The 115,343-nt window shown below is 66.3% G+C and carries 87 protein-coding genes (1 of these 87 running past the window's edge); 37 read left to right on the forward strand and 50 right to left on the reverse strand.

The genetic code is table 11. From position 1 onward, the window contains the following. Window positions 1-99 precede the first annotated feature (99 nt). Window positions 100-1,311, reverse strand: a complete 1,212-nt coding sequence (gene tyrS / locus RUU78_RS16995) for a tyrosine--tRNA ligase (RefSeq protein ID WP_313918650.1) — start codon at window positions 1,309-1,311, stop codon at window positions 100-102. Between the two features lie 336 nt (window positions 1,312-1,647). Here tyrS and RUU78_RS17000 point away from each other — a divergent pair, with 336 nt between their 5' ends. Then, complete coding sequence (locus tag RUU78_RS17000) at window positions 1,648-2,991, forward strand: peptidoglycan DD-metalloendopeptidase family protein (RefSeq protein ID WP_313918651.1); 1,344 nt, start codon at window positions 1,648-1,650, stop codon at window positions 2,989-2,991. A gap of 79 nt (window positions 2,992-3,070) precedes the next feature. Next, window positions 3,071-4,117 carry an anhydro-N-acetylmuramic acid kinase gene (locus tag RUU78_RS17005; RefSeq protein WP_313918652.1) on the forward strand — a complete coding sequence of 349 codons (1,047 nt, stop codon included), beginning with the start codon at window positions 3,071-3,073 and terminating at the stop codon, window positions 4,115-4,117. Here the strand turns inward: RUU78_RS17005 and RUU78_RS17010 are convergent. The 7 genes from RUU78_RS17010 to RUU78_RS17040 all read right to left on the reverse strand — a co-directional run bounded on the left by RUU78_RS17010 (window position 4,102) and on the right by RUU78_RS17040 (window position 13,654). Beyond that, window positions 4,102-4,392 carry a hypothetical protein gene (locus RUU78_RS17010; RefSeq protein ID WP_313918653.1) on the reverse strand — a complete coding sequence of 97 codons (291 nt, stop codon included), beginning with the start codon at window positions 4,390-4,392 and terminating at the stop codon, window positions 4,102-4,104. The two genes, RUU78_RS17005 and RUU78_RS17010, sit on opposite strands and share 16 nt — an antisense overlap. 70 nt (window positions 4,393-4,462) lie before the next feature. Then, complete coding sequence (locus RUU78_RS17015; protein WP_313918654.1) at window positions 4,463-5,809, reverse strand: MFS transporter; 1,347 nt, start codon at window positions 5,807-5,809, stop codon at window positions 4,463-4,465. Continuing rightward, window positions 5,806-6,585: an exodeoxyribonuclease III gene (locus RUU78_RS17020; protein WP_313918655.1), complete on the reverse strand. Its 780-nt coding sequence runs from the start codon at window positions 6,583-6,585 to the stop codon at window positions 5,806-5,808. Before RUU78_RS17020 ends, RUU78_RS17015 begins: the two co-directional genes overlap by 4 nt. A 74-nt stretch (window positions 6,586-6,659) precedes the next feature. Then, window positions 6,660-7,718: an efflux RND transporter periplasmic adaptor subunit gene (locus tag RUU78_RS17025; protein ID WP_313918656.1), complete on the reverse strand. Its 1,059-nt coding sequence runs from the start codon at window positions 7,716-7,718 to the stop codon at window positions 6,660-6,662. Between the two features lie 25 nt (window positions 7,719-7,743). Continuing rightward, window positions 7,744-10,848: an efflux RND transporter permease subunit gene (locus tag RUU78_RS17030; protein ID WP_313918657.1), complete on the reverse strand. Its 3,105-nt coding sequence runs from the start codon at window positions 10,846-10,848 to the stop codon at window positions 7,744-7,746. A gap of 935 nt (window positions 10,849-11,783) precedes the next feature. Next, window positions 11,784-12,581 carry a LytTR family DNA-binding domain-containing protein gene (locus RUU78_RS17035; protein WP_313918658.1) on the reverse strand — a complete coding sequence of 266 codons (798 nt, stop codon included), beginning with the start codon at window positions 12,579-12,581 and terminating at the stop codon, window positions 11,784-11,786. Next, entirely contained in the window at window positions 12,578-13,654 is a 1,077-nt protein-coding gene (locus RUU78_RS17040) for a histidine kinase (RefSeq protein ID WP_313918659.1), read from the reverse strand. The genes RUU78_RS17035 and RUU78_RS17040 overlap by 4 nt, the downstream gene beginning before the upstream one ends. A 128-nt stretch (window positions 13,655-13,782) precedes the next feature. On the opposite strand from RUU78_RS17040, the gene pyrE reads away from it, so the two are divergent. The 3 genes from pyrE to RUU78_RS17055 all read left to right on the forward strand — a co-directional run bounded on the left by pyrE (window position 13,783) and on the right by RUU78_RS17055 (window position 17,899). Then, on the forward strand, window positions 13,783-14,427 hold the full coding sequence (gene pyrE / locus RUU78_RS17045; protein ID WP_313918660.1) for an orotate phosphoribosyltransferase: 645 nt from the start codon (window positions 13,783-13,785) through the stop codon (window positions 14,425-14,427). 67 nt (window positions 14,428-14,494) lie between these two features. Next, on the forward strand, window positions 14,495-15,148 hold the full coding sequence (locus tag RUU78_RS17050) for a DUF4124 domain-containing protein (protein WP_313918661.1): 654 nt from the start codon (window positions 14,495-14,497) through the stop codon (window positions 15,146-15,148). Window positions 15,149-15,394: 246 nt separating this feature from the next. Continuing rightward, entirely contained in the window at window positions 15,395-17,899 is a 2,505-nt protein-coding gene (locus RUU78_RS17055; RefSeq protein ID WP_313918662.1) for a hypothetical protein, read from the forward strand. 657 nt (window positions 17,900-18,556) lie between these two features. On the opposite strand, the gene RUU78_RS17060 is transcribed toward RUU78_RS17055, so the two are convergent. From RUU78_RS17060 to coaBC, 3 genes are read right to left on the reverse strand one after another with little or no spacing between them, the layout of a single operon-like run. Continuing rightward, a complete protein-coding gene (locus RUU78_RS17060; protein ID WP_313918663.1) occupies window positions 18,557-20,983 on the reverse strand; it encodes a phosphomannomutase/phosphoglucomutase in 2,427 nt (808 codons plus the stop codon). A 21-nt stretch (window positions 20,984-21,004) separates the two neighbouring features. After that, window positions 21,005-21,460 (reverse strand): dUTP diphosphatase, encoded by a 456-nt coding sequence (gene dut, locus RUU78_RS17065; protein ID WP_313918664.1) that lies wholly within the window; start codon window positions 21,458-21,460, stop codon window positions 21,005-21,007. Further along, window positions 21,457-22,689, reverse strand: a complete 1,233-nt coding sequence (gene coaBC / locus RUU78_RS17070; RefSeq protein ID WP_313918665.1) for a bifunctional phosphopantothenoylcysteine decarboxylase/phosphopantothenate--cysteine ligase CoaBC — start codon at window positions 22,687-22,689, stop codon at window positions 21,457-21,459. Before coaBC ends, dut begins: the two co-directional genes overlap by 4 nt. 118 nt (window positions 22,690-22,807) lie before the next feature. Between coaBC and radC the strand changes: the two genes are divergently transcribed. The 3 genes from radC to folE all read left to right on the forward strand — a co-directional run bounded on the left by radC (window position 22,808) and on the right by folE (window position 25,325). Continuing rightward, entirely contained in the window at window positions 22,808-23,479 is a 672-nt protein-coding gene (gene radC / locus RUU78_RS17075; protein ID WP_313918666.1) for a DNA repair protein RadC, read from the forward strand. A 69-nt stretch (window positions 23,480-23,548) separates the two neighbouring features. Continuing rightward, window positions 23,549-24,670: a hypothetical protein gene (locus tag RUU78_RS17080; RefSeq protein ID WP_313918667.1), complete on the forward strand. Its 1,122-nt coding sequence runs from the start codon at window positions 23,549-23,551 to the stop codon at window positions 24,668-24,670. 58 nt (window positions 24,671-24,728) lie between these two features. Next, window positions 24,729-25,325, forward strand: a complete 597-nt coding sequence (gene folE / locus RUU78_RS17085; RefSeq protein ID WP_313918668.1) for a GTP cyclohydrolase I FolE — start codon at window positions 24,729-24,731, stop codon at window positions 25,323-25,325. An 84-nt stretch (window positions 25,326-25,409) separates the two neighbouring features. Here the strand turns inward: folE and RUU78_RS17090 are convergent, their stop codons facing one another. The 5 genes from RUU78_RS17090 to RUU78_RS17110 all read right to left on the reverse strand — a co-directional run bounded on the left by RUU78_RS17090 (window position 25,410) and on the right by RUU78_RS17110 (window position 30,263). Beyond that, window positions 25,410-25,910 carry a GNAT family N-acetyltransferase gene (locus RUU78_RS17090; RefSeq protein ID WP_313918669.1) on the reverse strand — a complete coding sequence of 167 codons (501 nt, stop codon included), beginning with the start codon at window positions 25,908-25,910 and terminating at the stop codon, window positions 25,410-25,412. A gap of 134 nt (window positions 25,911-26,044) precedes the next feature. Further along, a complete protein-coding gene (locus RUU78_RS17095; protein ID WP_313918670.1) occupies window positions 26,045-26,812 on the reverse strand; it encodes a hypothetical protein in 768 nt (255 codons plus the stop codon). A gap of 236 nt (window positions 26,813-27,048) precedes the next feature. After that, window positions 27,049-28,455: a nitrogen regulation protein NR(I) gene (gene ntrC / locus RUU78_RS17100; protein ID WP_313918671.1), complete on the reverse strand. Its 1,407-nt coding sequence runs from the start codon at window positions 28,453-28,455 to the stop codon at window positions 27,049-27,051. Beyond that, window positions 28,448-29,452: an ATP-binding protein gene (locus RUU78_RS17105; RefSeq protein WP_313918672.1), complete on the reverse strand. Its 1,005-nt coding sequence runs from the start codon at window positions 29,450-29,452 to the stop codon at window positions 28,448-28,450. The genes ntrC and RUU78_RS17105 overlap by 8 nt, the downstream gene beginning before the upstream one ends. Before the next feature lie 448 nt (window positions 29,453-29,900). Further along, entirely contained in the window at window positions 29,901-30,263 is a 363-nt protein-coding gene (locus RUU78_RS17110) for a hypothetical protein (protein ID WP_313918673.1), read from the reverse strand. 208 nt (window positions 30,264-30,471) lie between these two features. Here RUU78_RS17110 and RUU78_RS17115 point away from each other — a divergent pair, with 208 nt between their 5' ends. The 3 genes from RUU78_RS17115 to RUU78_RS17125 all read left to right on the forward strand — a co-directional run bounded on the left by RUU78_RS17115 (window position 30,472) and on the right by RUU78_RS17125 (window position 34,326). After that, window positions 30,472-31,308 carry a helix-turn-helix transcriptional regulator gene (locus tag RUU78_RS17115; protein WP_313918674.1) on the forward strand — a complete coding sequence of 279 codons (837 nt, stop codon included), beginning with the start codon at window positions 30,472-30,474 and terminating at the stop codon, window positions 31,306-31,308. A 362-nt stretch (window positions 31,309-31,670) separates the two neighbouring features. Then, window positions 31,671-32,849, forward strand: a complete 1,179-nt coding sequence (locus RUU78_RS17120) for an SPFH domain-containing protein (protein ID WP_313918675.1) — start codon at window positions 31,671-31,673, stop codon at window positions 32,847-32,849. 19 nt (window positions 32,850-32,868) lie between these two features. Then, window positions 32,869-34,326, forward strand: coding sequence for a hypothetical protein (locus RUU78_RS17125; protein WP_313918676.1), 1,458 nt, complete (start codon window positions 32,869-32,871; stop codon window positions 34,324-34,326). A 66-nt stretch (window positions 34,327-34,392) separates the two neighbouring features. Here the strand turns inward: RUU78_RS17125 and rtcR are convergent, their stop codons facing one another. Further along, window positions 34,393-36,018, reverse strand: a complete 1,626-nt coding sequence (gene rtcR, locus RUU78_RS17130; protein WP_313918677.1) for an RNA repair transcriptional activator RtcR — start codon at window positions 36,016-36,018, stop codon at window positions 34,393-34,395. A 577-nt stretch (window positions 36,019-36,595) separates the two neighbouring features. On the opposite strand from rtcR, the gene RUU78_RS17135 reads away from it, so the two are divergent. The 11 genes from RUU78_RS17135 (at window position 36,596) to RUU78_RS17185 (ending at window position 49,648) form a co-directional block, all read left to right on the forward strand. Next, entirely contained in the window at window positions 36,596-37,819 is a 1,224-nt protein-coding gene (locus RUU78_RS17135) for an RtcB family protein (protein WP_313918678.1), read from the forward strand. 15 nt (window positions 37,820-37,834) lie between these two features. Further along, complete coding sequence (locus RUU78_RS17140) at window positions 37,835-38,515, forward strand: hypothetical protein (protein WP_313918679.1); 681 nt, start codon at window positions 37,835-37,837, stop codon at window positions 38,513-38,515. Window positions 38,516-38,546: 31 nt separating this feature from the next. Next, window positions 38,547-39,587, forward strand: coding sequence for an RNA 3'-terminal phosphate cyclase (rtcA, locus tag RUU78_RS17145; RefSeq protein WP_313918680.1), 1,041 nt, complete (start codon window positions 38,547-38,549; stop codon window positions 39,585-39,587). A gap of 132 nt (window positions 39,588-39,719) precedes the next feature. Then, window positions 39,720-41,120 (forward strand): 3' terminal RNA ribose 2'-O-methyltransferase Hen1, encoded by a 1,401-nt coding sequence (locus RUU78_RS17150; protein ID WP_313918681.1) that lies wholly within the window; start codon window positions 39,720-39,722, stop codon window positions 41,118-41,120. A 29-nt stretch (window positions 41,121-41,149) separates the two neighbouring features. Continuing rightward, window positions 41,150-43,696, forward strand: coding sequence for a polynucleotide kinase-phosphatase (locus RUU78_RS17155; RefSeq protein ID WP_313918682.1), 2,547 nt, complete (start codon window positions 41,150-41,152; stop codon window positions 43,694-43,696). 98 nt (window positions 43,697-43,794) lie between these two features. Further along, entirely contained in the window at window positions 43,795-44,721 is a 927-nt protein-coding gene (locus tag RUU78_RS17160) for an ABC transporter ATP-binding protein (RefSeq protein ID WP_313918683.1), read from the forward strand. Then, window positions 44,718-45,479: an ABC transporter permease gene (locus tag RUU78_RS17165; RefSeq protein WP_313918684.1), complete on the forward strand. Its 762-nt coding sequence runs from the start codon at window positions 44,718-44,720 to the stop codon at window positions 45,477-45,479. Before RUU78_RS17160 ends, RUU78_RS17165 begins: the two co-directional genes overlap by 4 nt. Window positions 45,480-45,587: 108 nt before the next feature. Beyond that, on the forward strand, window positions 45,588-47,624 hold the full coding sequence (locus tag RUU78_RS17170; RefSeq protein WP_313918685.1) for a SpoIIE family protein phosphatase: 2,037 nt from the start codon (window positions 45,588-45,590) through the stop codon (window positions 47,622-47,624). After that, entirely contained in the window at window positions 47,621-48,151 is a 531-nt protein-coding gene (locus RUU78_RS17175) for a SiaB family protein kinase (RefSeq protein ID WP_313918686.1), read from the forward strand. Before RUU78_RS17170 ends, RUU78_RS17175 begins: the two co-directional genes overlap by 4 nt. Before the next feature lies 1 nt (window position 48,152). Next, complete coding sequence (locus RUU78_RS17180) at window positions 48,153-48,539, forward strand: SiaC family regulatory phosphoprotein (protein ID WP_313918687.1); 387 nt, start codon at window positions 48,153-48,155, stop codon at window positions 48,537-48,539. Between the two features lie 5 nt (window positions 48,540-48,544). After that, entirely contained in the window at window positions 48,545-49,648 is a 1,104-nt protein-coding gene (locus RUU78_RS17185; RefSeq protein ID WP_313918688.1) for a diguanylate cyclase, read from the forward strand. Between the two features lie 34 nt (window positions 49,649-49,682). On the opposite strand, the gene RUU78_RS17190 is transcribed toward RUU78_RS17185, so the two are convergent. From RUU78_RS17190 to RUU78_RS17200, 3 genes are all read right to left on the reverse strand, one after another. Continuing rightward, a complete protein-coding gene (locus tag RUU78_RS17190; RefSeq protein ID WP_313918689.1) occupies window positions 49,683-50,372 on the reverse strand; it encodes a hypothetical protein in 690 nt (229 codons plus the stop codon). Next, window positions 50,369-50,764, reverse strand: coding sequence for a GFA family protein (locus tag RUU78_RS17195; protein WP_313918690.1), 396 nt, complete (start codon window positions 50,762-50,764; stop codon window positions 50,369-50,371). The genes RUU78_RS17190 and RUU78_RS17195 overlap by 4 nt, the downstream gene beginning before the upstream one ends. Window positions 50,765-50,882: 118 nt before the next feature. Beyond that, window positions 50,883-52,727 (reverse strand): 3-hydroxybutyrate oligomer hydrolase family protein, encoded by a 1,845-nt coding sequence (locus RUU78_RS17200; RefSeq protein WP_313918691.1) that lies wholly within the window; start codon window positions 52,725-52,727, stop codon window positions 50,883-50,885. A gap of 110 nt (window positions 52,728-52,837) precedes the next feature. On the opposite strand from RUU78_RS17200, the gene RUU78_RS17205 reads away from it, so the two are divergent. The 3 genes from RUU78_RS17205 (at window position 52,838) to RUU78_RS17215 (ending at window position 55,174) form a co-directional block, all read left to right on the forward strand. Continuing rightward, a complete protein-coding gene (locus RUU78_RS17205) occupies window positions 52,838-53,602 on the forward strand; it encodes a 3-hydroxybutyrate dehydrogenase (RefSeq protein ID WP_313918692.1) in 765 nt (254 codons plus the stop codon). A gap of 45 nt (window positions 53,603-53,647) precedes the next feature. Then, on the forward strand, window positions 53,648-54,307 hold the full coding sequence (locus RUU78_RS17210; RefSeq protein WP_313918693.1) for a response regulator transcription factor: 660 nt from the start codon (window positions 53,648-53,650) through the stop codon (window positions 54,305-54,307). Window positions 54,308-54,472: 165 nt separating this feature from the next. Then, window positions 54,473-55,174: a hypothetical protein gene (locus RUU78_RS17215; protein ID WP_313918694.1), complete on the forward strand. Its 702-nt coding sequence runs from the start codon at window positions 54,473-54,475 to the stop codon at window positions 55,172-55,174. 37 nt (window positions 55,175-55,211) lie between these two features. Here RUU78_RS17215 and RUU78_RS17220 read toward each other — a convergent pair whose 3' ends face one another. The 3 genes from RUU78_RS17220 to RUU78_RS17230 all read right to left on the reverse strand — a co-directional run bounded on the left by RUU78_RS17220 (window position 55,212) and on the right by RUU78_RS17230 (window position 62,096). After that, entirely contained in the window at window positions 55,212-55,961 is a 750-nt protein-coding gene (locus RUU78_RS17220; RefSeq protein WP_313918695.1) for a DUF2225 domain-containing protein, read from the reverse strand. Window positions 55,962-56,060: 99 nt separating this feature from the next. After that, the gene (locus tag RUU78_RS17225) at window positions 56,061-59,390 is read right to left on the reverse strand and encodes a PAS-domain containing protein (protein WP_313918696.1); all 3,330 of its coding nucleotides are present in this window, start codon (window positions 59,388-59,390) and stop codon (window positions 56,061-56,063) included. A 462-nt stretch (window positions 59,391-59,852) separates the two neighbouring features. After that, complete coding sequence (locus RUU78_RS17230) at window positions 59,853-62,096, reverse strand: TonB-dependent receptor (protein ID WP_313918697.1); 2,244 nt, start codon at window positions 62,094-62,096, stop codon at window positions 59,853-59,855. A 336-nt stretch (window positions 62,097-62,432) separates the two neighbouring features. On the opposite strand from RUU78_RS17230, the gene RUU78_RS17235 reads away from it, so the two are divergent. Continuing rightward, window positions 62,433-63,836 (forward strand): GntP family permease, encoded by a 1,404-nt coding sequence (locus RUU78_RS17235; protein ID WP_313918698.1) that lies wholly within the window; start codon window positions 62,433-62,435, stop codon window positions 63,834-63,836. Here RUU78_RS17235 and RUU78_RS17240 read toward each other — a convergent pair. Further along, the gene (locus RUU78_RS17240) at window positions 63,815-64,813 is read right to left on the reverse strand and encodes a DMT family transporter (protein ID WP_313918699.1); all 999 of its coding nucleotides are present in this window, start codon (window positions 64,811-64,813) and stop codon (window positions 63,815-63,817) included. The genes RUU78_RS17235 and RUU78_RS17240 overlap by 22 nt on opposite strands. Before the next feature lie 372 nt (window positions 64,814-65,185). On the opposite strand from RUU78_RS17240, the gene RUU78_RS17245 reads away from it, so the two are divergent. Continuing rightward, entirely contained in the window at window positions 65,186-65,782 is a 597-nt protein-coding gene (locus RUU78_RS17245; protein WP_313918700.1) for a hypothetical protein, read from the forward strand. Between the two features lie 138 nt (window positions 65,783-65,920). Here RUU78_RS17245 and RUU78_RS17250 read toward each other — a convergent pair whose 3' ends face one another. From RUU78_RS17250 to RUU78_RS17280, 7 genes are all read right to left on the reverse strand, one after another. Next, on the reverse strand, window positions 65,921-66,757 hold the full coding sequence (locus tag RUU78_RS17250; protein ID WP_313918701.1) for an AraC family transcriptional regulator: 837 nt from the start codon (window positions 66,755-66,757) through the stop codon (window positions 65,921-65,923). Window positions 66,758-66,866: 109 nt separating this feature from the next. Beyond that, window positions 66,867-78,290, reverse strand: coding sequence for a non-ribosomal peptide synthetase (locus RUU78_RS17255; RefSeq protein ID WP_313918702.1), 11,424 nt, complete (start codon window positions 78,288-78,290; stop codon window positions 66,867-66,869). A 127-nt stretch (window positions 78,291-78,417) separates the two neighbouring features. After that, window positions 78,418-80,148 carry a GGDEF domain-containing protein gene (locus RUU78_RS17260; RefSeq protein ID WP_313918703.1) on the reverse strand — a complete coding sequence of 577 codons (1,731 nt, stop codon included), beginning with the start codon at window positions 80,146-80,148 and terminating at the stop codon, window positions 78,418-78,420. Between the two features lie 94 nt (window positions 80,149-80,242). Beyond that, complete coding sequence (locus RUU78_RS17265; RefSeq protein WP_313918704.1) at window positions 80,243-80,521, reverse strand: hypothetical protein; 279 nt, start codon at window positions 80,519-80,521, stop codon at window positions 80,243-80,245. 10 nt (window positions 80,522-80,531) lie between these two features. After that, a complete protein-coding gene (locus RUU78_RS17270; protein ID WP_313918705.1) occupies window positions 80,532-81,035 on the reverse strand; it encodes a GNAT family N-acetyltransferase in 504 nt (167 codons plus the stop codon). 44 nt (window positions 81,036-81,079) lie between these two features. After that, entirely contained in the window at window positions 81,080-81,877 is a 798-nt protein-coding gene (locus tag RUU78_RS17275) for an SAM-dependent methyltransferase (protein WP_313918706.1), read from the reverse strand. Window positions 81,878-82,093: 216 nt separating this feature from the next. Then, window positions 82,094-83,203 carry a nitronate monooxygenase gene (locus RUU78_RS17280; protein ID WP_313918707.1) on the reverse strand — a complete coding sequence of 370 codons (1,110 nt, stop codon included), beginning with the start codon at window positions 83,201-83,203 and terminating at the stop codon, window positions 82,094-82,096. A gap of 98 nt (window positions 83,204-83,301) precedes the next feature. Between RUU78_RS17280 and RUU78_RS17285 the strand changes: the two genes are divergently transcribed. Beyond that, a complete protein-coding gene (locus tag RUU78_RS17285) occupies window positions 83,302-84,276 on the forward strand; it encodes a LysR substrate-binding domain-containing protein (RefSeq protein WP_313918708.1) in 975 nt (324 codons plus the stop codon). On the opposite strand, the gene RUU78_RS17290 is transcribed toward RUU78_RS17285, so the two are convergent. The 6 genes from RUU78_RS17290 to RUU78_RS17315 form a co-directional block, all read right to left on the reverse strand. Further along, window positions 84,222-85,580 (reverse strand): hypothetical protein, encoded by a 1,359-nt coding sequence (locus tag RUU78_RS17290; RefSeq protein WP_313918709.1) that lies wholly within the window; start codon window positions 85,578-85,580, stop codon window positions 84,222-84,224. The two genes, RUU78_RS17285 and RUU78_RS17290, sit on opposite strands and share 55 nt — an antisense overlap. An 80-nt stretch (window positions 85,581-85,660) precedes the next feature. Continuing rightward, entirely contained in the window at window positions 85,661-87,064 is a 1,404-nt protein-coding gene (locus RUU78_RS17295; RefSeq protein WP_313918710.1) for a hypothetical protein, read from the reverse strand. A 71-nt stretch (window positions 87,065-87,135) separates the two neighbouring features. Then, window positions 87,136-88,530, reverse strand: coding sequence for a hypothetical protein (locus RUU78_RS17300; protein ID WP_313918711.1), 1,395 nt, complete (start codon window positions 88,528-88,530; stop codon window positions 87,136-87,138). 76 nt (window positions 88,531-88,606) lie between these two features. Continuing rightward, on the reverse strand, window positions 88,607-90,010 hold the full coding sequence (locus RUU78_RS17305; protein ID WP_313918712.1) for a hypothetical protein: 1,404 nt from the start codon (window positions 90,008-90,010) through the stop codon (window positions 88,607-88,609). Window positions 90,011-90,092: 82 nt separating this feature from the next. Continuing rightward, complete coding sequence (locus RUU78_RS17310) at window positions 90,093-90,641, reverse strand: hypothetical protein (protein ID WP_313918713.1); 549 nt, start codon at window positions 90,639-90,641, stop codon at window positions 90,093-90,095. 267 nt (window positions 90,642-90,908) lie between these two features. After that, window positions 90,909-91,484: an ECF-type sigma factor gene (locus RUU78_RS17315; RefSeq protein WP_313918714.1), complete on the reverse strand. Its 576-nt coding sequence runs from the start codon at window positions 91,482-91,484 to the stop codon at window positions 90,909-90,911. A gap of 172 nt (window positions 91,485-91,656) precedes the next feature. Here RUU78_RS17315 and RUU78_RS17320 point away from each other — a divergent pair, with 172 nt between their 5' ends. Both RUU78_RS17320 and RUU78_RS17325 read left to right on the forward strand, forming a co-directional pair. Then, window positions 91,657-92,283: a hypothetical protein gene (locus tag RUU78_RS17320; protein ID WP_313918715.1), complete on the forward strand. Its 627-nt coding sequence runs from the start codon at window positions 91,657-91,659 to the stop codon at window positions 92,281-92,283. Between the two features lie 226 nt (window positions 92,284-92,509). Next, a complete protein-coding gene (locus RUU78_RS17325; protein WP_313918716.1) occupies window positions 92,510-93,718 on the forward strand; it encodes a hypothetical protein in 1,209 nt (402 codons plus the stop codon). 98 nt (window positions 93,719-93,816) lie between these two features. Here the strand turns inward: RUU78_RS17325 and amt are convergent, their stop codons facing one another. From amt to RUU78_RS17355, 6 genes are all read right to left on the reverse strand, one after another. Next, a complete protein-coding gene (amt, locus tag RUU78_RS17330; RefSeq protein WP_313918717.1) occupies window positions 93,817-95,226 on the reverse strand; it encodes an ammonium transporter in 1,410 nt (469 codons plus the stop codon). 16 nt (window positions 95,227-95,242) lie between these two features. Further along, the gene (locus tag RUU78_RS17335; protein ID WP_313918718.1) at window positions 95,243-95,581 is read right to left on the reverse strand and encodes a P-II family nitrogen regulator; all 339 of its coding nucleotides are present in this window, start codon (window positions 95,579-95,581) and stop codon (window positions 95,243-95,245) included. A 13-nt stretch (window positions 95,582-95,594) separates the two neighbouring features. After that, window positions 95,595-96,344 (reverse strand): TorF family putative porin, encoded by a 750-nt coding sequence (locus RUU78_RS17340; protein ID WP_313918719.1) that lies wholly within the window; start codon window positions 96,342-96,344, stop codon window positions 95,595-95,597. 469 nt (window positions 96,345-96,813) lie between these two features. Next, window positions 96,814-98,223: a type I glutamate--ammonia ligase gene (gene glnA / locus RUU78_RS17345; RefSeq protein WP_313918720.1), complete on the reverse strand. Its 1,410-nt coding sequence runs from the start codon at window positions 98,221-98,223 to the stop codon at window positions 96,814-96,816. A 182-nt stretch (window positions 98,224-98,405) separates the two neighbouring features. Next, window positions 98,406-98,870 carry a DUF2269 domain-containing protein gene (locus RUU78_RS17350; RefSeq protein WP_313918721.1) on the reverse strand — a complete coding sequence of 155 codons (465 nt, stop codon included), beginning with the start codon at window positions 98,868-98,870 and terminating at the stop codon, window positions 98,406-98,408. Window position 98,871: 1 nt separating this feature from the next. Continuing rightward, complete coding sequence (locus tag RUU78_RS17355; protein ID WP_313918722.1) at window positions 98,872-100,179, reverse strand: SDR family oxidoreductase; 1,308 nt, start codon at window positions 100,177-100,179, stop codon at window positions 98,872-98,874. A 144-nt stretch (window positions 100,180-100,323) separates the two neighbouring features. Between RUU78_RS17355 and RUU78_RS17360 the strand changes: the two genes are divergently transcribed. From RUU78_RS17360 to RUU78_RS17370, 3 genes are all read left to right on the forward strand, one after another. Continuing rightward, window positions 100,324-101,115, forward strand: coding sequence for an undecaprenyl-diphosphate phosphatase (locus RUU78_RS17360; RefSeq protein WP_313918723.1), 792 nt, complete (start codon window positions 100,324-100,326; stop codon window positions 101,113-101,115). 209 nt (window positions 101,116-101,324) lie between these two features. Continuing rightward, window positions 101,325-102,146 (forward strand): BON domain-containing protein, encoded by an 822-nt coding sequence (locus tag RUU78_RS17365; protein WP_313918724.1) that lies wholly within the window; start codon window positions 101,325-101,327, stop codon window positions 102,144-102,146. A gap of 198 nt (window positions 102,147-102,344) precedes the next feature. After that, window positions 102,345-102,845: a low affinity iron permease family protein gene (locus RUU78_RS17370; protein ID WP_313918725.1), complete on the forward strand. Its 501-nt coding sequence runs from the start codon at window positions 102,345-102,347 to the stop codon at window positions 102,843-102,845. A 40-nt stretch (window positions 102,846-102,885) separates the two neighbouring features. On the opposite strand, the gene RUU78_RS17375 is transcribed toward RUU78_RS17370, so the two are convergent. From RUU78_RS17375 to RUU78_RS17385, 3 genes are all read right to left on the reverse strand, one after another. After that, on the reverse strand, window positions 102,886-104,013 hold the full coding sequence (locus tag RUU78_RS17375) for a hypothetical protein (RefSeq protein WP_313918726.1): 1,128 nt from the start codon (window positions 104,011-104,013) through the stop codon (window positions 102,886-102,888). Window positions 104,014-104,289: 276 nt separating this feature from the next. Beyond that, complete coding sequence (locus RUU78_RS17380; RefSeq protein WP_313918727.1) at window positions 104,290-104,433, reverse strand: entericidin A/B family lipoprotein; 144 nt, start codon at window positions 104,431-104,433, stop codon at window positions 104,290-104,292. A gap of 74 nt (window positions 104,434-104,507) precedes the next feature. Beyond that, the gene (locus RUU78_RS17385; RefSeq protein WP_313918728.1) at window positions 104,508-105,056 is read right to left on the reverse strand and encodes a hypothetical protein; all 549 of its coding nucleotides are present in this window, start codon (window positions 105,054-105,056) and stop codon (window positions 104,508-104,510) included. Between the two features lie 201 nt (window positions 105,057-105,257). Between RUU78_RS17385 and RUU78_RS17390 the strand changes: the two genes are divergently transcribed. Further along, window positions 105,258-107,411, forward strand: coding sequence for an ATP-binding protein (locus tag RUU78_RS17390; protein ID WP_313918729.1), 2,154 nt, complete (start codon window positions 105,258-105,260; stop codon window positions 107,409-107,411). After that, the gene (locus RUU78_RS17395; RefSeq protein ID WP_313918730.1) at window positions 107,411-108,526 is read left to right on the forward strand and encodes a hybrid sensor histidine kinase/response regulator; all 1,116 of its coding nucleotides are present in this window, start codon (window positions 107,411-107,413) and stop codon (window positions 108,524-108,526) included. Before RUU78_RS17390 ends, RUU78_RS17395 begins: the two co-directional genes overlap by 1 nt. Window positions 108,527-108,566: 40 nt before the next feature. On the opposite strand, the gene RUU78_RS17400 is transcribed toward RUU78_RS17395, so the two are convergent. Further along, window positions 108,567-110,369: an SLC13 family permease gene (locus RUU78_RS17400; RefSeq protein WP_313918731.1), complete on the reverse strand. Its 1,803-nt coding sequence runs from the start codon at window positions 110,367-110,369 to the stop codon at window positions 108,567-108,569. Between the two features lie 281 nt (window positions 110,370-110,650). Here RUU78_RS17400 and RUU78_RS17405 point away from each other — a divergent pair, with 281 nt between their 5' ends. Then, the gene (locus RUU78_RS17405; RefSeq protein ID WP_313918732.1) at window positions 110,651-113,515 is read left to right on the forward strand and encodes a TonB-dependent receptor; all 2,865 of its coding nucleotides are present in this window, start codon (window positions 110,651-110,653) and stop codon (window positions 113,513-113,515) included. 336 nt (window positions 113,516-113,851) lie between these two features. Here the strand turns inward: RUU78_RS17405 and RUU78_RS17410 are convergent, their stop codons facing one another. The 3 genes from RUU78_RS17410 to RUU78_RS17420 form a co-directional block, all read right to left on the reverse strand. Then, window positions 113,852-114,049, reverse strand: coding sequence for a CsbD family protein (locus RUU78_RS17410; protein WP_313918733.1), 198 nt, complete (start codon window positions 114,047-114,049; stop codon window positions 113,852-113,854). Between the two features lie 41 nt (window positions 114,050-114,090). Beyond that, window positions 114,091-114,528 (reverse strand): PA2169 family four-helix-bundle protein, encoded by a 438-nt coding sequence (locus RUU78_RS17415; protein ID WP_313918734.1) that lies wholly within the window; start codon window positions 114,526-114,528, stop codon window positions 114,091-114,093. Between the two features lie 240 nt (window positions 114,529-114,768). Then, window positions 114,769-114,930: a DUF1328 family protein gene (locus RUU78_RS17420; RefSeq protein WP_313918735.1), complete on the reverse strand. Its 162-nt coding sequence runs from the start codon at window positions 114,928-114,930 to the stop codon at window positions 114,769-114,771. A 211-nt stretch (window positions 114,931-115,141) separates the two neighbouring features. Between RUU78_RS17420 and RUU78_RS17425 the strand changes: the two genes are divergently transcribed. Then, window positions 115,142-115,343, forward strand: the 5' portion of a protein-coding gene (locus tag RUU78_RS17425; protein ID WP_313918736.1) for a sigma-54 dependent transcriptional regulator. 1,169 nt of this gene lie beyond the right edge of the window; 202 of the gene's 1,371 nt are visible here — the first part of the coding sequence; it begins with the start codon at window positions 115,142-115,144; its stop codon lies beyond the right edge, outside the window.

A 115,343-nucleotide genomic window follows, 5' to 3' on the forward strand; every position in this document is an offset into this window, starting at 1 on the left:
CCCGCACAACTCGCCCCCTCTCCTCAACGTCCGTCTCAGCGAAGGGGCGCGAATCCTAACATCGGTTTTCGATTCCGCAAGCCCCCCGCTCACAAGAAATCAGCCCGGGATCAGTCGAACCCGCGCGAAGCCACGCTTGCCGAGCTGAAGCAAATGTTCCGCGCCCACCTCAAATACACGCGAGACGTCTTCCACGACGCTTCCGTCGACGCGCACTGCACGTTCGTTGACCTTGCGCGAGGCCTCCGAATTGCTCGCCGCCAATCCCGCCGCCTTGAGAAGCGCGGATATGCGCATGCCTTCGCCCGGCACAGCTATCTCTTGCAAGGCGAGATCGGCGGGCACTCCGCCGCCCTGAACCACCTCGTTCCAGTGCCTTACCGCTGCGTCGCTGGCTGCCACACCGTGGAACCGTGCCACGAGCTCAACGGCAAGCTGCATCTTGTAGTCGCGAGGGTTCACGCTTCCCGTAGCGACCGCTTCCCGCATGTCTTTGATGTCGGCCAGCGACTTCGCGAACGAAAGCAGTTCGAGGTAGCGCCACATGAGTTCGTCGGACAGCCGCATGATCTTGCCGAAGATCTCGTTCGGTGACTCGTTGATGCCGATGTAGTTACCGAGCGACTTGGACATTTTGTTGACGCCGTCCGTCCCTTCCAGCAAGGGCAGCGTCACTACGATCTGCGCAGCCTGCCCCGCCTCCTCCTGAAGTTGGCGGCCGACCAGGAGGTTGAATTTCTGGTCGGTGCCACCGAGCTCGACGTCGGCCTTCAGCGCCACCGAGTCGTAACCTTGCACCAGCGGATAGAGGAATTCGTGAATCGCTATCGCCTGCTCACCGCGGTAGCGCTTCTGGAAATCGTCGCGTTCGAGCATTCGCGCGACAGTGTGCTTGGCGGCGAGCTTGATCATGTCAGCCGCCGACATCTGGCCGAACCATTCAGAATTGAAGCGAATTTCAGTCTTCTCGCGATCGAGCACTTTGTATACCTGATCGGCATAGGTCTTGGCATTGGCCTCGATGTCGGACCGACTCAGCGGTTTGCGCGTGGCGTTCTTGCCGGTCGGATCGCCGATCATGCCGGTGAAGTCGCCGATCAGAAAAATGACCTGGTGTCCCAGCTCCTGAAATTGGCGCATCTTGTTCAGCAATACGGTGTGGCCAAGGTGCAGATCCGGCGCGGTGGGATCGAAACCAGCCTTGATGCGCAGCGGCCGACCCAGTTTCAGACGCGCTTCCAGATCTTCGCGCTTGATGATTTCTTCCGTCCCGCGACCAATGAGGTCAAGGGCTTCCTGCAACTGGCTCATGCCGACGTTCTCCGCTTGACTGCTGTGTGCGCCCGCGCGCGCTCACGGACGTAAGGCGGTCCAGGCGTCTGCAGGTTGTTTCGAAGGGGGGGTGTGCAGTTAATTATTCGTTAACCAGGCAACCCTGCGCAAACCCGCGCCAATACTGGCGTTGACGGGGTTTGAATCGGTTGGCTATGGTACGGGTCGTTTGATCGGAATGCGACCGTGACCGAAACCCCACCCGCACATCGTTCCAGCCACCGCACGAGCCGCCGCCTGGCTCTGCGCCGCCGCGCACTTCGCAAACATTTCCAATTTTATTCGAAGTGCAAGAATTGGGCGCTGGCGCAGAACGTGTCGGTGTCGCCCATTTCCTGGCGACGCGAACACTGGGTACTCGCCAGCGTCGCAGTTGCACTGACCGTCATCGTCGGCATGGTCATGCCGACCTGGGCCAATGCCATGCGCCGCGACGAAGCGCCCAGCGTAACTACGCTATTGCTCGCGCTGCCCGCATTGAGCGCAGACCAGACCGCGGCCGGAGATCGCGCCCTCGCCGATCTGGCTGCCGCCGGTATGGTTCCGGGCATGGAAAGTGCCGAGTGGAAGGTTGTCATCGTGCGCGCGGGCCAGTCCTTGGCCGACATCTTCCACGAGCAGGGCCTTTCGCCTACCGAGCTGCAGCGTCTGGTCGACGCGAATGTCGACAACGGCGCGTTTCGCCGAATCCATCCCGGCGACGAATTCGCGATCCGCAAATCGACCGAAGGCCGCCTGACGGCGCTTCGCTTCGATCGTGACGACCATACTCGCGTCGTGCTGCGCGTCGATGCGGGCGGCGTCACGAGCGAAATTGCCGAGCGCGCACTGGAGCGTCGCGTCCATGTCGCCCACGGCGTCATCAAGAGCTCGCTGTTCGAAGCCGGCGATGCGGCGGGCATGACGGACTCGATGACGCTGAAGCTGGCCCAGGCTTTCGGTTACGACATCGACTTCGCGCAGGATCTGCGTGTAGGCGACAGCTTCACGGCGATTTACAACGACGTCTATCGCGAAGGCGAGCGCCTGCGCGATGGCGACATCATCGGAGCAACCTTCATCAACGGCGGCCGGCGATTCACCGCATTCCGGTTTGAAGACGCCGACGGTACGGTTTCGTTCTATAGCGAGGACGGCCGGCCGCTGAAGACTTCATTCCTGCGCACGCCGGTCGAATTCACGCGCATCTCCTCGCGTTTCAGCGCCGGCCGTATGCATCCGGTTCTTGGCAGGATGCGCGCGCACAAGGGCGTGGACTACGCCGCCCCGACCGGTACGCCGATCTACGCGGCCGGCGATGCAAAGGTCGAATTCCGCGGGGTCAAGAATGGCTTCGGCAACGTGGTGATTCTGCAGCACGGTGGCCAGTACAGTACGGTGTATGGCCACATGTCGCGGTTTGCTGCGGGACTTTCCGCCGGCCAGCGCGTGCGCCAGGGACAGTTGATCGGCTACGTCGGCTCTACCGGCCTCGCCACTGGCCCACATCTACACTATGAATTCCGGCTCAATGGCCAGCATCGCGATCCACTGAGCGTGACCTTGCCCAAGCCCGAGCCACTGCCCGCTACGGAGCTGGCCAAGTTCAAGCAACTGACCCAGCCGATGCTCGCGCAGCTCAAGCGCTACGAGGATCCGCGTCTGGCGCTGGCGCGCTGAACCGGTGGCCCGGCAAGGGTCCGAGCTTTTTCTCGGTCTGATTTCTGGCACCAGCGCCGACGCCATCGATGTCGCACTGGTGTCATTTGACCCGCAACCGCGCCTGGTCGCGGGACTCGCGGCACCGTATCCGCCAGCGCTGCGCCCGCGCGTCTTGGCGCTGGCGCGGGAGAGAGCCGAGATCAACCTCGACGAACTCGGCTCGCTTGACACCGAACTCGGTCATGCGTTCGCCGATGCCGCACAGGCGCTGCTGGAACGCGAGCAGATTCCGCCTGACGCCATTCACGCGCTTGGCTCGCATGGCCAGACGGTGCGGCACAAACCCATGCTTGCTGCGCCATATACGCTGCAGCTCGGCGATCCGAATGTCATTGCCGAACGGACCGGGATCACGACGGTCGGCGACTTCCGCCGCCGCGATATCGCCGCGGGTGGACAGGCGGCGCCCTTGGTGCCGGGCCTGCATGCGGCCCTGCTCAGCGATCCCGAACAGAATCGCGTCGTGCTCAATCTTGGCGGCATTGCCAACATCACCGTGCTGCCACGCGATCCGACAGCGCCTCTGACTGGCTTTGATACCGGTCCGGCCAACTGCCTCATGGACGGCTGGTCACTGCAGCAGCGCGGTGTGGGATGCGACGTCGGCGGCGAATGGGCGGCCCAGGGCTGCATCGACGAAAGTCTGCTCGAGCAGATGCTCGACGAGCCCTATTTCCACCAGTCCGGCCCCAAGAGCAGCGGCCGCGAGGTGTTCAATCTGGACTGGCTCAAGCGGCAACTCGGCGAACGCAAGGTCGTTGCGGTCGATGTGCAGGCGACGTTACTCGCCCTGTCGGCACGCAGCGTCGCCGCTGCGATCCGTCGCGATGCGCCTGAGGCCCAGCAGGTCCTCGTCTGCGGCGGCGGCGTACACAACGGCAGCCTGATGCGAGCGCTGGCCGAGGCACTGACGCCGCTACGCGTCAGCAGCACGGCCAGCTGCGGTATCGATCCGGACTATGTGGAAGCCATGGCATTCGCTTGGCTCGCGCGGCAGCGCCTGCTGGGTTTGCCGGGCAATCGCGCGGACGTCACGGGCGCGCGCGGGCCGCGTGTGCTCGGAGCAATCTACTTCGGCGCTTGATTCGTCAGCGGATCGTCACTGAACAGCGGTTTGCCGGCGACTCGCTCGAAGGCCTCGACCGCAGCGCGAAAGGCCGCGGCTTCGGTAGATTCCCAAGTACCCGACAGCATCGCGATGTCATGCAGCTCGCGTCGCGTGTCATCCGTCACCAAGCCTGCGCCACGACGCAGCGCAAACAGAATTGCCTCGTTGATCGACCACTGGTGCTCGCGCGCGATGTCCTTGATGCGATCGGCCAGGACGTCGTCAATATGGCGTACAAGAATGTCTGGCACTGCTTCCCCGCCGTTTCGTTGTCGGATTCGGCCCCTGTCCGGCGGATTGTCGCAGCAAGCGCCGTCAATTTCAGCCTGCCCGCGGCGGCGGCTCCATGTGAGGTCGCAGCCGCCAGTACAACCACAGCGTCGGAATGATGGACGCGGCGCTCAGCGCGAAGAACGTTTCGTAGCCGAATGCCTCGACGAAGAACCCAGAAACTCCCCCGAGCAGCTTACCCGGCATGTTGGACAACGACGCGAGCAACGCGTATTGGGTCGCGCTGAAGCGTACGTCCGCGAGACCGGACATGAACGCCACGAGCACACTGCCGGCGAAGCCCTGGCAGAAATTGTCCGCAGAGATCGCCGCGATGAAGCTCCAGTTCTGGCCGGGATAGGCAGCCATCAGCAGGAAGGCCAGGTTCGACAGCGCCACGCCGAGTGCGGCGATCAGCAGCGAACGGCGAACGCCGAGAATCGTGACGCCGATACCTCCGAGCAGCGCGCCGGCAAAGCCAAGCCAGACGCCGTAGACCTTCGATACCGTCGCGATCTGGCTCTTGGTGAATCCCAGGTCCAGGTAGAACGGGCCGGCCATGACGCCGATGATCTGGTCAGGAAGCTTGTACAGCCCCACGAACAGCAGCAGCGTCAATGCCAGTTCGATACCGTTGCGGCGGAAGAACTCGATGATGGGGCGGAAGTATTCAGTCAGTGCGACACGCATCGCCGTAACCGCACCGCGCCCGCGCATGTTCGTCGGCGGCACGGCAGCTGCATCGAACCGCACTTCGGCCATCGCCGACGGTTCCGGCGAATACAGGGTCATGAGCGCCGGCAACAACATCAGCCCGGCCAGGATCAGATAGGTCGCCGGCCAGTCGATCAGGTCGGCCGAATACAATGCACCAGCACCGGCCAGCACCAGCCCGATCCGATAGCCCAGCGAGTACGTCGAGATCAACGCGCCCTGGTCTTCTTTCGGCGCGATCTCGATACGGTAGGCGTCGACGACGCAATCCTGGGTGGCTCCCGAGAATGTAGTTAGTGTCAACGCGACCAGAAACAGCACCAGATTGCCGTCGGGTCCTATCAATGCCATCGCCACAAGGCCGGCGGCGACGCCCAACTGGGCCAGGAGCAACCATCCGCGGCGTCGGCCGAGACGCGCCAGCATCGGCGGCGACCATCGGTCGAGCAATGGCGCCCAGACGAACTTCAGCACGTAGAGCAAAGAGATCCAGCTCACGAGCCCGATGTTGCCCAGGCTCATGCCCTGTTCGCGAAACCAATAGCCCAGAGTGACGCCGAGCAGCAGAAACGGCAGCCCCGAGCCGAAGCCGAACAGGCACATCGTCCATGCCGATGGCTGCGCGAAGGCCCGGCGGAAACGTCGCAGCGCCGACTCGGGCACGGCGGCTGCGGCGACGTTCACGAAGCGTCCGCAGCGTAGTCCACGGTATACGGCGCGTGGTCGGAGAAGCGCGGATCGCGCAGGATCTCGCAGCTCTTGAGCCGTGCCTTCAGCGACGGCGTGATGACCTGGTAGTCGATGCGCCATCCCACGTTGTTGGCCCGCGCCTGACCGCGGTTGGACCACCAGGTGTAGTCCTCGGCATCAGGCTTGAGGCAGCGGTAGCTGTCGACCCAGCCGCGTTCCAGGAAAAGCCTGTCGAGCCACGCGCGTTCCTCGGGCAAGCAGCCCGAGGTCTTCTGATTGGACGACCAGTTGCGGATGTCCTTGCGCGTGTGGACGATGTTCCAATCGCCACAAATGACATAATCGCGGCCGCTCGCGAGCCATGCGTCGAACACAGGCGTGATCCAGTCGATGCACTTGAACTTGAACGCTTGGCGTTCGTCGCCCGAAGAGCCGGAGGGAAAATACATCGACACCACGCTCAAGTTGCCGTAGCGCGCCTCGATATAGCGGCCTTCCTCGTCGAAATCGCTCCAGCCCAGCGTGGTACGCACTTCGTCGGGCTCCTGGCGCGAATAGATCGCCACGCCGCTATAGCCTTTCTTGCTGGTCGCGTCGCGGTAGTAGCTGTGGAACCCTTTCGGCCGGAACAGCGCGTCGGTCAGCTGGTGCTCCTGGGCCTTGGTTTCCTGCAGGCAGACAATGTCGGCCTTGTGCTGGCCCAGCCAGTCGTAGAACCCTTTGGTCGCCGCCGACCGGATGCCGTTGGCGTTGAAACTGACGATGCGCATTGCTCACTCCGCACGGGCGAAGTGGGCAATGTAGCGGCGCACGCGGGTCGCGCCAAGCGGCGCGGCGCCAACGCTTAACCTTCGACGACGCGCACCGCCTGGCCAGGACTCAGGCGCTCCGCTCCGCGCACCACGACCTTGTCGCCAGCGCTCAGCTCGCCCGTCACCTCGACCAGCGTGTCGCGCGCAGCACCCGCGCGCACCTCGACCTGCTCGGCCGTGTTGTCGGCTTTGACCCGCACCACGTAGGTATGTGCCTCGCGCAGCACCAGCGCGTCGCGTGGCACGGTCAGCGCGGTGGCGCCGGCACCCTCGGGCAGCGCGACTTCGACTGCGGTGCCCACGAGCGCAAAGTCCTCCGGCAGCGACACGCGCAGTTCGAACTGACGCGAACGCTCGTCGCCGACCGGCACGACCGCGCGCACCGTCACCGGCTGGATCGCACCATGCAGGCGCACCTGGATTTCCTGTCCGGCCTTGACTTGCGGCGCGAGCGCGAGCGGTGCCTGCACGCGAGCCTCGAGCCGGCCGGTGTCGACGAGGTGCGCGACCGCAGCGCCCGTCTGCAGGTATTCGCCGCGCTGCACGAAGCGTTCGCTGACCACGCCACTGAACGGCGCGCGGATGTCGGTTTCCGCGATGTCATGCTCGATGCCGCGACGTTCCGCGTCAGTGCGTGCAAGCTCCTGGATCGCGCCTTCAAGAGTCGCGCGGGCTTCGTCGAGCTGGGTCTGTGCGACGGCGTTGCCCGGCGCGAGTTTGTCCAGCCGCGACATCTGCGTCTGCGCGAGATCGCGTTGCGCCTTGGCGCGGCCGGCGGTGGCGCGGGCCTGTTCCAGGCGCAGACGCAGCGACACGTCGTCGAGCTTGGCCAGACGCTCGCCTTTCTTCACCACGCTGCCGACTTCCGCGATCTCGATCACACGGCCAGCGGCCACGCCAGCGATGCGCGCGTCGTCGCGACTGACCACACTGCCCGGTACCCAGCGCGTGGGTGCGAGCTTCATGGAAGTTGCTTCGGCCACGGACACGGCGGCAGCCCGTGCGGCGGGCGGCGTCTCCGCCGCCGTGGTCAGCGTCGTCGGCGCGGCGACCATCACGGTCAGCAGCAGGCACAGCGGAAATACTTTCATCGATCTTCTCCCGTACAACATTGCTTCAGGCCGCGCGCGGATAACCGGAGTCGCGCGCCACCGCATGACTTTCCGTTGCGTCCTTGGGCTGGCGGCGCCACTGGCTCAAGCGCATGAGGCTGGGCATCAGCAGCAGCGAGAACACGAGGGCGACGACGACGCCACCGACATTGACCGCCGCAAGCCCGCGGTAGATGACGCTGCCCGGTCCGGGGTTCACCGCCATCGGTAGCGCACCGAGCGCGCCGGTCATGGTCGAGGCGACAATCGCGCGCAGGCGCTGGTTGAGCCCCATGCGGATCGCGTCATCGAGGGTGTGGCCGTTGTTCTGCGCCTCGCGCGTCAGGTCCACGAGCAGGATGGCGTGGTTAACGATCACGCCGATCATCATGACGAACCCGATCATCGACAGCAGGTCGAGCGGCTGAAACGCGAACAGCCCGAGCACGTGCAGCCCGACCATGCCGCCTATCAGCGCCAGCGGCACGGTCAGCATCACGATGACCGCGTCGCGCAGGGACTTGAACAACGCCGCCATGATGAGAAGCAGCACCAGCAAGGCGAGCGCAAAGTTCTTCGTCATCGTGCCGACGATCTGATCAAGGCGATCGGCGCTGCCGGCCATCAGAATGGTGCCGTCGGGCGGCAGCGCCTCACGCAGCTTCGGCACGACTTCACGATTCAACGTCGCGAGCGCGTCTTCCAGCGACACGTTGGCCGGCGGATCGACGCTGAGGCTGATCGTGCGCCGATGATCGAGGCGCCGTATCACGGTCGGTCCCATCGTGGTGTCGAGGCTGACCAGGTCGCCCAAAGGGACGACCTGACCGGACGGCGTGACCAGCGGCGCTTCGGCCAGTTGCTCCGGCGTCTGTCCGGCGCTCGCGCGCAGGATGATCGGCACACGCGTTTCGCCGTTGAAGTATTCGCCGAGCCACGCGCCATCGCCGAGCGCACGCACCACGGTGCCGACCGAGCTGCGGTCCCAGCCTGCTTCGGCGATACGCCGGTCGTTGGGGATCGCGTGCAGTTCGGTCTGGACGGAATCGGTGTTGGGGAACGCTTGCACATTGGCGCCGGGAAAGGTCTTCTCGAGCAGTTGGCGCCCCTGTTCCGCGGCGCGCTCCAGCGCCTTCGCGTCGTCGCTCTGCAGGTGCATCGCGATCGAGCGCGCCGAGCCGCCGAAGCCGCCGAACAGATCACCCTCTCCAGCGAAGGCGCGGGTATCGGGCAAGCCGACGATGACTTCTTCGCGCACGATCTTTTCGAGCTCGCCGATGCGCGACTCGTCGATCACGCGCGCACCGACCGTGCCGCCGCCAGGCCACATCAGCAGGTAATAGTTCTTGAGCTGCGGCTGCTTCTCGCCGGTCATGTACGGCTGCAGGCGCTCGAGGATCTTGCCGGCGATTTCGCGGTTGACCACCTCGGGGCTCATGCCGGGCGGAAAGCTGAATCCCGCGTCGATCGCTGCGCGCTTGACCGGCGGCAAGTAGTCCAGCCGCGGCAGGAATACCCAGCACAGGATCAGCGGCGCGATCAGCAGGGAGGCTACCCAGCCCAGCTGCTTGGCAGGCGTGTCGGTCCAACGCAGGATGCGTTCGGTCAGCGCCGGCCAGCCATCACCGAAACCGGATGTGAGCTTCTTCGCCTTGAGCCAGCCGCCAGCGGCCGCCGGCAGCACGGTCAGCGCGACAACGATGGAGATCGCGACCGAGATCGAAATGGTCAGCGCGAGGTCGGCAAAGATCTGCCCTTCGACGTCGCGCAGGAACAGGACCGGCAGGAACACCGCGATCGTCGTGACCGTGGACGCAAACAACGCCGGCACGACCTGCTTGGCGCCGGCCAGCGCAGCCTCGATCGGCGTCATGCCGGACTCCTTGAGCCGGATGATGTTGCCCGACACGACAATGGCGCCTTCCACCACCATGCCGACCGCGAACGCGAGTCCAGCCAGCGAGATCACGTTGAGGGTGCGCCCGGTCAGGTGCAACACCACGAAGGTGGCGAGCAGGCAGATCGGAATCGAGGTTGCGATCAACAGCGTTGCGCGGCCGTCGCGCATGAACCACCAGACGCAGATGAGTGCGAGCAGTGCACCGACGATGAGGTTTTCAGTCAGCAGGCCCACGGCGCGATTGATGAACAGACCGGAATCGAAGGACTGTTCGATCGCGAGGCCCTGCGCCTTGAGCGGTCCGTCGCGTAATTCCGCGACGACTTTCTTGACCTCGTTCAGCGTGCCGAGCACGTTCGCACCGCTCTGCCGCAGGATCTGCATGCCGATCGCGGGATTGCCGTTCTGGTAGGCGAAAAAGCGCGGCTCCGGCGGACGCACCTCGATCGTGGCCACGTCGCCGAGCTTGATGGGGCGTCCCTCGCGCCACGCGAGCACGAGTTCGCCAAGCTGGTCGGGCGTGTAGCGGCCGATGAAGCGCAATGTGTATTGGCGCCGGCCGACTTCGACCTGGCCACCCGAGACGTCGGTCGCACTCGCGGCGCGCGCGGCGATGTCAGTGATCGGAATGCCCATGGCCGCGGCCTTCGCCAGATCCACCGTGATGCGCACTTCGTCGGGCGGCCCCGCGTTGACGTTGACACCGGCCACACCGGGCACCGCCTCGATGCGCGGCTTCACCGTCGTATCGATGAACTCGCGGTAGTCGGCGATGGGACCCTTCGTGCCAGGCAGCAACTGCACGAAGAACCAGGTCAGTGACTGATTGGAATCATCCGCGCCGAGCTGCACGACCGGGCGGTCCGCGTCGCGCGGCAGCGGCGGCAGCCGGTTAAGGCGACCGAGCACTTCGACGAGGGCATTCTTCATGTCCGTGCCGATCGCGAAGGTCAGGTTGATGTTGCTGCCGCCCGTGCCGGCGTTGCCGTCGAGTTCTTCCAGTCCCGGCAAACCCTGCAGCACCTGCTCCTGCGGCTCCAGCAATTCTGATTCGACCTCTACCGGCGATGCGGCGCGCCAGCCCGTGTTGATGGAGATCTGCGGCCGCTCGATATCGGGGAACAGCTGCAACGGTAGCTCGCGCAAGCTCAGCAGGCCGAACACACAAACCATCAGCACGGTCACGCCGACCGCTATCGGATTGCGCAGCGATGTTTCGATCAGTTTCATGGATTCCTCCCGCCGCAGACGTCGACGACATCTGCCTTCTGCGCATCAGGTTCACGCTAACGACTCCCGTTGGGATGCGGCGAAGGTCATAGAGGTTGCGTGCGTTGCGACGAAAAGCCATGCGCGCACGCCGGGACGAACTTCCGTGTTGCCGTGCTGCGCGCGAGGCGACCGTTCTCGCGGCAGACAGAAGTCCTGGTCGGCTCGCGCGCAACGGCCACTGCAGGGCAAAGCGGCCTTTCGCGCGCATAGCGGTTGAGGCGGCGAATTCGGCGTGCTGGCCGTCAAGGCCGCTGTATTTCCGCAAAGCCATGCCACGATCGAAGCACGCTTCGCTGCAGACGAGCGCTTCGCGCCTCCGCTTTCGTGCGACCTGTTGCTTAGCCACTACGAGCTGGGCTATGTCCGATTGCCGTCGCGCAGCACGTATGGCCCTGTCGTCGCCGCCCGATCTAGCGGCGCGCGGACGCGGATAGCCTGTCGCTGCACGGGATTGGCACGGTGGCGATCTCGCCCCTCGTCATCGGGTATCGCAACGGCGCGGTGGCTCACACATGTTCCCTGGATCGACCATCCGCCCATCTACGGCGCGGCCGTGTTGTGGATGTTCGCAGTCGCCTATCCGGCCCTGGTCCAGGTGTCCTGCCGGCAGAGCCGATGGCGACCGGCACGCCCGACGAAGTCCGCGATGCCAAAACCAGCATCTGCAGCGCGCCGAACGACACACACTTTCCCACAGCAGAAGCGCGCGTCTCGCATCTGACGGAGCACGACCCGCCATACCGCGAACCGGCCCCGGGCAGTGGCCAGCCTGCGCGCCACAGCGGCTATCACGAGTATCGGGGCTCGGCTTTGATCCACGCGCCGGCCACATCAATCGGCACCGAAAATTGTCGCGCGGGCAGATGCAGTCGGATTCGTACCTGCGCCCGTGCTCAGTGCAGCAGACGTACCTTGTCCTTGTAGCTGCGCGACAGTTTGAGGGTCTGGCCCGACTCCAGCGTGACGAAATACTCGCCGTTGAGGTGGGAACGCAGTTCGCGCACACAGGCCAGGTTGACGATCGTGGAGCGGTGGATGCGCTGAAAGCGGCGCGGATCGAGTCGCTGCTCCATCTCGCGCATGGTCGCGCGGATGACGAAGTTCTCGGCCGCGGTGTGGATGCACAGATAGTCGCCGGCCGCGTCGATCCAACGTATCGCTTCGGGGTCCAGGCGTACGGTGCGGTTGCCGTCGCGGATCGCCAGACGCTGCGGCGTCGCCGGTTCGTCCGGCTCCTGGGCCAGCGCATCGGCCAGGGTCAGATCGTTCTTGCCCGACACACGGGCGAGCAGGCGCAGCAGCTTGTCGCGGTTGTCGCCGGCTTCGCGCTCGCGCATACGCTCCCGCACTGTCTGCACGGCCTGGTCGAGGCGTTGCTCGTCGACCGGCTTGAGCAGGTAGTCGACCGCGCAGGCCGCAAACGCGTCCAGCGCGTACTGGTCATAGGCGGTGACAAAAACCGTCAGTGGCAGCAACTCGGCCGGCAGCGAACGCAGCAGCGCGAAGCCATCCATTTCCGGCATCTGGATGTCCAGAAACATGAGATCAGGCTTGAGCGCGGCGACGGCGAAGCCGGCTTCACGGCCGTTGCCTGCCTGGCCGACGATCTCGACATCCGCGTGAGCGGCCAGACGCAGTTCCAGTCCACGCCGCGCCAGCGGTTCATCATCGACGATCAGGGTGCGGATCACGCTTCGCTCCGGGTTTCGAAAGGCAGTTTGAGGGCAACCTCGACGCCGCCGCCCTCAGCATCACCGCGTGCGCGTACGTCGACGCTCTGTCGTGTGCCATACAGAACCTTGAGGCGTTCGCGCGTATTGGCCAATCCGACACCATTGCCGTTGCCACCACAACCGTCGGGCAGGCCCGGACCGTCGTCCTCGACGCGGATCAGCAGGGATCCGTCGACGACCTGAGCGCGCACCGCGATGGTGCCGCCTTCGATGCGCCGGCTTATCGCGTACTTGATGCAGTTCTCGATCAGCGGCTGCAGCACGAGGCTGGGCACGAGCGCGCGGCGTGCCTCCGCGCTCACGTCGACGACGATGCGCAACCGCTCGCCGAAACGCAGCTGCTCGATGCCGAGATAGCGGGTCAGCGCTTCGAGTTCCTCATCGAGGCTGACGCGCTGCATCGGATCGGAATCGAGCGAATGGCGCAGGAATGCCGACAGGCCCGTGACCATGCGGTTGGCAGTCGCGTTCTGGTTGTCCAGCACCAGGGTCGAGATCGCGTTCAAGGTGTTGAACAGGAAATGCGGGTTGAGCTGGTAGCGCAACATCTTGAGCTGCGCCTCATGTGCGGTCGCGTTGGCGCGCAGCACGCTTTCGCGCTCGTGGGCGATTTCGCGGCTGAACTTGATGCCGAAATACAGACCGCTCCAGGACAGCATCACGTAGAGCGCCGAGCCGAAATAGCCGATGTAGCCGAGCAGGCTTTCAGGCCGGCATTCAAAGCACCAGCGGAAGACCGCTTCGGCATAGGTCGTCGAATACACCGCCGTGGCCAGCACCAGCAGCAGGCAGGCCGCGCTGATCATGCGCGCGGTCGACAACCGCCAGATCGCGCGGAAGCCCAATCTCAGCAGGCTGGTGACGCCGAAGCCGATCGCCGTCGCCGCGGCCGAAACCCAGAAGTAGTTCCAGGGCTTGCCGTGGCCGATGGCGGCCAGATAGTTCAGGCTGAAATAGCCGAGCCAGCCCGCGCACTGCAGCACCCAGAACTGCCGCGACGGCGAGGCGAAGAAACGTTTCAGGCTGGCCATATGCGGATGCGGCACCATAGAGCCCCATGCTAGGGCGCAGACGCGCTAGCAGAGCGCATTTCGGCGCACGCTGGCAACCGCTGGGCGCGCCGGCTTGCCTACAATCGGGATTTCCCCCGGAGACCCGCATGCGCGCGCATCAACGCGACTTTCTCGACCTGGCGCTGCACAAGCAGGTGCTGCGCTTCGGCGAGTTCACCCTCAAGTCCGGCCGCACCAGCCCTTACTTCTTCAACGCCGGCCTGATCGACAGCGGCGCGGCACTCGCCCGGCTCGGCCGCGCCTATGCCGCCACCACCGTCGAATCGGGTCTCGGCTTCGACATGCTGTTCGGGCCGGCCTACAAGGGCATCGCATTGGCCGCATCGACAGCCATCGCGCTGGCTGCCGGCCACGGTCGCGATCTGCCGTTCGCGTTCAACCGCAAGGAGGCCAAGACCCATGGCGAAGGCGGCAACCTGATCGGCGCTCCGCTCAAAGGTCGCGTACTCATCGTGGATGACGTGATCACGGCCGGCACGGCGATCCGGGAGTCCCTGCAGATAATCCGAGACCAGGGTGCGCAGGCCGCTGGCGTGTTGATTGCATTGGATCGTCAGGAACGCGGACAGGGTTCGCTGTCGGCAGCACAGGAAGTGACCGCCGAGTTCGGCGTGCCCGTCCTCGCGATTGCCCGGCTCGACGATCTTCTGACCCTGACGTCCGAACGCCCCGAGCTCGCCGAGCAGCAGCCCCGCCTGCAGGACTATCGCCAGCGCTACGGCGTGACCTGAGCCGTGGCGGGACGCACACCGGGCGTTGCGGACGCGACCTATACTGGCCACCGAGGAGAGGAACCCCATGATGCAGTCCGTACTACGCACGACAGCGATCGCGCTGCTGCTCGCCACCGTCTGCGCTTCCGCTGCGGGACCGGGCAACGATGTCCGCCTGCGCTACAAATGGCGCGACGAGGCCGGCAATCTCCACTACGCCGATTCGGTCCCCCCGGAGGCGACGCGTCTGGGCTATGAAGTCGTGAACCAGCAAGGCGTCGTCGTTCGCCGTGTCGAGCGCGCCAAGACCGCCGCCGAGCTCGCCGCCACCAAGGCGGCCGCCGAAAAGCTCGCCGAGGAAAAGCGCAAGGCCGACGATGCCGCGCGCAACGACGCCCAGATGCTCGCGGCCTATCCGAGCGAGGAAGACCTGCGCAAGTCGCTGCAGGCGCAGATCGACCTGATCACGCAGAACATCCAGGCGACCGAAGTCGGTATAGCGAGCCAGGAAAAGAGCCTGGCCGAACGTCTGGTGCACGCGGCCGAACAGGAGCGCAACGGTAAGCCCGTCCCGGCACCGGTGCAAAAGCAGATCGATACGCTGCGCACCGGACTCACAGACCAGAAGGCCTTCCTCGAACGCCGCACCGCCGATCGCGCTGCCATGGAAAAACAGCTCGTCGCGGACCTGGAGAAATACCGTGTGCTCAAACAGCGGCAGGAAGAGGCGCGGAAATAGCGGAGCACTCGCGCCGTACCGGAGCCAGCGCTGGCGTTCGCCGCGTCCATGCTTCGGCTGCTTACCCCGTCGGACGCAGATACGCTCGACTGGACCGCGTGGTGATCACGTTCGCGCCGGAATCGCGTTAAGCATGGATGGACGCCATTCAATTCCGGAGAATCCAGTTTGAATACCAACTCGCCAGGCACGCGTGTTGCCCGTACATCCGCCGCAACGTTGTTGCTAACGTTTGGGTTGCCGGCCATGGCAGCGATTCCCGGCATCGAACTCGTTGACCGCACAACGATTTCCGCCTACATCGACAGCAATGACGATTCGATTGGCCCGCTGGCGACTTCCGCCGGCGGCCGCTTCACACTGTTCGCCTCCGCGGCCACCAATCTGGTCAGCGACGACACCAATGGCGTCTCTGACATATTCGTGCACGACGCGAGCGATGATTCGCTGGAACGCGTCAGTGTCGCAAGCGACGGCAGCGAAGCGAACGCCGCCTCGGGTCCTTTCCCGATCTTCACCCAACGCGGCGGCATTTCCAGCGACGGCCGCTACGTCGTTTTCCAGAGCCAGGCCACGGATCTCGTCGCCGAGCCGACCGGCGGACAATCGCAGGTATACCGCCGCGACCGTATCGCCGGCACTACCACACTCATCAGCCGCGGCACCGACGGCCTTCCGGCCGCTGAGCACGTCTTCCTGGGCGCGTCGACACCGGATGGCCGCTACACGGTTTTCGCCACATCGGCAGGCAACTTCCCGAACTCCGACAACCACAGGCAGGTATACCGCTACGACGCGAACGACAGCAGCCTCATTCGCGTCACCGTGAGCTTCGACGGCCAGCCGACCTACGCCACGGAGGACAACATGGAAATCTCCGACGACGGCCGCTTCGTGCTGTTTTCGTCCTTCGCCGACAACGTTCTGCCGGGCGGAGCCCCTCTTACCTATGACCTGTTCCTGCGCGACCTGCAAGCCGGCACGACGCAGCAGGTCACGGTCACTGACGCCGGTGCACCGGCAGTTCCGCCGTTTTTTCAGCCCGATTTTCCGTCCAGCATCGGCCTGCTCAGTGGCGACGGTCGCTACACGGTGTTCACTACCAACGCATTGCTGAGCGCCGCGGACACGGACGTGCGTGACGATGTGTATCGGTTCGACCGGCTCAGCGGCACAACCACGCTGATCAGCACCGAGGTCGGTGGCGTCACGCCGCTGGGCATCAACCGCGCGCCGTCCGTTTCGGCAGACGGCAGTCGCATACTTTTTGCGTCCCTGCCGCTCAACGGGTCGGATCCCTCGGCGCTGTTCATTCGCGATATGGCCGCCGGTACGCTGGCGTCTCTCGCGGTCCCGCCGGCACGCTTTTCTCTCGACGCCAACCTCGTGCTGGCGCGAGACGGCTCAGAGGTCTTTATCAATGCGCGCGACCTGCCGCCGCGCAACGGCTTCCGGCACATCCACCGGTTCGACATCGGCTCCGGACTACTGACGCGGCTTAGCCGCGCCGGCGCGTTCTCCGTCGGCCCCTATGCGAACGGCCCCGCCGAGGCCATGGCAGCACCCTCGCCGAGCGCCGACGGTACCCTCGTCGCGTTCGCGTCGGAAGCCGGCAATCTCGTGACCGGCGACACCAATGGGGTCAGCGATATTTTCGTGCGTGACCGGTCCGGCGCGACGACCGAGCGGATCAGCCTTCGCGCGAACGGAACGGAAAGTCCCTGCGCGAGCGCAAGTGCGACACTGACGCCAGACGCGCGCTACGTCGTCTTCGCGAGCTGCGGCGCACTGGCTGCGCCAGCGAGCGGCGAGCAAAGTGAGGTCTACCGCTATGACCGCACCCTCGGGACCATGGCACTCGTCAGCATCGGCATGACGGGCAGCCGCGCCGAAGGAGCGAGCTTCGAACCCCACGTTTCGTCGGACGGGCGCTACGTCGCGTTCGGCTCCTGCGCGAGCAACCTCGTACCGCCCGCAGGCGGCAATGCCTGCCAGATCTATCTGCGCGACATGGACGCCGGAACCACCGTGCTGGTCAGCCGTTCGAGTGCAGGCACGCCCGCATCGACGGGTTTCAATGCCGACGCTTTCGTTTCCGGCGACGGCCGTTTCATCGGCTATACGAGCGCCGCGCCAAACCTCGTGGCCAACGACACCAACGGTTCGAGCGATGCCTTCGTGTTCGATCGCGTCATGGCGACGACGGAGCGGATCAGCGTTAGCGCAATCGGCGCGCAGGGCAACAGTTCTTCCAGTTTCCGCGGCTTCGATCAGATTGCGAATCTCGCGGTATTCGAGAGTTTGTCGAGCAATTTCTCGATCGGCGGCGGGATAGAAACGCGGAGCTATCTGCGCAACCGCGGCGCGGCCACGACGACGCTGATAGCAATCCCCGGTGACGAACGGGCAGCCGTGCTCAATCCCACTGTGTCTCTGGATGGACGCTTTGTCGCTTTCATCGGCTATTCCGCCGACAGCGGAGTCAGCGCGGTCGACGACACCAACCAGTACAAGCTGTTCGTGCTGGACCGCAACGACGGCAGCTATCGCGCACTGACGTGGTTCACGCAGGCCACGCAGGTATCGGAAGCAAAGCCGGCGACGCGCGAACCCAGGCTGTCGGCGGACGGGCGTTCGATTGCGTTCGTCTCCGCGCGCGCCGACCTGACCAGCGACGACGGCAATGGCGCGTTCTCGAGTATCTTCATCGCGCACCTCGACGATGCGATCTTCAAGAGCGGATTTGAATAGACCATCAGCTTTTCGTGCGGCGTAAGGGCGGCAATTGGTGCAGGGATCTCCGACGACGGCCGCTACGTGCTATTCGCCTCGGAGACACCAGACCTCGTCGCTGGCGACACGAACGCACGCACCGACCTGTTCCTGCGACATGCAATCGCGCCCCACGCAGCGCGTCAGCGTATCCAGCAACGGGAGTCAGCTCGCGGATCCCAGTGGCTGGGACGTCGATTTCTCACTGGGCCGCAGCCCCAACCGGCTCAGCAACAACGGCCGCTACGCCGTGTTCGCCACGCCCGCCCCTGCCGATCCGACCGATACCAATGCACACAGGATATCCATCAGTTCGACCGTATCGCCGGCGCGACGCGGCGAATCAGCCGCAGCGTCGAGCAGCGCATCGTCGGGTTCGTGTCGTGTGCTACGGATCTACTCGCGAGTACGACGACAAACTGACAGGCCTTCGCACGCGACATGTTGCCCGGTGCGACAGCACTGGTCAGTCGCGATGCGGCAGGCCAGCCGGCCGACCGGCTTGTGCACAGCGTGCGCGTCGCTGGATCAGGCCAGTACATCCTCTTCGGGAGCATGGCAACCAACCTCGTTGCGGGCGATACCAACAACCAGTTCGGCGTCTTCGCCCATGGCGCAGCGCCGGCATGGCGCCGATCAGAACGGCAGCTTGAGTCCGGCGTCGAGCGCGAGCAGCTGCTTGCGGAACACGTCCTGGATACGCAGCAGGGTCTGCTCGTTGTCGGCGTCGAAACGCAGCACGAGGACCGGCGTGGTATTGGATGCGCGTACGAGGCCCCAGCCGTCGGGCCAGTCGGCACGTACACCATCGATGGTCGTGACGCGCGCGCCTTCGAAGCTCGCACGCTCGCGGAAGCGCTCGATGAAGCGATAGTGCTCGCCCTCGACCATCTCCACCTTGAGCTCCGGCGTGCTGGTGCCCTTGGGCAGACTGTCGAAGATCTGCTGCGGCTCGCGTCCCTCCACGTCGCCGGCAAGGATTTCCAGCAGACGCGCCGCCGCGTAGATGCCGTCGTCGAAGCCGTACCAGCGCTCCTTGAAGAAGAAGTGGCCGCTCATCTCGCCGGCCAGTTCCGCATCCGTCTCGCGCATCTTGGCTTTGATCAGCGAATGCCCGGTCTTCCACATGACGGGGCTGCCGCCGTGCTTCAGAATTTCGGGCTGCAGCTTGCCGGTGCACTTCACGTCGTAAATGATCGTCGCGCCGGGATTGCGCACGAGCACGTCCTTGGCAAACAGCATGAGCAGGCGGTCCGGGAAGATCACTTCGCCGGTCTTGGTCACGACGCCCAGTCGGTCGCCGTCGCCGTCGAAGGCCAGGCCAAGGTCCGCACCGACCTGCTTCACGGTCAGGATCAGATCGCGCAGGTTCTTGAGGTCCGACGGATCGGGATGATGATTTGGGAACTCGCCATCCACATCGCAGTACAGCGGCATGACTTCGCAGCCTATGCCTTCGAGCACGGCTGGCGCTATCAGCCCCGGCACGCTGTTACCGCAGTCCACGACGACGCGCAGGCGCTGTTCGATCTGGATGTCGCTCGTGACACGTTCGATGTAATCCGCCGCGACATCCATCGACTGCAGGCTGCCGCTGCCGCTCGTGAAGCGGTTTTCTGCAATCCGCGCGTAGAGTGACTGGATCGCCTGCTCGGCCAGCGTTTCGCCACCGAGCACGATCTTGAAGCCGTTGTAGTCGGGCGGGTTATGGCTGCCGGTGACCGAAACACCGGAACCGGTGCGGAGCTGGTACGTCGCGTAATAGACCAGCGGCGTCGGCACCATGCCCAGGTCGATCACGTTCATGCCGGCCTGGCGCAGGCCTTCAATCAGACCGGCCGTCAGGTCCGGGCCCGACAGCCGGCCGTCGCGCCCGACCACGATTTCGCTGAGGCCGCGCTCCACACCTTCGCTGCCGATCGCGCGTCCGAGCTGGCGCGCGATGTCGCGATCGAGCGTCTTGCCGACCACGCCGCGGATGTCGTACGCACGGAAGATGCTGCGGTCGATGGAGAGCTTGGATGCGGGCGCCGCAACCGTCGCGACCGTCCGGGCCCCCGGCACGCTTTTCGGCGCGCGCACGGCGCGCGGTTCGCTTTTCAGCACCTCGGCCATCGTTACGTTGGATTCGACCTCCGTGCTCTTGGTGAGCTTGCCGCGCAATACTGCCATGCCGGCATGCCAGCCAACTTTACGCAGCCAGAGCGAGACGAACACGGCCAGACCGCAGAGCACGGCCAATACCAGGGGCAACCAGGGATTGTCGCCAACGACGATGAAAAGATCCGGCTGCAGTTCCGCAACACGGAATGCCGAGCCAGCTACCGGCAAGCCCAAGTCCGGAACCGAGCCGACGATGCCGCTGCCCACACCAATCAGCACCAGGTCGGTGGTATTGCCGCTGCCTTGACGCAGCTCCAGCCCGCCGTCGCTGAGGGTGGTTTGCAGGAACACATCGAATACGGGCTGCATCGGTACCGCCACCCATGCCACAGCGATGGCTTTCCCGCCGACGCGTACGGTTTCGGCAAAGGTGATCATGCGACCGCTCTTGCCGATGACGACAGACTGCGCCGGCGCCGAGCCGCTTTGCGCCTGGACCAGCTGGGCCGCCTTGGCGTAACCGAACGTGCGCAGGTCGGAACCGAGCACTTCACCGAGTTCGGGACTGAAGAAATACGCCTCGGCCACCTCCGGCAGCGCAGCGCGCAATGCGGCTACTGCTGTCTCGCGCTGCGCCGGATCGCCGCCCAGCAGAGACTGTTGCACCGCAGGCAACTGCAACGCCGCGGCGATTTGCGCACGCCACCCGTCGATGGATTCGCTTACGGCCTGCACCTGGGCCACGCGTTGTCGGGTGAGGTTCGCGCGCGCGGCCTGTTCGCGCCACACCTGCGTGGCCTGCCAGGCGAAGAACAATGCCACCGCTGCAAACACGGTCGACATCGCGGCAGGCAGCAGGCGCCGCCAGTCCAGCGCCGGCAGCGCGAGACGCCGCTTCGCCGGCGCGTCGCCCGACGCACCCGCCGCCATCTTTGCGGCATCGCCCAGCTTTTTCTTCATCCGATGAACTCCCCGCGCCGGTCAGGCAACGCCCGAAGAACCGAAACCGCCATCGCCACGCCCGGTCGGCTGGAAATCGTCCACCCGCCGGAAGGCAGCATGTGCCACCGGCAGGAATACGAGCTGGGCAATACGATCTCCCGGCAGGATGGTAAAGGCCTGCCCGGAACGGTTCCAGCACGACACCATCAGCGGTCCCTGATAGTCCGAATCGATCAACCCGACCAGATTGCCCAAAACGATGCCGTGCCGATGGCCCAGGCCGGAACGCGGCAGGATCACGGCACAATAACCGCGATCCTTGAGATGGATCGCAAAACCTGTCGGTATGAGTTCCGACTGGCCCGGTTGAAGTACCAGCGGCTGCTCCAACGCCGCGCGCAGATCCAGCCCGGCCGATCCGCTGGTCGCGTAGGCCGGCAGCGGAATGGTCGCACCGACGCGCGGGTCGAGAATCTTGAACTCGACGTCGATCATGCGACGACGCCACTGTCGTGTGCGCCGCGTTGCTCCAGCCGCTGCGCCACGATCTCGATCAGTTGGCGCGCCAACTCGCGCTTCGACGCGGTCGGCAGGTGCGTGATGTCATGCGCGCTGATCACCGTCAGACAATTCTCCTCGGCTTCGAAACCCAGGCCACCGCCGACCTGATTCGCAGCGATCAGGTCCAGACGCTTGCGCTCGAGCTTGGCCCGCGCGTACGCCTCGACGTTCTCGGTTTCGGCCGCGAACCCGACCAGCAGCGGCCGCTTTGGCAGCGCGCCGACGTCGGCGAGGATGTCCGGATTCTGGGTCAGTTCAAGCGTCATGCCGCCATCGCCGCGCTTCTTGATCTTGTGCGCGGCCACTTCCAGCGGGCGGAAATCGCCGACTGCGGCAGCGGCGACATAAACGTCGGCGGCCGTGGCCTCGGCCAGCACGGCCGCATGCATCTCGCGTGCGCTACGCACATCGACGCGCTGCACGCCGGCCGGCGTCGGCAGATGTACCGGCCCCGCCACCAGGGTGACCTGGGCGCCGGCTTCCGCTGCCGCCGCTGCGACCGCAAAACCCATCCGGCCTGAACTGCGGTTGCCGAGAAAGCGCACCGGATCGATGTCCTCGTAGGTCGGGCCGGCGCTGATCACTACGCGACGCCCGCTCATCCGGCCCGGCTTACCCGACGCCGCCAGTGCGGCGACGAGCTCGTCAGGTTCGAGCAAACGCCCGCTGCCCACGTCGCCGCAAGCCTGCACTCCCGCGGCCGGCCCGAAGATGCCGACGCCGCGCGTGCGCAGCAGCGCAAGATTGGCCTGGGTCGCCGGATTGGCCCACATCTGCTGATTCATGGCCGGTGCAACGTGCACCGGCGCTGCGCTGGCCAGGCAAAGCGTCGTCAACAGGTCGTTGGCCAGGCCGTGCGCGAGCCGGGCCAGAAAATCGGCGCTGGCCGGCGCCACCACGATGTCCTGGGCCCAGCGCGCAAGTTCAATATGGCCCATCGCGGCCTCGGCGCCTTCATCCCACAGACTCAGGCGCACGGGATGGCCCGAGAGCGCCTGGAAGGTCAGCGGCGTGACGAAGCGTGCCGCACCCTCGGTCATGACCACGCGTACCACCGCTCCGGCGTCGCCAAGGCGGCGCACCAGCTCGGCCGCCTTGTAGGCGGCAATCCCTCCTGTCACGCCCAGCAGCACCTGCCTGCCGGCCAACCCTGTCGACACCATCGGAAATTTCCCACCGGTTTATGCGCGGATAGCTTACGGGAAAGCCCGCTCCGGGCGCGCGCGAACCGCGTCACCGCTTGGCTAGGCTGGGGCCAGGATTTCCCCGGCAGGAGCGCCAATGAATATCAGTCAGTGGCCCATCGAAGAACGGCCGCGCGAGAAACTGCTGGCGCAGGGCGCCGCCACGCTCTCCGATGCGGAGCTGCTGGCGATCTTCCTCGGCAGCGGCAGTCGTGGCCAGACCGCCGTCGATCTCGGCCGCCAGTTGCTCAAGCAGGGCGGAGGCCTGCGCGCGCTGCTGGTGCGAGCAGAGCCGCTGCCGCGCGTGCGCGGCCTGGGCGCGGCCAAGTCGTGCCGCCTGCAGGCCGTGGTGGAAGTTGCGCGGCGCTGTGGCGCCGCGGAGCTCAAGCGCAATGACACCTTGCGCACACCGCTGGATTCAGCCGAGTTTCTGCGCACGCGCATGTCTGGCTATCCCTATGAAGTCTTCGCCGTGGTGTTTCTCGACAACCGCCACCGTGTCATCGCTTTCGAGGAATTGTTCCGGGGCACCATCGACGGCACCGCCGTCCACCCGCGCGAGGTCGTACGTGCCTGTCTGCGCCATAACGCCGCTGCCGTGATACTGGCTCACAACCATCCGTCGGGCGTGGCCGAGCCCAGCGAATCGGACCGCGCCATCACCGGCGAGCTGCGCGAAGCGCTCAATCTCGTCGGTGTGCGGATACTGGATCATTTCGTGGTCGGCACAGGAAAGCCGGTTTCGCTGGCGCAGCGCGGCTGGCTCTGAGCTCGCCGGCACGGACGGCGCGGCGCCGGTGCCGCGCGTGAGTCCGCGTCGCCGGCGGCTGGCGCTGCCATGGCGCTGACATATACTGCGGTCGCCTGGTGGAGGGCCTGGCCGCACGTGATACTGCCGTTTCCCCACGAGTTTGCCGAAGACGCTGCCGAACGATCCATTGCGGACGTGGCCCAGGCGCGGGCTCTGCTCGCCTCTTTGGCACCTGGGCTGGGCGCGGCCCTGGAGCGGCGGCGCGTGGCGCTGGCGCCCATCATCCCGGACGGCGACATCGACCGCGTCGAGCGCGCCGATGCCGCGGTCGAACTGGCCTATGCGCGGCTCGCCCTGCGCCACGGCAGCTGGGGTGCGGATTTCCATGCCTATCACAACGAACACCACATTCTGGAAATTTTCGACAGCCGCATCGCGCGGCTGATGCAGCACGTCGGAATACAGGCGCTGAGCCTCGACGACTGGCTGCTGCTCGGCCTGTTCGCGGCCTGCCACGATCTGCGCCAGCGCGAACCGGCGATCTACAGCGCCGGGGTCGGCAGCAACGAGCGAGCCAGCATCGTGGAAGGATTCCGCATCCTGGACCTCGCCGGGTTCGAGCGCACGCGCGACGCCTCTTTCTACATCGGGCTGGAATTGACCATCGCCGGATCCACCTTCGATGCACGGCCGCCGGCACAGGACTGGGAATACAACTCGGTCGATCTCGTGCAGAGCGGTGGTGCGCTGGCTTCCAAGCTCGACGTCAAGCTCGACAAGCACGTATCAGGCTGGCGCGAGAACCCCGCCCTCATCCATGCGCGGGAACTGGCACTGATCGCCGCGGATCTGGATACCGCCAACGTGGCCGAACCCTTCGCCCGCTTCGTCGAGACCGGCATGCGGCTGTGCCAGGAGCGCGAGATGCGCTGCCACCGGGCCACCAGCGAAGTGGCCTCGGCCTTGCCCGTGTTCGGCTTCCTGACCGACGGGCAGGAGCGCTTCTTCTTCGATCTGCACCGATTCAACTCGGACCTCGGCCGGCAGGCGTTTTCCGGCGACAAGCAGGCGAATGCGCAGCCGCTCAAGGCCCTGACGATGGCACTTCGCGCACGCATCGCCATCGCCGGCAAGCCAGCCAGCGGCGACGAAGTCATCAATGTCATGCGCACGTTGACGCGCGAGATCGAGAGCCGCGGCCTGCGCTGAACTACGCGCGGCCGGTCCACCCTACAATGCAGCTTCGTTGCCGCCTGCGGATCCGTTCATGACAGACGATTCCTCCTCCCCCGGCGTCGAGCGCGCCGACGCCGAAGCCGCCATTCGCACCCTGCTGCGCTGGGCCGGCGAAGATCCCACGCGCGAAGGCCTGCTCGACACGCCGCGCCGCGTCGTCGACGCCTACCGCGACTGGTTCTCCGGCTATGCGGAAGACCCGGCCGAGTACCTGCGCCGTACTTTCGAGGAAGTGGCCGGCTACGACGAACTCGTCGTGCTGCGCGACATCGAGTTCGAATCCCACTGCGAACATCACATGGCACCCATCATCGGCCGTGCGCACGTGGGCTACCTGCCGACAAACAAGGTCGTCGGCATCTCCAAGCTCGCCCGCGTCGTCGAGGGTTTTGCGCGCCGCTTCCAGGTGCAGGAAAAGCTCACCGCGCAGATCGCGCATTGCATCGAGGACGTGCTCAAGCCGCGCGGCGTCGGCGTGGTCATCGAAGCGGCGCACCAGTGCATGACGACGCGCGGCGTGCACAAGACTGGCGTGTCGATGGTGACGAGTCAGATGCTCGGGGAGTTTCGCGAGGATGCGCGCACGCGCGCCGAGTTCCTGCAATTCGTCATGAACACGCGCCGCTGACGGCAGCGCGGCGGCACAATCCGGTCTCGCTTCGGCCGCCCATCAGACACACCGCGCGAGCCGGACACCGCACAGCCACGCCGTTCAGAACGGGACAAATCCTGTCCGATACATGTGGTAGTGCTCTTGCTGCATCCCCAGTGCCGCATAGGTGCGCTGCGCGCGTTCGTTCTCCCACTCCACGAACAGGCGCAAGCCGACTACGCGAGGGGCCGCACGCGCCGCCGCCTCCACGTGCCGGTACAAATTGCGGAACACGCCATGGCGGCGCTGGTCCGGACGCACATAGACGCTCTGGATCCACCACCAGTCGCCGTTGCGCCAGTCGCTCCACTCGTAGGTGATCAGCAGGCAACCAGCCGCCACTTCGTCGCGCTCGGCCATCAGATAGAAACCGCGGCGCGGCTCGTCGAAAACCGCGCTGACGCCACGCGCCAGCAACTCGCGGTCAAGCCTCTTTTCTTCCGTTTCCCAGGCCATGGCCGCATTGGCCTCGACCAGGAATGCGATGTCCTCGCGCGTGGCGGCGCGGACGCGGGTTTGATCGGTCTGGATGGGGATGGGAACGGATTCGATATCGGACACGGGCGGCTCGGATCAGCTGCAAGAAGGGGCATTCTGCCAAAGCCGCGCGCACTACGATGATTGGTCCGGCCCAATCAAAAAGGGACGGCTCCAAGGCCGTCCCTCACTACTGCGGAACGTGGAATCGCCTGTGGTCAGTCGACCTGGAAGCGCTGCAACGAAACCGGCGTCGCGGTCGTGTTGCAGGCCACGAACAGCTGCACCGTACCGGTCGCGCCCGGCGCCAACTGCAGCGTCCACTGGAAACCGGCGGTGAGATCGCCGGGGCCGAACGGCAGTCCGGTGTTCGGGAAGTCCGTCACCGTCGTGTTGCTGAGCTGCGCGGCCACATCGGTTGTAGCGGCGAACGGCAGCACCTGATAAGCCACGGCGCCCGGGCCACGGTATTCGCACTGGCCGGCGGTGGCGTCGTTGACACGGATGTAGTTGTTCGGTTGCACCAGTACCGCATTGTCACCGGCGGCACTGCCGTTGACATCGAGATCGATCATGTTGAACAGGTGCAGCGTGATCGCCGCTGCGCCGTTGTTGGTCACCGCGATCGTCGTGCCGGCCTCGCCCAGGCCTGCGCCAGCGCTCGTCAGAGTGATGGTCTTGGCAACGCCGAGTCCGCGCCCGGCGAGATCGGTCCAGGCAATCGTCGCGACAGCGCCGGTGTAGTTCGTCGTGGTCGGGGTCGGGAACACGGTTTCCTGGGTATCGCCCTGGACGCGGAACCACCAGCCCGATTCGAACAGCTGGTCGCCGGTACCAACGCCAGTGAAGTTGACTTCCGGACTCACATCCCAATGGGATGCGGTCTGCACGTAGTTGGCCGTGCCGGACGTGATCGTGCCCTGGGCAAAAGCGGTCGACGCGGAAGCGAGAAGAGCAAGAGTGAGAGCAGACTTGAAGCAACGCATGTAGAGGATCCCCATAGGTCTAAGTGATTACGCAACGGCGGAAGTCGCACAGCTCCGCGGCGCATCAGGCCCGGTCATGACCGAACCTCCCCTGGATACGCTTTCCTATACGACGTTGGGCAATAGTTGCGCTAATTCACCCCAGATACAACTTATGGCACCTGCGCTCTCTTGATTTTTCCTTCACGAGACTGAACGCCCGTTCCGAGCCCGAACCCGGCGGCGGTCGAGCAATGCTACGGCGCCTTGCCCGGCTGCTTTCGGGAACTGCCGAGTTTTCTCGTCAAGGTGTTGCGCCCCAGCCCCAGCGCCTCCGCCGCATGCTGGCGGTGGCCACCGTGTACCGTGAGCGCCGCCTCGAACAACACGCGTTCGAGCTGGGTCACCGCACTGGCGTGCAGATCGCCCCGGCCGGAAGCGAGTTCCTGGTCGGCCCAGCGGCGCAGACCCTCGGTCCAGGACGGTCCGGCGACGCCGGTCGCCGACTGTGCGAACGGCACGTCCTCGGCGCGAATCTCGCGGCCCGGCGCCATGACCGCCAGACGCCGGCACAGATTTTCGAGCTGCCGTACGTTGCCTGGCCAGTCGAACCGCTCCAGCGCCGTCAGCGCCTTGGCCGACCAGCGCTTGGCGCCCACCTTCAGCTCCTCGGCGGCGCGCGCGAGGAAATGCTCGGCCAGCAGCGCAATGTCCTCGCGCCGCTCGCGCAATCCCGGCAAGTGGATGCGCACCACGTCCAACCGATGCAGCAGGTCGGCGCGGAACTCGCCGCGCGCGACCTTTCCTTCCAGATCCTGGTGCGTCGCCGCGATCACGCGCACGTCGGCGCGGATCAGTTCGCGCCCGCCGACCCGATAGAACTCCCCTTCCGCCAGCACCCGCAGCAGCCGCGTCTGCAGCAGCAGCGGCATGTCGCCGATCTCGTCGAGGAACAGGGTGCCGCCATCGGCCTGCTCGAAGCGCCCGGCGTGGCGTCGTGTCGCGCCCGTGAACGCGCCCATCTCATGGCCGAACAACTCCGACTCGAGCAGCTCCGAAGGTATCGCCGCGGTATTCAGCGCCACGTAGGCGCGCGACGCGCGCGCGCTGTGCGTGTGCAGCGCGCGCGCGACGAGTTCCTTGCCGGTGCCGGTCTCGCCGGTGATCAGCACATTGAGGCCACTCGCCGCGACGCGGCCGAACGCGCGGAATACCGCGCGCATCGCCGCGGAGCGACCGATCAGTCCGGTTTCCTGCGGCGCCGCGCGCGCCGGCGCGGCGGCCGGCGCCGTGCGACGCTGGGCCAGCGCGCGCTGCGCCGCGGCCACGGCCGTGTCGAGATCGAACGGCTTGGGCAGATAGTCGAACGCGCCGTGCCGGTACGCCGCAGCCGTGGTCGCGATGTCGGTATAGGCACTCATCACGATGACCGGCAGCTGGGCGTGATGCGCGTGCAGACGCTCGAGCAGCTTCAGACCGCCCTGCCCAGCCATGCGCACATCGGTGAACAGCAGATCCGGAACCTGTCGATCGATCTGCGCGAGCACGCTTTCCGCGTCCTCGAACTCGGCGACCTGGAGACCTGCGTCGCGCAGCGCCGCCGCAAGCACGAAACGCACGCCGCGATCGTCGTCGGCCAGCCATACCAGCGCCGTCTCAGCCATGGTTTTCTCCGTAAGGCAGCAGCAGGCTGAAAACGGTTTCGTCGCCGCGGCTGCGGTAATTCAAGGCACCGCCATGCTCGGCCGCGATCTCGCGGCACAGCGCCAGCCCCAGTCCGCTGCCGTCGGGGCGACTGCTGACCATCGGCAGGAACAGGGTGTCGGCCAGCTCCGGCGCCACGCCGCCGCCGTTGTCGATCACGTCCACGCGCAAGGCCAGCCGCACGATGCGATCGTGGATCCGCGCCGAATGCTCGGCCCGGCTGCGCAGCCCAACGCGGTCCGCGCCGGCCTCCAGCGCGTTGCGCCCGATGTTGAGGAATAGTTGCAGCAAACGATCCGCATCGCCCCGCAGCGGCGGCAGGCTCGGATCGAAATCGCGCACTACGACAGCCTGCCCCTGCGACGCCAGCAACACCGCGACCCGTTCCAGCACCTCATGGATGTTCACCGGCGCAAACGGCGAACTGATCGACCCCTGCAGCAGACGATTGGCCAGCTGCGCCAGCCGGTCCGCTTCGGCAATGACCAGGTCAGCCAGCTCCTTCACACCTTCGTCGGCCACGCGACGCGCGATCAGCTGCGCCGCGCCGCGCAGACCGGCTAGCGGGTTCTTCACCTCATGCGCAAACCCGCGCAGCGATTCCGACAGCTGCGCCGTCGATTCCCGCCCCGACGGCGCCAGCGCATGCACTTCCAGCAGCGCCCCACCCGCGCCCAGCGGGCTCAAGGTCAGGTCCACCGCCACCATCGCGCCGCTTGCGTCCCCCAACGCCACATCACGCAACTGCACGACCCGCTGCTCAGCCAGTACCCGCCGGAACGCCTCGACCAGCTCCGGCCGCGCTGGCGCCAGCGAAGCGAGCGTCATCCCCTCCAGCCGCCGCGCCCCCAGACCCAGCAACTCGCACAGCGCCGGATTCGGCACGTGCAACTGCTGCTGCGCATCCAGGCACGCCGCGGCGGTACTGAGCTGAGGCCAGAGGGTGGCGAGGTCCATGGATTGCTGCTGGATGGGGCGAGTGCACCATCATAGTGCAAGCCTTCGGCGAACACGGCAGGGTTTCGAAACGGAAGTTCATGACGATGCTCCTGGCGTGATGTCGACCGCTGCCTGTCGCGGCGGCGTGTGACGTCGAGGCTGGAGATCGTCGTCGCCGGAGCGATGCCGGATCGTGGCGGACGCTTGCCTTCTTCTGCGCGTCAGCCGAATTGCACCGCGCGAGCGCAAGACACAGCGCTCATCCGCCTTGCACGAAAGCACGCCGCCGCAGACGGGACGCGCGCTCATGTACGCCGCTTTTCACCAGGGCACTGGCCGACGCAACGCCGTTCTGCTGCGACGCTATTGCCGCCGCGGAAAGGAGACGCTGGGATGCGCTATGGCGAGCACGACTTCGCGGTTGCACAGGTGCGATGAAGGCTGGAGAGACTGCGGCTCGCCACGCCTATCCCGCCAGCGCGGCAAGCCCAATGATCGGCGAGTAGCAGGCCCAGATGACGAATAGCATCAGCGCCGCAGCGATGGCGGCACCCGCCAGTAGCGCGGCCACGGCGCGCGAGCGCCGGCCCGGAACGCACAGCCAGACCACGGCGACCGGCACCACACCGAGGACCCAGCCGCGATAGGTCGCGAGCAGCAGGCGCGTCGACCCGGGCAGATCGGCGCCGAAGCCCGCGAACATCGACTGGAACTGGGGCACCACGACCGCCGCAGTCGCGGCGACAGCAAGGACCAGCGCTACCCCGACGATGGGCATGACGATAACGCCGGCACCGAGAGTTTCGTTGTCGCGAGGAGGGGAAGCCATACTGGACGATCCGTGAAACAACGAGTGGCGAGATCATCGCGGCGTAGGGGGATGCGCACCAGCGCATATGCGCCCCCCGAACCAGCCGCTCGGGATTCCCGCGGGTGCGCATCCAGACTCGCCCGCGTCGAATGCATGACCTGCGGAGTCATGGTCTTGCCGCTGCGACCTGCCTACGATGGCCACCCGCTCATAGCCAGGCCAGCGCGTGCAACGCCAAACCCGCACCTTGCAGAAACCCACGGCTCCAGCACTCGGCCGGCTACTGCGCGAATGGCGCGCGACGCGCCGGTTGAGCCAGCTCGATCTCGCGCTTGAGGCGAACATTTCCACGCGCCATCTGAGTTGCGTTGAAACCGGCAAGGCGCAGGCCAGTCGCGAACTCGTCGCGCGCCTGGCCGACGTGCTCGACGTCCCGCTGCGCGAGCGCAACGCGCTGCTCGTCGCCGCGGGCTTCGCGCCGAAGTATCCAGAGTCAGCCCTGGCCACGCCGGCACTGGCTCAGGTGCGCCGCGCGATCGAAGCCATCCTCGCGCAGCAGGAGCCGTATCCGGCGTTCCTGTTGAACCGGCGCTGGGACGTGCTCATGGCCAACGCGGCGGCGGCGCGGGTCAACCGCTTCGTGCTCGGCGGCCGCGACAGCCGCCATGACAACATGCTGCGGCAGTTCTTCGATCCGGACGACCTGCGCGCCACGGTCGTCAACTGGGAGGACGTCGCCGGCAACCTGATCCATCACCTGCACAGCGCGGTCGCGGCCGCCCCCAGCGATGAAACCGCGCAGGCGCTGCTCGCCGACGTGCTGGCTTATCCGGGCGTTCCCGCCCGGTGGCGTCGGCGCGAACCGGAAAGTGCTGCGCTGCCGCTGCTAACCACGGTACTGCGCCGCGACGATCACGAACTGCAGTTCTTCTCGACCATCACGACCTTCGGCACGCCGCGCGACGTGACCATCGAGGAGCTGCATATCGAGTGCTGCTTCCCGGTCGACGAGGCGACCGCAGCGCTGTGTCGCGAACTCGCCCAGAGCGCAGCGAGCAGCTGACCGCGGCCCGCCTGACTCAATCGACGGATCATGCGCAGAACGTGATATTCCGCGTGATCAAGGCAGCATTCGATCCGGTCAGTGTTCGATCAAGCCGGCGCTCGATCTCGACAGCGTCCGCTCTCGGCATCTGGCCACGACAATCGGCCAAGCACGCTTTCCACCCGCGACCGCCATCGCGCGCGACGATGGGCTTGCGTCGTGCCTGGAGCGCAGCGCGCCTGCGCTGCCCGCGGCCCGCCACAACTCGCCCTCATGCCGCCTTCGCCTGCGCGCCCGGCCTCCTCAGGCACGCGCTGCAATGCACTCCAGCGCCGCGGGGTCGGCGCATCCCACCGTTGCATCCATCGAGGAGTCATTCCGTGTCCCAGCAGTCGCCGCGGCTGTCGCAGGCTGTCCGTGCCGTTTTCACCCGTCGCATGGTTTTGCTGGCGGCCCTGCTCGCCAGCGGCTACGCCGTGTATACGCATCCGCCGACCGAGAACGTCGGCACCGGCGAGCTCGGTGTGCGCCTGAATCGCTGGACCGGCACGACGACGGCGACTGGCGAAGGCATCGTCGTCGTGCTGCCGGGAATCCACGAACTGCGCCGCTATCCGTTGCACGGACGCATGTACCGGCCCGAGCGCAGCGCGAAGGCCGACGGCGAGGCGCCGTTCCAGTCGATCGAAGGACTGTCGCTGGGCGTGGAACTCGCGATCCGCTACACGCTGGATCCGGCGCGCCTGGACGTGCTCACTCGCACGCTGCCCGAGCACATCGACAGCGAGCGTCTCGAACCGGCCGTGCAGGGCACGATCTACAAAGTCTTCGCGCGCTACACCGTGCGCGAGATCTTCTCGACCAAGCGCCAGGAGCTGCAGGACGTGCTCGAAGCCGAGCTGAAGTCCGCGCTCGCGGCGGATGGCATCATGCTGCATTCGGTACTGCTGGGAAATGTGGACTTGCCCGCCGACTATCGCGCCGGCATGGACGGCCTGCTGGCGGTCGAGCTCGAGACCGAAAAGATGAAATACACGCTCGAGCTCAAGGAAAAACAGGTCAAGGAAGCCGAGCTGACCGCGGATGCGCAAAAGATCACGCGCGAGAAGGCCGCCCAGGCCGCCGCCTCGGAACAGATTATCGCGGCCAAGGCGCAGGAGGAGGCCATGCGCCATGTGCTGCCGTTCAAGCAGAAGCAGATCGAGCAGCGCCAGCTCGAAGCCGAAGCTGAGAAAGCCTCGCGCATCAAGATCGCCGAGGCGACCGCCGAGGCGCGCCGCATCGAGGCCTCGGGCGAAGCCGACTCGCGCGAACGCCTCGCCGAAGCCGAGGTGTTCCGCCTCGAGCGCATCGGCAAGGTGCAGAGCGACCAGATGCAGCGCGACGGCGAACTCATAACCCGGCATCCGCTGCTGATCCAGAAGACCCTGGCCGACAAGCTGTCGGACAAGGTCTCCGTGATCATCGCGCCGCCACCGGCGGACGGCGGCTTCATCGGCAACGGCCTGATCGGCAGCACGACGGTCGCACACCGCACCGGCGCCGGATCCGCCAACTGAAACCCCGGGGAATCGTTCAATGAAACGTCATCTCGCCGCGCTGCTGCTCTGCGCGGGCATCGGCAGCGCGGTTGCCGAAGAAAACCTCAGCGCGACCGGGATCGTCGCGCAGGATCAGGTCGCGCTGCGCGCCGCGCCGAAGGAATCGGCGCAGCAGCAGGCCGTGCTGTGGCAAGGCGACACACTGGAGATCCGCGGCGAGCGGTTCGGCTACCTGCAGGTCTACGACCATCGCCGCGAGCGCGGCGGCTACGTGCGCGCCTCGCAGTTGCGTCGCGTATCGCTGGCCGCGGAACAGGCGCCGGAACTGCTCGCCGTCGTGCGCTTCCTGCGCGATACACCGGGCGCCGAAGCACTGGGCCTGGCCTATGTGGCCGCGTACCTGAAGGCCGCGCCGGCACAGGCCATCGGCAGCGAGTCGTTTGCCGCCATGGGCAGCATGGCCGAACGGCTCGCACGGCGCGCTTCCTCGCGTCACGCCAAGGCCGATGACGCGGTGATCGCCGCGCACCTGGAAGTCGCCGCCGGTCTCGGCGTGGTCGTGCGCAGCGTCGAACGCGACGGCCGCATGCAGCTGTGCTACGACGGCGAAGCATTCCGCCGCGTGCTCGCGCTGCCAGCCAGCGAGGAGGAACGCGCCCACGCGGCGCTCGCGCTGACGCGGCCCGAATGTGTACCGCCGGACCTGAGCCCCACCGCACGCCATGACTTCGACAGCTGGCGTGTCGACGTCCTTGCACGTGCTACGCGCGACACGCTGCCCGAGTTTCTGCGCAACCGTCTGCGCCTGCGCAGCGCCGGGGTCCAGGCGAGTTTCGCGTTCCAGCGCGCGCGCCGCGGCGAGGACGCGCAGCCGGCCATGGCGCTGGCATTGCAGGAACTCGCCGCCGTGAACAAGCTGGAATTGGCCGACGAGGACGCGAGCGCGTACAGCGATGCCGCCGTTCGGGTAGGCGCCTCGCGCTGGGGTGCGGAACCGGCGCCGGCCGAGAGCAAGGGCCTGCGCGTCGTGACGAGCGCGGGCGAGCCGGGCCAGACCTGCATCGCCCTGATCGACGCCAGGCACGACGCAGCGAACGCGCTCGCAAGACGCTGCACCTATGGCCTGGTCTGGACTGCCTCGGCCAGCGCGAATGCGGCGGGCACGGCGCTCGCGCTCGCGGTACAGCCGCTTGATGCCTGGCGCGAGCTGTGGGTATTCCAGTTGGGCGCCGACGGCTGGCGCATCGACGTGCTGCCGCCGAGCCTGGAGACGCCCGAACTCGGCTATCTCGAATTCGCGGGCTGGGTGCCCGGCAAGTCGCAGCTGCTGGCGGCGCGCGAGACCAAGGTCGACGGCCGCTTCAAACGCAGCTTCGAGGTCATCGATCTGGCCACGCTCGCGGTCGAGAAGCAGGTCGACAATCCGTCATCGCTGAGCGTGTTCTACCGCGCCCAGGACGCCGCGTGGAAGCGGCAGACGGTCGCAATACGCTGACCACACGAGGTTGCCGGAACGCGCGCCGGCCTGCGTTTTTCATCGAATGGCGTGGGCCGTAGTCGTTCACGTTTTCCGCGCCGCCGCCTGGACCTGCGCGAATTCGAGGCCAAAGCGCTTGAGGTACTTGCGCAGCCGGTCGGCATCGTTGCTCGATGTGCGCTTCTCGCGGCTGGCCTGGAACAGGGTGCGGCCCGCATCGCTCGCGCTACGCGCGCTCGCACAGACGCACAGCACCTCGACCAGTTGCACGCGATCGAAGCGATCGATGTCCTCGACGCCATCGCCGACCAGCGCATCGAGCAGCGCGTCGGAGTTCGCCGCTGCGTTGCCGCGGCGCGCGCCGCCCCACAGGCGGTTCAGGCGCGCAGTTTCTTCATCGACCACCTCGACCGTGATGCGACCCTGCGACGACAGCGTGGCCATGCGCGTGACCGATGCGCCGAGGTCGCGGAAATTGCCCGGCCAGGTCGCGTCGGCGCTCATCGCAAAGCGCAGATAGCGCTGGCGCGCCTCGCGATTGAAGGTGATGCGTTCGCTATGCACGCGGGCGAAGCGCTCCAGTTCGAAATCGAGATTGGGCTCGATGTCCTCGGCACGCTCCTTGAGTCCCGGCAGATAGAACGTCCACAGGTTCAGGCGCGCGTACAGGTCTTCGCGAAAGCGGCCTTCGGCCACGGCGACGGCGAGATCGCGATTGGTTCCCGCGATCAGCTGGAAATCGCTGCTGACTTCGCGATCGCCGCCGAGCGGCGGGAAGCGTTTGTCCTCGATCGCGCGCAGCAGCATGGCCTGCTCGTCGAGTCCCAGCTCACCGATCTCGTCGAGAAACAGCAGGCCGCCATCGGCGCTCTTGAGCAGACCGGCACGCTCGCCCTGCGCGCCGGTGAATGCACCGCGCACATGGCCGAATAGCGCGCTGCCGGCGCCGTCGCCGCGCAGCGTCGCGCAGTTGACCTCGACGAAACGCCCCTTGAGCGCATGCCGGCGCTGCTTGAGCTCGAACAGGTTGCGCGCGAGCATGCTCTTGCCCGCACCGGTCGGGCCAAGCAGCAGCATCGGTGCCTTGGACCGGATCGCGACGCGCTCGATCTGTTCGATCATGCGATTGAACGCGGCGCTGCGCGTGGCGATGCCGCTCTTGAGAAAACTCGCCGTGTCGGCGCTTTCGCGCGCAAAGCGCTGCGCAATGTTGTCGTAGCGCGCCAGGTCGAGATCGATGATCGCGTACTTGCCGGCGACGCCGGCGCGCTGTTTGGACGGCGGCGAAGTCTGCAGCAGGCGTGCCGGAAAGAAGCGTGCTTCGGTCAGCAGGAACCAGCAGATCTGCGCGACGTGGGTACCGGTGGATATGTGCACCAGATAGTCCTCGCGCTCGGTATCGAACGGATAGCTGCGCGCGAACTCGTGCAGCGCGCCGAACACGTGCTCGAAGTCCCAGGGATCGCGCAGGAAGAAGTCATGCACACGCACTTCGGTTTCGGGGCTGACGTGGGCAATGTCCTCGCGCAGACGGCTGGCCAGCCTGCTGAACTTGCGCTCGTCGAGCAGCAGTTCCAGGCGCGAGACGAGCAGGTCGTCGTACATGCCGAGCGCGACGCTGGGCCGCCACTTTTCCCAGCGCCCGGGGCCTTCGGCCGCATCGAGCACCGTGCCTACGAAACCGATCACGACCAGCGGCTTGGCCTGCATGTTCCTGCCCAGGAATTTATCCGGACAGATAATACACGAGCCCCTGGGCTTGATATCCGATCGGCGCCTCGCACGGGCTCAATTATCAACCCTATGATTTGATTTGTTTTTCCCAACTGATCTCAGCTTGGCACGCCCCTTGATATAGGCAATCCGGCGCCGGGATGGGACAGCGAGAGGCTGGACGGTTTCGCGCAGCACGCTCACCGCTCTGCTGACACGCAAACCGCGCCGTCGCAAGGACCGTGACCTGGCTCCGGAGCTACGAGGGCAATGGGAAATGGCCGCAGCGAATCCGCGCTGCGGCCGCACAGTTCACGATGGGCCGCCACAGCGAATACGTGCGGCATACCGAATTCAGAGCCGAACGATTGTCGGAGGTGACAGCCCTCAGCGGCGCGTCATCACGGAAGAGTTCACTACGGGCGAAGAGACCCCGCCCGCCAAACAGGGTCTCGCCAATTCACCGGTGCAGAAATGCCTGCGGCGAACGCCAGCGCAGACTGCATCCTGCGCGACATGAAACACAGAGTCGCCGTCGGCAGCAGCGCCCCCCAAACCGATCAGAGAGAACGCCATGAACACCGCCACCCACCAGACCATCCACGACGAAGGCGCCGTACCGATCAAGGCCTGGGTCGAAGGCGTGCCGCTGGACGACGGCGCACGCAAGCAGCTGCGCAATCTCGCCCGGCTGCCCATCGTCGGACCCTGGATCGCCGTGATGCCCGACGTACACCTCGGCATCGGCGCGACCGTCGGTTCGGTGGTGCCCACCGAAGGCGCCATCATTCCGGCCGCCGTGGGCGTGGACATCGGCTGCGGCATGATGGCTTACCAGACCACGCTGCGCGCCGATCAGCTGCCCGAGAACTTGCAGGCCATCCGCAGCGATATCGAACGCGCCGTGCCGCACGGCTTCATGACCGTCGAAGGCCGCAGCCTCAAGGGCAACTGGATCGTCGCGCCGAACTCCGCGGTCACGCGCTGGCGTCCGCTGGAACAGCGCTATCGCAATCTGGTCGAGCGGCATCCGAACATTTCGCACAAGTCGCCGCTGAGCCAGCTTGGCTCACTCGGTGGCGGCAACCACTTCATCGAACTGTGCCTGGACGAAGCCGACCAGGTCTGGGTCATGCTGCATTCGGGCTCGCGCGGCGCCGGCAACCGCATCGGCCAGTATTTCATTGAAAAGGCGCGCAACGAGATGCAGAAACAGCGCGCCAACCTGCCCGACCGCGACCTGGCCTATTTCAGCGAAGGCAGCACGCTGTTCGATGACTACGTGGAGGCGGTGGACTGGGCGCAGCACTATGCCGCGGAAAACCGCCAGCAGATGATGGAGACCGTACTCGGCGTAGTGCGCAAGCACCTGCCGTCGTTCCAGCTCACGCGCTTGGCGATCAACTGTCATCACAACTACGTGCAGCGCGAAACCCACTTCGGCCGCGATCTGCTGATCACGCGCAAGGGTGCGGTCAGCGCGCGCAAGGACCAGCTGGGGATCATTCCCGGCAGCATGGGCGCAAAAAGCTTCATCGTGCGCGGCCTCGGCAACGAGGAGAGTTTCTGCTCCTGTTCGCACGGCGCCGGTCGCGTGATGAGCCGCACCGAGGCGAAGAAGCGCATCACGCTGAGCCAGCACCGCGAGGCAACGGCGCATGTGGAATGCCGCAAGGACGCGGACGTCATCGACGAGTCGCCGGCCGCGTACAAGCCTATCGACCAGGTCATGGCGGCGCAGCGCGATCTCGTGGAGATCTTGCACACCTTGCGCCAGGTCGTGTGCGTCAAGGGCTGAGGCGGGAGAGCAATCATGCGCAAGGACATGCATGAGGTTTTGATCGAAAGGCCGCGCGGCGGCCATCGCAGGAAAACTCACCGCGGCAACAAGCCGCGCGTGAGCGAATGGGCCGGTGAAGACAGCTACGCCAGCGCCTATCGACCGCGCCAGCATCGGACCAAGTACTTCGACGACCTGCTTTCGCCGCTGGAGCGCTGGCTGCGCAAGCAGGTCAACCGGCCCTGGGACAACGTCTGGAGTGAAATCGTCGCCGGTATCGATTCGCGCAGCGTGGTCGGGCAGCACCTGCTCACGCATGCGCGGCATCTGGTATCGATGAATTGCAGCTACGACGAAGCGCGGCGCGAGGTCCTGCTCGATGCGCGTCACTGGTCGCAACTCGGCCCCCGCGCCGCGTACGGGCTCTACGTCGATCCGCGCAGCGGGCTGCTGCGCTGGCGCAAGCCGGTACCGCGGAAACATGGCCGATGGTCGTTCGACAACCCACCCGATACGTACGCGATCGGCGACAACCGTTTCCGCGCGAAACTCGGCGGGCTATGGTTCGATCTCGACGTGCGCTGGCTCGCGCCGGAAACACCGCAGCGAGCGCCATTTGATTTCCAGTGGAATGGCCTGCGCTGCATCGTCGTCCACAAGCACTCATTGAACACGCGCGCCCTGCGCGCCGCAGGACTCACGAACGACGCCTGACGCCGATGCGGCCGGGCAGGAAGAACCCGACATGAAGACGCGAACGGAATCCACGATCGAACTCGACGGCGCACAAGGCGAAGGCGGTGGGCAGATCCTGCGCACGGCCTTGAGCCTGTCGATGCTGCAAGGCAGACCCGTGCGGCTCGTCAATATCCGCGCCGGGCGCAGCAAGCCCGGCCTGATGCGACAGCACCTCGCCTGCGTGCGCGCGGCGGCCGCGGTCTGCAATGGCGTGGCCGACGGAGCGCAGATCGGCGCGACGGCGCTGCATTTCCATCCCGGCGCGATCCGCGGCGGCGACTACGAATTCAAGATCGGCACCGCCGGCAGCACAATGCTCGTGCTGCAGACGGTATTGCCGGCGTTGCTGCGCGCGGATGTGGCCAGCACGCTCGAGCTCGAAGGCGGCACGCACAATCAGATGGCGCCATCGAGCGACTTCATCGCCGATGCATTCCTGCCGCAGCTCGCGCGCATGGGCGCGCAGGTGTCGATGGCTGTCGAACGGTACGGCTTCTATCCCGCCGGCGGTGGCCGTGTCCGCGTCACCGTGACGCCGGCGGCACTGACGCCGCTTGCACTGCACGAACGCGGCAACGCCCACGGCATCGATGCGACTGTGCTGTTGCGCAACCTGCCGCAGCACATCGCCGAACGCGAACTCGAAGCCGCCGCCGCCCGGCTGACGCTGACGAAACGGCAGCGGCTCGACTTGCCGTCCGGCCCCGGACCCGCCAACGCGCTGGTGCTGGCGGCGCGCTTCGAGCACGTCAGCGAAGTCGTCGTCGGCCTCGGCGAACACGGCGTCAGCGCGGAGAACGTGGCGCGTGCGGCGAGCGACGAGCTGCGCGCCTATCTCGCCCACGGCGCACCCGTCGGCGAGCACCTCGCCGACCAGCTGCTGCTACCGCTGCTGCTCGCCGGCGGTGGCAGCTTCGTGACCGGCCGCCCGAACGCGCACCTGGAAACCAACGCGGCCGTGATCCGCGCCTTCGGTGCGGCCGACATCACGATCGCTCCCGACGACAGCGATCCGCAGCGGCGCTATCGCGTCACACTGGTGACCTGAATTGGCCTCTCGCTGCGGCGCCGACCCAGTCGGCGTCGGCGAGAGCCGGGCCGTCGTGCCGATCACGAATCGCGACGTCGCGCGCGTGACCAGTACCGCATCATCAAGCCGTCGCACCACCCAGGAACTCCCATGCTGCTCAGCCTCAGCACCACCCACGAACCCGCCACTGATCTGGGGTACCTGCTGGCCAAGCACCCGGATCGCGTGCAGGAATTCGATCTCGCTTTCGGCCAGGCCCGCGTGTTCTACCCGCAGGCCGATGCAACGCGCTGCACCGCCGTGCTGCTGCTCGACATCGACCCGATCGGTCTCGTGCGCGGCCGCGGCGACGGCAGCGAAGGGCCGCTGGCCCAGTATGTGAATGACCGTCCCTATGTCGCGAGTTCGTTTCTCGCCGTCGCCATCGCCCGCGTCTTCGGCTCGGCGCTCGCCGGCACCAGCAAGGGGCGCCAGGAACTGGCCGACCAGGCGATCCCGCTGCAGGTCGAGGTACCCGTGCTGCGCGCTCGAGGCGGTGCGCGTGTGGTGCGCGACTGCTTCGAGCCGCTGGGCTACAGGGTCGACGCCGATCCCCTGCCGCTGGATACGCGTTTCCCCGAGTGGGGCGACAGTTGCTATCTGCACCTGCGTCTGAGCGGCAACCAGCGCCTGCGCGACCTGCTTGCACACCTCTACGTGCTGCTGCCGGCCATCGACGGCGACAAGCACTATTTCGTCGGTGACGACGAGGTGGAAAAGCTGCTCGACAAGGCGGGCAGCTGGCTCGCCGCGCATCCGCAGCGCGACTGGATCGCACTGCGGTACCTCAAGCACCGGCGTTCGCTGGTGCGTGCGACGCTGGCACGCCTGCTCGACGCCGACGAGGATGAAGTGGACGCCGTCGAAACCGCACGCGAAGCGGCCGAGGAGGCGATCGAGCGCCCGCTGAGCCTCAACGAACAGCGCATGGGCGCCGTGCTCGCCGTACTGCGGCAGAGCGGCGCGCGGCGTGTCGTCGACCTCGGCTGCGGCGAAGGCCGCCTGCTCGGGTTGCTGCTCAAGGAGCGCCAGTTCGAACGCATCCTCGGTGTCGACGTTTCGCTGCGCGCACTCGATATCGCGCAGGAGCGCCTGCACCTGGACCGGCTCGCGCCGCTGCAGCGTGAACGCCTGCAGCTCGTGCAGGGCGCGCTGACCTATCGCGATGCACGCCTGGCCGGCTTCGATGCGGCCTGCGCGATCGAAGTCATCGAGCATCTCGATCCGCCGCGCCTCGCCGCCTTCGAGCGCTGTGTATTCGAGTTCGCGCGCCCTGGCATCGTCATCGTCACGACGCCGAACGCCGAATACAACGTGCTGTTCGATACCTTGCCCTCCGGCCGAATGCGCCATCCCGACCATCGTTTCGAATGGACACGTGCCGAGTTCGAGACCTGGGCCCACGATGTTGCGACGCGACGCGGCTATTCCGTGCGCCTGCTGCCGGTCGGTCCGCAGGACGCGCATCTCGGCGCACCGACCCAGATGGCCCTTTTCAGCCGCGACGCCTGAACGTCGCGCGCCCACGCCCGGACCCACCCATGCAGATCCGCATTCCCGCCCTGAGTCTCGTCGCCCTGATCGGTCCGTCCGGCAGCGGCAAGTCGACCTTCGCGCAGCGTCATTTCCTGCCGACCGAAGTGCTGTCCTCGGACACCTGCCGCGGCTGGGTCAGCGACAACGAGAACGACCAGGCCGCCAGCGGCGCGGCCTTCGAGGTGCTCTATTTCATCGCGCGCAAGCGTCTTGCCGCCGGTCTGCTGACGGTGGTCGACGCTACCCACGTCCGCGCCGAGGACCGCAAGCGCCTGGTCGAACTCGCCCGCGAGTTCCACGTGCTGCCCGCCGCGATCGTGTTCGATCTGCCCGAGTCGGTCTGTCATGAGCGCAATGCCCTGCGGCCGGATCGCCAGTTCGGGCCGCATGTCGTGCGCGGCCAGATCCGGACATTGCACCGCTCGCTGCGCGGGCTGCAGCGCGAAGGCTTTCGCCATGTCAGCGTGCTCGACTCGGTCGCCACTGTGGAAACGGCGCAGATCCAGCGCGAGCGCGTCTGGAACGACAGGCGCGATGAGCATGGACCGTTCGACATCATCGGCGACGTGCACGGCTGCCATGGGGAACTGGTCGCGCTGCTGACCACGCTCGGCTATCGGATCGCCGGCACGCGCGAACGGCCCGACGTGGCAGCGCCTGCCGGGCGCCGCGCGGTCTTCGTCGGCGATCTCGTCGATCGCGGCCCGGATTCGCCAGGCGTGCTGCGCCTGGTCATGCACATGGTCGGCAACGGCACGGCGCTGTGCGTGCCCGGCAATCACGACGTGAAGCTGCAGCGCAAGCTCGACGGCCGCGACGTGCGCGTGACCCACGGCTTGGCCGAGACGCTGCAGCAACTGGAGGCCGAGGACGACGGTTTCCGCCGCGAGGTCGCGCAGTTCATCGACAAGCTGGTCAGCCACTACGTGCTCGACGACGGCAACCTCGTCGTCGCCCACGCCGGACTCAAGCAGGAGCTGCAGGGCCGCGCCTCGGCGCGAGTACGCGAATTCGCGCTGTACGGCGAAACGACTGGAGAGACCGACGAATTCGGCCTGCCCGTGCGCTACGACTGGGCCAACGACTATCGCGGCAAGGCCATGGTCGTCTACGGCCACACCCCCGTGCCTGAGGCCGAGTGGGTCAACCGCACGATCTGCATCGACACGGGCTGCGTGTTCGGCGGCCGTCTCACCGCGCTGCGCTATCCGGAGCGCGAACTCGTCGACGTGCCCGCGGCGCAGGTGTATTACGCACCGACGCGTCCGTTTCCGAGCGACAAACCCGCTGCGGAGAGCGTACGCGAAGCGACCGTGCTCGACCTCGCCGACGTCAGCGGCAAGCGTGTCATCAACACGCGGGCATTCCGCCTCGTCACGGTACGCGAGGAGAACGCCGTCGCGGCGCTCGAAGTCATGAGCCGCTTCGCGATCGACCCGCGCTGGCTGGTCTATCTGCCGCCGACGATGGCGCCGCCCGAGGCCGCGCCCGACGGCCTGCTGCTGGAACGTCCGCTGGAAGCGATGGCCTGGTATCGCCACGCCGGTGTGCCCGAACTCGTCTGCGAGGAAAAGCACATGGGTTCGCGCGCCATCATCGTCCTGTGTCGCGACGAAGCGGTCGCGCTGCGCCGCTTCGGCATCGGCGATGACGGCCGCGGCGTGATCCATACGCGCAGCGGCCGCCGTTTCTTTGCCGATCGCGCGCTCGAAGCGGCGCTGCTGAATCGGCTGGACCGCGCCATGCACGACGCCGGCCTGTGGCAATCGCTGGCCACGGACTGGATCGTGCTCGATACGGAATTGCTGCCGTGGTCGGCGAAAGCGCAGGAGCTGCTACAGAACCAATACGCGCCGACCGGCGCAGCCGCCGTCGCGGCCCTGGGCGCCGCGGAAGCAGCGCTCGCGGCAGCGGCAGCGCGTGGCATCGATGTGGACACACTGCTGACGCGCGCGCGTGAGCGGCGTGATGCTGCGCATCGCTTCGTCGATGCCTATGGCCAGTATTGCTGGCCGGTCGGCGGCATCGACGATCTGCGCATCGCGCCGTTCCATGTGCTCGCCTGCGAAGGCGAGGTCGGTCTGGCTCGCGACCACCGCTGGCACCTGGCACTGATCGAGCGTCTCGCCGCCGCCGATGACGCGCTGATCCGGCGCACGCGGCATTGCTTCGTCGACCTGTCCGACGAAGCGAGCGTCGCGGCCGCGGTGCAGTGGTGGGAAGCGCTCACGGCCGCCGGCGGTGAAGGCATGGTGCTCAAGCCGGCCAGCGGTCTTGCGCGTGGCACGCGCGGCCTGCTGCAGCCGGCGATCAAGTGCCGCGGCCGCGAATACCTGCGCATCATCTACGGACCCGAATACACCGAGCCGCAGAACCTCGAGCGCCTGCGTCGCCGCAGCGTGCGCGGCAAGGCGTCGCTCGCGTTGCGCGAATTCGCGCTGGGCCTGGAAGCGCTGTACCGTTTCGTCGAGCATGAACCGCTGTACCGCGTGCACGAATGCGTGTTCGGCGTGCTCGCACTGGAAAGCGAACCGGTCGACGCGCGGCTCTGAAGGCGGCGCGCGCGGCCGGCCCCTGCCGCACCGCGCGCGGTGCCGAACGCCTCACTTTGGATTAGGCTTCATCGCCCCTGGCCCCCGCGAGGAACGGCGTGGAATCGATCATCTCGGTTGCAAACCTCAACAAGACCTACAAATCCGGTTTCGCCGCGCTCAAGGACATCAATCTCGATATCCGTCGCGGCGAGATCTTCGCGCTGCTCGGCCCCAACGGCGCCGGCAAGACCACGCTGATCAGTATCGTCTGCGGGATAGTCAATCCCACCAGCGGCACGGTGCTTGCCGACGGTCATGACATCGCGCGGGAATACCGCGCGTCGCGCAGCAAGATCGGCCTCGTGCCGCAGGAGCTGTCCACCGACGCGTTCGAGACGGTCTGGGCGACGGTGAATTTCAGCCGCGGCCTGTTCGGCAAGCCGCGCGATGCGGCGCTGGTCGAGCGGATCCTGCGCGACCTGTCGCTGTGGGAAAAACGCGACGCGAAGATCATGACGCTGTCCGGCGGCATGAAGCGCCGGGTCATGATCGCCAAGGCGCTGTCGCATGAACCCACCATCCTGTTCCTCGACGAACCGAGCGCCGGCGTCGACGTCGAACTGCGCCGCGACATGTGGGCGATGGTGCGCGGTCTGCGCGAGCGCGGCGTCACGATCATCCTGACCACGCACTACATCGAAGAAGCCGAAGAGATGGCCGATCGCATCGGCGTGATCAGCAAGGGCGAGATCATCCTCGTGGAGGACAAGACCCAGCTCATGCGCAAGCTCGGCAAAAAGCAGCTGACCCTGCAGCTGCAGAGCCCGCTCGCTGCGATTCCGGCGGAACTCGCCGACCAGCCGCTGGAGCTGTCGGCCGACGGCACTGAACTGGTCTACACATTCGATACGCAGAGCGAGCACACGGGCATTGCCGGCCTGCTACGCCGCCTCGCCGACAACGGCATCGACTTCAAGGATCTTCGTTCCAGCGAGAGCTCGCTCGAAGACATCTTCGTCAGTCTGGTAAGGACCCGCGCATGAACCTGTATGCGATCCGCGCGATCTACCGTTTCGAAATGGCACGCACCGGCCGTACGCTGATGCAGAGCATCGCCTCGCCGGTACTGTCGACGTCGCTCTACTTCATCGTCTTCGGCGCCGCGATCGGCTCGCGCATGGGCGCGGTCGACGGCGTGGCCTACGGCGCCTTCATCATCCCTGGCCTGATCATGCTGACGCTGCTGACCGAGAGCATTTCCAATGCCTCGTTCGGCATCTATCTGCCTAAATGGTCGGGCACGATCTACGAACTGCTGTCCGCACCGGTGTCGTGGATCGAGGTCATTCTCGGCTACGTCGGCGCCGCGGCGAGCAAGTCGGTGATCCTGGGCCTGCTGATCCTGATCACGGCGCGCTTCTTCGTCGACTACGAGATCGCGCATCCGTTCTGGATGATCGGCTTCCTCGTGCTGACCGCGGTCACCTTCAGCCTGTTCGGCTTCATCATCGGCATCTGGGCCGACGGTTTCGAGAAGCTGCAGGTGATCCCGCTGATGATCGTCACGCCGCTGACCTTCCTCGGCGGCAGCTTCTACTCGATCACGATGCTGCCGCCGTTCTGGCAGAAGGTCGCGCTGGTCAACCCGGTGGTCTACCTCGTCAGCGGCTTCCGCTGGAGCTTCTTCGGCGTGTCCGACGTCAACGCGGGCCTGAGCTTCGGCATGACGCTGGGCTTCCTCGTACTATGCCTGTTTGCAGTCTGGTGGATATTCCGCACGGGATACCGGCTGAAGAATTAGCACCGCGGCTGACCACTGGGTGCATGGCCGTCGGACGACGGTGCCGAACGTGATGCACCCGCGCGACGGCCCTGCTCGCCGTCCACACCCGCACCAAGGGATGCCGCCATGACGATAGGACGATTCGCCGGCCTGCGCGGCCGCTTCCTGCTGCTGGTGCTCGGCATCTTTCTCGGCGTCGGCGCGGTCGCCGCGTTCGGCTTCTTTCTCGCCGCCGACCGCATCATCCACAGCCTCGGCGCCGGCTACGCGACGCAGTACGCGAACCAGTCGCGCGGCCGCATCCTAGCGCGCATCCAGCGCGAACTCGTACTCGCGCAGAAGCTCGTCGACTCGCCGCTGCTCAAGCGCTGGGCGGCCAGCGAGGGCGACGCCGAACTCACTCAGCTCTCGCTCGCGGAACTCGACAGCTACCGCAAGCTGTTCGACGACAAGAGCTATTTCTTCATCATTGACGCCAGCCGCAACTACTATTTCAACAACGCCGCGAACGAGTTCGCGGGCCGCGAGCTGCGCTACCAGATGAACCCGGCCGACCCGACCCTGGCCTGGTACTTCGCGACGATGCGCAACGTCGACACCTTCGACCTGCATGTCGACAACAACCCGCAGTTGGGCGTGACGAAGATCTGGATCAACGCGATCGTGCGCGGCGAAGACGGCCGCAAGCTCGGCGTCGGCGGCAGCGGGCTGGATCTCTCGGCATTCCTCAAGGACATCGTGCGCTCGACCGATGCAGGCGTGGAAACCTGGCTCGTCGACCACGAGGGCCGCCTGCAGGGCCATCCCGACAGCGAGCTGATCGAAACCAACGCGGCGACCAAGGACGAAGCCGCGCGCAGGACCGCGTTCGACCTCGTCGAGGACGCGACCGAACGCACCACGCTGAAGCGCGAACTCGACGCGCTCGCGCGCGATGGCCGCAGCGCGACGGCGCAGGTCGAGCTGACTGTCGGCGGACGCCGGCGCCTCGCCGCGATCAGCTATCTGCCGGAACTGCGCTGGGCGACGATCGTCGTCGTCGATCCGTTCCAGGTCACCCGTCTGGCGACGTTCCGGCCCATCCTGATCCTGCTTGCGACCGCACTGCTCGCGACCATCGTGCTGGTGTCGTGGCTGTTGAACCGGCTCGTGCTGACGCGCCTGGCACGGCTGACCGGGCACGCGCGCGCGATCGCTGCGGGCCGCTACGACACCGCGCTGAAGATCGACCGGCCCGACGAGATCGGCGAGCTGACCGCGTCGTTCAACCACATGACGGCGACCATCGCCGACTACACCCAGAACCTCGAGGCGAAGGTCGCCAGCCGCACCCAACTACTGCAGGAATCCAATGCGCTGCTCGCAGCGAGCAACCGCAAGGTCATGGACAGCATCGAGTACGCGCGGCTGATCCAGTCCTCGCTGCTGCCCAAGCCCGGGGAAATGGCGCGCTTGTTTGCCGACTACACCGTGCTGTGGCTGCCACGTGACATAGTCGGCGGCGATTTCTACGCGCTGTATCCGGACGGCGAAGACGGCTGCCTGCTCGCGGTCGGGGACTGCACGGGGCACGGCGTGCCCGGCGCGTTCATAACGATGGCGGCCAAGGCGCTGCTCGACCGCGCCGTCGCGACACGCGGCATGGACGATCCAGCGGCGCTGCTCGAGGACCTGCACCGCGGTCTCGAAGCGCTGCTCGGCGGCCAGGCTGGCGGCAGCGACAACGGGCTCGATCTCGCACTGCTGCATGTCGCGCCCGGCCGCAGCCGATTGCGCTTCGCGGCAGCGCGGCTGGCACTGTGGATCGTCCAGGCGGACGGCAGCCTCGACACCGTCAAGGGTGAGCGCCGCAGCATCGGCTACCGCCGTGGCGGCGCGACCGCGTTCACCAACCAGGACATCGCGCCGCGGCCGCAGGCGCGCTACTACCTGTTCACCGACGGCATCCTCGACCAGAATGGCGGCGCACGCGGCGTCGCGCTGGGCCGCAGCCGCCTGGCCGAGGCACTCGCGCGCGGGGCCGACCGGCCACTCGCGGCGCAGGACGCCGCGCTGCAGCAACTGCTAGAGGATTATCGCAACGGGCTGCCGCAACGCGACGACATCGTCCTGCTCGGCGTGTCGCTGGACCGCCCTTCCCCGTACCCACGGAGTTCTGCATGAATCTGTTCGCTCTGAAAGAGCAGCTGCGCGAGGCCGGCATCCTGATCAGCTTCACCGGGTCGTTCAGCCACAGCATCATCGAAGAGCTGGGCACGGCGGTGAAGAAATACCTCGAAAACGCCGAGATCCAGAAGACCGCGATGATGGACGTGTTCTCGGTCTACATCGAAGCCGCGCAGAACGTGCGCAACTACAGCGAGCGCCGCTGCCAGGCCGGGCGTACCGACAACGACGCGAGCATCGTCGTGATCGCGCGGCGCGACACGCACTACCGCATCTACGCTGGCAACGTGGTCGAGGAGGACGACAAGGCCGACCTCGGCGCACGCCTGGACCGCCTGGCCGCACTCGACAAGGCCGGCCTCAAGACCGCCTACAAGGAACAGTTGCGCCGCGAGCGCGCTCCCGACGAAGGCGCCGGCCTGGGCCTGATCGAGATGGCGCGCCGCGCCAGCGCGCCGCTGGAGTACGGCTTCACGCCGCTGCCCGATGGACGCGCCTATTTCAGCTTGTGCATCGAGATCTGAGATGAGCCTAGAAAGACTGCATCAGAGCGCCACGCCGTCGACGCCGGCGGTCGATTTCGATCCGGCCAGTGGCGTGCTCAGCCTCACCGGCGAGTCGTACCCGGAAAACGCGTTCGACTATTTCCGCCCGCTGCTGACCTGGGTCGCGCGCTTCGTCGACGAAGGCAACACCCCGATCGTGGCCGAGATTGCGCTGTCCTACCTCAACACCAGCAGCATCAAGAGCGTGATGGACCTGCTCGACCTGCTGGAATCCGCGCATCGGCGCGGACGCCAGGCCACCGTGCGCTGGAGCTATGCCGACGACAACGAGCGCGCGCTCGAAATGATCGAGGAATTCAAGGAAGAAGTGACTTTGCCGTTCTTCATCGTGCCGGTCAGCGGCTGACTGCGGTGGATCCGACGCAACGGCTGGACCGCCTGCTCGACGATGCGGAACTGCGCGACTCGGCCCTGGCCGAATTCTGCCGCGAACTGATCGCCGACCAGCAGCGCCTGCACCAGCGCCTCGAGCGCATCAGCCGCATCTCGGACCGCTACCAGGCGGACCTGCGCAATACCAACCGCGAACTGGCCGAATCCAACGCGCGCCTGACCGCCGCGCTGGGTGAAGTGCGCACGCTGAGCGGCTTCATTCCGATCTGCTCGCGCTGCAAGAAGGTCCGCGACGACGGCGGCTTCTGGGATGAGGTGGAAAATTATCTGGTCCGCCATACCGACGCGGTGCTCAGCAGCAGCGGCTGCTGCCCGGCCTGCGCCGCGGCCCAGGCCAGTACTCCGGCGACGCAGACGCTCGCGACGCGCGATGGCGAAGACCCCGGCGAAAACGAGCGCCTCGACAGCATCCTCGCCAACGAAGCCTGGAAGGACCATCCGCTGCGCGGTGAATACCAGCGTCTGAGCCGCGACTATCAGAAACTCGGCCGCCGCCTGCACAAGATCTCGCGCATCAGCGACGGCTTTCAGACCCAGCTCAAGGAACTCAACCTGGCCCTGGCGCGCGCCTCGCGCACCGATACCTTGACCGGGCTCGCCAACCGCCGCGCGCTGCTCGAACGCCTCGACGAACAGGCCGCCGTCGCGCCACGCGAGCACGGCTTCGCCGTGGCGATGATCGACGTCGACCACTTCAAGCGCGTCAACGATTCCCTCGGCCACGCCGCCGGCGACGCCGTGCTGCGCGCACTCGGCGCGATCCTGCTCGCACGGGCGCCGCCGCTGGCCCTGGTCGGCCGCTGGGGCGGCGAGGAATTCGTGCTGATCGTGCCCGACGCGGCGAACATCGACATCGGCACCGTGTGCGAGCGCATCCGCGCCGATTGCGAAGCCGCCGTGACCGCGCACAACGGCCGCCAGATACGCATCACCGTCAGCATCGGCATCGCGCTGCACGACCGCGCGCTGTCGTTCGAAGACACCCTGCGCGATGCGGACCGCGCGCTGTATGCGGCGAAGTCGTGTGGGCGGAATCGGGTGATGGCGAGCGAAGATTTGTAATGGCGCGCTGGCGGGTGTGCACGGGCCGACAGGTTCAGTGTGCCGGTGGCAACGCCGGAACCGATTGGAGCGCAGCGAGTATGCGCTTGTAGTCGTACTCCTCCAGATTCCCCTCCGAAATCGCCACTGATCGCGGATTCTTTGTCCGCAGTACCGTGCGCCCCTCTGCGGCATGCAGTTCGGGGATCGCGCCGAGCCATAACGACCAGCCGCGCGTTACGACGATCAGCGCGTCGCGCGCGAGCGCGTCGCGCACGAGTCGGAACTGATAGGCCTGCGACGGTAGGCGAAGAAGCGCGCAGGCGAAACTCAGCGAGGGATACGGAAAGAATTCGATCGAACAGATACCGCGTGCAACGCGATCACGACCGCTTTCGCCGAAATGCGCAAGCGGTTGCGCAACCGCCCGGTTCCACCACTTGTTGCTCTTATCCGCGATGCCGACATGCGGTGCGTATTCGTCAATCAATGCCGCGCGCAGACGGGCCTCGTCGGCTACGGACAGCGGGTTTTCCCGGCTGTCCTTCTCGTAGCTCGGATTTATCTGTAGCACCACGACGGGCGCGTCGCGCGGTCCCGAACGCGGCTCGGGCATGCGCGCCCGATGCAATTGGCCGGTATCGCTTTTCAATTTGTTCGCGACTTCGATGTACGGCCAATCCATCGGCAGCACGTATGGCGGTTCGATCGGGATATCGACCCAGGGATTCTGATCGTCGCTCACGGGTGCCGCTCCGCACTGTCCGGCACCCCCACCCAAGCATGCCGCCGCGACTCGTAGATCGACACGCGCGGCGCCGGAAAGTGCGGATCGGCGAAGGCGCCGAGCGGTATCGCGATAAGCTCGGGCGCGTCGTCGATCGTGTAGTGGACCGTCGCGCCGCAGGTGGGGCAGAAGCGGAAGCACAGCGTGTTGCCACTGTCGGCGACACGCCGATATTCGCGCGCATCGCCGTCGATGTGCACCTGATCGCGCGGAAAACGTGCCTGCGCCGCGAACACGCTGCCGGTGCGGCGTTGGCAGGCCAGGCACTGACACATCGAAATGCGCACGGGCTCACCGCGTGCGCTGATGCGCAGTGCGCCGCAACTGCAGCGGGCATGACGCTCGGACATGGGACCTTCCGTCGGCAGTGGCAGGAGCCTCGACGATACACGCGACACCGCGTCTGATCCGCGGCGGATCGGCCTGCTGGCGCGCCAGCGCCAGGCAGCCTTCCGCCCGTTACGACGCCTACTGCGGCATCGCGAGATGGCTCGCTTCCAGCGCCTTGCCAAGGCCGCGCGGCGTGGTCTGGATGACCGCGTCGGCCGGCAACGCCGCGCCGCTGTCGATGTGCGCCCAGACGCGGTCGAGCGCGCTGTAGACGTAGGGCAGCAGTGGTACATAGGCCGCGCCGTACTGCGGCAGGCCGAGGAACGCGTCGAAATGCTGCGCGTGACGTACCTGCCAGTAGCGCAGGTCCGCGCCGCCGGCCTTGGCCATCGCGACATAGGGCGCGCTGCTGAAGGCCGCGGGCACGAGGCCGTCGTCGAGGCCGTGCAGCACGATGATGGGCAGGTCCTTGCGCGGCAGTCCGGCCCGCGTCGCGGCGATGCCCTGCCTGACGCGCGTCGCGGCCGCATCGCTGCCGGTCCACAGTGCGCGCAGGCAGTTCAGCGCATCGTGCGGCTCGCCGGGCTTGGCGACCTGGAATGCCACGCCGGCACCCGGCGGAATACCGCTCGCATCGGACCACCAGGCCGCGCGTTCGGCAGCAGTGTTTGCGCGCGCGGTGCCGTCGGCGTTGAGCGCGGAGAACCCGCTGATACACGGCGACTCGCCGGCACCGTAGCGCCCGTAGGCCGAGGCATAGGTCACCGCGACCGCACGCCACAGATCAAACGTGACGCTGATCGAGCCGGCGCGCAACGCTTCGTCGATCCAGCCGTTCGCGCGCAGCGCGTCATAGGCCGCGGCTTGCTGGGCCGGAAGATCGGCTCCCTGGATCAGGCCGGACGCGACGGCGGCGGCGCAGCGCTTGTCGATGTCGGGCACGGCCGGCAGACCGAGCTTGGGCAGCGCGCAGGGCATCAGCAGGGCCGCCTCGGTGGTGTAGTCGTAGAGCGTGCGTGCGCCCTTTGCCTCGACATGGATATTCGGCTCGCCGGCGACGACGCCGGCCAGCCACTTGCCGTCGAGTTCCGCCGCGCGCAGCACCGCGCCGCCGCCGTTGGAAATGCCGACCGCGATCACGCGCGTGTTGTCGAACGTGAACGGTGCCTGCTGCGGCAGCGCGTCGGCCAGCGCCTGCAGACCGTATTCCGCAGCCTGGCGCACATGGCGGCCCCAGTCGGCTTCGGGGTTGTCCTGGGAGTGCGCGTGCTTGAACGCGATACCGCTCGTGGCCGCGCTGTCGGGTTTGAACGCGAGTACGTCGTCGACACCACCGAGCGTACCGTCGATGCGCACGCCGCGCTTTTCGACGAGGTCGTAGTAGTCCGTGCCGGCACCCTTGTCGGTGTAGGCCACTGCGCAACCTTTGGGCAAGGCCCAGGGCCCGGCGACCGCGATCGCACCGTAGATGCCGCGCGAGCCCGATGACGCCGCGACGACGAGGCAGCGTTTCTTCGCGTCGAACGCATCGGGAATCTGCGCGAGCACGCGATGCGGCTGCTTCGCGCCGGGCAGCGTGGCGAAGGCCTGGAATTCGCGCCCCGGCACGCTGGGCATGGCGCCGTAGATCGTACCGAAGCCGCCGGCCGGGGTCAGGTCGGCAATCCCGCGCCAGTTGCTCCAGAGTGCGCGACGGCGCAGTTCCACCGCGGTCGGCGCATCGGGAACGGCAAACGCTGGCGGCGTCATCGCGCGCAGACCATCCAGGCCGAGGCCGGCGCTGAGCAGGTCGTCGCCGTCGCGGTGCTCGCTGATGCGCTGGGCGGTGAACATCGCGGTCGTCTCCGCGGCGCCGGACGGCACCGCCTTGGCAGTGGGCGGAGGTGTCGCGGCCGGCGCTGGCGGCGGCGGTGCGCGGTCGCAGCCGGCCAGCAGGATGGTCAGTGCAAGGACGGAAACGCGTGGCATCGATGCGATAGTCATTCGCCCACCCTACCAAGCCGGATATGCTCGGCTATCGTACTTTCGTACCACGCCCACGCCCAGCCAGGTTGCTAGGCTGGGTTGCCAGGCTGGGCCACGGAGACCTCGCAATGACCCCTCGCTGCATCCTCATCACCGGCGCCGGCAGCGGCATCGGTGCCGGCATCGCCACGGAACTGGCCGCAGCCGGCCACCATCTCGTACTGACCGACCTCAACCGCGCCGCGGTCGATGCGGTCGCCGCGCAGATCATCGCCGCGGGCGGATCGGCCGAGGCGCTGGTCCTCGACGTGACGTCCGACGACAGCGTCGCGGCCGCGGTGGCCGCGGTCACACGTCCCGTCGACGTCCTCGTCAACAACGCCGGACTGCAGCATGTCGCGCCGCTCGAAGAATTCCCGATCGACAAGTGGGATTTTCTGATCCAGGTCATGCTCGTCGGCGTCGCGCGCCTGACCCGCGCCTTGCTGCCCGGCATGCGCGAGCGCGGTTTCGGCCGCATCGTCAATATCGGCTCGATCCATTCGCTGGTCGCCAGCCCGTTCAAGAGTGCGTATGTCGCCGCCAAACACGGATTGATCGGATTTTCCAAGGTCATCGCGCTAGAAACCGCGAACACCGACATCACGATCAACACGATCTGCCCGACCTACGTGAAGACGCCGCTGGTCGACAAGCAGATCGCCGACCAGGCGCGCACGCGCGGCATTCCCGAATCGCAGGTCGTCAGCGACGTGATGCTCAAGCCCATGCCCAAGGGCGTGTTCATCGGCTTCGACGAACTGGCCGGCATCACGGCGTTCCTGATCTCGCCGCCGGCGCGCAACATCACCGGTCACACCATCACCGTCGATGGCGGCTGGACCGTGCAGTAGCGGCGCGCGTCCGGGCGCGACCGCGACTGCTACAGTGGCCCTGCCATGCCCTCCCTGCTGATCGCCGACGACCATCCCCTGTTCCGCGCCGCGCTGCGCGGTGCCGCCGCCGATGCGGTGGCCGACTTGCAGGTGCGTGAAGCCGATTCGCTGGAGAGCGTGCTCGCGGCGCTGGAGCGCGAACCGGACATCGACCTGGTCCTGCTCGACCTGCACATGCCCGGCAACCACGGACTGGCCGGGCTCGCGGCGATCCGCGCGCAGCATCCCGGCGTTGCCGTCGTCGTGGTCTCGGCCAACGACGATCCACGCGTCGTGCGGCGTGCGCTCGACCACGGCGCCGCCGGCTTTCTGCCCAAGAGCTCCGGCTTCGACGAACTGCGCGACGCGATCCGCACCGTGCTCGCCTGCGAACAATGGCTGCCGGCCACGCTGCGCAGCAGCGTCGCGCGCTCGCAGTCATCGGCCCAGGACGCGGATCTCGCCGCACGCCTGGCCAGCCTCTCGCCACAGCAGTTCCGCGTGCTCGTGCTGGTCGCCGAAGGATTGCTCAACAAACAGATCGCCGATCGCCTCGACGTGCAGGAACGCACCGTCAAGGCCCACCTGACCGCGATCTTCGACCGCCTCGGCGTGCGCAACCGCACCCAGGCCGGCGTGGTGCTGCGGGAACTGGAGCTCAGCGATCCGGCGCGGCGGATCTGAGAAAGACCAGCAGACGTCGTTATTGCAACGGTCTGAACTCTGCAATATCGCTGACCATGTGGTGACGCCGGGCAGCGTCGAAACATCGCGCCTCATCTGGCGCGGTACTGCCGCCGACACCTGGCATCGCACAGAATTCAGCGACCGTAAGTTCGGGGGAATGCCATGTCGCTGGATCTGTTCTTCGTCGCAACAAAAGTGGACTTCGCCGACGCGCGTGCCGCCGGATTCTTCGCGTCCGATGCGCAGCTGCGCGCACGGCGCAAGCTGCTCAAGGCGATTGCCAGTCACTTCGACGGTGCCGCGATCGGCGGCAAGGCAACCGATGGCACGATTGCAGGCTTTCCGCGCGGCGAACTCGTCGCGTATCCCGGCTATCTGCACTGGTCGCTGCACGGCGTCGAGGCACGCGAACCGATCGAGACCATCGTCGAGTGGTTCCACGAACAGGACATGATCTGCGAAGACCCGCAGGACGCCGGCTTCGGCAACCGCGAACGCGTGCGCGGCAAAGAACATCTCCCGGACTGGGATGCACTCGTCGGCGCGCGCCTCGTGTCGATCGAACTCAGCGATCCCAGCGTCACCGGCCTGATCCTGAGCTGGCGGCTCGCCGATGGCCGTGATGCCCAGCTGATCTTCATCAATCACAAGCGCTGCGAAGCGCCCACTAACCTGACCGAGCTGATTCGCGACAGCGTCATCGCCGTCGAGTGCGAGCCGACCGACTTCTTCGAGGTCGGCGGCAAGCGCGTCGCGCTCAGCGACGACATGCGTTTCCTGTTCGCGAGCGGCGCGGAGATCCGCTGTTTCGGCACCGTGACCAAGCAGTTCTTCGCGCAGCCGGCGGGGCGAGCAAAGTGGTAGGCGCCGCTGTTCGCATGAACGGCACGATTCCGCGCCCTCAGGATTTGTCGGGCGCCAATCTTCCGCCGGGTTCGATGCGCGGAATGTCGGCGATGAGTTCGCGCAGATACTTCACGTAATCGCCGAGTTCCTCATCGCGCGATTTCTTCAGCTGCGCGCGCAATTGCCTGAGGCTGGCATCGGAGGCTTTTACCTGGCCAAACTCCCGCTGATAAGCCGCAGCGACGAACAGGTACTCGAGGCGCTGCGCTTGTTTCAGTTCAGTGTCGAGCGCCGCCAGTATCAGCGCCAGGGCGGTTCGTCGCCGGCTGTCGGCGGCAGCCTGATCGCCGAGCGCCTCGTACTGATAGGCCAGTGCTCGCAACATCCGCAGGCTCTGTTTGGGCGACGTGGCACGCAGCGCATAGCAGCCTTCGAGTAGTTCCAGCTCCTTCCGATGCGAAGGCGCTTCGTGCCGCGTGTATGACGTGGCCAGATACGCGGCAATCGACGTGCGCTGCGCGTCGTCGATGCCGTCGAAGTCGCCCAGGAAGGCGGTGAATCCCGATTCCGGGCAGAACCAGATTCCGCTTTCTTCCGTCACGGGCCAGAAGATCTGGTCGTACTTCGATGGCCAACCATAGATATAGGAGCCATAGCTGCCTGGGCTACCCACGGTACATTTGGCGTCCTTGACGATGGGATCATCCACTTCGGTCTCGCCCCATGTCGTCGCCCACACCGGAGCCGATCCGAGCGCAGTCGCCAGGACACCAGCGGCGACGAGCGATGCGATCCTGTTACGCATGGTGATGCCTCCGAGTCGTAGTAGAGCGCAGTGCGGAGGTCCGCCGCAGAACGTTCACCGGCGCCGCCAGCCGCCGGAGTTGCCGGCACCGGTAACGCGTCACCGTACCGCTCTCGCCGCGAGCAACCGATCCAGCACTGACTTCAGCGCCAGCGGCTTGAGCGGCTTGATCAGCAGCGGCAGGCCGGCTTCGTGGACGGCCTTGCGCACGCTTTCACCGGCGTCGGCGCTCATCACGACGGCGGGGCGCGCGCCGTGGCTGTGCTGCAAGCGTTCGTAAAGCGCAACACCGGTGTCGTCGTCGTCGAGGTGATAATCGAACAGCCAGAGGTCGGCGACCCGCGCGGCGAGTGCGCACGTGGCGGCATCACCATCGGCGACGGCAGCGACGCTGCAACCCCAACCGAGCAACACCGTACGCAATGCATCGCGTGCGACCGCCTCGTTGTCGACCACGAGTACGTGGGTGCCGGCGAGCACCGCTCGGGTCGTGGCGGCGGATTCTTCACGCTGTCGCGCGACGGCGCGCGGCAGCGCAATCGCGAACACCGTGCCGCTGCCCAGACGGCTGCGCAGGCTCAGCGGTGCTTCGAGCAGCTGCGCCATGCGCTCGGCAATCGCCAGTCCCAGGCCGAGCCCAGGTCCGGCCACATCATCGCCGCGGCGGAACTCCTCGAAGATGGTGCGCTGCTGATCCGCGGCAATGCCCGGTCCGGTGTCGTGCACTTCCACACGCACGGCATTGCCGACGCGGCGCGCACCGAGCAGCACGCGGCCGCTCGCGGTATAGCGCACGGCGTTGGCGAGGAAATTCTGCAGCACACGGCGAAGCAGCTGCGGATCACTGCGTACCCATGCACGGGTCGCGCGATAGCGCAGCGCGAGGCCGCGCTCGGCGGCCAGCGCGCGGAATTCCGACACGAGCGGATCGAGGATTTCCGCGAGCGGGAATTCGCGCAGCTGCGCCGACAGACCACCCGCTTCGAGACGCGACATGTCGAGCAGACCGGTCAACAGGTCGGTCGTCGAATCCAGCGCGCCGCGCGTCTGCGCGACGAGTTCGCGCTGGCTCTGTCCGTCGAGCTGCTGTGCCAGCGCGTCGGTGAAAAGGTGCGCCGCGTGCAGCGGCTGCAGCAGGTCGTGGCCGATCGCGGCGAGGAAGCGGCTCTTGGCCTCGTTGGCGCGCTCGGCCTCGCGCTTGGCGTGTTCGAGCCGCGTCGTGCGGTCGGCGACGCGCTGCTCCAGGTTCTCGTTGGCCTGGATCAGCGCCGCCTCGGCATGACGGAACGCGGTGACTTCGGTGAACGTCGCGACGAAGCCGCCGCCGGGCATCGGGTTGCCGCGGATCTCGACGATACTGCCGTCCGGGAATACGCGCTCGGACAGGTGCGGCGTGCCGGCGCGCATGAATTCCAGGCGCCTATCCAGCGCCTGGGTGGCATCGCCGCGATGCGGCAAGCGCTGCAAGGCCCAGGCAGCGAGTTCGCCGACCGGCGCGCCGACGCGCAGCAGCGATTCGGGGAAACCAAACATTTCCACATAGCGGCGGTTCCACGCGACCAGGCGCAGCTGCGCGTCGACCACGCTAATGCCCTGGCTCATGTTTTCCAGCGCCGCTTCGAGCAGGCGCTGGTTGAAGCGCAGCTCCTGCGATACCTCGCCGACGATGGCCGCGACGGTCTCCAGCTCGGCGCCCGCTTCGCGCTGCGCCGCGTCGAGCAGCAGCCGCGCCGAGGCGCTGCCGAGCACGGCAGCGAGTTCATGTTCGACGCGCGCCTCGATCGCCGCCGGCACCGCGCCACGCGCGGGCGCGTCGTGCAGCAGTTCGTCCAGGCGCTGTTCCGGCAGGAAGCGGCGGCCAGCGTTGCGCAGCGCACGCTGGTCGAAGCCGAGTTTTTCGCGCAACCGGCCGGGCCGCCAGGCGGCGACGGCGAACGTGACGAGCGTGCCGAGGAACAGGCTGGATGCAACCGCGCGGCCGAGCCGGCTCCAGCCGGTCAGGCCGAACAGTGCGTCGGGTGCGAGCCAGGGCTGGCCATAGAGACCCTGCTCGAGCCAGCCCGGCGCGACGCCGCGTACCTGCGCGGCGAGTGGCACGAGCAAGGCCCAGCACCAGATCGCGAATCCCGCGGCGATACCGGCAATCACTGCGCGTGGCGGCGTCTGCGGACGCCACACGGCGAACGCAAGTGCAGGCGTCAATGTAGCCAATGCGGAAAACGATACTGCGCCAACGTCGGCCAGTGCCTCGTTGCCGGCGATCAGACGGTTATAGGCCCAGGCCAGCAGCATGATCGCGCCGATGCCGACGCGGCGCAGCAGCAGCACCGTGCCACGCAGGTCGCCACCGCCGCTGCGCAGCCATGCGCCGCGCAGCAGGCCCGGCGCAAGCCAGTGATTGCCGATCATCAGGCTCAGGGTCAGCGTGCTGACCACGACCATGCCGGTCGCCGCACTCAGTCCGCCGAGGAACGCGAACAGCGCAAGGCCTTCATGGCCCTGCGACAGCGGCAGTGCGAGCACGTACAGATCCGGCGGCACGCCCGCGCGGGCGAGCAGTGCATCGCCCGCGTGCGCCAGCGGCAGCAGCGGCAGCGCGATCAGCAGCAGATACAGCGGAAACAACCAGCGCGCCGTGCGCACATGGGATTCGTCACGGCATTCGACGACGCCGACGTGGAACTGGTGCGGCAGCGTGAACATCGCGAGTACACCGAGCAGCACCAGCGGCAGGAAGCCGCCGGCCATCGGCCGCGGCGCCGCGGCCACGGGCTGCGGCGGGATATCCAGGCCGAACAGTACGAACGCGCCGAGCGCGAGCATCGCGGCGAGCTTGAACAGCGATTCGAACGCGATCGCCAGTACCAGGCCACGGTTGTGTTCCGCCGCGCTGACCCGGCGGGTGCCGAACAGCATCGCGAACAAGGCCATCGCCAGCGCAACGTAGAGCGCGCCGTCCTGCCACAACGATTGCGGCGCTTCCGCGCCCGAGCGCGTCAGCATCGCATAGCTCATCGCGACCGCCTTGAGCTGGAGCGCGATGTAGGGAATCAGTCCGAGCGCGGCGACCGCGGTCACGCTCGCGGCAACCCAGGAATTCTTGCCCAGGCGCGTCGCGATCAGGTCCGCGAGCGAGGTGGCGTTCGAGGCACGCGCGAGACGCACGAGCCTGACCAGGGCGATCGCCGCAAACGCGTACAGCAGGATGGTGCCGATGAAGGTCGGCGGCAGCGGCCAGCCGTAGCGCGCGGCCTGGGTCACCGTGCCGTAGAAGGTCCACGACGTGCAGTAGACCGCGAGCGACAGCGCGTAGACGTGGTGCCAGTGCCGTGCAAGGCCGGCGGGCCGCCGCTCCGCGTACAGCGCGACGCCGAACAGCGCGCCAAGCCAGACCAGCGCCGCGAGTACGACCGGACCCACGCTCAACATCGGTGCTCATCCCCACGGCGACGCGGCATGGTAGCGCGGGAAGGACCGCACTTCGCGCGCAGGCGTGGAACGGGTTGCGCGTACGGCACCCCTTGCGCGTACGTCGCCGTGACGACGAGTCCGCCGCGAAAGAGTTGCGCGGGCAATCTGAATACATTCACGGACCGACGCTCGAGCAATGTCGTGACGCACCATGCATCGACACTGCGAGCAACCGCCTCCGCGTCGACGGCTTCGGGTAACGCGCAGGGCGGCGAAAAAGCAGGCGTCCCTGCCCGTCCCGATCAGAACAGCGGTGCGCGGCCTCGGAGGAGAGGGGCCCGCGCACCGGGCTGCCCGTTCGGGCAGCCGTCACCTGGGCTCAACAAGATGCCCGCAAGCAGAATGAGGCTCCTCCCCTTGAATGGGAGGGCCGACATGGCACTCCGCTCGACTGGCTATCCGTGAATTTGTGAAGCGAAATCAAAAATCGTAGCGCGCGCTCACCGTGTATTGCCGCGGCGGTCCGTAGAAACCGGTCAACACGCCGAGCACGGGGATGTTGTAGCCAGTCGTGCGGTATTCCTTGTCGGTCAGGTTGGTGCCCTGCAGCGCCAGGGTCCAGTCCGGGTTGACCTTCCAGATCACGCCGGCATTGAGCAGGCCGTAGCCGTCCTGACGGATGACCGGGCTCAGGTCCGTCGTCGGCCACACTTCGCTCTGGTAGCTGTAGCCTGCGCGTGCCGAGAGATTGCCGCCGCTGGCCAGATCGGTGCGGTATTCGACGTTCACCGCGCCGGAGAAGCGCGGCGCATTGGTGAACTTCTGCACGTTCGCGACATTGACGCCGTTGGTGAAGAATTCATCGTACTTCGCGTCGAGCCATGCGAGGTTGCCGCTGAGCGCCCAGTGCTCGCTCGGCAGCCACTGGTATTCCATTTCCAGGCCTTGCACATGTCCCTTGCCGGCGTTGGTGAAGTCGCCGAAGAACGCATCGTCGATGCCGTCGCCGTTGCTGTCGAAGGCGGTGAACACCGACAGCTGGATGTCTTCGTACTTGTTATAGAAATACGCGAAATTCAGGAACAGGCTCTGATCCGCGAGCGACATCTTGGTGCCGATCTCGAAGCTGTCGACCTTCTCGTCGTCGAACGGCTCGGCCGAGCGCGGCACGGCAACCGAATTCGCGCGGATGTTGAAGCCGCCGGACTTGAAGCCGCGCGAGGCCACGCCGTAGAGCATCACGTTGTCGGTCAGCTTGAAGTCCAGCGCGACTTTGGGCGAGACGTTGGTGAAGTTCACTGTGCGGTTGAAGTTCGCCACGGTCGTCGTCGGCGTGGTGAATGTCGCATCGGTGTAGCCGCGGTTGAGCACGACGGCGTGCTTGTCCTCGTCGGTCCAGCGCGCGCCGAAGTCGACCGAGAAACGGTCGGTGAAGTCGAAGGTCCAGTCGGCATAGGCCGCGATGGATTCGGTAAAGACCGTGCCCTGCGTATCGCCGAACGAGGCATTGAAGAAGTTGTTGAGCACCTGACCGCCGGCTTCGCCGTCGAAGCTGTACAGGCCCATGACGCCGCGCGCCATGCCGCCGCCGTCGTAATTGGCCTGCAGTTCGTTGGTGGTCTGCTCGTCGCGGTAGAACGCCTTCACGTCCGCGATCTTGTTCGGCAGCGTGTCGAAGTCGATGTTGGTCTCGGTGTCCGAATCGCGCCGCGCAAAGATGTACTTGAACGCCCAGGAATCGGTCGCGCGCCAGTTCGCCGTGCCCGAAAGTCCTTTCATCTGCGTGTCGTTGATGTTCGGCATGCCGCTGCGGTTGTCGTAGCGGTCATCGAGCGGCAGCGGGCCGGGCACGAAGCGGTTCGGGGCGAGCATGCGCGCGCCGCGCACGCCGGACTGGTCGTCCATCCAGTCGAATGCGAAGTTGAGGTCGAAGCGGTCGCTGATATCGGCGCCGACGCTGGCGCGGAATGCGTTGATCTCCTTGTCGGAAACCGGCGCGCCATTGGTCAGGTTCTCGCCGAAGCCATCGCGGTTGAGGCTGGCCACGGCCAGGCGCGCGCGGATCGCGCTGTCGCTGCCGCCGACGGGACCGCCGATGGCGCCCTTGGCGTCGAGCTGGCCGTAGTTGCCGACGGTGAGCTGGGCATAACCGTCGACTTCCTTGGGCAGGCCCTTGGAGATGTACTTGATCGCGCCGCCTATGGTGTTCTTGCCGTAGAGCGAGCCCTGCGGGCCACGCAGCACTTCGACGCGATCAACATCGAACACATCAAGCAGGGCACCCTGCGGACGCGCGATGTAGACGTCGTCGAGGTAGATGCCGACACCCGGATCCACGCCCCACAGCGGGTCGGACTGGCCAATGCCGCGGATGTACGCGGTCACCGTGCTGCTCGAGCCGCGCGCCGCGTAGATCGTGAGGTTCGGCACCTGCACATCGAGATCGCCGATGTCCTCGATGTTGAGCTTTTCCATCGCGTCGGCGGTGAACGCGGTGACCGCGACCGGCACGTCCTGCAGCGTTTCCTCGCGCTTGCGCGCGGTGACGGTGACGCGGTCCAGCGTGGTCGCACTGCTTGCACTGGCCGGATCGGCATCGGCGGCGGCACTCGCGGATTCGGTCGTGGCGCCGGCCTCGGCCGCGCTCGCGGCCTCGTCGTTGGCCCAGGCCATCGGCGCCAGCAGTACGCAGCCGATCGCCAGCGCCAGGTAATTTCGCTTCATCCGCTTCATTGCTGCTGCCCCTTCTGAGAACGCTGAGTACGTCGATATGTGGCGGTGGCTACTGAGCCCCCTTCAATCAAAACGGCGACCAAGTGCCTGCAAGCAGTCATTTGGAGGGGTTATGGAGATCTGGTGCGGAGCACGAGGCACAGACGCCAGAACTGGCGCGGTGCCAATGCCAATGGCATCCCAAGCGTGCATCCTGCCAGCGGACCCCTGCCGCGATTTCGCGCCAAGGCTAGGCTGCGCCCGGCACGGGCGGCATCGTACCTTCGGACAATGGGCCGTCCGGTGGCGCTTCCCGACACTCACGGCGTCGGATGTGGGAGCCAGGGAATGTCTTTTCTGATCGTGTTGGCCGCGCTGTGCTTTCTCATGTGGGTCGCCTACCGCGGCCACAGCGTGATCCTGTTCGCTCCGGTCGCCGCACTCGGTGCCGTGTTGCTGACCGATCCGGCCCTGGTCGCGCCCATGTTCACCGGCCTGTTCATGGACAAGATGGTCGGTTTTCTCAAACTGTACTTTCCGGTGTTCCTGCTCGGCGCCGTATTCGGCAAGCTGATCGAGATCTCGGGTTTTTCCAAAGCCATCGTCGCCGCGACGATCCGGGTGTTCGGCGCGCAGCGCGCCATGCTGTCGATCGTTGCCGTCTGTGCTCTGCTGACCTACGGCGGCGTGTCGCTGTTCGTCGTGGTGTTTGCCGTCTATCCGTTCGCAGCGGAACTGTTCCGCCAGAGCGACATCCCCAAGCGCCTGATTCCCGGCACGATCGCGCTCGGTGCGTTCACGTTCACGATGGACGCGCTGCCCGGCACGCCACAGATCCAGAACATCATTCCGTCCACATTTTTTGGTACCAACTCCTGGGCCGCGCCGGTTCTGGGCTGCGTCGGTGCGGTGTTCATCCTGATCGTCGGACTGGTCTATCTCGACTGGCGCCGCCGCATGGCGCTGGCGGCGGGCGAAGGGTACGGCGACGCCGTAACGTTGCAGAACGAACCCGCCGCATTCGCCGGCACGGCGCTGGCCAACCCGCTGGTTGCGATCCTGCCGCTCGTCCTCGTCGGTGTCTCCAACAAACTGTTCACGAGCCTGATTCCGCGTGTCTACGGCGCGAGCCACGAGTTCGTACCCGCAGCCATGGGCAAGGCAGCACCGGTGGTGCAGGAAATCGCCAAGGTCGCCGCAATCTGGGCGGTCGAAGGCGCCCTTCTCGTCGGCATCGCGACGGTGCTCGCCTTCGCCTGGAAACCCGTCATGACGAGCTTCGCCGACAGCACGCGCACCGCCATCGGCGGCGCACTGCTCGCGGCCATGAACACGGCATCGGAATATGGCTTCGGCGCCGTGATCGCGGCGTTGCCGGGCTTCGTCGTCGTGGCGCAGGCCCTGGCGTCGATACCGGATCCGCTCGTCAACGAGGCGATCACGATCACCGCGCTGGCCGGCATCACCGGCTCGGCTTCCGGCGGCATGAGTATCGCGCTGGCGGCCATGGCCGACACCTTCATCGCGAACGCCAACGCCGCCGCGATCCCGATGGAAGTGCTGCACCGCGTCGCGGCCATGGCCTCCGGCGGCATGGATACGCTGCCTCACAACGGTGCGGTCATCACGCTGCTGGCCGTGACCGGCCTGAGCCACCGCCAGGCCTACAAGGACATCTTCGCGATCACGCTGATCAAGACCCTCGCCGTGTTCGTCATCATCGCGACCTACTACGCGACCGGCCTGGTCTGAGGTGCCAGCTCCGGTCGGATGCGCACCGCGAGTACGACGCCGGCAATCAGCAGCGCGATCCCGATCACCGTCAGCAACGACGGCGCGTGGCTGCGCAGCGCGAACGCATAGCCCAGCGCGGCGAGAGTCTCGAACACGATGAGCTGGCCGGCGATCGCGGTCGGCAGGCGCTGACTGGCCTGGTTCCAGCACAGCGTGCCGAGCCAGGACGCGAACAGACCGATGGCGCACATCAGGGCGATGAATACACCCGGCCGCGGGCCGAACGGCATTGCGAAGTCGGACGTCGACCACGTCATGCCGCCCCAGAGCAGCGCATAGCCGGTCGCGGCCAGCGGCAGTGTCACCAGGCCCTGTGCGGTCGCCCACGCGCGCGGGCTGCGGCCCGCATGGTCGCGCAACCAGTCGGCGTTGCGCAGTGGATACCAGGTCCAGCACGCGACCGCGACGAACGCCAGCGCAGCGCCGCTCAGATAGCGCCACGGATCCGCCATTGGATCGCTGCGCACTGCCGCCAGTTCGACCTGATTGACGCAGGCCACACCAAGTCCGATCAGTGCCAGCGACGGCGCGAGCTTGCGCCACGGCAACACGCCGTCCCGCCGCGCATTGCGCCGGTTCGCGCAGATCGCAATGACGACCGGCAGCGTGCCGACGATCATGGTCGGCAGCGGCGCGCCCGCGCGCTGGATCGCCGCGGCCAGGCAGAAGTAGTACAGCAGGTTGCCGATGGCGGAGAGTTTCAGCGCTTCGAGCCAGTCACCGGGCGCGAGCCGGCGCAGTTCAACGCAATCGAACCAGGCCAAGGGCAACGCGATCAGGCCAAATGCGAGGTAGCGCCCCACCGACTGCAGCGCAGCCGGATACTCCGGCAGCAGCAATGGCCCGACGAAGACGAGGCCCCAGAGCAAGCCAGCGATGAGTGCGTAGACGATGCCGATGAACATGGCGCGAGCTTGCGACAGGGCGGAGGGCACGTCTTGAATCAGATTGCTCTCATGCTCCGGATTAGCCGCAGGCTCCCGCGATCCGCACAGACCTGCGCCGGCGAGGCGCCAGCCCTGAGCACGCATATGGCCCTGTGCAGTCGTTGCGCGACAAACGGCAGGGCAGGAAGCGCACGCCTGCACGGACGCCAAGCACCTGATCTTGCCGCACGATCCAGCTCTGGCCGAACGCTTGTGCCACGCGCCGAGCCCGTCCAGGGCCGGCGTCGAGAAGAGGATATCCGGCGGCCATGGCATAGGACAGGTAGCGTACGATGTGGAATTTGCCGAACACCGCGTACGATTGCGCGATCGGCTTCAAACAGAATGAAGCTATCGCATCCCCACCATTGCCGAGATCACATGAAATACCAATATCCTCTGTCCCTTGTATTCAAGGTAACCACCCTCTCGAGCGACTTCACGATTACCGATTCGCGCGACAGTACGCTGTTCTACGTACGCCAGAAAATGTTCAAAATTCTGGAGGAAGTCGTCGTTTGCAAGGATTCGACGCAGACACAGAAGCTGTTTACGATCAAAGCCAATAAATGGCTGGACTTTTCCGCGACCTATAGTTTCAACAGCGCCGCAGGGCAGGATCTGGGCAAGATCGCACGCAAAGGCTGGGCGTCGATTTTCAAGGCGCACTATGAAATCTTCGATGCACAGCAGGCGATGACGCATACGATTCGCGAAGAAAACGCCTGGATCAAAGTGGCCGATGCCATATTCGAAGGTATTCCAGTCATTGGCCTGCTCTCCGGCTATCTTTTTCATCCCGCCTATCTGGTGACCGATAAGACCGGCAGGCTGGTTGCGCGCTTGGTGAAGCAGCCATCATTGATCGGGCGACGCTTCACGCTGGAAAGCAAACACGCCTTCACTACTGAAGAAGAGGAAGAGCGCGTCCTGCTGAGCCTGTCGATGCTGCTGATGCTGGAAAGAAGCCGCGGTTGATGCCGTGATTCGCGTCACCCCGAGGAAGCTCAGTACCGAAGCGCATTGCCGTCGAACCGGGGAGGGCGACGGTCGTCACCGCAGCCATTCCGCACTTTGACGGCAATGACGCCAGGCCATTCCCGGTCAGCCATGTTCCTACGGCGGCACCCATCCCAGCAGTTGCCGCTGATACCGCGCCGGCGTGACGCCGTAACGCCAGGCGAACGCGCGCGTCAGATGCGCCTGATCCGCAAGCCCGCACTCCGCAGAGACCTGTGCCGGCGCGACGCCGGCCGCGAGCAGCCGCTTGGCCCGCTGCAGACGCAAAGCCATCAGCAACTGGTGCGGCGTCGCGTGGTACTGCGCGCGAAAGCGGCGCAGGAAATGGAACGGACTCAGATGGACGAGCGCGGCCAGCTGTTCCAGCGTGATCCGGTCGGCGAGATGCGCATGCAGATAGTCGACGACCCGCTCGAACCGCAACGCACCTTCCATCGGCGCCGGCCGCGGCCGCTGCACATGCGGCGAAAGCGTCCGCAGTAATTCGGCAAGCAGACCGTCGAACGCCAGCGGCGACGGTGTTCGCCAGAGCCGATCCAGCAGCGAAGTCACTTGCCGCGCGCGCGGCACATCCACCCGCACCGCATCGGCAAACCACCAGTCCGCCTCACCGCTGATCGCCGCAGCCACATCCGCATCGAGATAGATCATGCGATAGCGCCAGCCGCCCTCGGTCTCTGCGCGCCCCGTATGCAACTCGTCCGGATTCATCAGCACCAGCGAATCCGCCGGCGCCAGATGCTCCGCCCCGCGCAGACGAAACCGCTCCACCCCCTGCTCGATCGCACCCAACCCGAACGCCGCATGCGTATGCGGCTCGAACGCATGCCGCACGATATGCGCGCGATACAGCTCGACACCCGAGCGATGCGCCGGATGACGGAACTCCGCGCTGTCGGTCGGGAAATCGAAGGTGGCGGGGATGCCTTGCATGCGGGGAGAGTGCCATAGCTTGCGGTAGCGACGGGGATGCTTCCGAGCAATCGCGGCGCCACTCCGATCCGACGTGCAGCAGCCAGCCCAGAACTGCCGCGTCGGATTTCTAGTTTCTCTTGGCGTTGCTTTGCGGGCTATGGACCAATCCGCGTGCCAAGGCCGCCGCCGTGCCGGCGATGAACGGCGTGGTCATCATCGAAAAGTGGCAGCCGTCGACGTCATGTACGCGGATGGCGGCGGGCGGAAGCACGCGTTCCCAGCCGCGCCATTCGCGCATAGGTGGAACATCGCACTGACTGGTCTTGACCAGGTCGACGGTGATATGCAGCGGTCGTGCGGCGTAGCGGCGTGCGGCGAGCGCATAGATCTCGTGCCGCGCGAGGCAGATCTGGCGCGTCGCCGGATCGAGTGCCGCGACGTGAGGCGGAGTTTCGGCGAACTGCGCCGGATGCTCGTCGCGGCCAGGTTCCTCGAAGCCGTAGTAGCTGTCGATCAGGCCGAGGTATTCGACCGTCTCGCCGTCGTCGATGAGACGCGTGGCGATTTCATACGCGAGCAGTCCGCCGAACGACCAGCCGGCCAGGCGATACGGACCCTGCGGCTGACGCTCACGCAGGGCCGGCAGCAATCGATCGGCGAGCAGTGCGATCGACGCCGATTCGTCCTGCGGGCTGGCGGTTTCGGCCAGACCGCAGACGGCGATGCCCACGGGCAGTTGCGCGGCGAGTACATGGGCGTAGAGCAGCAGTCCGAAGCCGTCGTGCAGCAGGAACAGCGGCGTGCCGTCCGCATCGCGCACGGCGACGAGCGCGGCATCGGCGTGGGCATCGGCACGTTGCTGCACAGCCCTGGCAAGTGCGGCGATCGTCGGATAGCGAAAGACATCGGCGACTTGGATAGTCACGTCAACCTGCTGTAGCTGTCGCACGAGGCGCAGCGTCATCAGCGAATGCCCGCCCACGGCGAAGAAATTTTCGTCACGCCCGAGGTTTCCGCGACCAAGCACGACAGACCAGGCCGCGGCGATGGTTTCCTCCAGCATGCCGGCTGGCGCAGCGCCCGTGCTTGCGGTCACGACGTCGGCTGCGAACGCAGGCAATGCATTGCGATCGAGCTTGCCGTTAGCATTCAGCGGCAGCTGCTCCAGGCGCACGAATTGCGTCGGTATCATGTACTCCGGCAACGCCGCTGCAAGATGCGAGCGTAATGCGGCGGCGTCGATCGACACGTCGCCGGTGTCGCCGCCGACCCAGTACGCGACGAGCATCGGGCCACCCGACGCGTCTTGGCGCAGCGCCGCGGCTGCCTCGGCGACGCCCGGAAAGCGGGCGAGATGGCTTTCGATTTCGCTCAGTTCAATGCGGAAGCCGCGCAGCTTGATCTGCGCATCGTTGCGGCCAAGGAAATCAATTTCTCCGTTCTGCAGCCAGCGCGCCTTATCGCCGGTCTTGTACATACGCGCGCGCGCATCGTCGGCGAAGGGGTCCGGCAGGAATCGCTCGGAGTTGATGTCTGGGCGGTTGAAATAGCCACGGGCAACCGGCACGCCACCGATGTACAGCTCCCCGGCGACGCCGGATGGCAGCGGCCGGTGTTCCCTATCCAGTACATACAGCCGGCAATTGTCGATGGGCCGGCCTATGGGTATTCGGACTGCTCCGTGATCGCGCGCGCAGAGGTGCCAACTCACGTCTATTGACGCCTCAGTCGGGCCATAAAGATTCTGGATGCCGACGCGTGGCAGCTTGCGCTGGAAGTCCTCCACCACCGCCGGCGGCAGTTCCTCGCCGCTGCATACGACATGCTTGAGGGCCGGAAAATCGAACGCGCTGCGCTGCGCCAGGAACAGGTGCAGCATCGACGGCACAAAATGCAAGATCGTAATTCCGGTTTCTCGCATGATGCGCGCGAGCCGCTGCGGATCTCTGTGGCTGTCGGGCTCCGCAAGCACCAGACGCGACCCGCAGATCAGCGGCAGAAACAGCTCCCACACTGACACGTCGAAACCCAACGCAGTCTTCTGCAAGACGGCATCGTCGGGTCCGATAGCAAAATGGCGCTGCATCCACGCAAGGCGATTGACCACCGAGCGGTGTTCGAGCATTACGCCCTTGGGCAGTCCCGTGGAACCGGACGTGTAGATGATGTACGCAAGTTCCGTCGATGTGATCGGAGGTGGCAGCGCGCTTGTCAGGATTGGCGCTGCGGCGAGCGCGGCATTCACCTCGATCACCCGCGGCGGCGACTCCAAGCCGTCGAAGGAAGGCACGTCGCCGGTATGCAGCAGCCAGCCCGGCTGGCAATCCCCAAGCACGTGCGCCTTGCGCGCGGCCGGGTGCGAGGTATCCAGCGGTACGTAGGCCGCACCCGCCTTCAGCGTTGCCAACACGGCGATGATCATCGCGGTGCTTCTTTCGATGTGGATCGCGACGAAACTACCTACACGAACGCCGTGCGCCACTAGGTAGCGCGCAAGGCGACCGGCTCGCGAATCGAGTTCGGCATAGTCCAGATGCTCATCGCCGGCTTGCAGCGCAATCGCATCCGGCGTGGCGGCGGCCTGCTGCTCGAACAATGTGTGGATGCATTGCTCGTGCGGGAATTCACGGCGCGTGTCGTTCCACGCTTCCAGTACCTGATGGCGCTGGGCTGGCGTCAGCACTTCGATACGGTCGATCGTCATGTCGCTGCCGGCCACAATCTGCTCCAGAATCGTCAGCCAATGCGCGCGATACCGCACGATAGTGGATTCGTCGAACAGCGCCGAAGCGTATTCGATGCCGCCATGAATGCCGTCGTGGGCCTCGGCGAGGATCAGCGACAGATCAAACTTGGCGCAGTGCGGCGCGCAGTCGGGCAACGGTTCGCTGCGCAATCCGCGCAGGCCGGGTATCTGCGCACTACCCGCCTGCCATGCGAACATCACCTGGAACACCGGGTTGTACGCCAAGCTGCGCGCAGCCGACACGAGTTCGACGATTTTCTCGAACGCGATGTCCTGATGCTGCTGCGCTTCCAGCGAGGTTCGTTCGAAGCGTCGTATGAGTTCCGAGAGATGCGGCGTGCCCGACAGGTCGAGCCGCAGCGGCAAGGTGCTGACGAGCATGCCGACGAGCGCCTGCGCTTCCTCGGTCGACCGGTTCGCGCTAGGCGTGCCGACGATCACGTCGTCCTGGCCCGACAAGCGCCATAACAGCAGTGCCCAGCTCGTCAGCAACAACACGAACGGCGTAGTACCGAAGCGCCGGGCCGCTGCGCGTAAGCGGTCTGCGCCACCGGCGTCCAGGTGGCACGGCACGAAGCCACCGCGAAAATCCTGCTGGGTCGGGCGCAACCGATCCGACGCCAGCTCAAGCAGCGGCGTCGCGCCACGCAGCGTCGTCTGCCAATACGCCGCATAGCGCTGCTGATGACGTGCCGCGGTATGTCGCTGAGATGCTACCCAATCGGCGTACTGCAGCGGCAGCGCGCGCGGCGCCGGGACGGTCGGGTCGACCTGTGCGTCATACAGGGCGGCGAGGTCACTCAGCAGCACACGCATCGACCAACCGTCGCCGACGATATGGTGTAGGGAGAAAATCAGCGCATGGCTGTCGTGCGCTTCGCGCATCACGCAAACCCGAAACAGCGGCCCTGCCTCGAGATCGAACTGGCGGTCGATCTCGCCATCGATCAGGTCGCGCAGCGCACCAGACGCGTCTCCCGGCGGCACGTGGCGGCGCGAGGCGCAGGCAATGTGCGGCACGATGCGCATCTGTGGCCTTCCGTCGACATCGACGAAAACAGTGCGCAGCGATTCGTGCCGTTGCACCAGGGCATCGAGCGCCGCATCGAGTGCCGCGTCGACAAGCGTGCCGCGCAGACGCACGCCGAATACGATGTTGTAAGCGGCCGCCGCTCCCGGAAGCTTGGCGAGGAACCATAGTCCTTCCTGCTCAAAGGACAGCGGCAGCGCCGCGTCGCGCGCTGCGCGCAGCAGCGCGGTTGCCTCGGCTGGAGCGGCCGCGTCGATGAAGCGCGCGAAATCGGACAGCACCGGATGCGCGAACAGATCCGGCGGCGACACCTCGATCGCGACTGCGCGCCGGATGCGCGCGAGCACCTGCACGGCCGCCAGCGAGTGACCGCCGAGCTCGAAGAAATGATCGTTGATGCCGGGTGGCGGGCAACCGAGCACCTCGCACCAGATCGTGGCCAGCAATTGCTCGGAAGGCGTGGCCGGCGCGACGAAATCACGCTGTCCCGGTAAGGTCTCGGGTGCGGGCAGCGCGGCACGATCGACCTTGCCGTTGGCTGTCAGCGGCAGCCGCGGCATGAACACGAATTGCGACGGCACCATGTAGTCGGGCAATCGGGTGCCCAGCGCGACGGCAAGTTCGCGTCCGCGCTGCGCTTGTGCAAGCACGTCCACCGGTACGTTGGTCCGGCCGGCAAAAGGCGGCTCGGGTAAATCGCGCAGTACTCGCGCATGCCCACGCAGCGCGTCCGCGGTGCGCGCGACCAGCAGATGGAAGCGACCTAGACAATCCGAAGCCAGCCAGCTGGGCTCCGCCTGCAGGCCGCGCTGGCGCGCGGCAGCGACCGCCTCGGCCACGATCGTCGAAACGCCAGTTAGCGTATCGGGCGGTGGCTCGATCAGGTACGCCGACGGCTCGATCAACGTGTTGCGGAGATTGGCCACGACAGCCACACCGTCTGCCTGCGCGTCGAGGAATTCAAACGCGTGGCGCAACGCAGCACTGTCGTGCATTGCATCGAAGCGCCGGCTGCTGGCAGCCGACGCCGGCGCGCAACGATGCAGCACAACGTCGTAGCGGTATGCCGTGAGTTCGTTGACGTACATGCCGGTCTTCGGCAGCAGTTGCAGATCGGCGACGCGGCCCGTGTCGGCGAGATCGCGAAAAAAGCGCGGCGCGATCAGCAGCTCTTTTTCAAGACGCGATGAAGCGCGGGCCAGCGACGCAAGTTCGTCGCGCGGCGGTGTGCTGCCGCGGCGGAACGCGTGGATCGACGCGTGAAAGGCATCGAGCAGCAGCAGGTTGCGTACGTCGCCGATGAACAGGTGTCCGTCCGGCGTGAGGCGTGCCAGCGCGGCTTCAATCACCTCGGACAGGTAGCGCTCGCTCGGAAAATACTGCACCACAGAATTGACAATGATGGTGTCGAAACATTCCGCGCCCAGGCGATCCAGCTCGTCGGCGCGCGCATGCACGAGCTCCACCCCGTCGATGCCCTGGCGATCGACCTTGGCCTGAAGGTGGTGGAGCGCTTCGCGCGAAAAATCGATACCGACGTAGCGTTCGCACAGTGGCGCGATGCCGAGCAGCAACAGGCCGGAACCGCAACCAATTTCAAGCACGCGCCGCGGCTGCAGCGCGAGGACGCGCGCGACGGTCTGCTGCCGCCACTCTTCCATCTCGACGAGCGCGATGGACTCTCCGGTATAGCTGCTGTTCCACCCGCCGAAATCGAACAGCACCTGCGCGTCCGGCACGCGGTAGTTGTCGTCGTAGAGTCGCGTCCATTCGGCCACACGCTGGTCGCTGAGATCTTCGATGGCGGCCGGTTCTGCTGGCTGCAGCACGACGAAGGCGATGAGGCGCGTCACATCGCCGGCTTGGCCCAATGGTACGACTGCGGCTTCGCGCACCTGCGGCAGCGCCGCGAGCGCGCTTTCGATTTCGCCGAGTTCGATTCGCATGCCGCGCATCTTGATCTGGTCGTCGGCGCGCCCGACGTAGTCGATGCGGCCGTCGTCGAGCCAGCGCACGAGATCGCCGGTGCGGTACAGGCGGGCGACGGGATCGGACGCATACGGATCGCGCAGGAAGCGTTGCGCGCTAAGTTCGGGCAACCCGAGATAGCCGGCGGCCACACCTATGCCGCCCAGATACAGCTCGCCCACAACACCGATGGGCTGGGGCTGCAGCGACTCATCGAGCACATAGGCACGCAGGTGCGGAATGGGCCGGCCGATCGTGATCGGTCCGTCCTCGCCGACGTCGTCGCAGGTCGCCGCGACGGTAATCTCGGCCGGACCATAGAGGTTCAGCAAGCGAAACGCAGCGCGCGCCGGTCGGTGGCGCGTCAGCCGTGCACCGCCCGTAGCGAGTACACGCAGAGATGCTGGCACCATGCCCTGCGCCAGCGCGAGTTCGGCTAGCGGTGTCGGCAGCATGCTGCTGTGGAACGGTTGCGCCGACCACCAGTGCAGCAGCGCGTCGGCATCTTCGGCCGCCTCGACCGGCGTCAGCAGCAGCGTCCCGCCAGCACACAGGGTAGGCCAGATGTCGATCACACTCGCATCGAACGCGAGCCCACAGACGCCCGACGCGAGCCGGCCCGGCGCGAGGTCGAGTGCCGCAACCAGCCAATGAACGAGATTGTTGAGCCCGCGATGTTCGATGGCGATGCCTTTGGGCATGCCCGTCGAACCTGATGTGTAAATGACGTAGGCGACGTCGCCGGCGCTCCTGATCGCACCTGCAGGCGTGGACGGCGCGTTGGCAACAGCATCCGGGTCCAGGCGCGTACGCCCGGGCCGCAGCAATGCCGGCGAGACATCGGCGTGCGCAACGAGCACAGTGGCCGCACTGTCATCGAGCATGTGCGCCAGGCGCTCCGCGGGCAGCGCCGGATCGAGCAGCACATAAGCCGCGCCAGACTTGAGCACGGCGAGCAAAGCGACGATCAGCGTCGGGCTTCGCTGCAGGCAGACGCCCACACGATCGCCTGCGCCGGTGCCGCACTGCGAGAGCGCAACGGCAAGCTGATTCGCCCGCCGGTCGAGTTCGCCGTAACTGATCCGTTGATCACGCTGCTGCACGGCAATGGCGTTGGGCTGTGCCTGCGCCAGTGACGCGACACGGACATGCACCGGCCGCGCGTCGACAACAGGCTGCGGGCCGCAGGCCCATTGTTGCAAAAGCTGGTCGCGCTCGCCGACGCCCAGCAGCGGCAGGTCGCGCAAGAGCTGCGAGTCGTCATCGACCATGGCGCGCAGCAGGATCTGCCAATGCGACAGATAACGTTCGATCGTGCGACGCTCGAACAGAGCCGTCGCGTACTCGATGCCGCCTGCCAATCCCTCCGGCGTCTCCCACAGGTACATCGTGAGGTCGAACTTGGCGCTCTTGCCGCTCAGCAGCAACTGTTGCGAGACCTGTTCCAAGCCGTCCAGGGTGACGGCAACCGGTGGCACGCTCTGCCACGCCAGCGCAATCTGGAACAGCGGCGTATGTGCCGCGCTGCGTGCGGGCCGCAGCAGCTCCACAAGACGCTCGAACGGCAGTTCGCGATGGCGCTGAGCCGCCAGCATTTCATCACGGCAGCGTTCGACCAAGCCTCGTGCGGTCGGATTGCCGTCGAGATCCAGACGCAGTGGCAGAGTGTTGGCGAAGAACCCGATAAGGTGCTCGGTCTCCAGCTGATCACGATTGGCGACCGGTGTGCCGATGACGAGGTCGGTCTCGCCTGACAACCGCGAAAGCAACGCCGCCCAGCCGGCGAGCACGGTGACGAACAACGTCGTCTCGCAGCGCACGGCCAGCGCGCGCAACGAGTCAGTGAGCGATCGTGCAAAGGTGCAATCCACATAGTCACCGCGAAAATCCTGCTGCGGCGGACGCGGACGGTCGGCAGGCAATTCCAGCAGCGCGGGCGCAGCCGCAAGTCGCTCCTTCCAGTAGCGCGCATGCGCGTCGAGCGCGCTGTGGTCCAAGTGACGACGCTGCCACACGGCGTAGTCGGCATACTGGACCGGTAGATCGGGCAACGCCGCGCGGGTACCGCGGCGCGCGGCGTTGTATTGCGTCATGAGTTCGTGCTGCAGGAGCGCCAGCGACCAGCCGTCGCAGGCAATGTGGTGCACGGTGAGGACGAGCACATGCCGCGATGGCCCCAAACGCAGAAGCACCGCGCGTAGCGGCACATCGACGGTCAGGTCGAAAGGCCGGTCGACTTCGGCCGCGACAGCGGTGTCCACGGCAGCGTCGCCGGCGTCAGTGAGTTCGCGCACGAGCAGCGGAGGAGCCATGCCCAGCGTCAGCACGTGCTGGCCGGGCTGTCCGTCGATCTCGGGAAATACAGTCCGCAACGCCTCATGCCTAGTGCGGATGGCCTCGATCGTGTGCTGCAACGCGACGACATCCAGCTCGCCGCGCAGATGCAGCACCAGTGGCATGTGGTAGGCGCGGCTCGCATCGCTGCCAGTCTGGGCGACGAACCATAGGCGCTGCTGCGCGAACGAAAGCGGCAACAGGCCATCGCGCGCGACCCGTGTCAGCGACGGCCGCAACGCCTGCTCGGCGCGCGCCGCAGCGGCGGCGAATGCCGCGAGCGTCGGGTGCGCAAACAGTTCGCTCACGCCCACATCGACACCGGACGCGCTGCGCAGGCGCGCTACGGCGCGCACGGCGAGGAGTGAATGCCCACCGATGCGGAAGAAATTGTCGTGGCGATCGACGAGGCGTCCGTCGAACAGCTCGCTCCATATAGCGGCCACATCGCTCTCGATACCGGCGCGCGGGGCTTCGCGCAACACGCATGCAACGGCGGTGGGTTCCGGCAAGCGTGCGCGATCGATCTTGCCGTTCGGCGAAACTGGCAGATCAGGCAGCACGACATACCGATCCGGCACCATGTAGAGCGGCAGGAAGCGCAGCAGGTGCTCCCGCAGGCTTTCCTCGATGCCCGCCGGCGGCGGCGACGCGCCCTCGCCCAGCACACAGTAGGCTACGAGCGCGCGGTGGCCGGCAGTGCCTTTGAGCACGACGGCCGATTCTGCCAGTGCGGGATGGGCGGACAACTGCGCTTCGATCTCGGTCAGCTCGATGCGGTGGCCGTGAAGCTTCACCTGGTCGTCGGTACGGCCGAGGTGGTGCAGCACGCCGTCATCATCCCACCGCGCGAGGTCGCCACTGCAATACATGCGCTGACCGGGCGTGAATGGATCGGGCAGGAAGCGTTCCTGCGTCAGCTCGGTCAGGCCGACGTAGCCGCGCGCCACGCCGGCACCGGCGATGTAGAGCGTGCCGGTCACGCCGGGCGGCACAGGACGTCGCCGCGCATCGAGAACATAAACGCACGTGTTGTCGAGCGGCCGGCCGATGGGCTCGATGGCGAGCCGGCCCGTCAGGACGGCTGGCTCGACGCGATGCACAGTTGACCAGATCGTCGTTTCGGTAGGACCGTACACATTCCACAATGTATGAACACGCGCCGCCACGCGCTCGGCCAGCTCGACCGGCAACGGCTCGCCGCCGCTAAGTGCGCGCAGTCGGGGCAAGCCCGACCAGCCCGAATCGATGAGCATGCGCCAGGTAGTCGGCGTGGCCTGTACGACGCTGATTGCACGCGCCGTCATCAACCGTGTAAGGGCATACGGGTCCTGCGCGGTCGCCCGGTCGGCCATCACGATGCACGCACCACTGACCAACGGCAGGAATATCTCCAGCGCAGAGATGTCGAAGCTCAACGTCGTCAGCGCCAGGACGCGATCCTGCGGCTGGATGTCGAGGCGCGAACGCATCGCCAGCAGCAGATTCGCGAGACTGGCGTGTTCGATCATGACTCCCTTCGGCACGCCGGTCGTGCCGGAGGTGTAGATGACGTAGGCCAGATCCTGCGGCTGTGATGCATGCGGCGGCGGGGCCGTCCCGACGTCGCCTGGCGGCGCGGCCGCGTCGACGTCGATCGTCACGATCCCGACACCAACCGCCGACGCGTTCCCCTGCACGAGCACGGCGGCAACGCCCGCGTCGCTGAGCACGTGCTGCCGGCGTGACGGCGGATGCTGCAGGTCAAGCGGCACGTAGGCAGCCCCGCAGCGCAGCACGCCGAGCAGCGCCACCACCATTGCGATGCCACGTTCCAGCGCGACAGCAACGCGATCCCCAGCGCCGATGCCGTTGCTGCTGAGCCGTTGCGCAAGCGCTGCGACCTGCGCATCAAGCTGCGCGTACGTCAGCACGGTATCGGCATGCTCTAGCGCTGGCGCGTCCGGCGTGGCACGCACGTGTTGCTGCATCAATTCGATGACAGTGGCATCACCGTGGGCAATACATTCGCCGTTCCACGCGCGGACTATGCGCTCGCGCTCGCCTGCGCTCATGAGCGCGATGTCGTGGACGTCCGATGTATCGTCGTCGGCAAAGCCTTCAAGCAGTCGCTGCCAGAGCGCGAGATAACGCCGCACGGTGCCTGTGTCGAACAGCGCAGCCGCGTACTCCAGCCCTATGATGAGCTCGCCTGCGCTTTCCCAGATCAACAGGGATAGATCGAGCTTGGCGACAACGCGCTCCACCGTACCCCCATACAGCATCAGGGGGGTAGCGCGTTCGATGGTTGCGACTTGGCCCTCGAGGCCGAACTTGCGTTCCAGCGCCGGCAGCGGAGTGACATCGAGATCGCCGAACGCAATTTCTCCATGCGCAGCGCCATACCAGTTCAGCAGCGTTTGGAACAGCGGGTTATGCGCAAGGTTGCGCTGTACGCCAGCGGTATCGACGATGCGATCGAACGGCAGATCCTGGTGTGCCGCAGCAGCGCGTAATTGTGCTGCAGCGAGCGTGATCGCGCCGGCGACGCTCGTACCTTCCGGGTTGCCGATTCGCACGGGTATCGTGCCGACGAAACAGCCGATCACGTCGCGCGACTCGTCAGCGGTGCGGCCGCTGGTGGAAACGCCGACGACCGCTTCCTCCTGCAAACTCAGACGCTGGATCAAACAGGCCCATGCCGCCAGCAAAACGCTGAAAAGACTGACGTCATGGCGCTTGGCCAGCGCGCGCAGCCGCGCGGTCAGCACCGCATCGATGCGCCAGTGCACAAACGCGCCGGCGAAGTCGTGTTGAGCCGCGCGCGCGGCATCACAGGGTAGCGTGGACATCAGTGGCGCGCCGCTCATCGAATCGTGCCAGAACGTCTTCTGCAGCCGTAGCCGTTCGGCATAGGCATGGCTGTTCTGCAGCGCGATGCAATCGGTATAGCGCGGCGCCGGCGTTGCGCCTAGCGCCTGGCCGCTTGTAGCCAGCCGGTAGTTCGCGTCGATCTCGCGCAGCAGCAACTGCAGCGAAGTACCATCGAAAATCACATGGTGCACATTTATCAGCAGCACGTGCCGGTCTGGCGCGAGCGCAATCAGACAGGCACGGATCAGCGGACCATTGTGCAGATCGAATGGCGCGGAGAATTCCCGCTGTGCCTGCGCGTCTACGGCGCCATCAGCCGCCCCGCCGGCATCTCGCAGATCGATCGTCGTCAGCGTAAAGACGGCATCGTTTCGCACATCAGGCACGAGGTGGGGCTCGCCGTCGGTTTCGACGATTCGCGCGCGCAAGACGTCGTGCCGACGATAGACCCCGTCCAGCGCCAGCCGCAATGCACTCGTGTCGAGCGCGCCACGCAGCTGCAGTCCGACAGAAATGACATATGCCTCGGACGCCTGCACACCGAGCCTGGACAGAAACCAGAGCCTGCGCTGAGCTAGCCCCAACGGCAGGACATGTCCGCGGTTGGTTTCCGGCGACACTGCTATTTTCCCGTCACCGTGAAGACTCGCCGACGAACGCACGACAGCGCAGTTGTCCTCCACCATAAAAAACCCCTGTCCAGTTGTGAGCACCGCTCAATCGATGGCCCGTCTCATTTGGCCAGTCCTATCTCGCACCGAAGCTCGCGGCATCCGCCAGCGACATGTTGGGCGAAGGCTGTGGGGGCTCGAAGCTGGCGATGCGGTCACGGCCGCGCAGCTTGGCGCTGTAGAGCGCCGTATCCGCGCACGCCAGCAGGTGGTGCAGTTCGTAGCCGCCTGTTCTGGTCGAACTGATGCCGAAACTTGCCGATACCGCGAAATTCCCGAGCGCGCCGTCGGCGTTGGCAGAGGCAATGGCAGCACGCAGCTGTTCGGCTAGGAGCAGCGCGCGTTCCTGGTTGTACCCGGCAAGGAGTATCGCAAACTCCTCGCCGCCGATCCGGCCGAAATGCTGGTTGGGCCGCAGATACGTAGTGCAGACGGCAGCGATCTTGCGCAGCACGTGATCACCGGCAGCGTGGCCGTGAAGATCATTGATTATCTTGAAATGATCGAGATCGAACAGAATGGCGACGGCTTCCTGTCCGTTGCGCTGGCACTCGTCCAGTGCCCTTAGCGACAGCGCGAGGAAATGCGGGCGGTTGGCGATGTTTGTCAGTCCGTCGCGTTCGGACAATGTTCGGAAATGTACCTGGCGCCGCTTCGTGTAGAAGGCCCAGAGAAAAACGACCAGAAGGCCTGCCATCAGCATCGCGATATACAGTCGACTCGTTTCAGCTGCCTTCGAACCGAGATCCCGCTGCAGCTGCAGGACCTGATTTTGCTTGTTGAGCGCATCGATCTCGAGCTTGGTCGAGAGTGCCTGATGCCGGGCCATCTGGTACGCCAGCGAGCGCGTCGTCACGTCATCGACGTTCTGGCGGTCTGCCTCGGCAAACTTCTCGTGATAGCTCAGTGCGGTCTTGGCGTCGCCCTGTCGATCGGCGATGCGGTAGAGCAGCCGGTAGGCGGCTACCAGCGATTCGGTCACCTCGTTGGGCACACGTTTTTCGATGGCACGGAGCGCATAGCTGCGCGCTTTCCCCGCATCGCCAAGATGCCAGTACGCTTCCGCGAGCAGGATGTCGAACTCGGATATCACGCGCAGATAGCGCGTTCGCTGGACCTCGTCGTAGTGCTGCAGAAGCAGGCCTATGGCTTCCTCGTAGCGTGCCTTGTCGATATAGGCGTGCGCCTGGAAACTGCGCACGATATTGGCAAATACGATTTCTTTCTGGCGGCCGCAGATATCCAGCGCCAGACTGACGTCGTCGCCGTCAGGGTCGAGCCTTTCCAGCTTGTACAGCGACTCGACGCGCAACTCGCGGGCGATGCATTCGCCGCGCAGCCCCATGCGCTCCTGTAGCAACTTTGCGCTCAAGTCCAGACCCAGTTCATATTGGCCGGCCTGGTTGTGCAGTAGTGCTGCGGCGTGCAAGCCCTGTTCTCGGGCCAGGAGGTCGGTAGTTTTGGGCAACTGCTCAGTCAGCAGATCCAGATGCGTGTAGGCCTCGAGATAGCGCCCCGCGATGCTGAGGTTGCTCACCAGGCTCGCGGTTGCTCGGAAGCGCAGGACCTGATCCACCGAATCGGCAATCACCGACTTGTAGAGGGGAATGGCCGCGTCGTAGTCGCCAGCGTATCCCCGCTCCCAGCCGCGCAAATAGTGGAAATACTGCAGCTGCGGGGGCGTCAGCAATTTTTTTTTCTGTTCGATCGACTCCAGCATGCTGACGAACTCGGGATAGTTCGAGCTCTTGAGCGCATCCGCGACAAGCAGTTGCCGATCGACTTCGCCGTCCTCAGCGGCGGCCACGCATTCGACGACGCAAAGTATCGCCAGAAGCGCAAAGCCGACGCGAACGCTTGACCGGATCCAGCCAGCGAACGCGTCGGCGAAGGTTTGCCAGCTAGGCGGCACGAGCCTGCATGTCCTGGGCGGAGCGGATCTCTTCTTCCTCCTCCTTCTTGCTGGGCGCGTCATCTTCGGCCGGCGCCATACCGCACACGACATTCGTACGCGCTCCGAGCAGTTGCTCCAGGCGCTTCTGGTCACGGGCGACTAAGGCTTCGCGCAGCTCCGCATCGAGTGACTGGTGTTGCAAGGCTGCACTCAGTTCGCTCGTCGAAGCGTTGCGAAGCCGACTGTCGCCACCTGCGCGCTCGAGAAATTTCAAGACGTTGAACATGGTTATTCCTTCAGTGGTTGGTGCTGGGGACCGGAACTGGTCTATGACGCACGAACAGACGGGACGATGCCGTAGTTCCTCCGACATCACCCGCTACCAACGAAAAACCGGCGCGGCATGCCATGCGGCATGCGGCATGATTGGACGGATCGGTACGGCCGTAGATGCGATCCAGGCGCAATGCGGAGAAAGCCCATGTGGTCACCGCATCCAGCCCCTCACGGGCCAGCCCGGTCGCATGGGCTTCCCGACGCAGCATCAGTCCAATCTCGGCGTACTGTCCGGCGGGATCGATATCCCGCAGCGCGCAAACACCGATCGAGGCCCCGTCGCTGACCCGCTGCAGGCCGAAATAGATATGGCGCGGCGGGCGGCGTGTGACGGCGGCGAGGGCGGCGCGGAAGCTCCGGCGGACGTGCTCGTCCTCAAGAACCGGGCCAATGTGGCGCATCAGACGCGGGTCGGTATAGAGGTCGCAGTAAAGTCTCTCGTCGTCCGCGCCCAGCGCCCTCACGCGAAGTCGGCCGGTTACAAATGCAGGGGGAGAGGTAGCGTTCATCATGCGTAGCCGACGGCCCGGTCCAGAGCACTGAGCCGCGCCCGCACCTCTGGATTGGGTTCGAGCTCCCGCGCCGGCGGCAGCACCACGGTGGCGTGCAGGTCGATGTCCGCGGCGACCAGCCCGGCCAGCGTGGTGTGCTCGATGCGCGGCGCGTGGATCGGCAGGGTCGCCACCTTGTAGATGATGGCGGCGTGGTCGCGCGGATAGTCCTGGGCGAGCACGTCGACCAGCACCTCCCGATAGACACCCGGCGTGGAGAAGCGCGCCAGCGACTGGTCGCCGGCGATACCGACCTGCCACAGCACGAGATAAGCCGACGTATCGATGCGGCGCCGGTAGAACATGAGCTGGCTGGCTTCGAAGTGCTGACAGCCGACGCGCCCGGGATCGATGCCGAGGTCGGCGTAGAGACAGTCCTCGGCGGAGATGCCGGGATCCATGTGCGCGGCATAGCCCTCGGCCCGCGCCTGGGCGATGGCCCGGTGCGGCGGCAGCGCGAACACGCCCGGGTGGCCGTAGAACGCCCCGACGACTTTCTTGCCGGCGCGCACCTCGGCCAGCATCACGTCGACCATCTGCTCGTAGGTGCGCAGGCGCGACATGCCTTCGCGGTAGTGGGGCTGCAGGCTGCGCACATCCGGGTGCATGCCCTGTAGCCAGAGCTCGACGATGCCGTCGGAGACGCCGGCGAATACGACATCGGCGTGTTCGATATGACTGCGTGCAAGCGGACTCAGGTGCGAGCCCAGCGTCATGCCCAGGCCGACACAGACCAGACTGCCCTCGTGCGCCATGCTCCCCCTCCCTCCCGGCTCGTCCGTCACCGCTGCGTGTTCCCGCTGCGTGCGCTGCTGGCGCGCCGATACGAACCGCCAAGGGCAGAACTTATGCGTAATTGGCGCGGCGCGGCAAGTGTGACGTTGTTGCTTCGTGGGAAATGAACAGCACAGGCGGGAAAACGGCCTGCGACGCCAGAACAACAGTCCGCCGACGCCAGCGCAGTGCGCGACTCAGGCGCCGAAGCGCGCGAGGACCCGTGCCGTCTGCTCCACCAGCCGGTGCAGATAGTCGGCGGCGGCCGGGATCGTGCCCGGTACGCCGCTCGCGTTCGCCAGCAACGGCGCGGACTGTCCACACCACAGCGACATCACATCGAGCCGGCCCTGCGCGATGGCCGCCGCGCGCAGGCGGCCGCTCAGCCAGCCCTGCACCGGGTACGGCGCGACCGCACCCGAGCCGATCTCGCGCATGAACCGGTTGCGCAGCCCGCGCGCGAGGCGGCCGCTGAACGCGCGCGTCAGGCCGGTGTCGCCGGCGTCCGGACCGAGCAGGGCGCGGCGATGGGCGTCGTGCGTACCGGATTCGCGGCAGGCCAGGAAGCCGGTGCCGATCTGCACCGCCTGCGCACCGAGCGCGAGCGCCGCGGCTATCCCGCGGCCGTCGGCAATGCCGCCCGCGGCCACGACCGGGATGCGGACCGCATCGGCAACTTGCGGCAGCAGGGCCAGCGAACCAGTCAGGGATTCCTCGGCCGTCCGCAGGAAGGACACGCGGTGCCCGCCGGCCTCGAAACCGGTGGCGACCACGGCGTCGACGCCGGCCGCGGCGAGCGCGACGGCTTCCGCGGTCGTCGTGGCCGCACCTAGCGTCACGATGCCGCGCTCGCGGCACCGCGCGAGCACATCGGCGGCCGGTATGCCGTAGACGAAGCTGAACACCGCGGGCCGTGCCTCGAGCAGCGCCTCGATCTGCTCGGCGAACGGCGGCGAATAGCGTTCCGGCCGTTGCGGCAGCTCGACGCCGAGCTCGGCGAAATAGCCGCGCAGCGGATCGAGCCAGGCGTCGAATGCCGCGTCGTCGCCGCGGATGTCGTCGCTGCCTTCGAAGGGGATCCAGAGATTGAGGTTGAACGGCCGCGCGGTACGCGCACGGATCGCCGCGGCCACAGCGGTGATGCCCGCACCGTCCAGGTGGTGCACGCCAAACGAGCCCAGGCCGCCCGCGTCGGAAACGGCCACGGCCAGATCCACGGCGGAAAGCCCGCCGCCGAATGGCCCCTGCACGATGGGCACGCCAAGGCCCAGGCGGCGCGAGAAGGCGGTATCGGTCCAGGACGGCATGGGGAGGGCTCCGGTGATTGGGGAAACCCAGCGTAAACCGGCATCAGCGATGCCATAACTACGGCATCATTCACTTCATTCATTACGTGACGTAATCAATGGGCCGCCACTTCGACGATCTGTTGCTCGGCAGCATCGAACTGTTCTGCCTCAGTGCCGAGCATGCGAGCTTCACGGCCGCCGCCACGGCCGCTGGCCTGACCCCGCCGGGCGTGAGCCGCGCTATCCGCCGGCTGGAACTGCGTCTCGGCGTGCGCCTGTTCACCCGCACCACGCGTCAGGTGCGCCTGACCGATGCGGGCCGCGCCTATTTCCAGCACTGCCGCGGCGCACTGAACCAGCTCGTCGAGGCGGAACGTGAACTCGGCGGCCAGCAGCAGGTACCGGCTGGCACGCTGCGCATCAGTCTGCCGACACCGCTAGGACACTGCCGCATCCTGCCGCTGTTGCCAGCGTTCCGTGCGCGCTACCCGCAGATACGGCTGGAAGTCCATCTGAGCGACCGCAACGTCGACCTCGCCGCGGACGGTTACGACGTCGTGGTGCGCGGGCGCCATCCGCCCGATTCCGGTTTCATCGCGCGGCGGCTCATCGACGCCGGACTCGTCGTCGTCGCCACACCGGACTACCTCGCCCGCGCCGGCACGCCGCAGCAGCTCGCCGATCTCGGCCGCCACGAATGCCTGCAGTTCCTGCTGCCGCGCAACGGCCAGCCGATACCGTGGTTGTTCCTCGACCACGGCCGCGAAGTGGACGTCGCAACCGACGGCAGCATCGCCTGTACCGAGCATCTGCTAGCCGCCGTAACCCTCGCACGACACGGCGGCGGACTGCTGCAGACCTACCGCTTCATCGTCGAGGACGATCTCGCACGCGGAGGACTGGTCGAGGTGCTCGGAGAGTTCGGCGGACGTTCGCGACCGTTCTCGCTGATCTACGCGGGCGGGCGGCACATGCCGCTGCGCGCACGCGTGTTCATCGACTTCCTGCTCGACGCGTTCGGCACCGGCGGGTCGGCTCAATCGAATCCGTCGGCGAATATCGGATCGACCTCGATCCGCGCAACGAGATAGTCATCGCCTGCACCGCCGACGATGCAATTGGCGTTGACCGAGCCGACGAAAACCGGCTCGGTTCCCCATAGCGTCAGCCGGCCCAAGCGGTGCTCTGCCCCGACACAGTTGCCATTGTCCGGCCGGAATGCGGCGGTCTGGGCCCCATTGATGCCAAACGACGACTCGACGCGGTCACCGCCGGCGGTACTGCCGATTTCAGCCATCGCGAAATGCACGCCGACGCCGCCGCCGGTGCCCAGCTGTCGTGCCGGCGCCGCATAGAGCACGCGGCGTTGCGGCAGCACGGTCACGCCGTGGTCGCCCCAGCGTGACGTGATCCATAGCGAGTCGCCGTCAAGTTGCGCCGGCGGCAGCGCGAGCACGGAAACGGTGTCGGCACGAAAGATGACGAGTTCAGGCCGCCCGTCGTATGCCGGTGACGGTCCCGCGCTGACGGCGAGCACGACGGTCTGCGCGTCGACGGCGCGTCCGGCTCCGACCCAGATCGTCTCGCCGGGCAGCGGGAGCTGTTCGAGCACCGTCTCCCAGGCCAGCGTTTCGCGGTTGAGCGTCGCGCGGTACGCGCCGGCGACGCGGCCGTTCTGCCCGAACACCCAAAGCCGGCCGTCGGGTGCTTCGACCGTCGTCATCGCGGTTCGCGATCGGACATTGTCGAGCACCGCGACCCGGCGAATCTGGCCGTCGGCCGCCAGCAGAATGACGAAACCGCGCTCGCCGCCGGCGGCCCGTGTCGTGCGTCCGCTGACCGCGATATCGCCATTCGGCAACGCGTTGACGCCGAGCGGCATTTCTTCGCTGCCGAGACCGGGAATCCACTGGTCCAGATCAACGACCACGACACCGCCGCTGCCGAAGCCCGGATCGGGCAGTCCGGTCTGCTTGAGCACACGGAAGATCTGCACATTCTGCTCGCCGTCGGGCGCGGTCAGCGGCCGCGCGACGACCATGTGCCCGTCGGTCTGGCACAACCCGGGCACGAAGTGCGCGACGCTGCCCGGCAGGTCGAAACTCTCCTTGCCGTCGTCGCTGAAATTCGTGTCGAGGCTGCCGTCCCTCAGCAGCCGCATCGTCACGATGCGGCGGTCCGACGAGGCACGGCCTACGACGGTCAGCGTGCCGTTCGCGGCCGAGCATGCGACGATCGCGCGATCCATGTTGCCGCCGGCGACCGACTGGAAACCATAGTGACGCATGCCGCCGTCGCCGAAGCGGGTGTCGAGCGGCCCTTCATGCGCACCGGCCAGCGCAGCAGCGCCGCCGAGCGCGAGCGCGGCCAGCCACGGGTAGGTTCGTGGAAACATGGACGTTGCCTCCGAGATTAGCGCGCGAGCCGCGCCCGTAGCAGTACGCGGCGACGCGGCGTTTTCTCCGCCGCGCCCACTCAATCCAGGCCATTGGCGAAGATGCGGTCGACCGCGATCCGTGCGACGAGATAGTCGATGCCGCCGCCGTCGTTGTTGCAGCCCGAATCCACATCGCCGACGAGCACGGGCTGGCCAGCCCATACCGTGCCCGCGGAAAACCGCTGAGCGGCCAGCACGTTCGTGCAGCTGCCACCGATCGGACGGAATGCCGCCGTCTGTGCGCCGTTGACGCCGAAACTCGTGTCGACCCGGTCACTGCCGATCGACGTACCAACCTGCACGACGGCCAAGTGCATACCGCGTGGCGCGTTATCACCGGGGTGACCCACCGCGGCCGCGAAAAGCACCCGACCACCGGGCAGCAGCGTCGCCGATTGCGTGCCGTAGGTAAGTGGAAAGTTCAGCGACTCGCCCGGCAGGTTCGGCGGCGGCAACGGCAGGAAGACCTTGCCGCCGGCACGGTAAATCATAAGACCCGGCAGCGACTGCGGCGGCGTCGTACCGGCCACGTGCTGAAGCAGCGGCACGGCGAGCACGTCCTCGCGCACCCGCGTGCCGACGCCGCCATAGACCTGGTCGCCCGTCGTGCCGGGCAGGGCATCGGGCACGTCCAACCATTCCAGCGTGCGACGATCGAAGCGCACGCGAAACGGCGTGACGCGGTCGCTGCGCCGCTGCTTGCCTTCGATGACGCCCCAGATGTTGCCGTCGCTCGCGAGCATCGCGGTCATGAACGTCGCCGCGGTCTCGCGATCGGGCGCATCCACGTAGACGCGGGCCACCGGGATCTGTCCGGCGGTAGTGACGAGCGCGGCGAACGCGACGATGCGATCAGGCAACGAGGCGTGCCCCGTCAGCAGCACCTCGCCGCCGTCAAGAGCGACGAGTGCGTATGGCGATTCAGTTCTTCCCAGCCCGCCCTGCCAGGTATCCAGATCCAGCATGACTACGCCGTTCTGGCCGAACGCCGGGTCGAGCAGGCCGGTATTGGCGTCGATACGCAACAGCTGGATGTTCATTTCGCCGGATTCATCGACCCGTACGCGCCGCGCCAGCAATATCCTGGCTTCGGGCAGACACAGTCCCGCGGTGAAATACTCGGGGGTGGCCGGCAGGGCGAAGCTCTCACGGCCATCGCCGCCGCCGAAGGCCGGATCGTAGGCCCCGTCGGGCAGCAGGCGCATCGTGACGATGCGCTGCGCCTCCGACGCAATGCCGGTCACGACCAGCGTGCCGTCGGGCCCGGCGCACGCTACCGCGGCACGATCGGTGCGACCGCTGCCGTTGACCGACTGGAAACTGTAGTTGCGCATGCCGCCGTCGCCGAAGCGCAGATCGAGCGGGCCGTCGTGCGCGGCGGCCGGGAAAGCCGCACCGGCGAGCATCAGTGCGGCCAGACAGTTGCGAAGACGTGAAAGCATGATCGGGGAACCGGCAGACGCGGAAGTCGCGCCCGTAGCAGTACGCAGGCGCGCGCCGTTTTCTCCGCGGCTCAGCGGAAGCCGTCGACGAAGATGCGATCGACAAGTACGCGGCCGACGAGGTAGTCGTTGCGCACGGCCGGATCGGTGCAGGTCATATCGACCGCGCCGACGAACACCGGCAGCCCGGCCCACGTGGTCACCCCTGCCAGCCACTGGGAAACCAGCGTGCGCGTGCAGCTGCCGCCGACGGGCAAGAAACTCACCGACTGTTCGCCGCCCAGGCCCAATGAGTTGTCGATACGATCCTGGCCAATCGCCGCGCCGATCTCGACCAGGCCGGTATGCACACCGTAACTGCCCGAACCCGCACGGGCCAGCGTCGCAGCGTAGAACACACGGTTACCCGGCAGCAGCGTGACGTGCTGCTGCGCCAAGGCACGCGCAAGCGACAACCGCTCGCCATAGTACTGCGGTCTCGGCAGCCACAGGATGACCTTGCCGCCGGCGCGGTAGATCCCGAGCGCCGGCGAGTAACTCGTCGGCCTGGAGCTTGCGTTTTTCACCAGCATCGGCACCGCCAGCACGTCGTCACGTACGCGCATGCCGACGCCGGCGTAGATTTCGTAATTCTCGTTCTGCACGGGATCGGGCATGTCGATCCGGTCCAGGGTCTCGCGTTGCAGGCGCATGCGAAAAGGCGATATGCGCCCGATGCGCGGATAGTTGCCTTCGGCGATGGCCCAGATCGTGCCATCGCTCGCAGGAGCCGCGGTCATCAGCGTTTCGATGGCAGGCCAGCCAACGACGTCGTTGTAAACGCGTGCGCGTGGCACGCTGCCGTCGGCGCCAATAAGCGCGGCAAAGCCGCGCATATCGCTGGCTACGCCGACCTGGCCGAGCAGCAGCACCTCGCCTCGATCAAGCGGCATGAGAGCATAAGGATCCTCGCGCCGGCTGAGTCCGGACTGCCAGGCATCCAGGTCGAGCAGCGACAAGCCGTTCTGGCCGAACGTGGTGTCGAGCTGGCCGTCGTGCGCGTGAATCCGCAGCAGCTGGATGTTCGTTTCGCTGTTCACATCGTTTGGGTCGACGCGGATGCGGCGCGCGAGCACGATCTTGCCGTCGGGCTGGCATAGCCCGGCCATGTTGGGCTCCTGCGTCATCGGCAGTTCCAGCGTCGCGCGGCCGCCAGCGCCGAAGCTGCTGTCGTAGTCGCCGTTGGGCAGCAGCCGCACCGTTACGATGCGGCTTGCATCGGAGGCTTCGCCGACGACGAGCAGCGTGCCGTTCGGGCCGGGACAGGCCGCCGCCGCACGATCGGAACGGCCGCTGCCGTTGTAGGACTGGAAGCCGTAGTTGCGCATGCCGCCGTCGCCGAAGCGCGGGTCCAGCGGACCGTCTTGGGCCGTGGCCGTGTCGGCGCACAGCAGGGCCCCAAACAGGATCGAGATCAAAAATCGCATGGATGCGGTTCCGAAGTGATGCGCGCGAGCCGCGCCCGTTGCAGTACGTGCTCGCGCGCCGTTTTCTCCGCGACGATTATTCGCTGGCACTGTCGAAGACGCGGTCGGCCTGGAGCCGTGCGACGAGATAGTCGACGCCGCCGCCGTTGTTGTTGCAGCTCGAATCCACGTTGCCGACGAGGGTCGGCGCACCGTTCCAGTACGCCAGCCCGGAAAAATCCTGCGCGACGGTCGTCATCGGGCAACCGCTGCCGACGGGCCGGAACACCGCGGTCTGCGCACCGCCGACACCGAAAGTCTTGTCGAGTGCATCGCTGCCGATCGTCGCGCCGACCTGCACCATGGCCAGATGCATGCCGCGCGAGGTGTTCTCGCCGGGACGTTTGGTCGCGAACGCGACGAGCACGCGCCCGCCCGGCAGGGCCAGCGCGGACTGCACGGCGAACGCATCGGAAATCGTCTGTACCTCGCCGGCCACGGCGGGCTCGGGCAGCGGCAGATAGATCTTACCTTCGGCGCGGTAAATCATGATGCCAGGCGAATACCGCCACGGCAGCGAGCCGGCGATGCGCTGGATCATCGGCACCGCGAGGACATTCTCGCGCACGCGCACACCGCGTCCGCCGTAGATGTGGTTGCCCTCGGTGTTCGGCAGCGGGTCGGGCACGTCGAGCCAGGCCAGCGTCATGCGATCCAGACGCACGCGGAATGGCGTCACACGCGTGCTGCCGGGCTGCCGCCCTTCGATCACACCCCAGATGTGACCGTCGCTGGCGAGCACCGCCGTCATGATCGTGTTCGCGGTCGCGCGCTGCGGCGCATCGACATAGACCCGCGCCACCGGAACATGGCCGTCGTCGCGCACGCGCGCGGCGAAGGCAACGAAGCGGTCGGCCATGCCGACGTGTCCAGTCAGCAGTACGTCCCCGCCGTCGAGCGCGGTCAGCGCGAGCGGCGCTTCCACCTGTTGCAGGCCGTCCTGCCAGCTGTCGAGATCGAGAAACGTCGCGCCGCCCTGGCCGAAACGCGTATCGAGCCGGCCGGTGGTCGCGTCGATGCGTACGAGCTGGACGCTCATCTCGCCCGTTGCGCCGATGCGCACACGCCGCGCGAGCAGGACCTTGCTGTCCGGCAGGCAGAGCCCGGCCGAATAAGGCTCCTGCGTCATCGCGAACTCGACGCTGACGCGACCGCCGGCGCCGTAGCGGGTGTCGTAGTCGCCGTTGGGCATCAGCCGCATCGTGACGAGGCGGGTCGCATCCGAGGCCTCGCCGGTTACGACGAGCGTGCCGCCCGGTCCGGGACAGGCGACGGCCGCGGCCTTGTCGTTACGGCCGCTGCCGTTGTACGACTGGAAGCCGTAGTTGCGCATGCCGCCGTCGCCGAAGAAGTGATCGAGCGGGCCGTCATGCGCATGAGCGAGCAGGGAAACGGTGCCCAGCGCGAGTGTCGCCAGACAGTGGTGGATTCGTGGAAACATGGTAGCCATCGGGTTCGCGCGCCAGCCGCGCACCGGGCAGTACGCAGTCGCCCGGTGTTTCCTCCGCCTGTCGCACACAGCGTCAGCACGGGCATCCGCTGTCGTGGGAGACCGCGTCGGCAAAGCCCGCGCGGATCTCCACGACCTTGCCGCCCTCTATCGCGAACACGAAGCCGTAGCGACCGTCGCGCGAGGCCAGCCGAAGGTTGCGCCGGCGTTCGTCGTATTTCTGCCCTGCCGCATCGAGCATGCGCGCATAGGCACTATGCACCTGTGCCTCGTCGAAGCCGACGGCCACGCCGGCGCGAGTCATCACGGAAGGGTCGGTCACGACGAGCCGCACGAGCAGTCCATCCTCGAACATGGCCTGCCACCGCGGCGCGCCACGCAGCGGCAGCTCGACGCAGCCGCGCCAATCGAACGACTCGGCCAACGGATCCTGGGCCGTCCCCGCGGCGTGCGGCATCAACGCGAACCCGGCCGCATGGAACGCGCGCCGGCTCATGCCGATGCGCAAGGCACCCTGACCGTGCCAGCTCAGCGTTCCGTCCAGCGGCGGCGCAGCGCGCAATGCGTGGAGCGCCGTGAGCAGGAACACCGCGACGAGCGTGCTGAAGATACGTCGGACCATGGCGATCCCGTTCGAACGTGCGCGATCCGCACGATGCGCAGTACGCGATCCGAACAGGTTTTCTCCGCGTCGGTCGTGCGCGGTGCGTGAAACTCTTCGTCGAACGAGCCATCGCCTTTTGAGCCCCTTGGGTGGTCGCTCAGAACAGCAGGTTCTGATCACTCTGAGCGCCCGACGAACCTGGCGACCGGAGCGCAGCGCTGGCCCGGGTTGTGGAGATCTGGTGTCGGTCGTGGGAGCGACAGTCGACCCGCCTGCCCTGAACTCCTATTTGACCTGCGCGAACACGTCGGTCTTGAGCCACGCACAGGCATGTGCCCATTCGCGATTGACCGACGACGGACTGATATTCATCGCCTGCGCGGTTTCGTCGATCGTCAGCCCGGCGAACACCCGCAGCTCGACGACGGCGGCGGCGCGCGCATCGAGCGTGGCCAGGGTCGCGAGCGCGTCATCGAGTGCGACCAGTTCGGCCGGATTGGCCATGACCGGAATGTCGATGCCGGCATCGAGCGACTCGGGGACGATCCCCGCGCCGCGCTTGTCGGCGAGCTTGCGCCGCGCACGGTCGACGAGGATCTGGCGCATCGCGCGCGCCACGATCCGGGCGAAATGGCCGCGGTCCTCGGCGGCCGGTGCCTGGCGTGCCTCGATCAGTTTGATCAGCGCGTCGTTGAGCAGCGCGGTCGGCTGCAGCGTGTCATGGCCGGCTTCGCTGCGCAGGACCACGGCTGCCAGGCGCTTGAGCTCGCTGTAGAGCCGCGCGAAGACGCGGTCGCGCGCCTGCGCATCGCCGTCCTGCCAGTGGCGGATCCAGCCCGTGATGTCGGCGTAGTCGTCCATGGGTCGCAAGGATAAGCCGGGATGCGGTCGGCGCGGGCGGGCAGCCGTCGCGGGTTCGTGACGCCGTCGGAAAGGCGGCCGTCGCCCGCAGCGGCGCGGTGCGCGGAGAAAAGCCCGCATTTATGCGTACAGCACTGCAAGGACGGCGCGGTGCCGTCGATGGAGCAGAACCATGCGCACTCTCAAGTATTCCGTTCTTCTCGCCCTGGGCGCCCTCGGCATGCCGGCGCTGGCCGCCGATATCGTGCGCGACAATTTTTCCGACAGCGCCAGCGGCTGGCAGAACAAGGCCGCGACGCGCGATTCGGATCTCGGTTTTGCCGTCTACACCGACAGCGGCCAGTACCAGATGACGCCGGTGCACGACAACGCCTTCGGCTTCGTGCCTGCGCCGCGCCAGGCCGACGGCGGCGATGTGCGCGTGGAGTCCGATATGTTCCTCTACGCCGGCATCGGCGCGGGCGCCGGCGGCCTCGCCTGCCGCTTCCAGGATCATCAGAATTTCTACGGCTTCATCGCACGCGGCGACGCGGCGCTCATGATCGTCAAGGTCAAGGACGGCAAGGTCACGCCGCTCGCGCAAGGCAAGGTCAAGAGCATCATGGCCGGTAGCGTCGACACGCGCCTCTCGGTGGAATGCAACGGCGACACGCTGCGCCTGAAGGCCCGCGACGACGCCAGCCTGCAGGCCAAGGACAGCGACTTCACCGCCGGCAAGAGCGGCCTGCTCGTCATCGGCGAGAAGATGGCCGGTACCAGCGCGGCATTCGACAACTTCGTGCTCGCGACGGCGCAGTGACGCCGGGACGGCAATGACATCGGGACGCCGCCGCGCGCGAACGGGCCAGGCACGCGCTCGTCCCGGTGTCCTGGCCTGCCTTTGCCTGCCGACGCCCGCCCAGGCGCCGCCGCAAAGCGGGCGGCGAGCCGCATTCGCGGCAACATCTACGCTTGAGCAATGCCTGCCGTAGCGGCTAGGTTTGCGGCTTCCGCGTCCTCCTCGTCGCGGCCACCGGGAGTACGGCGTGCTGTCGAGATTGTTCCTGCTGCTGCTCAGTACGTTCGGTGCCGCCTCGGTGCTACGTGCGCAAACCGCGATACAGCACGCCGACGCCATCGCCGCGCTGGGCCAGCGCTATGCGGAACAGCCGCAGTCGCACTACCTCGCCTACCTGCTGGCACGCTTCTGCGCCGAGGACGGCCTCGACGACGAGGCACTGCAGTGGCTCGCGCTGCTGCACAAGCGCGGCTGGGATCTGGGCGTGAATCCGCGCGATTTTCCCGGCCTGCAGGAGCGCGACGAGTTCCGCGCGATCAAGCTCAAGCTGCAGCGCCAGCAGCAGCGGCGCGAGCGTGGCCAGCGCGCGCTCCTCGTCAATGTACCTGGTCTCGTCCCGGAGGGGCTGGCCTACGACGCAAAACGCGACCGCTTCCTGATCGGCGCGCTCAACGCGCCACGCATCCACGCCGTCGACCGGCAGGGCCGCGTGGCGCCATTGTGGTCGGTGGACGAGCCGGTCGTCGTGCTCGGCATGACGGTCTCCGCCGACGGCAATTCGCTGTTCGCGGCGGTGAATCCGACGACGCGCCAGCGCGAAGCCGGCACGGCCAGACCCTTCGTGGTCCGCATTGCACTGGACGACGGCCGGGAACTCGCGCGCCTGCCCGCGCCGGAGGCGGTGTTCCTCAACGATCTGTGCCTGATGCGCGACGGCCGTGTCTTCGCGAGCGACAGCGACCAGAGCCGGATCTTCCGCGCAACGGCGCAGGACACCGCGTTGAGCCTCTGGCAGCAACCCGGCCACGCCGTCGCCGCGAACGGCATGGCCTGCGACGACGAACACGACGCGATCTTCGTGGCCGTCTACAACGGCATCAGCCGCGTCGATCTGCGCAGCGGCCAGGCCCAGCTGCTGCAAGGCCCCAGCGGCAGCGCCATCGGCGGCAACGATGGGCTGTACCTGCACGACAGTCACCTGATCGGCGTGCAGAACGGCTTCGGCGCCGGCCGCGTCGTACGCGCGCGCCTGTCGGCCGACGGCCGCCAGATCACGCGCGTCGAGACACTGGAATCGGCCATCGTCGACCTCAACGAACCGACCACCGGCGCCGTCGCACCCGACGGCTTCGTCTACATCGCCAACAGCCAGATCTGGAAATGGGACGACAAGACCGAAGCGCTGCGCGATGGCGTGAAACTCGCTCCGATCATGCTGCGGCGGGTGCCGCTGTAGGGGGAATCGGGAGACAGGAATCGGGAAGCGAGCACCGCCTCACGGTGCCGGCTCCGCTGGTACGATTCCCGATTCTCCATTCCCGATTCCCGCCAACTTCACCGATCGTAAGCCGACTCCCCGTGCGAACTGATGTCGAGACCTTCGCGCTCCTCGTCCGCCGGCACGCGCAGGCCCAGCAGCAGGTCGGCGAGCTTGAACGCGACGAAAGCCACGATGCCGGACCAGACGACGGTCACGAGAATGCCGGTGCCCTGCACCAGCAACTGGCTGCCGATCGAGTAGTTCTCGGCAACCTTGTTCGCCACGTAGTCGTAGATGCCGGTGCCGCCGAGCGAGGGTGATGCGAACACGCCGGTCAGCAGCGCACCGACGATGCCGCCGACACCGTGCACGCCGAATACGTCGAGTGCGTCGTCGGCCTTGAGCAGCTTCTTCAGCCCGGTCACGCCCCAGAGGCAGGCCAGGCCCGCGGCGAAGCCGATGACCAGCGCGCCGCCGAGGCCGACGAAGCCCGCCGCCGGCGTGATGCCGACCAGGCCGGCGACCGCACCGGAGGCTGCACCGAGCATCGACGGCTTGCCCTTGCCGATCCATTCGCCGAGGGTCCAGGCCAGGATCGCCGCGCATGGCGCGATCAGCGTGTTGACGAAGGCCAGCGCGGCCGAGCCGTTGGCTTCCAGCGCAGAGCCCGCGTTGAAGCCGAACCAGCCGACCCAGAGGATGGCCGCACCCGTCATCGTCAGTGCGAGGTTGTGCGGCCGCATCGCTTCGTGACCGTGGCCCAGTCGCTTGCCGACCATCCACGCGCCGATGAGCCCCGCCACCGCCGCGTTGATGTGCACCACGGTGCCGCCGGCGAAGTCCAGCGCGCCTCGCTTGAACAGGAAACCCGAAGCGGCGGTCGCCGCGTCGCCCGCGGCCTGGTCGGTGAACGCATCCGGACCCGGCCAGAACCAGACCATGTGCGCAATAGGTACATAGCTAAAGGTGAACCAGATGATCGTGAACAGCAGCACCGCCGAGAGGCGCATGCGCTCGGCGAACGCGCCGACCACGAGTGCGCAGGTGATGCAGGCGAACGCCGCCTGGAACGCGAAATAGCCCAGCTCCGGCACGACGACGCCCTTGGAGAACGTCGCGGCATTCGCCTCGGGCGTCAGCCCCTTCATGAACAGCCGGTCCCAGCCGCCGAAGAACGCATTGCCCGGCGTGAACGCGAGGCTATAGCCGTACAGGGTCCACAGCACCGCGACGACGGCAAACACGAGCACGCACTGCATCAGTACCGAGAGCATGTTCTTGGACCGCACGAGGCCGCCGTAGAACAGCCCCAGACCCGGCAAGGTCATGAAGATCACGATCGCGGCGCAGACCAGCAGCCAGGCCGTGTCGCCCTTGTTCGGCACGGGCGCGGCCTGAGCGAACAGGTCGGTCGCGAAGCATCCCAGCAGCAAGCCGGCAGCGACGTGCAGCGTCGCTTTGCGCAAATCACGTATCGAAGTCATGGTTTCCCCCGGTTGGCTAGAGCGCGTCGTCGTCGGATTCGCCGGTGCGGATGCGCACGGCATGCTGCAGTTCGAGCACGAAGATCTTGCCGTCGCCGATCTTGTCGGTGCGCGCGGCGGTGGTGATCGCCTCGATCGCGATGTCTTCGAGGCTGTCGGGCACGGCCGCCTCGATGCGGATCTTGGGCACGAAGTCGACGACGTATTCGGCGCCGCGATAAAGTTCTGTATGGCCTTTCTGCCGGCCATAGCCCTTGACCTCGGTGACGGTGATGCCGCTGACGCCGGCTTCGGACAGCGCTTCGCGGACGTCGTCGAGCTTGAACGGCCGGATGATGGCAACGATCAGTTTCATCGGAACTCCCTGGCTAGAAGGCTTTGGTGAGGGTCAAGGTGCCGGTCGAGCGTCCGAGGAAGTTGCCGAAGGCATTGGTGTAGACGCTGCGCTCCGCATTGGTGTCCGCGTACGCGGCAGCCAGCGACCAGCCGCCGTCGAAGTTGCGCGTGAGGCCGAGCTTCCAGTCGGTATACGAAGCAACAGAGGTACCTTTGACGCGCTGCCGGCCGGCGTGGCCGTTGAAGACCCAGCCCGGGCTGAATTCGTAGTTGACGCTGGCGTCGAGATAGCCCGAACCGTCGGAGTCGGCGAAACCGAACAGGTTCGTGACGGCGTGGTAGTACTTCAGCGAACCCGGTCCCCACAGCAGGCCGACATACGCTTCCGTGGTGTACGGGCGCACGAAACCCTGGGGATAGGTGCCCGGGTAGTAGTAGGTGTAGACCCCGGCGTCGAGCTTCAGCGAATCGCTGAGTGGGACGCGCCAGCCGGCGTAGCCGTCAAGTTCGACGCTGCTGCTGATCGGCAGGGACGCGCTGGAATAGTCCGACAGCCAGCTGATGTTGCTGCCCCAGATACCGGCATAGAAGCCGCCGTCGTGAGCGTATTCGGCGCCGCCCTGCAAGGCGGGCTCCTGGTTGGTCTGGGACAGGCCGCGGAACAGGTAGTCGCTGGTCAGGGCGAGCGTGCCGCTGGTGCCGGCGTGCGCGCAGCCGGCGGCGAGGAGGATCGCGGACGCAAGGATGGCGTCCACGCGAAACGTGGCAGGAGAGCGAGGCATGAAGGTGATCCCGTTCGGTGAGTTGGTGGCCGCCGCGCACACAGGCGCAACGGTGGCAGTCCCTGCCGCTCCACTCCGGGTATCCGAGGCTGTGTCGCCCCTTGGTTCCGCCCTCGCCTGGCTCGCGGCGAAGACCGACCGTATCGCCGCATCCTGCGGCCGGCGCGCGAGGCCTCGCGAAAGCCCGCGCACCGCCCTTCCCCGAACAGCCGCGCGTCCGCGCGGCGATGTTTCTAGTTGTATGTTTTTCTATTTATTTTTTTGCGTCCGCCCGCCGTGCGAATTCCGCATCGAAGGCCCTCACCGTCTCAAGCGCCTTCCGCGAACACTTCGCGGAAGGCTGTGTCGAACACCCGACAGATGAGAGGGCCGGGCTCTACGTTTTCGTCCGCAATGCGGCAAGACCGAGTGGCCGCAGCGACGCCGCCGCTTGACTCACTTCTCTCTCTTTTCGCCGTCTTTCCTGCCCTCAGATCGCGTAGTACATCTGATATTCCAGCGGATGCGTCGACGCGCGGAACTTGGTGACTTCCTGCATCTTCAGTTCGATGTAGGCGTCGATGAAGTCGTCGGAGAACACGCCACCGGCCTTGAGGAAGTCGCGGTCCTTGTCGAGCGCTTCCAGGGCCTGGTCCAGGCTGTGGCAGACCGTCGGGATGTTCTTCTCTTCTTCGGGCGGCAGGTCGTAGAGGTCCTTGTCCATCGGCGCGCCCGGGTCGATCTTGTTCAGGATCCCGTCGAGGCCGGCCATCATCAGCGCGGTGAACGCGAGGTAGCCCGAGTTCATCGGATCCGGGAAGCGGATCTCGATGCGGCGGCCCTTGGGATTGGTCACGAACGGGATGCGGCAGCTCGCCGAGCGGTTGCGCGCGGAATAGGCCAGCATGACCGGCGCTTCGAAGCCCGGCACGAGGCGCTTGTAGCTGTTGGTGGTGGAGTTGGTGAACGCATTGATGGCACGCGCGTGCTTGAAGATGCCGCCGATGTAGTACAGCGCGGTCTGCGACAGGCCGCCGTAGAGATCGCCGGAGAACAGGTTCTGGCCGCTCTTGGCCAGCGACTGGTGCACGTGCATGCCCGAGCCGTTGTCGCCGACGATGGGCTTGGGCATGAAGGTCACGGTCTTGCCGTTCTTGTGCGCGACGTTGCGGACCACGTACTTGAGCAGCGCCAGCTCATCGGCCTTCTTCACCAGCGTGTTGAAGCGCGTGCCGATTTCACACTGGCCGGCGTTCGCGACTTCGTGATGGTGCACTTCGACCACCTGGCCGAGCGCTTCGAGCGCCAGGCACATCTCGCTGCGCAGGTCCTGGAACGAATCCACCGGCGGCAGCGGGAAATAACCGCCCTTCACGCCGGGACGCAGGCCCGAATTGCCTTCCTCGTAGCGGTACTTCGAACTCCACGCCGCTTCTTGCGATTGGATCTCGTAGAACACCTTGCCCATGTCGTTCTGCCAGCGCACCGAGTCGAAGATGAAGAACTCGGGCTCCGGGCCGAAGAAGGCCGTGTCGGCCAGGCCAGTGGATTTCAGGAACGCCTCGCCGCGCTTGGCGATGGAACGCGGGCAGCGCGAATAGGCCTGCATGGTGCTCGGCTCGAGCACATCGCAGTTGATCGCCAGCGTCTTGTGCGCGAAGAACGGATCGACCACGGCCGAGTCCGCATCCGGCAGCAGCACCATGTCCGACTCGTTGATGCCCTTCCAGCCGGCGATCGACGAACCGTCGAACATCTTGCCGTCCTCGAACGTGCTTTCGTCGATCGCGTGCGCCGGGAAGGTCACGTGATGCTGGGTGCCGCGCATGTCGGCGAAACGCAGATCGACGAATTCGATGCCGTCGTCCTTGATGAGCTTGAGAACCTTGTCGGCGGACATGCGGATAGAGCCTCTGGTGGATGGATGATTGACCAAGCTATGGCAAGGTGTGTGCCATCGCAGCAATTTGTTTTATATCAATGACTTGTGTGGATCCCGCACGATGGAAATCGCATCTTCTGCACGATTTTGGTGCGCGATACCTGATTTAAGCACGTTGTAGGTGCGTTTAGCGGCTGCCGTCAGGACGGCTTCATGACCATGAGCCAGAAGATCGCGATCACGCTGGCGAACGCGGGCCAGCCGAGCCAGAACCACCAGCGCATGACGCGGTGATACGCGACCGGCAGCGGGGTGCCGCGGGCGGCCGCGTCGCGCGCGAGATTGCGTGCGCGCAGTTGCAGCCACAGTACCGGCAGCCAGCAGCAGCCGACCAGCACGAACAGGAACAGCGCCGCCTTGAGCCAGAACACGCTCAGCGGCAGCTGCATCAGGTCGGCCAGCCACAGACCGGTGACGAACTGCACGACGACGGCCGGCGCGGTGAAGCAAGCATCGGCGAGAACGACCGTCTGCGCCGTCGCGGCGATCACGCGCACATCGCCGCGACGGTGCGCGATCCAGAAGACGAACGCGATGCCCAGCCCCGTGCCCAGCAACACAGTGGAGGACAGGATATGTATCCATTTCACCCAGAAGTACGTCACGTCATCTCCTGTCCGAGAGCACCCAGAGCACGGCCAGCGCCGGCACCAGCACGAGATTCTTGGCCAGACCGCCGAGCGGATCCAGCCACAGCACCGGCAGTGCCGCGCCGAACGCCACCGTATACGTGCCCAGCAAAGCCAGCATCACGACAGTCGCGCGGCGCGGCTGCCGGCCGCTCATCAGCCACAGCGCCAGCAGCAGGTCGACGCAACCGGCCACGCGCGCGAGCGCGACCGGCCAGGTCTGCGCCAGCCAGCTGCCGGCCGCAAGACGTTCGATGTCGGCCGCCGGTGTGATGAACCCGGCCAATGCGGAGAGCAGCCAGAGCGCGATGACCGATAGGCGCAGCACCGGCGCGAGCAGATAGAGCCGCGCATGCCAGCGGTCCTGCGCCTGGCTGGGTCGTCTGGCAAGTACCTCGGGCAACGCGCGCGGAGCGTATCCGAAGGCGTCGATGACCTGCTGCCGCTGCGCTGGCGCAATGTCCACGCCACGCTGAAGCATCCGCCAGGTCGCCGCACCGAGCGGTCCGCGCCCGACCCATTCGCCAATCCGCACGGCAATGCCGATGCAGCGCTCGGGGATGCCGACGACCCGGCGTCCCGGCACGCGCAACCATGCCCGCCAATGCCGCTGATAGTCGCGCAGGCTCAACGGCGCAGGGCTGCCGATCTCGAACACGCCGCGGGCCGGTGCCGTTAACGCGCGCACCACCAGTTCGGCCATATCCTCGGCCGCACACGGCTGTAAGCCCCAGCGCCCATCGCCGGGCAGCGGCAGAAACCCGGGAAATCCGGCCAGCGCACGCAGCAACGAGCTGCCGCCGTAGGAGCCCGCGGTCGAGTAGACCACCGACGCCCGCAGCACCACGGCCTGCAGCGGCAGGGCCAGCAGCGCGTCGTCGAAGCGATGCTTGGAGGCGATGAACTCGCCGTCGGCCGGCTCGCCCAGTGCGGAGATCTGCACGAAACGGGCGATGCCCCGGCGCACGCAGGCCTGGGCGAGCGCGAGCGGCGCGTGCTCGTGGATATCGGCAAGTCGGTCGGGTCCGCGGTCGCGCAGCAGGCCTGCGGCGTTGACCACGGCGTCGATGCCCTCGAGCAGCGGCAGCCAGTCGTCCACCGTCTGCAGCGCGGCGAGGTCGCAGGCACGCTCGTCGACGGCGAGGCACGGCCTCGAACGCACGCCGCGAATCACCTGCCAGTCGACGCTGCGCAGTGCGGCGACGATGAATCCACCGATGAAGCCGGCCGCACCGAGTACGAGCACGGTGCCGCGCGGCGGACCTTCGGCGCTGTGGTCAGACATCAGGCGGACGATCCGGTAGGTGCGGCAGGCACGACGGGACCGCGAGATTACTCCAGGCGACCCAACGGCGGCGCCGCGCAACGCCCGGCAGGAACTCGCTAAGCTACGCGGCCTCGCCCAGACCGCCGCACCGCACGCACGCGCATGAACGAAATCCTCAACGTCACCCTGCTCGGCATCATCGAGGGCATCACCGAGTTCCTGCCGATTTCCAGCACCGGTCATCTGCTCATCGCCGAGCACTGGCTCGGCGCGCGCTCGGACCTGTTCAACATCGCGATCCAGGCCGGCGCGATCCTCGCGGTCTGCCTGATCTACCGCGAGCGCCTGTGGCAGCTGGCCAGCGGCTTCGGCGATAAGGAACAAAGGGACTATGCTGCAAAATTGGCACTGGCCTTCGGCATCACCGCGGTGCTGGGACTCATCGTTTCCAAGCTCGGCTTCAAGCTGCCGAGCGAAATCACGCCCATCGCCTGGGCGCTCGTGATCGGCGGCATCTGGATATTGCTGGCCGAACGTTGGGTAGCAAACAAGCCCGAGGTCACCGCCATCGCCTGGCATACGGCAGCGCTGGTGGGGCTGCTGCAGGTCCTTGCCGGCGTGTTTCCCGGCACATCGCGCTCCGCGGCGACGATCTTCGTCGCGCTGCTGGCCGGGACCACGAGCCGTGCCGCTGCGACCGAATTCGCGTTCCTCGTCGGCATCCCGACCATGTTCGCCGCCTCGGGCTACGAGCTCATGAAGACGCTGAAGCAAGGCGAGATCCACGAGGACTGGGACCTGTTGGGCATCGCGTTCGGGGTGTCCTGCATCACTGCGTTCGTGGTGGTGAAGTGGCTGCTCGGCTACATCCGCACCCACTCCTTCACCGCATTCGCGTGGTACCGCATCGCGCTGGGCCTGGCCTTGCTGGTGGGTGTCGCCAACGCGACCTGAGCCGCCGCCGTCCGCGTGATATGCAGGCAACCCGCGGTTTGCATAGAACACCGCAGGGGTTCTGGCAGATCGCCCGATCCCGCGCTCACGCTCGTCAGGTAGCTGATTGTTTATGCGGTGAATTCTCCCGGTGGTGTGGATGGCAAAGAGCTTGCTGCATGGGGCTGCTCGGGCCACCTGAGCCCGCCACATCGATTTGGGAGATCTCCATGAACGTCATCAAGCCGCTTGCACTGGCCACCCTGCTCGCCTTCGGCGGCGCCGTCGCGCTGCCGACCACCGCCGCCGACAAGCCGGTCGAGCAGAGTCTCAGCGACGCCAACAAGGAAGGCCGCATCTGGGCCAGCTTCGCGCTGAACCGACATCTGAACCCGTTCGAATTTGACGTCGCCGTGAACCGTGAAACCGCGACGATCAACGGCACGGTGGATGAATCCATCGACAAGGATCTGGCCGAGCAGGTCGCGCTTGGGGTCAGCGGCATCACGAGGGTCGTGAACAACGTCAAGGTCGATCCGGACTGGGCGCCCAAAGCGCGACCCACCGGCGAACGCAGCTTCGTCGAGGCGGCCGAAGACGCCACCATCACCGCCACGGTCAAGAGCAAGCTGCTCTGGAGCGAACATACCGACGGCCTGGACATCAACGTCGATACGAACAACCGTATCGTCACGCTGCGCGGCAAGGTGCCGACGGCCGAAGGCAAAGACCTCGCCGGACGCTATGCCAGCAATACCAGTGGCGTGCGCAAGGTGAACAACGAGCTTGCCGTGGCCGGCGATGCCAAGCGCGGCGGCAGCAGCTCCGAGCAGCCGGTCACCGATACCTGGGTCACGGCCAAGGTGAAATCGTCGCTGACCCTGTCGCGTCCGCTGATGGACGAGGACATCGACGTCAAGACGACCAACGGCGTGGTCACGCTCAGCGGTCAGGTCGAAACCAGCCAGGAAAGATCGATGGCGATTGAGATCGCCGACAACATCCGCGGCGCCAAGAAGGTCGAGGCCGACGCGCTCAAGACACGTCGCTGATCGAGCGCCGGGCGAGCGACCGGTGTCGCCCGCGCTGCGACACCGCCGCCGTTCCATCGCATGCAGCACCCACCACAGGGGCTGCGTTTTGCGGCGGCCACGCGTCACACGCCGTGGCTGCCGCCTTTTTTGCCAGGCGCGACGTCTCCCACGCGCAGACGTAGGCCGCCATCGGTAGACCGTCATCGGGAGGATCGCGTGAGCACGTCAGCGGAACAGCCCACCCTGGGGCGCACCCTGCGGCGCGACAAGCGCCGCTCGCTGTTCGACCGCGCCGCCGGCACGATCACGCACGCGGTCGGTACGCCGACGGCGTTTGGCCTCGCGCTCGGAGCGATCCTGCTCTGGGCCGCGAGCGGTCCGCTGTTCGGCTATTCCGAGACATGGCAACTCGTGGTCAATACGGCGACCACGATCGTCACGTTTCTCATGGTGTTCGTGATCCAGCAGTCGCAGAACAAGGACAGCGTCGCGCTGCATCTCAAGCTCAACGAGCTGCTGGCCTCGCATCGCCACGCGAGCAACCGCCTGATTGCGATCGAAGAGCTCGATGAGACCGAGCTCGCGGTTCTGCGCTCGTTCTATTGCCGGCTCGGTGAACTGGCCGCGCACGAGCGCGGCGTACACGAAACGCACTCGCTGGACGAAGCGATCGAAGCCGATCGCGAAAAGCGCGAGGGACGCGACCGGTCGCTGTGACGCCGGCAGTGACGGGACCGCATTCGGGCTCCAGCATGCCCTATTCGAAATCGTCGGCGAACAACGCATCCGGCAGCGAAAGCTCGACCACGTCCAGTCCGGCCGGTGCGCTCGTTGTCGCGTGACTGGTCAGCACGCTGGCGATTGCGGGGCCGATCGCGGTCGAGGTCGGCGCGAAGACACGGATGCGGTTTTCCAGCGAGTCCGCAACATACAGCCGGTTGCGCGAATCGAAGGCCATGTACATGACGTAGGGATCCGCGGGCGCGCTCTGGTCCGTGCCGACCAGCGACAACCCGCAGCCGCTGTCGACCGCATATACACTGAATCCGTTGTCGTCGCTGCCCATGGCGGCCAGCGTACCGTCCGCGCTGATCGCGCCGTAGCGCGCCTGCGCCACGTTGGGCGCCGTGCTGGTCAGTGTCAGGAAACCCTTCGTGTCGACGCGGACGCCCTGGCTCACGAACGCGTTGCCGACCGCGAGGATGCCGCAGCCGTTCAGTGCGAAACGAACCCCGCGCGCGCTGCCGACGGCCACCGTGTTCACCGGCGAAGTGGACGGCAGGCGCGTGGTGGCGTCGATCGCGAAACAGCCGACGGTGCTCGACGTGCGCCCGGCCAGGCACAAATGAGTGCCAGGACCGCTACCGATGACCCAGGCGTCCACGAGGCTGAACACACCGCTCAATGCCACCGTGCCAGCGGCTGTCGCGGTCACGACGCCGCCGTTGCACGTCACCGTGAATACGAACACGGTCGAGGTGCCGTACAGCGGTACGTACAGTGCTCCGCCGTCGGGCGACCACGCCAGCGCCTCGGTGTCAGGTCCGGTCGTGAACGGCGATCCCGCCACCGGCGCGATGGCGTTGCCAGGACCCATGGCGTAGACCGTCACGTTGCCGTCGTTCGTCTGCGCGATGCGGGTGCAGCCCGGCGTCGCCGAGCGGTGCGCACGCACCTGGGCAAAGTAGAGATAGTTGACGTTTCCCGGCGTCGTGCCGCCGCTGGGCACTTCGGGCCTGAACGCCACCGTCGAACCGTCGAACACCCCATTGATCAGGGCATTGGGATTGTCGTTCGCACCGGCGAGCACGAGCACGTCCTGTGCCATGGCCGGCGCAAGGCCGATGCCGGCCGCCAGCAACACCACCCACCGCGCGTATCGCATCCTGGAAATCTCCCTTGCCGTCGTTGCGTGGCTGGCGATGCAACATCGCTCGCGTGCGCCCCGCACTGACTCTATGGATCGCGTGCGGGAAACGGAAAACACGATGGGACGGAACACGGGAATACGGTGACCGGACGCACGATGGTGTGGACGAATGACACGAGCCTTTGCTATCGCATCTGCATCGCCCACAAAAAAAGCCCCGACCATCGCTGGCCGGGGCTCCCGTGTCGTGCTGCGAGGTGGCGCAGCGGACGCGATCGATAGCGCTACACGTTACTTGCCGGATGCATCCTGGATTTCCTCGCCCACCTTTTCGACGTCCTTGCCCGCGCCCTTGACGGTATGGCAGGCGGTCAGCGAGCTGGTGCCGATGGCGACGAGCAGCAACAGGGCAACGGTCTTGAGCATGGCTTTCATGGCGATCTTCCTGTGAATAGGTGTGGACGAACAGCTTTGTTACAGCATCTGGAATCCGGGACTGGACGGCGTGATCAGCCCGCGTGCGCAGTCAGCGAATCGGCTTCGCGCAGACGTTCGTCACGACGCGCTTCGGCAGCAGTGACGGCGGCGTCGTAGTCGGCCTTCGCCTTGGACTGACAGCTGTCCTTGGCGTCGCCGGTCAGCGCATCGCAACGCTGTTCGGCCACTTTCTGCGCCGCCGCCGCGTCGGTCTTGGCCACGTCATAGTCGGCCTTGGCCCGCGTGCGCAGGACTTCCGCTTCTTCCTTCGTGATCTTGGTATTCGCCTTGTCCACGGCGGTGCCGACTTCCTTGTTCGCGTCGGCGCGCTGATCGCCAGCCGAGCGCTCGGCCGCATTCAGGTCCTTGTTGGCCTCGGCCTGCGTCTTGGCCAGGTCGGACTGAGCCGCGGCCACATCCTTGTTGGCCTCGGCGCGTACATCCTGGGATTTCTGAGTCGCTTCGGCCTGGGCCTTGGCGACATCAGCACGTGTCTTGGCGGGATCTTCCGGTCGGTCGCAGGCGCTCAGCAGCAGGGCGGCGGCAAGACTGGCACACAGCAACAGCGGTTTCGTATTCATGACGACTCCATCAGGTTCAGTGACGTACAGTCGTATGATTCAGACTTCGTGCCAGCCCCAGCAACGACGCAAGCTACTGATTTTTATAGAACACGAAGATCTCTCGGGTTGCACTAGTCCCACTACACGGCGTCGAAGCCATGCACATTGCATGGCGCCGCGCTCATCCGCCGACCCTTGCTAACTGCCTGGAGTACGTTCTTGGCCGACGACCTCGCGCCCAACGTCGCCGAATCGCCCGACTGGGACGGCTGGCAGCGCTATCTCCTGCTGTTCGCGCTGACCCTGCTGCTGCTGCTCGGTGTGGGCTGGGCGGCACTGAGCACCGGTGCCCAACTCGGCGTCACGTTGCGCGAGGTCACTCAGCTGCAGGAAGCGACCAAGCGCCTGACGATCCTGCTGGCGCATACCGTGGATCTGGAAACCGGCCAGCGCGGCTATCTGCTGACCGGAGAAGAGCACTATCTGCAGCCCTACCGTGACGCCGAGGCCGAGATCACGTCGGATTTCCGCGCCGTCGACAAGGCCCTGCGCGAATACCCCGAAGCACTCGAGGAACTCAGCGCGATCGAGAATGCACTGGCGAACAAGCGCGGCGAGATCGCGACTTCACTCGCGGTGTATCGCCAGGATGGACCCGACAAGGCGCTGACTCTGATGCGCTCGGGCTTCGGCAGCCAGATGATGGACGACATCCGCCGCTCCATCGGCAAGCTGACCCTCGATACGCGCGGCCTGATCGCCGAGAAGCAGTCCCACCTCGAGAAGGCCATCGCACAGCGCAACGTGTCGATCTTTTCCGCGCTGGGCCTGGCCATCGTCGCGAGTCTTGCGGGCGTGGTGCTGCTGCGCCGGCATCTGAGCGCGCTGCGCCAGGAACGCCGCCAGCGCGCGCGCGCGGAGCGCTCGGACCGGGCCAGCCGCGAGAAGAGCGCGTTCCTGGCCAACATGAGCCACGAGATCCGCACGCCGCTCAATGCAATCTTCGGCTTCGGCCAGTTGCTCTCGGAACGCGTCAGCGACGCCCAGGACAAGCGCTACGTCGATGCCATCGTCACGAGCGGCCGTTCGCTGCTGGGACTGATCAATGACGTGCTCGACCTCTCTCGCATCGAGGCGGGCAAGCTCGACGTGCGTCCGGCGCCGATGAACGTGCGCGAGCTGATCCAGAGCGCGCAGCTGGTGTTTTCGCAGCTTGCCGCCGACAAGGGCCTGCGTCTGGATGCGCGCGTGGATGCCTCGCTGCCCGACGGCGTCGAGCTGGATCAGGCGCGTCTGCGCCAGATGCTCTTCAACCTCGTCGGCAACGCGGTCAAGTACACCGACCAGGGATTCGTGCGGATTCGCGCCAGCGCGACGCCGGATCCCGACGATGAGCTGCGCGTGACCCTGCTGATCGAAGTCGAGGACAGCGGTGTGGGCATCGCGAGCGCCGACCTCGAAAGCATCTTCGAACCGTTCACCCAGGCCGCAGCCGACGCGAACCAGCGCGAAGGCACGGGCCTGGGTCTGTCAATCTCGCGGCAACTGGCCCACCTGATGGACGGCGAGATCGGCGTGGACAGCACCCCCGGCCAGGGCTCGTGCTTTCAGATACGCCTTCCGCGCGTACCACTCGCCGTACTCGTCGATGCCGCACCCGTGGTGAACGCGCAATGGCAGTCGCTGCCGCCACTGACCATCCTCGTCGCCGACGATGTGGCTTTGAACCGGCAGCTGATCGAGGCGCTGTTCCGCGGTTCGCCGCATCGCCTCATCATGGCCGAGGACGGTGTACAGGCCGTGGCCCTGACGCGCGTGCACCGGCCGGCCATCGTGCTGATGGACGTGCGCATGCCGCATCTCGACGGCGCGGCGGCACTCGAGCAGATCCGCGTCGATCCCGATCTCGCGCATACGCCGGTGATCGCGGTGACGGCGTCGAGCCTGCTCGATGAGGAAGCCCAACTGCGCGAGCGCTTCACCGGCTACGTGCGCAAGCCGATCACGCGCGAGTTGCTGATGGCCGAACTGCTGCGCGTGCTGCCGCCACCGCAGGCCGGCCCGACGCCGGCGCCAGCCGACGAGGCGCCGCAGCAGCCCGAGGCCGTAGCCGAGGTGCTGGCGGAACTGCAGCGGCTCGAAGACGATACCTGGCCGCGCGTGCGCGACTCGCTCGCGGTGCGCGAAACGACCCGCCTGGCCGAGCAGGTGCTGGTGCTTTCCGGGCTCTGCGGCTCTGCACCGCTGGAGCGCTATGCGCGCCGCCTGCAATCGGCCGCCGCGCAGTTCGACCCGGCGGCGCTCGAATCCACGCTGCTTGATTTCCCCCACCAGCGCGCCCAGCTAGCCGCGCATTTGCAGGACACCGTCTGATGCCGCTTTCCGCTCCCGCGCGCGAGCCTCTGGTTCTCATCGTCGATGACCAGGCCGCCAACATCCAACTGCTCGGACAGATGCTGTCCGACGCCGGCTACGAAGTCATGCCGGCCAGTTCGGGCGAGCAGGCGCTCGCGCGGGCGCAGGCACGCCAGCCCGACCTGGTGCTGCTGGACATGATGATGCCGGGCATGGACGGCTTCGAACTGTGCCGCCGCCTCAAGGCCGATCCCAAGCTGCTCGAGGTGCCGACGATCTTCCTGACCGCCGCGACCGAGCGCGAATTCCTCGTGCGCGCGTTCGAGCTCGGCGCGGTGGACTACATCACCAAGCCCTTCGTGGCGGAGGAACTGCTGGCGCGCGTGCGCACCCATGTGAACCTCAAGCGTGCCACCGAACACCTGCGCCTGATCGTGCGCGAACGCGACGACGTCACCGCCATCGTCGCGCACGACCTGAAGAATCCGATTTCCAACATCCGGTTCGCCGCGCAGATGCTGCGCCGACCCACCATCACGCCAGAACGGCATGCGGGGCTCGTGGACGACATCGTCAGCTGCTGCGACGAGGCGATCGAGTTCGTGCAGCGCTTTCTGCAGCGCCGCGCCGCGATCGAGCGGGTGCGCGCGCTGGATTCGGCCGTGGTCGACCTCGGCCAGATCGCCGACCGCGCGATCGCACGGCAGCAGGCCGCGGCGGAGGCGCGCGGCGTGCGCCTGGTCCGCGGCGGCCGGCCGCTTGCGGCGCAAGGCGATCCGGCCGCGCTGCGCAACGTGCTGCAGAACCTCCTCAGCAACGCGATCCGCTACGCGCCGCCGGGCTCCAGCATCGACGTGCAGCTGGACTCGGACCGGCCGGGCTACGCGCGCGTGTTCGTGATGGACCGCGGCCCGGGCATCCCGGCATCGGAGCGGGCCAAGCTGTTCCAGCGCTTCGCGCGCATCGCGCATGTCGACATCGACGCGGACGAAAGTCTTTCCACCGGCCTGGGCCTGGCCATCGCGCGCGACGACATCGAGCAGATGGGCGGCTATCTGTGGTTCGAACCGCGCGCCGGCGGCGGCAGCGTGTTCGCGTTCGAACTGCCGCTGGCGCAGTCGGCGCAGGCGTAGGCGTTTTCGGCCACACCGGGACGAACGCTCCGTGCGCGGCTCATCGAACCGCCGGCCATAGCCACAAGGAAACAAAGGCCGTAATGAACGCGAACAGTACCGTGAGCGGTGCGCCGACCCGAAAGAAGTCGCCGAAACGGTAGCCGCCCGGCACGTAGACCAGCAGGTTGCCGTGATGGCCGAGCGGGGTCAGGAATGCCGCGACGGCGCCGATCGCGAGGCTAGCGACCAGGGCTTCGGGCTGCAGCTGCAGCGGCTCGGCCATCCGCGCGACGATCGGCGCAAGCAGCACGACGGTTGCGGCATCGGACAGCACCTGCGTCACGATGGCGCCGGCGCTGAACACCAGCAGCAGGATCCAGAACGGCGAGAAGCCATCGAGCAACGGCACGAAATGTGCGGCCGCGAGGGTGGTCAGGCCGGTCTGTTCCAGCGCCGCGCCGAGCGCCAGCGCGCCGGCGATGAAGGCGATCACGCGCAGTTCCAGCGCCGCGTAGGCTTCTTCCGCGCTGAGACAGCGCGCCATGACCACGCCAATCGCACCGCTGAGGAAGGCGACGTGCACCGGCAACAGTTCGGTCGCAGCGCAGACCACGCTCGCGGCGAGAATGCCCAGCGCCCACCAGACGCGCGAACGGCGCAGGCGCCGCGCGCGGAACGGCAAGGCCATGAGGAATTCGCGCTGCGACGCCAGCGTGTCGAGCTGCCGCGGCTCGCCCCACACCACGAGCGTGTCACCGGGCTGCAGACGCACGTCGGACAGTTCGCCGCGCATCCAACCGTCCCGCCGCCACAACCCGACGACGATGACGCCGTAGCGCTCGCGGAAATCCACTTCGCCGAGCGCGCGTCCGGACAGGTAGGAGCGCGGCGCAATCACCAGTTGCGCGAGGCGCTCGTCTCCGAACTGCTCGGCCGTCTCCCCGCCGCCGCTTTCACCGTACTTGGCGACCGCGTGCAGGGCCAGGCCTTTTTCGTCGGCAATGTCAGCCAGACCTTGCGGCGTGGAGCGCACCAGCAGCACATCGCCGGCCTCGATCGCGCGATCTTCGCGGCCGTGGCGGATCGGATCACCGCCACGCAGCCAGTCGACGACATCGAAACGGTTGCGGTAGCGCTCCGCGAGTGCGGCCAGCGTCAGGCCGACCTGCGGCGCACCGTCGAGGATCAGGATCTCGGTGTAATAGTCTTCGAGCGCAAAGCGTGTCGCGCTGCTTTCGCCCGCGACGCGATCGGGCAGCAGCCAGCGGCCCGGAAGCACCATGTAGATCAGGCTGCAGCCGACCAGCGCCATGCCGATCGGCGTCAATGAGAAGATGCCGAACCCTTCGCGCCCGGCTTCCTGCAGCACATGGTCGGCGACCAGGAAGGCCGGGGCACCGATCAAGGTCAGCGTGGTGCCGATCGACGCCGCGAGCGACACGGGCATCAGCAGCCGCGAGGCGGGAAAGCGGCCTCGCGCGGCCACGGTGCCCGCGATCGGCACCATCAGCGCGGTGATCAGCAGATGGTGGGTCAGGGCCGACAGCAGCGCCGCGGCCAGCATCAATACCAGCAGTCCCCAGACCATGCGCGTGCCGGCGACGCGGGTGACCCAGCTGCCGAAGCGTTCGGCCAGGCCGGTATTGACCACCGCGGCGGACAACACGAACGCACCGATGACCGCGACCACCGGTTCGCTGCCGAAGCCCTTGAGCGCCTGCTCGGGCGTCAGCACCCCACTGCCGATCAGCACGACGAGCGCGCCGAGGGCTACGAGATCCGAGCGCATCCATTCGGTAATCAGGAGCAGCAGGACCACGCCGATGACGACGAGGCAAATGATCTGTGGCGGGTTCAGCATGAGGCAGGCGACTCCGTTCGGTCCGACGTGGTGCGGTACCGCCTCACGATAACAGCCACGGCCCGGCCACTGCTGCAATGCAGCTCGCGTGCAGCCCTTCGCCGGTCCCAACGCCCGTTCCTGTTTCGCGCAGCGCAGCACGGCTGGCGCGACGAAGTGCGCACACGACCTACTAGGATTTTGTTCGTACGAAGGCTTTCCTAGTTGTCGTCCGTTTGGCTACCATCCGTCGGCCGCGCAATTTTTGATACATGGTCGACTTGGGGAGAAATTCGATGGTAGTGAAACCGCTCCGCGCCGTATTCGTCGCCGCGCCGCTGCTGGCACTGGCCTGCTCGCAGGCGCTCGCGCAGCAGCTCAAGGTCGACGGCGAGGCGATCAGGCTCGAGAAAGTCGACGTCGTCGGCTCGCATCTGCGCCGTGTCGACATGGAAACCCAGCATCCCGTACTGGTCATCGAACGCGAGGCGCTGTTGCGCACGGGACTGACCGACATCGGCGACATCCTGCAGACCGTCACCAGCAACGGCCAGACCCTCAATCGCAACATCAACAACGGCAGCAACGGCGAAGCGCGCCTGAATCTGCGCAGCCTTGGCGACAACCGCACGCTGGTGCTGCTCGATGGACAGCGTCTGGTTTCGGGACTGGAAGGCGCCGTCGACCTGACCGCGATTCCGCTGGCCCTGGTACAGCGTGTCGAGGTACTGCGCGACGGCGCGTCGGCCATCTACGGCTCGGACGCGATTGCCGGCGTCGTCAACATCGTGACGCGGCGCGACTACAGCGGCGGCGAAGCCAGCGCTTACTTCGGCGAGAATTCCTACAACGACGGCCAGCGCCGCGCCTTCGACCTGACCTACGGCGCCAAGGGCGACGGATGGAACGTGGCCGCCGGTGCGGCCTACAGCAAGGACGAACCGATTTTCGCGCGCGACCGCGCCATCTCGCGCCTGCCCTATTCCGGCCTGCCGCTGGAAGCGACCGGTTCGCTGACGACCCCGTATACGCGCTTCATTCCGGAATCCGGCCAGGGCTTCCTGCGCCTGATCGACGGCCGCCCGGGCACGTCGATCGACGACTTCCGTCCGCTCGATCCGGCGACCGACGGCTACAACTACACGGTGCAGAATTATCTGCAGACGCCGCAGGAGCGTCGCGCGCTGTTCGCCCGGGGACGCTACGAGTTCAGCCCACGGCTCGCGCTCAGCGCGAACGTGCTGCGCAACGAACGCCGTTCGTCCCAGCAGCTAGCCGAACCGGTGGTGTCGTTCTCACCATTCCTGCTGGACGGCGCCGGCAATCCGGTCGCCATTTCCGCGGACAATGTCTACAACCCGTTCGGCGAGACCATCGTCTTCGGCTCGCGCCGCTTCACCGAGGCCGGACCGCGCCGCTTCGAACAGGATGTGGACACCACGCGCCTGAGCGTCGGCCTGGACGGCGCCTTCGAACTCGGTACCCGCGATTTCACGTGGGGCGTGAACTACAACGCGACGCGCGCCGACCAACGCGAGTTCGTGTCGCCGTACGCCGACAACAGCCGTCTCGCGCTCGCGCTGGGGCCGTCGTTCCTCGATGCGGCCGGCGTCGCGCGCTGTGGCACGCCCGGCGCGGTGGTAGCCGGTTGCGTGCCGTTGAACCTGTTCGGCCCTCCTGGCGCGATCACGTCGGACATGCTCGACTACGTCGGCATTTCAGCGCACAACCGCAAGCGTTCGGATACGCGTGATCTCGTCGTGCATGCGGAAGGCGACCTGTTCGAGCTGCCCGCCGGCCCAGTCGGCCTCGCGACCGGCTACGAGCATCGCAAGGAGAGTGGCTACAACCGGCCCGACGCCGTCATCGCGAGCGGCAACGCGAACGGCACCGGTGTCACCTACGATGCAACCGAGGGCAGATACACCGTCGACGAGGCCTTCGTCGAGGTCAATCTACCGCTGCTCGACAACCAGCCTTTCGCGCGCCAGCTCGACGTGTCGCTGGCCTCGCGCTACTCGGACTATTCCGAATTCGGCGGTACCACCAACTCGCAGTTGGGCCTGCGCTGGAAGCCGGCGGACGATCTGCTCGTGCGCGCGAATATCGCCGAGGGCTTTCGCGCGCCCAGCCTGTTCGACCTCTATTCGGGCGCCTACGACAGCATCGGCGAACTGCCCGATCCGTGCGCGGCGGAGAATTCGCCGTCGGCCGCGACGCTGGCGCGCTGCCAGGCCGCGGGCGTGCCGGTCGGCGTGCAGCAGGGCGAGGCCTACGTCACCTACGGCGCGAACCGCAATCTGCAGCCCGAGCGCGCGCTGTCGCGCTCGTTCGGCTTCGTCTATTCGCCGCAATGGCTCGAAGGGCTCGAAGCGACGGTCGACTGGTATCGCATCCAGATCCGCGACGCGATCGGCAACCGCTCGCCCGAGGCCGTACTGGCCGACTGCTACGAGCGCGGCGACGCCGCCGCGTGCGCACGCATCGGGCGCGCGTCCGACGGCAGCCTGCTCAGCGTGCTCGCGAACGCGCAGAACCTGCCGGGCGGCCTCGAGACCGAAGGTGTGGACTTCGGCATCACCTATCGCCACGCCACCGACGTGGGCAACTTCGTCGTCGCCTGGGACAACGCGTACGTCGACTACTACGGCGAGCTGCACCAGCCCGCGCGAAACACTCTGCTGTCCGATGGCACGCTGGCGCAGGGCAACGTCGTTGCCGACAACCGCACGCCGGGGGGTTTCTACACGGTGGTCTGGCGCCTGCGCTCCAATCTCAGCCTGCAGTGGCAGCGCGACGTGTGGAGCGCGTCCGTGGGCGCCCGCTATTTCTCGCCGGGTGACGAGGACTGCAGCATCGTCACCGAGATTGCGGAATACCTCGAGCAACCCAACCTCAACCGACTGTGCTCGAACCCGAACCGGCGGATTGACATCGACGGTTCGGGCATCGCGTCGCCGGCGCCGCAGAATCGCGTCGGCAGCGTGACGTATTTCGATCTGGAAGCAGGCTGGCAGACGCCATGGAATGCGAAGTTCACGCTCGGCGTGCGCAATGCGTTCGATCGGGATCCGCCGGTGGCCTATTCGACGCAGTTCAACTCGTTCTTTGCGGACTACGACGTACCGGGCCGGTATTGGTACGCGAGCTATCGCCAGCGGTTCTGATCACACGCTGCCGCAGGAACTCGCCCTCGGCACGAAAAAAAGCGGCGACGCAGGGGAACGTCGCCGCTCTGGACTCGCACGTGCGCCCCTTGGGGTGGGCGCGTGCTGCGCCGCTTCACAGCGGTGCTGGACCGGTCGGTCGGGGAAGGGTGAAACATGACCGGTCCGCTTGGGGAAATCGACGTCCATGTCCCGGATAGTGCTTCCTTGCTGACCGCCTCGCGGCGGCCCGCCCTGTACCTGCCACGCGCCACGCCGTTGGAACGCGGCAGCGACGACAGGAACAGCGTGTTACCACTTGACGCTGCGTGCTTCCTGCACGCGAGCTTGGGTGTGTTACATGCGGCTTTCGAAGTCCTTTACCTGCTTCTCGGCCTCGTCCTTGGCCCAGCCGTAGCGTTCCTGCAGCTTGCCGACAAGATATTCACGATGACCATCGGCCACGCCGAGATCGTCGTCGGTGAGCTTGTTCCACTGCACCTTGGCCTGCCCGGTCACCTGCTTCCACTTGCCCTTGATGATGTCCTGGTTCATGACAGCTCCTTGTGAAGATGTGGATCAGATTGCGTTAGCGTTCAGGCAGCCAGACGGCGCTTGAGGTCGCGCATTTCGTCATGGGTGCGCTTGATCTCCGGATAGTGGCGCTCGGCGATGCGACGCAGTTCCATGTCCTCGCTCTGCGTCAGCTCGTCGCGGAACGCCTCGAGGATGCGGTCCTCGGTCTGTTCGAGCTGGGCGACGTAGATCGACTCGGCATCGCTGCTCATGCTGGCGCGCACGTCGGCGTAGAACTTCCGCAGCGAGCCGAGCAGCGTGCCGCCTTCCGGGGCGGTCTCGCCATGCGAGGCCAGACGCGCCGAAAGATCGCTCGCGATCGCCTGCTTCTGCTGCGCCATGCGCTGGAAAAGATTGGCGTAGGCCGGGATCTTCACCTTCGTTGCGGCTTCGCTGTAGAACTTCTCGCCGTCGTTCAATAGCTCGATGAGGTCTTTGAGGTTGCTGGTGGTGCTCATGGTTTCTCCTGGGTTCTGCGGGGTGGTCGGGCCGCCATCCGATGCGACCGGGCGTCCTTTCGGGGACGCCGACCTTTAGGGAACTTCCAAACAAGGCGCTTTTCGCTTCCGATTCCGGAGCCCCCGTGAGTCCACGGCGCGGCCAGATGCCTGCGCTGCAGGTATATGGCCGGGTTGTGGAGATCGGGTGCTGAACGCAAACGCGATGGTCGCGGGGCTTGTTCAGGGGTTGCTTACTGACTAGACGCGTCGGCGGCCAGCAATCAGCGAGATCACGAACAGCACCAGGAACACGAAGAACAGGATCTTGGCGATGCCTGCGGCGGCGCCGGCGATACCGCCGAAACCCAGCACGGCCGCGATCAGGGCGACGACTAAAAACACAACGGCGTAATGCAACATGGGTTATCTCCTTAGGCTTGCTTTCCGCGTCGCACTTCGATGCCGCCGCGGTCGAAGCTATACAGTCAATCCCCGTGCCACCGTTCGATCTGGAATTTTTTGCTGATATTTCATAGCCTTGGACTTTGCTCGCGCGGCCGCCCTCGCGGCGGATTGCAGGAAAGCGCCAGGCGCCCGTGCAGACTGCAAGGGCTTTACCCATGGGATCGCAATGAACGAAACCGCTACTCCCCGTGAACGCGTATTACTGATCGACGACGACGCCACGGTGCTGCGCAACTTCCGCCTCTGCCTGGAGGACGAGGGCTATCAGGTCAACACCGCGCCGAACACGAGTTCGGCGCTGGCCGCGGTCGCGCGCAGCGTGTTCGACGTCTGCATCCTCGATCTGCACATCGGCGAGGAATTCGGTC

The sequence above is a fragment of the Tahibacter sp. genome (assembly GCF_032229445.1).
Lineage (GTDB): Bacteria > Pseudomonadota > Gammaproteobacteria > Xanthomonadales > Rhodanobacteraceae > Tahibacter.

What these genes read in the sequence shown, in the direction of transcription:
- tyrS (WP_313918650.1), bottom strand. Translation starts at nt 1,311, where the DNA reads ATGAGCCAGTTGCAGGAAGCCCTTGACCTCATTGGTCGCGGGACGGAA.
- RUU78_RS17020 (WP_313918655.1), bottom strand. Translation starts at nt 6,585, where the DNA reads ATGCGCATCGTCAGTTTCAACGCCAACGGCATCCGGTCGGCGGCGACC.
- RUU78_RS17025 (WP_313918656.1), bottom strand. Translation starts at nt 7,718, where the DNA reads ATGAAAGTATTTCCGCTGTGCCTGCTGCTGACCGTGATGGTCGCCGCG.
- RUU78_RS17030 (WP_313918657.1), bottom strand. Translation starts at nt 10,848, where the DNA reads ATGAAACTGATCGAAACATCGCTGCGCAATCCGATAGCGGTCGGCGTG.
- RUU78_RS17040 (WP_313918659.1), bottom strand. Translation starts at nt 13,654, where the DNA reads ATGGCCAGCCTGAAACGTTTCTTCGCCTCGCCGTCGCGGCAGTTCTGG.
- pyrE (WP_313918660.1), top strand. Translation starts at nt 13,783, where the DNA reads ATGCGCGCGCATCAACGCGACTTTCTCGACCTGGCGCTGCACAAGCAG.
- RUU78_RS17050 (WP_313918661.1), top strand. Translation starts at nt 14,495, where the DNA reads ATGATGCAGTCCGTACTACGCACGACAGCGATCGCGCTGCTGCTCGCC.
- RUU78_RS17055 (WP_313918662.1), top strand. Translation starts at nt 15,395, where the DNA reads ATGGCAGCGATTCCCGGCATCGAACTCGTTGACCGCACAACGATTTCC.
- RUU78_RS17060 (WP_313918663.1), bottom strand. Translation starts at nt 20,983, where the DNA reads ATGAAGAAAAAGCTGGGCGATGCCGCAAAGATGGCGGCGGGTGCGTCG.
- dut (WP_313918664.1), bottom strand. Translation starts at nt 21,460, where the DNA reads ATGATCGACGTCGAGTTCAAGATTCTCGACCCGCGCGTCGGTGCGACC.
- coaBC (WP_313918665.1), bottom strand. Translation starts at nt 22,689, where the DNA reads ATGGTGTCGACAGGGTTGGCCGGCAGGCAGGTGCTGCTGGGCGTGACA.
- radC (WP_313918666.1), top strand. Translation starts at nt 22,808, where the DNA reads ATGAATATCAGTCAGTGGCCCATCGAAGAACGGCCGCGCGAGAAACTG.
- RUU78_RS17080 (WP_313918667.1), top strand. Translation starts at nt 23,549, where the DNA reads ATGGCGCTGACATATACTGCGGTCGCCTGGTGGAGGGCCTGGCCGCAC.
- folE (WP_313918668.1), top strand. Translation starts at nt 24,729, where the DNA reads ATGACAGACGATTCCTCCTCCCCCGGCGTCGAGCGCGCCGACGCCGAA.
- RUU78_RS17095 (WP_313918670.1), bottom strand. Translation starts at nt 26,812, where the DNA reads ATGCGTTGCTTCAAGTCTGCTCTCACTCTTGCTCTTCTCGCTTCCGCG.
- ntrC (WP_313918671.1), bottom strand. Translation starts at nt 28,455, where the DNA reads ATGGCTGAGACGGCGCTGGTATGGCTGGCCGACGACGATCGCGGCGTG.
- RUU78_RS17105 (WP_313918672.1), bottom strand. Translation starts at nt 29,452, where the DNA reads ATGGACCTCGCCACCCTCTGGCCTCAGCTCAGTACCGCCGCGGCGTGC.
- RUU78_RS17110 (WP_313918673.1), bottom strand. Translation starts at nt 30,263, where the DNA reads ATGGCTTCCCCTCCTCGCGACAACGAAACTCTCGGTGCCGGCGTTATC.
- RUU78_RS17125 (WP_313918676.1), top strand. Translation starts at nt 32,869, where the DNA reads ATGAAACGTCATCTCGCCGCGCTGCTGCTCTGCGCGGGCATCGGCAGC.
- rtcR (WP_313918677.1), bottom strand. Translation starts at nt 36,018, where the DNA reads ATGCAGGCCAAGCCGCTGGTCGTGATCGGTTTCGTAGGCACGGTGCTC.
- RUU78_RS17135 (WP_313918678.1), top strand. Translation starts at nt 36,596, where the DNA reads ATGAACACCGCCACCCACCAGACCATCCACGACGAAGGCGCCGTACCG.
- RUU78_RS17140 (WP_313918679.1), top strand. Translation starts at nt 37,835, where the DNA reads ATGCGCAAGGACATGCATGAGGTTTTGATCGAAAGGCCGCGCGGCGGC.
- rtcA (WP_313918680.1), top strand. Translation starts at nt 38,547, where the DNA reads ATGAAGACGCGAACGGAATCCACGATCGAACTCGACGGCGCACAAGGC.
- RUU78_RS17150 (WP_313918681.1), top strand. Translation starts at nt 39,720, where the DNA reads ATGCTGCTCAGCCTCAGCACCACCCACGAACCCGCCACTGATCTGGGG.
- RUU78_RS17155 (WP_313918682.1), top strand. Translation starts at nt 41,150, where the DNA reads ATGCAGATCCGCATTCCCGCCCTGAGTCTCGTCGCCCTGATCGGTCCG.
- RUU78_RS17165 (WP_313918684.1), top strand. Translation starts at nt 44,718, where the DNA reads ATGAACCTGTATGCGATCCGCGCGATCTACCGTTTCGAAATGGCACGC.
- RUU78_RS17170 (WP_313918685.1), top strand. Translation starts at nt 45,588, where the DNA reads ATGACGATAGGACGATTCGCCGGCCTGCGCGGCCGCTTCCTGCTGCTG.
- RUU78_RS17175 (WP_313918686.1), top strand. Translation starts at nt 47,621, where the DNA reads ATGAATCTGTTCGCTCTGAAAGAGCAGCTGCGCGAGGCCGGCATCCTG.
- RUU78_RS17180 (WP_313918687.1), top strand. Translation starts at nt 48,153, where the DNA reads ATGAGCCTAGAAAGACTGCATCAGAGCGCCACGCCGTCGACGCCGGCG.
- RUU78_RS17195 (WP_313918690.1), bottom strand. Translation starts at nt 50,764, where the DNA reads ATGTCCGAGCGTCATGCCCGCTGCAGTTGCGGCGCACTGCGCATCAGC.
- RUU78_RS17200 (WP_313918691.1), bottom strand. Translation starts at nt 52,727, where the DNA reads ATGACTATCGCATCGATGCCACGCGTTTCCGTCCTTGCACTGACCATC.
- RUU78_RS17205 (WP_313918692.1), top strand. Translation starts at nt 52,838, where the DNA reads ATGACCCCTCGCTGCATCCTCATCACCGGCGCCGGCAGCGGCATCGGT.
- RUU78_RS17210 (WP_313918693.1), top strand. Translation starts at nt 53,648, where the DNA reads ATGCCCTCCCTGCTGATCGCCGACGACCATCCCCTGTTCCGCGCCGCG.
- RUU78_RS17215 (WP_313918694.1), top strand. Translation starts at nt 54,473, where the DNA reads ATGTCGCTGGATCTGTTCTTCGTCGCAACAAAAGTGGACTTCGCCGAC.
- RUU78_RS17220 (WP_313918695.1), bottom strand. Translation starts at nt 55,961, where the DNA reads ATGCGTAACAGGATCGCATCGCTCGTCGCCGCTGGTGTCCTGGCGACT.
- RUU78_RS17225 (WP_313918696.1), bottom strand. Translation starts at nt 59,390, where the DNA reads ATGTTGAGCGTGGGTCCGGTCGTACTCGCGGCGCTGGTCTGGCTTGGC.
- RUU78_RS17230 (WP_313918697.1), bottom strand. Translation starts at nt 62,096, where the DNA reads ATGAAGCGAAATTACCTGGCGCTGGCGATCGGCTGCGTACTGCTGGCG.
- RUU78_RS17235 (WP_313918698.1), top strand. Translation starts at nt 62,433, where the DNA reads ATGTCTTTTCTGATCGTGTTGGCCGCGCTGTGCTTTCTCATGTGGGTC.
- RUU78_RS17245 (WP_313918700.1), top strand. Translation starts at nt 65,186, where the DNA reads ATGAAATACCAATATCCTCTGTCCCTTGTATTCAAGGTAACCACCCTC.
- RUU78_RS17250 (WP_313918701.1), bottom strand. Translation starts at nt 66,757, where the DNA reads ATGCAAGGCATCCCCGCCACCTTCGATTTCCCGACCGACAGCGCGGAG.
- RUU78_RS17265 (WP_313918704.1), bottom strand. Translation starts at nt 80,521, where the DNA reads ATGTTCAACGTCTTGAAATTTCTCGAGCGCGCAGGTGGCGACAGTCGG.
- RUU78_RS17275 (WP_313918706.1), bottom strand. Translation starts at nt 81,877, where the DNA reads ATGGCGCACGAGGGCAGTCTGGTCTGTGTCGGCCTGGGCATGACGCTG.
- RUU78_RS17280 (WP_313918707.1), bottom strand. Translation starts at nt 83,203, where the DNA reads ATGCCGTCCTGGACCGATACCGCCTTCTCGCGCCGCCTGGGCCTTGGC.
- RUU78_RS17285 (WP_313918708.1), top strand. Translation starts at nt 83,302, where the DNA reads ATGGGCCGCCACTTCGACGATCTGTTGCTCGGCAGCATCGAACTGTTC.
- RUU78_RS17290 (WP_313918709.1), bottom strand. Translation starts at nt 85,580, where the DNA reads ATGTTTCCACGAACCTACCCGTGGCTGGCCGCGCTCGCGCTCGGCGGC.
- RUU78_RS17295 (WP_313918710.1), bottom strand. Translation starts at nt 87,064, where the DNA reads ATGCTTTCACGTCTTCGCAACTGTCTGGCCGCACTGATGCTCGCCGGT.
- RUU78_RS17300 (WP_313918711.1), bottom strand. Translation starts at nt 88,530, where the DNA reads ATGCGATTTTTGATCTCGATCCTGTTTGGGGCCCTGCTGTGCGCCGAC.
- RUU78_RS17305 (WP_313918712.1), bottom strand. Translation starts at nt 90,010, where the DNA reads ATGTTTCCACGAATCCACCACTGTCTGGCGACACTCGCGCTGGGCACC.
- RUU78_RS17310 (WP_313918713.1), bottom strand. Translation starts at nt 90,641, where the DNA reads ATGGTCCGACGTATCTTCAGCACGCTCGTCGCGGTGTTCCTGCTCACG.
- RUU78_RS17315 (WP_313918714.1), bottom strand. Translation starts at nt 91,484, where the DNA reads ATGGACGACTACGCCGACATCACGGGCTGGATCCGCCACTGGCAGGAC.
- RUU78_RS17320 (WP_313918715.1), top strand. Translation starts at nt 91,657, where the DNA reads ATGCGCACTCTCAAGTATTCCGTTCTTCTCGCCCTGGGCGCCCTCGGC.
- amt (WP_313918717.1), bottom strand. Translation starts at nt 95,226, where the DNA reads ATGACTTCGATACGTGATTTGCGCAAAGCGACGCTGCACGTCGCTGCC.
- RUU78_RS17335 (WP_313918718.1), bottom strand. Translation starts at nt 95,581, where the DNA reads ATGAAACTGATCGTTGCCATCATCCGGCCGTTCAAGCTCGACGACGTC.
- RUU78_RS17340 (WP_313918719.1), bottom strand. Translation starts at nt 96,344, where the DNA reads ATGCCTCGCTCTCCTGCCACGTTTCGCGTGGACGCCATCCTTGCGTCC.
- glnA (WP_313918720.1), bottom strand. Translation starts at nt 98,223, where the DNA reads ATGTCCGCCGACAAGGTTCTCAAGCTCATCAAGGACGACGGCATCGAA.
- RUU78_RS17355 (WP_313918722.1), bottom strand. Translation starts at nt 100,179, where the DNA reads ATGTCTGACCACAGCGCCGAAGGTCCGCCGCGCGGCACCGTGCTCGTA.
- RUU78_RS17360 (WP_313918723.1), top strand. Translation starts at nt 100,324, where the DNA reads ATGAACGAAATCCTCAACGTCACCCTGCTCGGCATCATCGAGGGCATC.
- RUU78_RS17365 (WP_313918724.1), top strand. Translation starts at nt 101,325, where the DNA reads ATGAACGTCATCAAGCCGCTTGCACTGGCCACCCTGCTCGCCTTCGGC.
- RUU78_RS17375 (WP_313918726.1), bottom strand. Translation starts at nt 104,013, where the DNA reads ATGCGATACGCGCGGTGGGTGGTGTTGCTGGCGGCCGGCATCGGCCTT.
- RUU78_RS17380 (WP_313918727.1), bottom strand. Translation starts at nt 104,433, where the DNA reads ATGAAAGCCATGCTCAAGACCGTTGCCCTGTTGCTGCTCGTCGCCATC.
- RUU78_RS17385 (WP_313918728.1), bottom strand. Translation starts at nt 105,056, where the DNA reads ATGAATACGAAACCGCTGTTGCTGTGTGCCAGTCTTGCCGCCGCCCTG.
- RUU78_RS17395 (WP_313918730.1), top strand. Translation starts at nt 107,411, where the DNA reads ATGCCGCTTTCCGCTCCCGCGCGCGAGCCTCTGGTTCTCATCGTCGAT.
- RUU78_RS17400 (WP_313918731.1), bottom strand. Translation starts at nt 110,369, where the DNA reads ATGCTGAACCCGCCACAGATCATTTGCCTCGTCGTCATCGGCGTGGTC.
- RUU78_RS17410 (WP_313918733.1), bottom strand. Translation starts at nt 114,049, where the DNA reads ATGAACCAGGACATCATCAAGGGCAAGTGGAAGCAGGTGACCGGGCAG.
- RUU78_RS17415 (WP_313918734.1), bottom strand. Translation starts at nt 114,528, where the DNA reads ATGAGCACCACCAGCAACCTCAAAGACCTCATCGAGCTATTGAACGAC.
- RUU78_RS17420 (WP_313918735.1), bottom strand. Translation starts at nt 114,930, where the DNA reads ATGTTGCATTACGCCGTTGTGTTTTTAGTCGTCGCCCTGATCGCGGCC.